This is a genomic window from Sphaerisporangium siamense (genome assembly GCF_014205275.1).
Classification (GTDB): Bacteria; Actinomycetota; Actinomycetes; order Streptosporangiales; family Streptosporangiaceae; genus Sphaerisporangium; species Sphaerisporangium siamense.
Genome location: NZ_JACHND010000001.1, coordinates 3,075,186 through 3,188,400 on the forward strand (window position 1 = coordinate 3,075,186; position 113,215 = coordinate 3,188,400).

Consider the following 113,215-nt stretch of genomic DNA (forward strand, 5'->3'; position numbering starts at 1 on the left):
GGTTCGACCTGGTGCCCGAGCAGTCCCTCGCCGAGATGACCCGCATCGCCCACGCGATCAGCGAGGTGACCAACGTCACCCCCAACTCCCACCAGCCCTACGTAGGCGTCTCGGCGTTCGCGCACAAGGCCGGCCTGCACGCCAGCGCGATCAAGGTGGACCCGAACCTGTACCAGCACATCGACCCGGCCCAGGTCGGCAACGACATGCGCATGCTCGTCTCGGACATGGCGGGCCGGGCGTCGGTGGAGCTGAAGGGCAAGGCGCTCGGCTACGACCTCACCGGCCAGCAGTCCCGCGAGCTGGTCGAGCGGGTCAAGGAACTGGAGGCCCGGGGGCACACCTTCGAGGCCGCCGACGCCTCCTTCGAGCTGCTGCTGCGCGACACCGTCGCCGGCGAGCGCAGGCGGCACTTCAGCGTGGAGTCCTGGCGCGTGATCGTCGAGCGGCGCCCCGGCGGGGACGTGGTCAGCGAGGCCACGGTCAAGCTGCACGCCAAGGACGAGCGCATCGTCGCGACCGGCGAGGGCAACGGCCCCGTCAACGCGCTGGACCGCGCCGTGCGGCTGGCGCTGGAGAAGCTGTACCCCGAGCTGGCCGAGGTCGAGCTGATCGACTTCAAGGTCCGCATCCTGGAGGGCACCCACGGCACGGACGCCGTCACGCGCGTGCTCATCGCCTCCAGCGACGCGGCGGGCGAGTGGGCCACGGTCGGCGTGGACGAGAACATCATCGAGGCGTCCTGGCAGGCGCTGGAGCAGGCGGTGACGTACGGCCTGCTGCGGGCCGGCCACACCCTCTGAGACGCCGGGGACCGGGTTCTCGCGGCCCGGTCCCCGCGGACGCCGCGGACCGGGTGGCCGGCGTCAGCGGCGAGAGCCCGGCGGCCCCTGCCAGAGCACGGCGACGCAGATGATCGCGGAGAGCACCAGCAGAACCCCGGCCAAGATCTCCAGCAGCGCGGTGAACGACATGACGGCCTCCCCCCGGCCGCACCGTGGCGCGTACTTTTCCTCGGTTACTTTCACTATCCGTCTTCGCGCGACTCCCGGTCAACGCCCCCGGACGGTCCCGGGGTGGAGGGCGCGGGTGGATTGATCTAACGTGGAGGCACACGAGGGGAGTACTTCCCAAGTGCCGGTCCCGGTCAGTACGGACCCGCGAGAGGGTCCCCGGGCGGCCGCCCGCGTGCGCCGGGTGAAGGAGACCTCGAACGGCTTGACGTTCGAGGAGGTTCCATGCCCGATTCGACGGCTCTGCTCGCCGCTCCGGAAACGGTCGGCTCGCCCCGCATGTGGGCGATCACCGTGGCGGTCCTGGCGGTGCTGCTCGTCCTCGACTTCCTGGTGACCCGGCGTCCGCACGAGGTGCGGATGCGCGAGGCGGTCGGCTGGTCGATCTTCTACCTGGCCCTTCCGCTGATCTTCGGGGTCGGCCTGTGGGTGTGGTTCGGGACCACCGCGGCCGTGGAGTTCTTCACCGGCTACGTGGTGGAGAAGTCCCTGTCGGTGGACAACCTGTTCGTGTTCATGCTCCTGCTGGCGGCCTTCGCGGTCCCGGCGGCGCTGGCTCAGCGCGTGCTGCTCTACGGCATCGTCGGCGCGCTGCTGCTGCGCGCCGTCTTCATCGCGCTCGGCGCGGCGGCGCTGCGCAGCGGCACCTGGGCCTTCCTGCTGTTCGGCGCGATCCTCATCGTGACCGCGGTGAAGGTCTTCAGGAGCGCGCTGCGCGGCCATGAGCAGGAGACGGACGTCTCCGCCATGCGCTCCACCCGGCTGCTGCGCCGGATCATGCCGGTCACCGACGACTACCGGGGGTCGCGGCTGGTCGTCCGGGAAGGCGGCCGGTACGCGCTGACCCCGCTGGCGCTGGCCGTCGTGGCCGTGTTCGCCACGGACATCGTCTTCGCCGTCGACTCGGTGCCGGCGGTGTACGGCGTGACCGAGGACCCCTTCCTCGTCTTCACCACCAACGCCTTCGCCCTGCTCGGCCTGCGCGCGCTGTACTTCGTGCTGCGGGGCGCCCTCACCAGGCTCCGGCACCTCAACCACGGGCTGGCCCTGATCCTGGCCTTCATCGGGATCAAGCTCGTCCTGCACTGGGCGCACGGCATCTGGCCCCAGGTCCCCGACATCCCCACCCTCGCCTCGCTGGGGGTCATCGTCGTGGTCCTGCTCACGGTCACGCTGACCAGCCTGCGCGCCGAACAGCGTGACCGTCTCCGGGATTCCTAGGACAGGTTGCGGCCCACGGCGCGGAAGGAGACCGCGCCGCCGGAGGTCGAGACCTTGACGTGGGTGCCCGAGCAGCTGACCTCGGGGTCGCCGGCGCCGGGGACGACGACGGTGAGCAGCGAGGTCGCGGGCGGGGACACGATCACCGTGGCGGGCACCCGCTTCATGTAGGACGGGGAGATCCAGCCCTGGTAGGGGTTCGTCCGGCCGCGCACCAGCGTCTGGCCGGACACCGGCGCGCACGACGGCATCGCGAGCTGCACGACCGTGGCCTTCCAGCCCGACTTGTCCTTCACCACCACGCGCCCGCCGCCCGTGGACACCGGGGTCAGCGCGGGGTCCAGGTGCCAGTAATTGCGCGCCCGCGTGCCCGCGGGGACGGTGTCGAGCACGGCCATCAGGTCGTCGCCGTGGTTGACCAGCACGGTCCTGGTGCGGCTCACGCCGTAGGCCTTGTCGGTCAGCGTGTACGACTGCCGCTCCTTGCCGGCCGACGAGCGGACGAGCGCGGTCGGCGTGCGCCCGCGGAACGGCCTGCCCTCGACCACCGGCACGTTGTGCGCCTCGGGGGACATCGTCCAGTACCGGTACGCCGTGTTCTCGTAGGAGTGGAACCCGGCCTCCACCAGCACGTCGCGGCCCTGCGCGTAGTAGGTGACGCCCATGTGGTCCTCGTGGCCGTGGAACTTCAGGGCGGGGCCGAAGCGGATCGAATAGTAGGCCGACGCCGGGTCGTCCCAGGCCGTGCGGCCGAAGGCGTACCCGGCCTTGAAGATCTGCACGGTCTTGGACGGGCGCTCGTAGCCGGACGGCTTGACGTCGGCGCCGCCGTCCCCGATCGGGGTCATGAACCCGCTGGGCTCGGTGGCGTGCGAGATGTACCCCTGGAGCGAGTCCCAGCGCTTCTCGATCTCGGCGGGCACCTTGCGGCCGCAGTCCTTGATGGCCTCCATGCCCACCTTGAGCCGTTCGTGGACGTAGATGCCGTACCGGGGCGCCTGCTCCTGGAGCGCGCCCTGGGAGTCGATGTCGAGCTTCACCGAGCCGGTCATCCGGCGCACCGCGAGGTCGGCCCACTCCTTGTGGCGGGTGCGGCAGCCGATGCGCAGCAGGGCGATGTCCTGGTCCAGGCCATGGTTGTGGCCCTTCTGGTACAGGGCCGGGTCCGCCAGCACCCGGGCGTGGTCGACGAGGCTGCCGGTGAGCCAGGACGCCTTGACGTGCCTGCTCAGGCAGACCAGCACGGGGGCGCGCAGTGCGACGGGGTGCTCGTCCCAGGCGTAGGCGCTGGCGCGCGAGCCGCCGCGCGGGTTGCTCTCGACCCAGCTCTTGGTCAGCTCGGTGGCGCGGTCGAGGTACGCCTGCTCGCCGGAGGTCTCGTAGTCGGCGACCAGCCTGCCCACCCAGCGCAGCGAGGCGAAGACCATGTCCCAGGAGCGGTTCTTGTAGGGACTCCACTTCCAGTTGATCGTCTTGCCGATCTTCACGGGCGGGAGGTCCAGGAACTGCACCTCGCCCGACATGATCTGGGTGGAGGTCGGGGTGGCGGGCAGCCAGTCGCCCTGGCATTCCGCCGTGCGCGCGGCGCGGGCCGCGCGGGTGTCCAGGGTTCCGGCGCCGGCCGGGGCGGCCTGCGTGACGGCGGCGCCGGCCAGGAGGAGCGTCAAGAGAGTACCGGCAGCTCGTATGCGGCGGCGCACGCCGATTTCCTTCCGTGACCAGGGGTGGGGGCGGATCATGCTTGCCGAATCACACCAGACCGGTCAAGAGGCGCGCATCACAACAGTCACATTGTTAACAAACCGGGTCATGTTTCGGGGATCCGCAGGTGCGGGCGCCTCGCGGCGCGGCTTTCGAGCCCAGGAGCGGCCCCGTACGGCGGCATGGCGGAGTTCGCGGGGAAAGGCCGGGCCTGGAGGATAGCGGTCATATTCCGACCGCAATGTGCGGCAGGCTTGGGGCATGGCGAACACGAGCTCGCGCACACTGCGGTTGCTGTCCCTGCTCCAGACCCACCGCTACTGGCCGGGCTCCGAGCTCGCCGACCGGCTCGGCGTCTCGGTCCGCACGCTGCGCCGCGACGTGGACCGGCTCCGTGAGCTGGGCTATCCCGTCGAGGCCCACCGGGGAGTGGACGGCGGCTACCAGCTCGCCCCCGGCGCCACGCTGCCCCCGCTGCTGGTGGACGACGAGGAGGCCGTGGCGCTGACGATCGGCCTGCGCCTGGCCGCCCAGGGGGCTATCGCGGGCATCGAGGAGTCCTCCGTGCGCGCGCTGACCAAGGTCGTGCAGGTCATGCCGCCTCGGCTGCGCAAACGCATCGAGGCCCTGCGCGCCGCGACGCTGCCCACCGTGTGGGGCGCGGGCCCGACCGTCGACGCGGGGACGCTCACCACCGTGGCCCAGGCGTGCCGGGACGAGGAGCGGCTGCGCTTCGCCTACACCGCGCGGGCGGGGGAGACGAGCGAACGGCACGTCGAGCCGCACCGGCTGGTCTCGCTCGGCCGCCGCTGGTACCTCGTGGCCTACGACCTGACCCGGCACGACTGGCGCAGCTTCCGGCTCGACCGGCTCAGTGACCCGCGCGGCACGCGGGAACGCTTCCGCCCGCGCGAGCTGCCCGCCGAGGACGCCGCCGCGTTCGTCCGCGCGGGCATCGACATCCTCACCACGCAGCACACCGTCGAGATCATCGTGCACGCGCCCGCCGAGACGGTCCGTAAGCGCCTCGGCTGGTGGGCGACGGTCGAACCCCTGGACCCGGCGCCGAACCAGGCCCTGGTCGCGGGCTCGGCCCCCGATGCCGCCGTGGACGGGCGGGCGCGGTGCCGGTTGCGGATGAGCGTGGACAGCCTGGACTGGCCGGTGTTCGCGCTCGGCGCCACCGGGGCGGACTTCGAGGTCGTGCACCCGCCCGAGCTGGCCGACCGGTGCCGCGAGTGGGGCACCCGTTTCCTGCGGTCCACGGGCACGTGACTCCCCGCCGAATGCGGACCTGATCTGTCTTCTATCGCTTCTAGCGTCGAGACGTGTCGAGGCGATCCCCGAGGAGGAAGCGCCGGTCATGAGCGAAAGTTCCGTCATCTCCCTGCGCGTGCTGAACCGGACGCTGCTGGAGCGCCAGCACCTGCTGCGCCGCACCACGGGCACGGCCCTGGACGTCGTCCGGCACCTGGGCCCGGTGCAGGGACAGGAGCACAACGCGCCGTACATCGGCCTGTGGACGCGGATCGCCGGCTTCCGTCACGACGACCTCGCCGCCCTCCTGCACGACCGGAGCGTGGTGCGCGGCACCTTGATCCGCATGACCCAGCACCTCGCCGCCGCCGAGGACCACCTGCGGCTGCGCCCGCTGATCCAGCCCGCACTGCACCGCATGGCCTTCCAGGGCACGGGCGCCGAGGTGGCGGCCCTCGACCCCGCCAAGATCGCCGAGGTGGCGGCGGAACTGCTCGGCGACCGGACGGTGACCCGGCCCGAACTCGGCCGCCTGCTCGCCGAGAGGTTCCCCGGGTACGGGACCGCCGCGCTGAGCCGGGCCGCGCAGTGCCTGGTCGCCCAGATCCACCCGCCGCCCAGCGGCCTGTGGGGAGGCTGGGCCGGGCGCGGGGCCGTCCCGTGCGCGCTCGCCGAGCGGTGGATCGGCCGTCCCCTGGAGGAGCCGCGCCCCGAGGAGTTGGTCCTGCGCTACCTGACCGCGTTCGGCCCGGCCACGGTGAAGGACGTCCAGCTCTGGTCCGGCGTCACGCGCCTGCGCGAGGTGGTCGAACGGCTCCGCCCCGGCCTGCGCGTCCTGCGCGACGAGCGGGGGAGAGAGCTGTTCGACCTCCCGGACGCCGTGCTCGCCGATCCGGGGGTCCCCGCGTCGCCGCGCTTCCTGCCCGCCTACGACAACGTGCTCATCGGCCACGCCGACCGGACGCGGATCGTCGCCGACGAGCACCGCCCGGCCGTGATGCCCGGCCGGGCGCTGGTGCTGCCCACGTTCCTGCTCGACGGCTTCGTCAGGGGCACGTGGGCGGTGGACGGCCGGACGCTGAGGATCAGCCCCTTCGCGCCGCTGCGGGACGCCGAGGCCGCGGAACTGCTCGCCGAGGCCGGACGCCTGCTGGACTTCGTCGCGCCCGCCGCCGAGCGCGCGGCATGGACCGCCGCGCTCGGCTGAGCCCTTTCAGCCGTGACCGCGGCGGTTGAGCCCTCCGTCCGTGACGCGGCGGTGGCCCGGCCGCGCCGGGCGTCGCGAGCGTCGTCGCGCTCAGCCGTCCTTGCGACCGGCGGACTGGACGACCTCGAACGTCCACAGCTCCGACCCGGTCGCGGCGGGACCGCCGTGCCCGTGGCCCTGTCCGTGCCCCTGTCCGTGGGCCTCTCCATGACCGTGGCCCTGGGCGGCGGCGTCGGCGGCGGCCCGTGCGTGACCGGCCTGGAACGCCTCGCTCCGCTGCCAGGCCTCGAAGTCCTCCTCGCTGCGCCAGCGGGTGTAGACCAGGTACCTGTCGGTGCCCTCGACCGGCCGCAGCAGCTCGAACCACTCGAACCCGTCCGACGACTCGACCATCCCCGCGCGGCCGCCGAACCTGCTCTCCAGGGCCTCGCGCATCTCGGCCGGCACGGACAGAACGTTGATCTTCACAACCGACATGTCCACTCCCTCGTCAGGCGGATCTCCCGGGACGGCACGCGCGGCGGCCGTCCGCTGAGGCCAGCCTATGATCCGGCCCTCCCGCCCCTCGGGCCGCCGGGGTCGCGGCGCGCCCGCCGGTGATCGGCAGGGCGCGCGGCGGCGGTGTGCGTGCCGGTTTCGCGGCGGCACTAGCCTTGTGGGGTGCGTATCGCAAGGTTCTCCACAGGTGAGGGCGTCGCGTTCGGCGTGGTCGAAGGCGCCCAGGGCGAAGAGTTCGTCTCCAGGATCGACGGGCATCCGTTCTCGGCGATCCAGTTCACCGGCGAGCGGTACCCGCTCCAAGAGGTGCGCCTGGTCACGCCCATGCTGCCCAGCAAGATCATCGCGGTCGGCAAGAACTACGCCGGTCACATCCGCGAGATGGGCGGCGAGGCGCCGGTCGAGCCGCTGATCTTCGGCAAGCCCTCCACCTCGGTGATCGGGCACGGCGAGGCCATCGCCTACCCGCACAAGCTCACCGAGCACGTCGACTACGAGGGCGAGCTGGCCGTGGTGATCGGCCGCCTCTGCCGCGAGGTCCCCGTCGAGCGCGCCCACGAGGTGATATTCGGGTACACCTGCGCCAACGACGTGACCGCCCGCGACCTCCAGAGCAGGGACGGGCAGTGGACCCGCGCCAAGGGGTTCGACACCTTCTGCCCCCTCGGCCCCTGGATCCAGACCGAGCTCGACCCCGCGGACCTGGCGATCACGACCACGGTCAACGGCGAGCTCAAGCAGAGCGGGCGCACGTCCGAGCTGCTCCACGACATCCCGAGCCTCATCGCCTACATCACCGACGTCATGACGCTGATCCCCGGCGACGTCATCCTCACCGGAACTCCCGCGGGCGTCGGCCCGCTGCGGGACGGCGACGAGGTGAGCGTGGGCATCGAGGGCATCGGCACTCTCACCAACCGGGTGGTTCCGCGTGACTGATCTGCAGGGCTCGGCAGAGCCCACGCTCCGGGTGCGCTTCGCGCCCTCCCCGACCGGCATGTTCCACGTCGGCGGCGCCCGCTCGGCGCTGTTCAACTGGGCCCTCGCCGAACAGTCGGGCGGCCGGTTCGTCCTGCGCGTCGAGGACACCGACGCCGCGCGCAACCGGCCCGAGTGGACCGAGGGCATCATCTCCGCCCTCGCCTGGATCGGCATCAGCGGCGAGTCCCCGTACTTCGAGGGCCCCTACTTCCAGTCCGCCTACGAGGAGCAGCACCGCGCGGCCGTCGCCAAGCTCGTCGCCGACGGCAAGGCGTACTTCTGCACCTGCACCCGCGACGACGTCAAGGCCCGCACCGGCTCCGAGCACCAGGGTTACGACGGCTTCTGCCGCACCCGCGGGCTCACCGAGGGCGCGGTGCGCTTCCGCACCCCCGACGACGGCGTCACCGTGGTCGACGACCTGGTCAGGGGCCGGGTGGAGTTCCCGAACCAGGCCATGGAGGACTTCGTCGTCGCCCGCGGCGACGGCTCGCCGCTGTTCGTGCTCGCCAACGTCGTGGACGACATCGAGATGCGCATCACGCACGTCGTCCGGGCCGAGGAGCACCTGTCGAACACCCCCAAGCAGCAGCTCCTCTGGGACGCCCTCGGCGTCGCCCCGCCCGTCTGGGCGCACGTCCCGGTGATCGTCAACGAGAAGCGGCAGAAGCTGTCCAAGCGCCGGGACAAGGTCGCGCTGGAGTCCTACCGCGACGAGGGCTACCTCGCCGAGGCCATGGTCAACTACCTGATGCTGCTCGGCTGGGGCCCCGGGGACGACCGCGAGATCATGCCCTGGTCGGAGATGGTGCCGCTGTTCAAGCTCTCGGACGTCAACCCGTCGCCGGCCTTCTTCGACGAGAAGAAGCTGCGCGCGTTCAACGGCGAGTACATCCGGGCGCTGCCGACGGAGGTGTTCATCCGGCGCTGCGAGCCCTTCCTGGACCCGAGCTGGGGCCGTGAGACCTTCGCCAAGGTCGCCGCGCTGGCCCAGACCCGCATCTCGGTCCTGTCCGAGATCACGGCCAACGTCGACTTCCTGTTCCTGGACGAGCCCGTCTTCGACGCGGCGAGCTGGGCCAAGGCCATGAAGGCGGGTGCCCGCGAGATCATCTCGGGCTACCTGGCACGGCTGGAGACGGTCTCGTTCGACCCCGAGTCGCTGAAGACGGCGCTGGAGGAGGTCGGCCTCGAACAGGGCCTCAAGCTCGGCAAGGCGCAGGCGCCGGTCCGCGTGGCCGTCACCGGGCGCACGGTGGGCCTTCCCCTGTTCGAGTCGATCGAGGTCCTCGGCCGGGAGCGCACGCTGGACCGCCTGCGCGCCGCCCTGGCCCGCCTGGACGCCGAGGCGTAGCCCCTGCGCACGCGAAGGCGGCCCGGAAGGTTCCGGGCCGCCTTCGCCGTCTCAGGGCCCCCTGCCGGAGAGCCCGCCGTCTCAGAGCAGGCCGCGGCGCTCCAGCAGCGGCTCGATGCGCGGGTCACGGCCGCGGAAGGCGCGGAAGCCCGTCATCGGGTCCACGCTGCCGCCCCGCGACAGCAGCTCGCGGCGGAACGTGTCGCCGTTCTCGCGGGTGAGGCCGCCGTTCTCCTTGAACCACTCGACGGTGTCGGCGTCGAGGATCTCGCTCCAGATGTAGGAGTAGTAACCGGCGCTGTAGCCGCCCGCCCAGATGTGGGCGAAGTACGTGCTGCGGTAGCGCGGCGGCACCAGCGGCAGGTCCACGCCGGCGTTCCGCAGCGCCTGGCGCTCGAACTCCAGCGTGTCGGCCGGCTCCTCCTCGAAGGTGTGCCACGCCCAGTCCAGCAGCGTGGCCGCGAGGTACTCGACGGTCGCGTACCCCTGGTTGAACTTCTGCGCCTCCAGCATGCGGTCCACCAGGTCCTGCGGCATGGGCTCGCCGGTCTCGTGGTGGCGGGCGTAGTTGGCCAGGACCTCCGGCCACACCGCCCACATCTCGTTGACCTGCGAGGGGTACTCCACGAAGTCGCGGGGCACCGCCGTGCCGGAGAAGTACGGGAAGCCGACGTCGGAGAACAGCCCGTGCAGGGCGTGCCCGAACTCGTGGAACATCGTGTTGACCTGGTCCCAGGTCATCAGCGTGGGCTCCCCGGCCGGGGGCTTGGTGATGTTGAGGTTGTTCACCACGACCGGCCGGGTGCCCTCCAGGGCGGACTGCTTGACCAGGCTGTTCATCCACGCGCCGCCGCGCTTGGAGGCGCGGGCGTAGAAGTCGCCTAGGAACAGGCCGAGCGGCGAGCCGCCCTCGTCGAACACCTCGAAGACGCGGACGTCGGGGTGGTAGCCGACCAGGTCGGTCCGCTCGGTGAAGTCCAGCCCGTAGAGCTTGTGCGCCGCGTGGAAGACGCCGTCGCGCAGCACCCGGTTCAGCTCGAAGTACGGCCGCATCGCGCGGCTGTCCACCGCGTAGCGGGCCTCACGCACCTTCTCGGCGTAGAACGACCAGTCCCACGGCTCCAGGTCGAACCCGGCCTCCGCGCGGAGCTGCTCGGCCTCCCTGTGGGCGTTGGCCACCGCGGCGGGCGTCATCTTGGCCAGCGTCTCGGTGACGGCGCGGGTGCTCGGCGCCGTCTGGTCGGCCACGACGTACTCGGCGTGGTTGCCGTAGCCGAGCAGCCGCGCCCGCTCGGCCCGCAGCCGGGCCATGCGGATCACCAGCTCGGGGTTGTCCCGCCCGCCTCGCTCGACGGACGCGCGGTGGATGCGCTCGCGCAGCTCGCGGTCGGTCAGCTCGGTCAGCGGCGGCTGGGCGGTGGGCAGGCCCAGCGTGATCACGTACTTGCCGTCCAGCCCGCGCGACCTGGCGGTCTCCGCCGCGGCCTTGATCGCGTCCTCGGACAGGCCGTCCAGGCGCGCCGCGTCGTCCACGACCACCGCCGAGGCGTTGGTGTCGGCGAGCAGGTTCTGCTCGAACGTGGTCGACAGCGTGGAGAGCTCCTCGTTCAGGCTCCTGAGCCGCTGCTGGTCCTCGGGGCCCAGCTCCGCGCCCGCCCTGACGAAGTCGGTGACGTAGCGCTCCAGCAGCCAGGCGCGCTCGGCGTCCAGGCCCTCGGCGGGGACGGCCTTGAGCCGGGCGAACAGGCGCGTGTCGAGGTGGATCGCGTCGCTGTGCTGGGTCAGCTTCGGCGTGACCTCCTTCTGGATGGCCTGGATGCCCGGGGTGGTGTCCGAGGACGCCTGGTTGAAGAAGACGGTGGTGACGCGGCTCAGCAGCCTCCCGGACCGTTCGAGCGCCTCCACCGTGTTCTCGAAGGTCGGCGGGTCGGTGTCGGCCGTGATCGCCTCGATCTCCGCGATCTGCTCGGCCATGCCGCGTTCGAATGCGGGCGCGAAGTGCTCCTCGCGGATCTCGGCGAAGGGCGGCAGCCGGTACGGCAGGGCACTCTGGACGAAGAACGGGTTTTCGGTCAACGCACCTGCTCCCTCACGTGGCAAAAGTTCTCCCCTGAAGAGTTACACAGGTGGCGCACCCCCTGGAACTCCGCGTCCGGTCCTCATCCGCGTCCTCCGGCGCGCGGACCGTCCTCCGACCCCGGCGCCCACCTCGGCCACGGACCTTCGATCTCCGACCGGCACGGCGCGCGCGGGGCGGTCCCGAGGGCCGAAGGCGGGGGCTCACCAGGAGGAATCCGCCGGGTGGGCAATCGTTTTGGTCTTGGCCCGCAAGCTGGGCTATTCTTTCGGAGTCGCGAGCGAGGCCCGCACCACCAGGGGCCCGTGAGCAATGGGGTATGGGGTAATTGGCAGCCCGGCTGATTCTGGTTCAGCTAGTCTAGGTTCGAGTCCTGGTACCCCAGCAGGCATTTCGTCAACGCCCATGTCTTCTCCAAGACATGGGCGTTTTCGCTGTCCGGGCCCGTGCGGACCGAAAATTCGGCGACGCCCGCCCATCCGTGTTTGGGGCGGGGCCCGGCCGGGGAACCGGTTTGGTCGTGCTCTCGCGGGTGCGGTAGAGTAACGCCCGTTGCCGAGGCGTCCGCAGGGGCGCCTCAGTCGGTTCGGTCCTCCGGCCGGCACGCAGTGAGGTCCCGTCGTCTAGTGGCCTAGGACGCCGCCCTCTCAAGGCGGTAACGCCGGTTCGAATCCGGTCGGGACTACCACACTGCGCCGCCGCCCGGTCTCCGCGCCGAGCTCCCGGCTCCGTCGTCTAGTGGCCTAGGACGCCGCCCTCTCAAGGCGGTAGCGCCGGTTCGAATCCGGTCGGGGCTACAGTCGGGAAAACCCTCGGAAGTCCAACTTCCGAGGGTTGTTTCATGTCCGGGCACGAAACCGCCGCGCGGGCGGCGCGGCCCGGACGCGCTCCGGGCCGCGCCTTTCTCGTCCGCGGCGGTGCTACTCCTCCGCTTCCCGGTCGGCCTTGCCGGCGCGGGAGCGGGCCTTGAACAGGGCGCGCTTGGCGGCCTTGGCGACCTGGCGGTCCGGGTGGGCGTCGCCGACGGCCTCCAGCAGCTCCTCGACGTGCGGGTGCGGCACCTTCCAGATCACCTCCAGCAGGTTGCTCAGCACGGGCGCGGGCCCGATGTCGTGGAGGCTGCTGACGAACTCCGGCCTGCCGAGGCCCGCCGAGATCGTCCACATGTCCAGGATCAGCCAGTGGGTGTCGCTCTGGCTCGGCTCGGGCGCGCCCACCACGCCGAGCTGGGCGAGGTGCGTGGCGGCGTAGGGCCTCAGGGAGGGCTCCTTGAGCGCCTCCTGCCAGGCGGGGACGGCGACGGGCCCGAGCGAGCCGACCAGGCTGGCGGCCTGGACCCGGATCAGCGCGTCGGCCTCGTCCTCCGCGGCGGCGGCGAGCAGTTCCTCCGCGGCGGTGGCGGGCTCGCGCAGCTCCATCCAGGCGGCGAACTCGGCGTCGGCCTCCTCCTCGGACAGGTCGGCGCTGAGGGACAGCAGGTCGAGGCCGGTCATCGCGTCGATCGCGGGACGGGCGTCCACCTCGATGTCGTCGTCGTCCAGCAGGTGGACCACGCCCTCGACGCCGAGCGGGGTGAGCCGCACGTGGTCGCCCTCGGCGGTCACCATGCCGTACCCGGTCAGCCACTCGACCACCGGGGCGAGCGGGTCGCCGGCCTCGGCCCAGGCGGCGGCGCCGAGGTCGTCGAACTCGGCCGCGGCCTCGGCCAGCTCCTCCGCCAGCTCGCCGAGCGGGCGCTCGCCGCCCGCCAGCAGCAGCCGGACGAGCACCGCGCGGGTGAGGCCGGACAGCGCCAGGGTGAGATCGTCGTCGTCCAGCTCGGGGTCGCCGTAGTCGACGGAGTGGAGGCCGAGCATCCAGACGTCCAGGACGTCCTCGTCGTTGTCGAACGGCCACGCCGCGGTGTCGTCGTCCACGCCGACCGTGTCCTCGCCGTCGGGCGTGAGGAACTCCAGGTCCACCGCGAGGTTCCACAGGTTCCACAGGGCGGGGACGGCCTGCGCCAGCGGGCGCTCGCCGGGCTCGGGGAGCCCGGCGACGGCGAGGGCCTCGCGGATCTCCTCGTCGCTCAGCAGGGTCTCTTCGCCGACCTCGCGCGCGGTGCCCACCCAGACGGCCAGATCGCGGGCCTTGGAGATGAGCGGCACGGCGCGGGCGGCCTCGGCCAGCTCGGCGTCGGGGCGCAGGCGGATGGTGGGCAGATCGCCGAGGTCGTCGGCGAAGGGCTCGAAGTCGCCGAGACCCTCGACCTCTTCCTCTTCGAGGTCCTCGTCGTCCTCGTCCTCGTCCCAGTCGCGCTCGCCGATGACCTCCTCCATGGCCTCGACGAAGGCGTCCTCGATCTCGTCGAGGCCGTCGAGCAGCTCGTCGAGGTCGTCGGAGCCCTTGGCCAGGCGGCCGGTCCCGGAGAGGAAGGTGAGGTAGGAGCGCACGGCGGGGATCATGCCGTCGGCCGCGGCGTCGGGATCCTCCACGACCTGGGGCATGCGTTCCAGCAGCACCGGGCGGAGGTCGCCCCGCTTCCACACGTGGACGTCGTCACGAGCGATCAGGCGGTGCCACAGAGCCGCCGGTCCCACCAGGTCGGCGTCACTGTCGGGTGCGTTGTCCTGCGCCCAGAGAATGAACTCTTGAAGGAGGGGACGCAACTCCGATGCGGCTGCCTCGATGCGATCTGTCACTCCGCCAGGCTAGTGCTTGGCGGCGGCCGTCTCTAATCAGTTGGCGCGGCTTGCGGGCCCAATCGGCGGGCGTCGCGCCCACCGGCCCGTACGGGGCTCTGCCCTGCGCGAACAGCGGTCAGTTGGCCCGGCGCATGGCCTCGGTGATGCGCTCGGCGGCGGCCACGACGGGGGCGGCGTGGATGCGTCCGGGGGTGCGGGTGAGGCGCTCGATGGGGCCGGAGACCGAGACCGCGGCGATCACCTTTCCCCCGGCGCCGCGGATCGGCGCCGAGACGCTCGCGACGCCCTGCTCGCGCTCGCCGACGCTGTGCGCCCAGCTCCGCCGCCGCACGCTGGCGAGGGTGGCCGCGGTGAACTTGGCGCCGCGCAGGCCGCGGTGCAGGCGGTCGGGCTCCTCCCACGCCAGCAGGATCTGGGCGGCGGACCCGGCGGTCATCGGCAGGGCCGTGCCCACCGGGACCGTGTCGCGCAGCCCGCTGGCCCGCTCGGCGGCGGCCACGCACACGCGCTCGTCGCCCTGGCGGCGGTAGAGCTGGGCGCTCTCGCCGGTCTGGTCGCGGAGCTGGGTGAGGACGGGGGAGGCGACGGCGAGCAGACGGTCCTCGCCGGCCGCGGCGGACAGCTCGGAGAGCCGGGGGCCGAGGATGAAGCGGCCCTGGGTGTCCCGGGAGACGATGCGGTGGTGTTCCAGCGCGACGGCGAGGCGGTGTGCGGTGGGGCGGGCCAGGCCGGTGGCCTGGACGAGTTGTGCGAGGGACGCGGGGCCCGCTTCGAGGGCGTTGAGCACGAGCACGGCCTTGTCGAGTACGCCGACTCCGCTAGAGTTGTCCATACCCCGATACTGCCGTCTCGCTATCCGAGATGCAACTGCCGTCCCGGCGAACGACGGGTAGGCTGTCCATATCCCGAAATTTCCGTCTTATCTTATGAGACGTCTCGGGGGCCATGAAACGCAAGGAGGCGTTCAGACATGGGTCGCACACTGGCCGAGAAAGTATGGGAGCGGCACGTCGTCCGGCGTGCCGACGGCGAGCCCGATCTGCTGTACATAGATCTGCACCTCATCCACGAGGTGACCAGCCCGCAGGCGTTCGACGGCCTGCGCCTGGCCGGGCGCGCGGTGCGCCGCCCCGACCTCACCATCGCCACCGAGGACCACAACGTGCCGACCGTCCTCGGCCCCATCTCCGACCCCGTGTCCAAGGCCCAGGTCGAGACCCTGCGCAAGAACGCCGCCGAGTTCGGCGTCCGGCTGCACCCCATGGGCGACGCCGGTCAGGGCGTCGTCCACATCATCGGCCCGCAGTTCGGCCTCACCCAGCCGGGCATGACCATCGTCTGCGGCGACTCCCACACCTCCACCCACGGCGCCTTCGGCGGCATCGCCTTCGGCATCGGCACCTCCGAGGTCGAGCACGTCCTCGCCACCCAGACCCTGCCCGCGTACCGGCCGAAGACCATGGCCATCGAGGTCTCGGGCGAGCTGCCGTACGGCGTCACCGCCAAGGACCTGATCCTGGCGATCATCGCCAAGATCGGCACCGGTGGCGGCCAGGGGCACATCATCGAGTACCGCGGCGAGGCCGTGCGCAAGCTGTCCATGGAAGGCCGCATGACGGTCTGCAACATGTCGATCGAGGCGGGCGCGCGGGCGGGAATGATCGCCCCGGACGAGACCACCTTCGCCTACCTCAAGGGCCGCCCGCACGCCCCCTCCGGCGAGGCGTGGGACGCCGCCGTCGAGTACTGGAAGTCCCTGCGCACCGACGACGACGCCGAGTTCGACACCGTCGTCGAGATCGACGCCTCGACGCTGTCGCCGTTCGTGACCTGGGGCACCAACCCGGGCCAGGGGGCGCCGCTCAACGCCGCCGTCCCCGCTCCCGACGACACCTCCGACCCCGCCGCCGCGCGCCGCGCCCTCGAATACATGGCGCTGGAGCCGGGCACGCCGCTGAACGACATCCAGGTGGACACCGTCTTCGTCGGCTCGTGCACCAACGGCCGCCTGGAGGACCTGCGCGCCGCCGCCGAGGTCCTGCGCGGCCGCACGGTCACCACCCGCACGCTGATCGTCCCCGGATCGATGCAGGTCAGGGCGGAGGCCGAGGCCGAGGGCCTGCACGAGGTGTTCCAGGCCGCGGGCGCCGAGTGGCGGCAGGCCGGCTGCTCGATGTGCCTCGGCATGAACCCCGACACCCTCGCGCCCGGCGAGCGCAGCGCCTCGACCTCCAACCGCAACTTCGAGGGCCGCCAGGGCAAGGGCGGGCGCACCCACCTCGTGTCGCCCGCGGTCGCCGCCGCCACCGCCGTCACCGGGCGTCTCACCGCGCCCGCCGACCTGCCCGCCGGCCTGTAAGGAGCCTGACCGATGGAAGCCTTCACCACGCACACCGGCCGGGCCGTGCCGCTGCGCCGCAGCAACGTGGACACCGACCAGATCATCCCGGCCGTCTGGCTCAAGCAGGTCAGCCGCACCGGCTTCGAGAAGGGCCTGTTCTCCGCCTGGCGCGAGGACCCCGCGTTCGTCCTGAACCAGCCCGTCTACGAGGGCGTCTCGATCCTCGTCTCCGGGCCCGACTTCGGCACCGGCTCCTCACGCGAGCACGCCGTCTGGGCGCTCCAGCAGTACGGCTTCCGCGCCGTGATCGCGGCGCGGTTCGGCGACATCTTCCGCAACAACGCCACCAAGATGGGGCTGCTGCCCGTCGTCCTGCCCGCCGAGACCGTCGAGGCCCTCCAGGCGGCCGTCGAGGCGGACCCGTCCACCGAGGTCACCGTCGACCTGGTCGAACGCCAGGTCCGCTGGGGCGGCGAGAGCGCCGGTTTCGAGATCGACGACTACACCCGCTGGCGCCTGCTCGAAGGGCTCGACGACATCGGGCTGACCCTCCGGCACGCGGACGCCGTCGCGGAGTACGAGAATGGTCGGCAGCCATGGCTGCCGACGACCGTCTGAGCGACCCCGGGACACCCCTGCCGCCCCTGGGGGCCGAGACCCCTGAAGACAGGCTGGCGCGGCGGTTGCGCGACGCGCACCGCCGCGTCGCCGCCGCGCGCCTGCCGTCCGGCGAGAAAGAGCGGCTCGCGCGAAGGTTCATGGCGATATGTGAGATCGCCAAGCGCGACATCGATCTCGCCGCCGCCCGCCTGGAGTCCTTCCTGGCCGATCTGGACGGCGGATCCGACACGCCCAGTAGCCGAAACATCGCCGGATGTGATTGAGTCGCGAGCCTGTGTGGCTTAATTTCAAGCGGGTAAGGGGTTTCTGACCGTTGACTGGTGGGCGCGTGCCGGAACCCCGCGCTTGGCCACACCGGGTGAGACCGGCCGGGGACCGAACGGCCTCCGTGCTCACCCTCAGACAGCGGTAATCAGGGGGAACAACCGAGATGAACAAGCGAGAACTCGTCGACGCGATCGTTGAACGGGTCGGCGACAGGAAGACGGCCACCGAGGCCGTGAACGCGATAATCGAGGAGATCCAACGCGCTGTCGCGAACGGGGAGAAGGTCTCGATCACCGGCTTCGGCGCGTTCGAGATGGCCCACAAGCCCGCCCGCCAGGCTAGGAACCCTTCGACCGGCGAGCCCATCAAGGTCGCGGAAAGCTGGGGGCCGAAGTTCCGGGCCGGCGCGGACTTCAAGGAACAGGTCAACGTCGCGGGCAAGAAGGCCGCCAAGAAGAAGTAGCGCACCTGACGATCTAGCAGCGGACACCCGGGGAGTCACCTCTCCGGGTGTTCCCGTTTCCCGGCTTCCGCGGCGTCCGCGCTCAGTCGGGGAGGGGGAAGGTGGAGAGAGTGATCGCGGTGATGGCGCCGCCCTCGACGCGGATGTTCACCCGCTGGCCCGAGCGGAGCAGCCGCAGCGGGCCGGCGTCGAACGCCGCCGTGCCGAAGGCCAGCTCGGTCCCGTCGTCGAGGAACACCGAACCCGAGCGGGTTTCCTGATCGAAGCTCCGCACCGTCGCCTGCACGGGCGCCAGTGTACAGCGGCAAAATCGTTTGACCCTGTGCCGGGCGCGCGGGCAGGGTGGCTGATCATGACGGTGACGGGCAGGCCCGCGCATCGGCCGCCGGCGCGGGCGTACGCGCTGTTCGCGGGCGCCGACGCGATCAGCCAGGTCGGGACACAGGTCGGCGTGGTCGCGCTGCCCCTGGCGGCCGTCCTCCTGCTCCACGCCGGGCCGATGCAGGTCGGGCTGCTGGCCACGGCGCAGATGCTCGCCTTCCTGGTGATCGGGCTGCCCGCCGGCGTGTGGGTGGACAGGCTCCCGCGCAGGCGCGTGCTCGTCGTCGCCGACCTCGTGCGGGCCGCCGTCCTGGTGAGCGTTCCCGTGGCCGCCGCGGCCGGGGTGCTCGGCATGCCCCAGCTCTACGCGGTCGCGCTGGTGGGCGGAGTCTGCACGGTCTTCTTCGACGTCGCGCACATGAGCTACCTGCCGTCCATCGTCGCCAGGGACGCGCTGGCCCGCGCCAACGGCACGATCGAGACGATCAGGTCGGCCGCGGCGCTCGCCGGGCCGGGCGCGGGCGGCTGGCTGGTCCAGGTGGTCACCGCCCCGGTGGCGCTGCTCGCCGACGCGATCAGCTTCGCCCTGTCGGCCGCGCTGCTGGGCGGCATCCCGGTCCGCGGCGAGCCGCCTGTCAGGACGGAACGCGCCGGGCTGCGCCGGGAACTGGCCGAGGGCGTCCGCTACGTCGCGGGACACCCGGTGCTGCGGGTGGTGGCGATGGTCGGGGCGCTCGCCATGCTGAGCAACGGCATCTGGGCGGCGTCGCAGACGCTGTACCTGATCGACGTGCTGGGGCTCGGCCCCGGCGCCTACGGCCTGGTGGTGGCCGCGGGTGCCGTTGGAGGCGTCGTGGGCGGCCTGACGGCGCCCCGTGCCACGGCGCGCTGGGGCACCGGCAGGACGATGTGGGGTTCGGCGGCCGTGGCGCTGCTGGTGGCGCCGATCGCGCCGCTCGCCTCCCCGGGGTGGCAGGTCGCGCTGTTCCCGCTCGGCCTCGCGCTCGGCGGGCTGGCCGGAGGGGTGTTCAACGTCGCGCAGCTCACCTACCGCCAGTCGACCTGCCCCGAGCACCTGCTGGGCCGCATGAACGCCGGCATGCGCTTCCTCATGTGGAGCGCCATGCCGTTCGGGGGCCTCGCGGGCGGGTTCGTGGGGGAGAGGTACGGCGTCGTGACGGCGCTGTGGGCCGCGGCGCTGACGACCGGCCTGGCGCACCTTCCGGTGCTGCTCGCCCGCCGCCGCGTGCTGTCCCTGTGAGCGGGGCGGGTCAGGAGGCGTCGCGCTCCGCGTAGGAGGCGAGGCCCCGGAGGATGATGTCCAGGCCGAGGTCGAAGCGGGTGTCGTTGTCCTCGGTGAACATCTGGTTCCCGATCGCGCTCAGGTGCGGGAAACGGTCGGGGGGCAGGGCGTCGAAGTAGGCGGTGAGCGTCTCGCGCAGTTCCTCCCAGGACCGCACCTCGGAGCCGCGGCGGCGCTCCTCCCACATGGTCTCGGAGTAGGCGAAGCCGTCGATGAAGGTGGACAGCATGTCCCCGGCCGCGGCCGCGACCTGGACGGGCAGCCCGGCGGTGCGGAACAGGGCGACCAGGGCCTCGACGGCGGGGAGCATCTCGGGGCCGAACGGCAGGCTCGACATGGAGATCTTGGCCATGTCGCGATGGGCGAGCAGGCGGGTGCGAGCCTCGCGGGCGTACTCCTTGACCTGCTCCTGCCACCGCTCGGGGTCGGGCTCGGGCAGGTGGAGCCCCTCGAACAGCCGCAGGTACATCTGCTGGAGCAGGTCTTCCTTGCCCTTGACGTGCGCGTAGAGCGCGGAGACCGCCACGCCGAGCTCGCCGGCCACCTGGCGCATGCTCAGACGGTCGTACCCCTCGCGGTCGAGCACGACGAACGCGGCGTCGATGATGCGCTGTCGCGTGAGCGGGACCCGGGGAGGGGCGGCCCGCTTGCGCGGCGCCCGATCCCAGGGGAAGGCCGGCATCGCCTCGTCGTCACGCTCTGACTCGACCATGCCTGACCCCCTTAGAGCTCGTCCACGTGGGTTTTCAAAAGTCTAACCGTCGCTAGAACACCGCTCGCCCGGCTAGAACAGTGCTCAAGTACGAGATATATCTTGTCTGCCGACGAGATGCGATATAACGTGAACAATGCACTTGGCAACGAACGGCGTTCAGTGATAGAACGCTGATCGCTATCTCTGAACACTGTTCTCGCGTTCGTGACGGCGGACGCTCGGCCATGGGAGCCGGAATGACATCGACCGACACCTCAGTGCATGCCTCACCCACGGAGGCGACCCCCTACCGATGGCGGTGGGCGGCGCTCTTCGTGATCCTCGCCGCCGAGGTCATGGACCTCCTCGACGCCATGGTGACCAACATCGCCTCCCCGGCGATCCGCGCCGAACTGGGCGGCAGCGCCGCCGTGATCCAGTGGCTCGGCGCCGCCTACACCTTGGCCATGGCGGTCGGTCTGCTCACCGGAGGCCGCCTCGGCGACATCTTCGGCCGCAAGAGGATGTTCCTGATCGGCGCCGTCGGCTTCACCGTCGGCTCGTTGCTGTGCGGCCTCGCGCAGGGCCCCGAGACGTTGGTCGCCGCGCGCGTCGTGCAGGGCCTGTTCGGCGCCGTGATGATCCCGCAGGGCCTCGGAATGATCAAAGAGATGTTCGCGCCCAAGGAGGTGCAGCAGGCGTTCGGCCTGTTCGGGCCGATCATGGGTTTGTCCACGGTCGCGGGGCCCATCCTGGCCGGCTGGCTGGTCGACGCCGACTTCTTCGGCACCGGCTGGCGCATGATCTTCCTGATCAACCTGCCGCTGGGCCTGGCCGCGGTCCTGGCCGGCATGCGCTTCCTGCCCGAGTCCCGCTCGCCGCACCCGCTCAAGCTCGACTTCCCCGGCGTCTTCCTGGCCTCGCTGGCCGGCATCCTGATCATCTACCCGCTGGTCCAGGGCCGTGAGCACGACTGGCCCGCCTGGTCGTTCGTCATGATCGGCGGCGCCGTGGTGGTCTTCGCGCTGTTCGGCTGGTTCCAGAGCCGCAAGAGCAGGAACGGCGGCGACCCGCTGGTCGTGCCGAGCCTGTTCCGCAAGCGGGCCTTCACCGGCGGCCTGGTCACCGGCCTCGTCTTCTTCTCCGGCATGGTCGGGTTCTCGCTGGTCTTCAACCTGTACGTGCAGATCGGGCTCGGCTACTCGACGCTGAAGGCGGGCCTGTCGATGATGCCGTGGTCGATCGGCCTGGTCATCGGCTTCATCCTCGCCCAGCCCCTGCAGAAGTACGGCCGCAAGCTCCTGCACGGCGGCACGCTGCTCATGGGCCTCGGTGTGATCGCCATCATCCTCACGCTGAACATCGCCGGCGTGGGCGTGACCCCCTGGCAGCTCACCCCCGCGCTGCTCGTGACCGGCGCCGGCATGGGCCTGCTCATGGCCCCGTTCTTCGACATCGTGCTCGCCGGCGTCGAGCCGCACGAGACCGGCTCCGCCTCCGGTTCGCTGACGGCCGTCCAGCAGCTCGGCAGCGCCTTCGGCGTCGCCCTGCTCGGCACCCTGTTCTTCGGCATGCTCGGCACGAACGTGGCCGCCGCGAGCGACGACGTCACGCCCCGCCTGCGCGCCGACCTCGCCGCCGTCCAGGTGACCGGCCCCGCGCAGGACCGCCTCGTCGAGGGGCTGCGCGCCTGCGGCCACGACCGCGCGGTCGCCAAGGACCAGGCCGAGGCGCCCGCGTCCTGCGTCCGCCTGGAGGCCGACGCCCGCGCCGCCGTCACCTCGCCGCAGGCCGGCCAGGCCGTGCAGAAGGCCCTGGCCACGGCCGGGACCACGGCCGCCAAGGAGGGCTTCAGCCAGGCCATGAAGTCGATCCTGTGGGTGGTCGACGGCATGCTGCTGCTGACCTTCCTCGTCGCGTTTCTGCTGCCCAAGCACGCGCGCGAGGGGGACGCCACCGGTCACTGACCCCGGCGGCGCGCGTTCACGAGAGGGTCCTCCACGTGGAGGACCCTCTTATCGTCCTCACCACCTCGGCGGTGTGCCGGCCCACGCCGAGGAGCAGGGCCTCCTCCAGGTCGGCGGGGGTGTCCACGTCCCTGCGCACCGACGGGATGCCGTCCGGCGTCAGCTCCTTGGCCCCGCCGCCGAGGTGCCTGGCCCGCGACTCGCCGCCGAAGCGCGGCTGGAACGGCACGCCGGGCCGCACGCCGTAGAACGTCGTGCCCACCTCGACGGCGTCGGGCACGAACGCCTGGTCGAACTCGGCGGCGTGCGCCAGCACCACCCCCAGCTCCGCCGGCCGCAGCGCCGGCAGGTCCGCCTGCAGCGCCCCCACCGGCCCGCCGGGGGCCAGCCGCACGGCCTCGGCGCCCCCCGCGCGCAGCGCGGCGTTGAGCCCGGCCTCCGGGTCGGGCACCACGTGCGCGCCGATCGCGGCCAGCGCCTTCGCGGGCACCGGATCACCCGTCACGACGATCACGCGGGCGACGTCGCGGCAGGCCAGCGCGGCCGAGACCGTGTCGCTGGCGATGGCCACGGCGAGCGCGGCGCGGTGCGGCCCCGCGGCGGCGGCCAGGCGGGTCTTGGCCGCGATCAGCGTCTTCACCGGCACGACAAGGGTCCAGTGAAGTTGCCGGTCCCGCGCGCTGTGCTCACCATGTGGCGTACGCATAGCCTTAGCATCCCGCCTCGACATCTCGTGGAGCCAACCGGGAGACTGATGGCGCACAGGCATGACTGGAGGAGTCAATTGAGCCGCCCCGGACGCCCGCCCATCTTCTGGGAAGCCCTCGTCACGGTGATCGTCAAGTTCGTGCTGATCGTCTTCACGAAGCGGGACTGGCGGGGCCGCGCCAACGTGCCGCGCACCGGCGGTGTGATCATCGCGACCAACCATCTGTCCTGGACCGACCCTCTCCTGCTCTCGCACTTCACCTACAACAACGGCCGCTGGCCGGTCTTCCTGGCCAAGTCCGGCGTGTTCAACATCCCGGTCGTCGGCTCGATCATCCGCAAGTGCAGGCAGATCCCGGTGCTGCGCGGCAGCACCGACGCGGCGCGCTCCCTGAAGTACGCCGAGGAGGCCCTCAAGGACGGCTCCTGTGTGATCTTCTACGGCGAGGGCACGATCACCCGCGACCCGGACCTGTGGCCGATGGCGTTCAAGACCGGTGTGGCGCGCCTGGCGCTGGCCACGGGCGTGCCCGTCATCCCCGTCGCGCACTGGGGCGCGCAGGACATCCTGCGGTACGGCAGCAAGAGGCCCCGCCTGTTCCCCCGCAAGACCTTCCACGTCCTGGCGGGTCCTCCGGTGGACCTGTCCAAGTACGCGGGCCTGCCGATGCGCGGCCAGGTGCTGAAGGACGCCACCGCGGACATCATGGCCGAGGTCGTCGCGCTGCTGTCGGAGCTGCGCGGCGAGAAGGCCCCCGACACCCCCTTCGACGAGGCCGAGAGCCGCGCCGGGTGATGGCCGCCACCGACCACCGTCACCGTGAGCGTACGGTGAGTAGATGACCAAGGCCGTCGTTTTCGGAACCGGTTCGTGGGGCACGACCTTCGCGATGATCCTCGCGGAGGCCGGAACCTCCACGACGCTCTGGGGACGGCGCGCCGAGGTGGTCGAGGCCATCACGCGCGGGCACGAGAACCCCGAGTACCTGCCCGGGATCACGCTGCCCCCGTCGCTGCGCGCCACCACCGACGCCGCCGAGGCCATGGAGGGCGCCGACTTCGTCGTGCTCGCCGTCCCCTCGCAGACCCTGCGCGGCAACCTCGCCGTCTGGCGTCCCCACATCCCCGGCCACGCCGTGCTCGTCAGCCTGATGAAGGGCATCGAGATGCGCACGTCCAAGCGCATGAGCGAGGTGATCCGCGAGGTCGCGGAGGTCCCGGCCGAGCGGGTCGCGGTGGTGTCCGGGCCCAACCTGGTCGGCGAGCTGGTGCGCCGCGAGCCGGCCGCGACCGTCGTCGCCGCCGCGGACGACCAGGTGGCCGAGCGCCTCCAGGAGGCCTGCCACCTGCCGTGGTTCCGCGCCTACACCAACACCGACGTCGTCGGGGTCGAGCTCGGCGGCGCCGTCAAGAACGTGATCGCCCTGGCGGTGGGCGTGGCGGCGGGCATGGGGCTCGGCGACAACGTCAGGGCCACGCTGATGACCCGCGGCCTCGCCGAGATCGCGCGGCTCGGCGCGGCGCTCGGCGCCGACCCGCACACCTTCGCGGGGCTGGCGGGCATGGGTGATCTGGTGGCCACATGCACGTCCCCATTGTCGAGAAACCGCACCTTCGGGGAGAATCTGGGCCGTGGCATGACCCTCGCCGAGACCATCGCCGCCACCCGGCAGACGACGGAGGGGGTCAAGTCCTGTGAGTCGGTTCTCGATCTGGCACGGAAGCACGACGTCGAGATGCCCATCACGGAGGTGGTGGTCGGCGTCGTCCACGACGGAATGACCCCCAGCGAGGCCGCGATGCTGCTCATGTCGCGGACTCCCAAGCCGGAACGGTACGGCGTGTGACTTCTTCTCGACGCATGCGCAGGAGGATCGGAGAGAACTCCCGCGCGGCCCACCTCCCCCCCGCACCCGCTCCCCGCCAGCTCCCGATCGGCCTGCCCGTGTGGCGCAGCGCCTCGTGGAGCTTCGAGAACTCGGCCCAGTACGCCGACGTGCTGGGCGAGCGCGCGCCCGGCTTCGCCTACAGCAGGATCGACAACCCCACGGTGGCGGCGTTCGCCTCGGGCGTCGCCACGCTGGAGGGCGCGGCGGCCCCCGAGGAGGTCTCCGGCCAGGCGTTCGCCTCCGGCATGGCGGCGGTGACCGCCGTCCTGCTGGCCTTCCTGCGCTCCGGCACCCACGTCGTCGCCCCCGCCCCGGTGTACGGCGGCACGTACGCGCTGCTCACGGGCACGCTGGCCCGCTTCGGCGTCTCGGCCGACTTCGTGGACTACTCCGACCTGCGCCGGGTGCGCGACGCCGTGCGCCCCTCGACCAGGATCATCTACGCGGAGACCCTCGCCGACCCCACGATGGCCGTCGCCGACATCCGCGGGCTGTACCGCATCGCCAGGGACGCGGGCGCGCTGCTCGTGGTGGACTCCACGCTCGCCACGCCCGTGGTGTGCCGCCCGCTGGAGCACGGCGCCGACCTGGTCGTCCACTCCGCGACCAAGCTCCTCGGCGGGCACGACGACTGCACCGGCGGCGCCGTGGTCGGCCGTCGCGAGCTCATCGCCCAGGTGCGTGAGGTCCGCATCGACACCGGGTCCGCGCTCGCGCCGGACGAGGCGTTCCTGCTGCGCCGCAGCCTGGAGACCCTGCCGCTGCGCGTGCGCCGCATGTGCGCGACCGCCATGGTCTTCGCCGCCGCCGTCGCCAAGCACCCGGCCGTCCGCCGCGTCGACTACCCCGGCCTGCCCGCCCACCCCGGCCACCAGCTCGCGCGCCAGCTCTTCGACGCCGGCCCCGAGGGCACCCGGTTCGGCGCGTCGCTGACCGTCACCCCGCACGGCGGCTACGAGGCGGGCGTGATGCTCGCCGACACGCTGCGCATCGCCCGCATCGCGCCCTCCGTCGGCGGCACGCAGACCAAGGTCGCCCACGTCGCCTCCACCACCCGCGGCCGGCCGGACGAGACGCGGCGGACGGCCGCGGCCGTCGACGCGGGCGCGGTGCGTTTCTCCATCGGCCTGGAGGACGCGGAAGACCTGATCGCGGACGTCACGGACGCCCTGGACGCGCTGCGATCGAACACCACGACACGTACCTGACAAGCGGTGACGACCAGGGCGCACGGTAGATTCGGAAATCATGAACGACCAGCATGAATCCCGGCCCCGCGTGCGCGTGGCGGTCGTCTTCGGAGGCCGCAACTCCGAGCACGCGGTGTCCCTCATGGGCGCGGGCAGCGTGCTCGGCGCCATCGACCGGTCGAAATACGAGGTCGTGCCCATCGGCATCGCCCCCGACGGCCGGTGGGTGCTCGCCTCCGACGACCAGAGGTTCGAGATCGAGGGCGGCGAACTGCCCTCGGTGGACGGCGGCGGCACCGCGCTCGCCCTCCCCTCCGGCGGCGGCCCGCTCGTCACGCTGGACTCCGGGCGCATCCCCGGCACGCTCGGCACGGTGGACGTCGTCTTCCCCATGCTGCACGGCGCCTACGGTGAGGACGGCACCATCCAGGGCCTGCTGGAGATGGCGGGCGTGCGCTACGTCGGCTCCGGGGTGCTGGCCAGCGCGGTCGGCATGGACAAGGCGTACATGAAGGCGCTGCTGGCCGGCGCCGGCCTGCCCGTGGGCCCCTACGTCGTGGTGCGCGACCGCGACTGGCGCCTGGACCGGGACCGGGTGCTGAAGGACGTCGAGGCCCTGGGCTGGCCCGTCTTCGTCAAGCCGTCCCGGGCGGGCTCCAGCCAGGGCATCACGCGCGTGGAGCACTACGGCGAGCTGGAGGCCGCGGTCGAGCACGCCCGCACGCACGACCCGAAGGTGCTGGTGGAGGCGGCCATCGACGGCCGCGAGATCGAGTGCGCCGTGCTGGAGTCGCCGGGCGACGAGCCGCCGGCCGCCAGCCGGCCCGGAGAGGTGCTGGTCGCCGAGAACCACGAGTTCTTCGACTTCTCGGCCAAGTACATCGGGTCGGACATGTCCCTCGCCGTCCCCGCCGACATCCCCGCCGAGGCCGCCGAGGACCTGCGGGGCATGGCCGTGCGGGCGTTCGAGGCACTCGGCTGCGAGGGGCTGGCCCGGGTGGACTTCTTCTACACGTCCGACGGCGCGCTGATCGTCAACGAGATCAACACGATGCCCGGGTTCACGGCCATGTCGGTGGCGCCGCAGCTCTGGGCGGCCTCGGGCGTGTCGTACCCGGAGCTGGTCGACCGGCTCATCCAGCTCGCGCTCCAGCGGCCCGCGGGCCTGCGGTGAGACGACGTCAGCCGGACGGCGTCTCCGCCGGCGGGAAGGCTGCCTTGATCGCGGGGGCGAGGTCGATGAGCACCCCCGAGGGGTCGTGCGCCCGCGAGATCGTCACCTCGACGTAGCCCCGCGGGTTGACGGCCGTGAACAGCGCCGGCCTGGCCGGGTCGGCGAACCACGGCACGCCGTCGATCTCGGGGACCTGCTGCATCGGATCCATCGCGGCGGGCCTCGGCACGCCGCAGCGCAACGCGATCTCCCCGGCCCCCCACACCGCGACGTACGGCGAGGCGGGCTCGGAGGGGACGCGCTCGGCGCCGTCGAGGGTGCCGGGCAGGCGCTTCACCAGGGCCGCGCAGGCGGCCGCCGTGTCCCCCTGGGGCGCCGGAGGCGCGATCCGCACGGCGCCGCCGCACGCGGCCGACAGCAGCGCCAGCGCCGACAGGACGGCGGCGGTCCTTCCCGCCGTCAGCGCGGTCGGCACGGTCACCCCCGGGAGGTCAGCTCAGATATGGACGATCGGACACGTAAGAGTACGCGTGATCCCCTCGACGGCCTGAATCTTCGCGACGACGAGCTTGCCGAGTTCGTCCACGTTGTTGGCCTCGGCGCGGACGATCACATCGTACGGGCCGGTGACGTCCTCGGCCTGGGTCACCCCTGGGATGACCTTGATGGCGCCCGCGACGTCGGCGGCCTTGCCTACTTCTGTCTGGATGAGGATGTAAGCCTGCACCATCACGTCCTCCCGGCGGGGGCGAAGCTCGCTGCTGTCATCGTGTCAATGCCGCATGTAGATCAGTGCCGAATCGCCACCGTACATGGAACACACCTGGAGGTGTGCTATCACAGTCGCAGATCTTGGTGAATTCGGGATCATTGCACGTATTGTCGGACGCTTGCCTCAAACTCCCGCGGTATTGCTCGGTCCGGGCGATGACGCCGCGCTATTGCGTGCTCCCGATGGGCGGGTTGCCGTGACGACGGATCTCCTCCTTGAGGGTAGGCACTTCCGCCGTGATTGGTCCAGTCCGTACGACATCGGCAGGAAGGCGGCGGCGCAGAACCTCGCCGACATCGCCGCCATGGGCGCGGTTCCCACCGCCCTCGTCGTCGGCCTCGGCCTGCCCGGGGATCTGCCCACCTCGTGGCTGGACGGGCTCACCGACGGGTTCGGGGACGAGTGCGCGACGATCGGCGCGGGCGTGGCCGGGGGCGACATCGTCCGGTCCGAGCGGGTCGTGCTCGGCGTGACCGCGCTCGGTGACCTCGGCGGACGGCCGCCCGTCACCCGCTCGGGGGCCCGGCCGGGGCAGGTGCTCGCCGTGGCGGGCAAGCTCGGGCACGCCGCGGCGGGGCTGGCGCTGTACGAGGCGGGGCGCGCCGAGGAGTGGCCCGCGCTGGCCGAGGCGCACCGTCGGCCGAGCCCCCCGTACTCCTGCGGGCCCGCCGCCGCCGCCCTCGGCGCCACCGCGATGCTGGACGTCAGCGACGGGCTGCTCCAGGACATCGGCCACATCGCCACGGCGAGCGGCGTCCGCGTGGAGATCGACCCGGCGCTGCTGCCCGTGGACGACGCCCTCACCGCCGCGGCGGCCGCACTGGGGGAGGATCCGCTGCGGTGGACGCTCACCGGTGGCGAAGATCACGCGCTCGCGGCCGTGTTCCCCCCGGAGGCGGCGCCGCCGGGGGAGTGGCGGGTCGTGGGCCGTGTCACGGAGGGCGAAGGCGTGCAGGTCAGGGGGCGTGAGGAGGCGTACGGGGGCTGGGACCACTTCCGGGGGTAGCGGTCGCGGCGGGCGGCCTCGGGTGGCCGGGTGTGGCCAGGGTGAGTCACGCGAACTTGGTGAAAATTGTGACAAAGAAGTGTTAAAGGTGTTATGAAGTGGGGCGCTGTGCTTTCTACGAGAAGGACGCTTCATGGGACGAGGACGCCACACGCCCCGCCGCGGATCCGGCGGTGACGCTTGGGACGACCACGGCGATCCCGGCTGGGACGACGAGCGCGGCACCCAGGAATGGCTCAACGACGACGCCACCTGGCACGACGAAACCCCCATCCAGGCCAAAACCGCCCCCCTCCCACCGTCGGCTCCCCCACCCGGCGCCGCCGTACCCGGCGCACCTGTCTCCGGCGCCCCCGCGCCAGGGTTTCCAGCCTCGGGTCCTTCCACGGCATTCGAGCACGGCACCCCCACACCAGCGCCCTTCGGCCCTGACGTCCCGCCACCCGCGACTTCCCCGCCCAGCGGCCCCCTGCCCACCCCCTTCTCGCCTCCCGCCCCCACATCAGGAGCTCCCGCCCCTGGCGCCGCGCCCACAGCCTTCCCGCCCCCTGGCCCCATGCCAGGGGCTCCCGCGTTTGGTGGCCCCGTGCCAGGGGTGTCCGGGTCTGGCGGTCCCGTGCCCACAGCTTTCCCGCCTCCTGGGCCCATGCCAGGGGCTTCCGCGTTTGGTGGCTCCGTGTCAGGGGCTCCCGCCTCTGATGGTCCCGCGCCTGGGGTTTTCGGGCTTGGTGGCTCCGCATCCGAGGCTCCGGCTTTCGGGGTTGATGGCTCCCCGTCCGGGGCTTCCGCGCCTGGTGGTCCTGCTGCCGGGCCTTTCGGGTCCGGTGGTTCCGCGTCGGGGGGGTCAGCGTCTGGTGGTTCCGAGGCCGAGGTATTCGGGCCCGGTGGTCCTGAGTCTGCGGCTGCGGTCTTCGGTGGGCCTGAGGCCGCGCGGCGTTTGCCTCGGGAGGACACGCCCGTCTGGCCTCGGCCGGGGGAGCGGCAGGCGTACGGCTTTCCCGGCGCGCCTGAGGACCCCTCGGACCCGTTCGCGCACACCGGCCCGATGGCCGCCGTGCCCCCGTACCCGTCCGAGACCGGGCCCGGCACCGATCCCTTCGCCCAGCCACGCCCACCCCTGAGCCCGTCCCCCTCCGCCGGAGCCCCGGGCGAGGGTTTCCCGCACACCGGCCAGTTCGCGGCGACGGGCGCCTTCCCCGCCGACGACCGCGCACCTGACGAGCCCTTCCCCCACACCGGGCAGTTCGCGGCGGTGGGAAGGTCCGAGGGACCGGACGAAACCCTCCCTCAGGGGCGGACCGACAGGGCGGGCGAAGCCGTCCCGCACACCGGGCAGTTCGCGGCCGTGGGCCGCCCCGAGGGGCGCGCGGGCGATGAGGCGTTCCCCCACACCGGGCAGTTCGCGGCTGGGGGGCGGGCGGACGATGAGGCATTTCCCCATACCGGGCAGTTCGCAGCGGTCGGGTCCCTGCCGGGGGAGCGGTCGGGGGATGACGACGCGGTGCCCCATACCGGCCAGATACGGGCGGTGGGTGCTTTCCCGGCCGACGGGGAGGCGGGCTCCGACGACGCCACGGACTCCTTCCCCCACACGGGCACGATCCTGCGGGTGGGCGCCGCCCCGGGTCCCTCGGAGGGGCGGGGCCGCGGGCGAGGGGACGGTGAGCGGCGCGGACGGCGCGGCACGCGGCGGGGCGGGGCCCTGGCGGGCCGCGCGCGCTCCCTCGCGATCGTCTCCGCCGTCGGGGTCGCGATGGCGGTCGCCGCGACCGTCATCGGCGTGAAGCTGTCGTCCAACGAGCTGACCATGAACACGCCGACCAAATGCGAGGGCCCCACCTGCGCCGCCGTCGCCGAGCCCACCGGCGTTCCCGCGACGGCCGGCGAGGCGGATGACACCTTCGAGTCCGAGCCGTCGGAGTCGTCGGCCCCGTCCAGGTCGGCGACGCCCGCGCCGAGCCGCACCGCGCAACGGCAGGTCCCCGCTCCCGAACCCACGATCACCACCCCCTCGCCCGAGCGCACGACCGGCAGGCCGACCCCCAAGGCCACGAAGACGCGGAACGCGCCGAGGAACACCCCCGTCCCGACCCAGACCGAGGACGCCGACCCGCAGAACCCCAGAGCGTCCGGCGCCCCGGTCTCCGCCCCGCCCACGGAGTCGCCGCGGACGGCCGAGCCTTCGCAGTCGCCCCAGAACACCCCGTTCGACGAGAGCGGGCGGCGCGCCGCGCCCGGCCAGGTGTCGGTGGACTTCGCCCTGTCCGAGGTCGGCGACACCGGGTACACCGGCCGTGTGTCCGTGGTCAACACCGGTCCCGCGCTGGACGGCTGGACGCTGCGGCTGCCCGTCGGCGGGACCGTCACCGGCGCGGACGGGGCCGTCTGGGACCAGGACGGCGCGACCCTCGTGCTCACCTCGCCGGGCCGGCTCGGCGCGGGCGAGCACGCCGTCATCGCCTTCACCGCCGACGGCGACGCCACCGTCCCCGACACCTGCCGCCTCGCCGAAGGCGTCTGCCATATGGACGACGAACAGACCGCCCGCACAGCCGCGACGGCCCGCCGCAAGACCGCCTAGCGACCCCGCCTGCCATAAGGAACGCCCAACGACCTTCGCCTGCCGTGAAGAGCGCCTGACGACCGCCGCATGTCGTTGAAGGCGGCCCCAGCAACCACAACTGGCCGCGAGGACCGCCCAGCCGATCACCGTCTGCCATGAAGGCGGCCCACCGGCCACCGCCCATCCCGGGGCCAGCCCACCGGTCACCGTCTCGGAGGCGGCCCACCGGTCACCGCCCGTGCCGGAGGGCCCGCGGGACCCCGTCCCGGAGGGGGCCCACCCGGCCACCGCCCGTCCCAGAGGCGGGCGCCGCCGGTTCCGGTCTTCGGGAAGGTCGTTCGGTGGTCCGTGTGTGGGGCGGGTCGGGGTGGTGATCAGGGACGCCCGCGTCCTCGGGATGGGGTGGGGGGCTGGTTTGATGGACGGATGACACCTCCCCGTGTGCTGACGATCGCAGGGTCCGACTCCGGAGGAGGCGCGGGCATCCAGGCCGATCTGAAGACCATGCTCGCGCTGGGCGTCCACGGCATGAGCGTGATCGCCGCCGTGACCGCGCAGAACTCCCTCGGCGTCCAGGGCTACTGGGAACTGCCCCCCGAGGCCGTGCGCGCCCAGCTCTCCTCGGTGCTCGGCGACATCGGCGTCCAGGCCGTCAAGACCGGCATGCTGGCGTCCCCGGCGCTGGTCGAGATCGTCGCCGAAATCCTGTCCGGTGTGGCGGCGCCCGTGGTGGTGGATCCGGTGGGCGTCTCCAAGCACGGCGACTCGCTCCTCGCCCCCGAGGCGGTGGACGTCGTCAAGGGCCGCCTGCTGCCCGTCGCGACCGTGGTCACCCCCAACCTGTGGGAGGTCGAGCAGCTCACCTCGGTGAAGGTGGAGGACGAGGACGGCCTACGCCCGGCCGCCGAGGCGGTGCTGGCGCTCGGCCCCGCGTGGGCGCTGATCAAGGGCGGCCACCTGCCCGGCCCGCCGGTGGACCTGCTCACCGACGGCGTCCGCGAGTACCGCTTCCGCGCCGAGCGCCACGACAACCGGCACACCCACGGCACGGGTTGCACGCTGGCCTCGGCCATCGCCTCCCACCTCGCGCTCGGCGAGGACGTCCCGGAGGCCGTGCGCAAGGCGAAGGAGTACGTCACCGGGGCGATCGCCCACGGTTTCCCCCTGGGCGCGGGCATCGGCCCGGTGGACCACGCCTGGCGGTGGCGCTGACGCACCCCCGCTCTCAGCGGGACGCAGCCCCGGTTCACAGCGGGACGCAGCCACAGCTCACAGCAGGACGCAGGCCCCCGCTCACGGCCACAGCAGGCGCTCACGGCCACGCGGGACGCAGGGCTCGCTCACGGCCACAGCGGGACGCCTAGGCTCCCCTCACGGCCACAGCGGGATGTACGCCCCGCTCGCGGCCGGCAGGACGTAGGCCCCGCTCACAGCAGGCGGGCGATGGGGTCGTCGGCGAGGCGGCGTAGCAGGGTCGCGGTGCGTGTGGCCTGCGCGGCGTCGGGCTCCGGGCGCGTACCCGAGCCGACCGCGTCGGCCAGCGCGTTCAGTTCGTGCGGCGGCAGCAGCGTGCGGGCCATGCTGTGCAGGCGCAGCCGCACCTTGCGGCCGGTCGCAGGGTCCTCGGCCATCAGGTGGGGCACCCGGCGGCCCGTGGGGATGGTCCCCTCGCCGTGCGGGTTCCTGACGTACTCGGGCTCGGAGTCGATCCACACGCGGGACGTCGCGAGGTCGGCCCTGCGCGTGCCCAGCAGCCCCCGCACCTCCAGCACGGTGCCGCTGAGGATCGCCTGCCGGCGGTACGTGCCGAGCACCATGGTCACGAGGAAGCCGATCATCAGCAGGGCCGCCACGGCGAACACCGCGCGGACCGCGAGCGCGGGGAACGCTCCCGCGCCGGACTCGAACGCCGGTAGCGCGCGGAACTCCGGGTCCGACCGGCCGAGGGCAAGGGCCGCCACCCCGGCGATCCCGGCGAGGACGCCGAGGAAGAGCAGCCCGATGATCGACACGGTGACCTTCTGGCCTGTGGAGGCGTTCACGCTCAGGCGTATGGGCGGATTCAGCACGACGGAGAAGCTACCCAGCCGATCTCACGCCACGCCGCCCATCGCGTCATCGAACGACGAAGGCCCGCCGCCTTCGGAGGCGACGGGCCGACGGGGGCGAGGCTCAGGTCAGCGGGTGACCTTGCCGGCCTTGATGCAGGAGGTGCACACGTTGAGCCGCTTCGGCGTGCTGCCCACCATGGCGCGGACGCGCTGGATGTTGGGGTTCCAGCGGCGGCGGGTGCGGCGGTGCGAGTGCGAGATGTTGTTGCCGAAGATCGGCCCCTTGCCGCAAACGTCGCAGACGGAAGCCACGGTCATCGCTCCTTAGATCAGTCGATAGGCCCGAACCGAGGTTGGAAGCGGTGGTCGGGCACGCCGGGACAACCGGCTAGCTACACGAGGGTATCTGATGCCGCCGCCTGCACGCGAAACCGGAGAACCGGCGAACGGGGATAATCTCGTATCACCAACCGTAGCGCATCAGCGGCGGGCGCGGGGTGCGTGCCGGCTCACGAGCGTACGGCCGGAGACGCGGCTCGCCACGGCCCGGTACGGCATCGGTCCTCACGCTCATGGAACCGACGACGACCGGCGAACCAGCCCAGCGAACCAGTCGCACGGTACGAACAGCGCGCATGGCGCGTACGGCGCGGAGGGGCGATCGCGCGAGGAAGGAGCCGCAGTGCCTCCACAACGCCCCCAGAACCCGCCTGGCGCCGACGAGCCCCCACGAGACCGGCCCTACCCCCCGGTCCAGAAACCCGCCCCTACCAGGCCGTCCCCGCTCACCGACAAGCCGTCCGCCCCGCAGGACCCACCTCTCACGCCACGGCCCCCCGCTGCCCAGCAACCTCCTGCCGCGCAGGAGCCGCCGTCCACGCACCGGTTCTCTGCCGCGCGGGAGTCGCCATTCGCCCACGAGTCCTCTCTCGCGCAGGAGTCGCCGTTCGTGGAGGAGTCCTCTCTTGCGCAACAGCTCTCTTTCGCCCAGGAGCTTCCTGTCGATCAGAAGCCGCTGCGACTTCTTGATTCCGGGGCCGTTCGGCGTTGGTCGCGGCTGAGTGCCGAGGTGCTCGGTAGGGCGCGGGGCGAGATCGACGCGTTGAACGTGTTTCCCGTTCCCGACGGTGACACCGGGACGAACCTTCATCTCACGATGCTGTCGGCCGCGGAGGCCCTGGACGGGCTGCCCGCGGAGGCCGACGCCGCGCGTACCTGGCGCGCGCTGGCCCATGGGGCGCTGCTCGGCGCGCGGGGGAACTCGGGCGTGATCGTGAGCCAGGCCCTGCGCGGCATGGCCGAGGTGCTGGGCGGCGCGGCGGGCGGGGGCCGTGATCTGCGGCGAGGGCTCGCCAGGGCGGCCGAGACCGCCAGGGAGGCCGTGGCGCGGCCCGTCGAGGGCACGGTGCTCAGCGTGCTCGCCGCGGTCGCGCACGCCGTCGAGGGGGCCTCGGACGAGCTGGCCGAGGTGGCGCGCGGGGCCGCGTCCGCCGCCCGCGCCGCCCTGGGGCGCACCACCGGCCAGTTGGAGGCGCTCGCGCGCGGCGGGGTCGTGGACGCGGGGGCCGCGGGGCTCACGCTGATCGTCGAGTCGCTGGCGGCCGTGGTCACCGGCTCCTACGCCGGGCGGTACGAGGTGCCCGCGCCCGCCGTCAAGGTGCGGCCGGCCCCGGTGGAGGGGCCGGCGTACGAGGTGATGTACCTGCTGGAGGCCGACGACGCGGCGGTGGCCGCGCTGAGGGAGGAACTGGACCGTCTCGGCGACTCCCTGGTGGTCGTCGGCGGGGACGGCCTGTGGAACGTGCACGTCCACGTGGACGACGCCGGCGCCGCCGTCGAGGCCGGGACGCGCGCCGGTCGGCCGTACCGGATCAGGGTGACCTATCTGGACGCGCCCGCGCGGCCCCACCGCGCCGGGCACGGCAGGGGAGTGGTCGCGGTGGCGGCCGGGGACGGCATCGCCCGCCTGTTCGAGGAGGCCGGAGCCGTCGTGGTGCGCCGCGATCCCGGGACCAGCCCGCCGCTCGCGCCCGTGCTGGAGGCGATCCGCCGCGCGGGCACCGAGGTCGTGGTGCTGCCCAACGACACCGGCGTCAACGCCGTGGCCCTGGCCGCCGCCGAGACGGCCCGCGAGGACGGCGTCACGGTCAGCGTCGTGCCGACCAGGTCGACCGTGCAGGGGGTGGCGGCGCTGGCCGTGCACGACCCGCTGCGCCGCTTCGACGACGACGTGGTCGCGATGGCCGACGCCGCCGGGCACACCCGGCACGGGCACGTCTGGGTGGCCGACCGGGCGGCGATGACCAGCGCCGGGGTGTGCCGGCCCGGGGACGTCCTCGGCGTGATCGACGGCGATGTCGCCCTGATCGGCACGGCCCTGCCGGACGTCGCCGTCGAGATCACCTCGCGCATGCTGTCGGCGGGCAGCGAGCTGGTCACGCTGATCACGGGCCTGGGCGGCGGGGAGGAGCTGGCGCACGTCGTGGCGGCCCACCTCGCCACTGCCCGCCCCGACGTCGAGGTCGCCGTCCACGCGGGCGGCCAGGGCGGCTACCCGCTGCTCATCGGCGTCGAGTGACCGTCGCGACCCGCGCGGGGACCGCCCGTCAGGAGCGGGCGTCGAGTGCGGACTGTCGAGGCTGGGCCGTTGAATACGGACCGTTGAGCGCGGACTGTCGAGCGTGGGCCGTTGAGTACGGGCCGTTGAGGGGGGACGGCCGGGTGTGCGCGGTGGCGCCGAAGTGCCGTTCGCCGCGGGCGAATGGCCGTGGGCGGTCCGTGCGGGCGGGGTCGGACGTTCCTGTCGGCCCGGAGCGGTAGAACTGGTTGACGTGACGCGTTTCGACGAGCCGCTCATCAAGGCGCTGGACCCGAAGACCGCCAAGCCGCTGGAGAGCTCGCTCAACATCTCCACGGTCGGCGACCTGCTGCGCCACTACCCCCGGCGCTACGCCGAGCGGGGCGAGCTGACCACGCTCGACGCCCTGGAGGTCGACGAGCACGTCACCGTGGTGGGCGAGGTCACCCGGCTCATGCGCAAGCCCATGCGCAACCGCTCGGGCACGTGGCTGGAGGTCGAGGTCGCCGACGGCAGGCGCAACAAGATCTACCTGTCGTTCTTCGGCCGGGTCTCCCACGTCGTCGAGGGCAGGCTCCAGCCGGGCACCCGCGCCATGTTCTCCGGCAAGGTCGGCCGCTTCGGCCGCGGCGATTCGGGCAAGTGGCAGCTCAACCACCCCGAGTTCGAGCCGTTCGAAGAGGCCGAGGCGTCGGCGGCCGAGTTCGCCGCCGCGCCGGTCCCGATCTACCCGGCCGCGGGCGGCGTCACCTCGTGGGTGATCCGCCGGGCGGTCGGCGTCGTGCTCGACACGCTCGGCCCCCTGCCCGACCCTCTGCCGGACGAGGTGCGCGCCCGCCACCGGCTGGCCGGCCTGGCCGACGCGCTGGAGTCCGTCCACCGTCCCCGCGACAAGGACGACGTCGCCCGCGCCCGCCGCAGGCTGAAGTTCGACGAGGCGTTCGTCCTGCAGGCCGTGCTGGCGCGGCGGCGCATGGCCGCGGCGGCCTGGCCCGCCGCCCCGCGCCCCCGCCGCGACGACGGTCTGCTCGCCGACTTCGACGCGCGCCTGCCCTTCCAGCTCACCGAGGGGCAGGTCGTGGTGGGGGACGAGATCGCCGCCGAGCTGGCCCGCGACCATCCCATGCACCGCCTGTTGCAGGGCGAGGTCGGCGCGGGCAAGACCGTCGTGGCCCTGCGCGCGATGCTCCAGGTCGTGGACGCCGGGGGCCAGGCCGCGCTGCTCGCCCCCACCGAGGTGCTCGCCCAGCAGCACCACCGGTCGATCACCCGCATGCTCGGCGACCTCGGCACGGGCGGGGTCTTCGGCGGCACGACGGTGTCGCTGCTCACCGGCTCCATGGGCGCGGCGGCGCGGCGCGCGGCGCTGCTCGACGCCGCCTCGGGGGCGGCCGGCATCGTCGTCGGCACCCACGCCCTGCTCCAGGAGCACGTCCAGTTCGCCGACCTCGGCCTCGTCGTCGTGGACGAGCAGCACCGCTTCGGCGTCGAGCAGCGCGACGCCCTGCGCGAGAAGGCGGGGGGCGGGCGTCCCCACGTGCTGGTCATGACGGCCACCCCGATCCCGCGCACGGTCGCGATGACCGTCTTCGGCGACCTTGAGGTCTCCACGCTGAACCAGCTCCCGGCGGGCCGCGCGCCGATCAGCTCGCACGTCGTGCCCGCGGCCGACAAGCCCCACTACCTGGACCGCACGTGGGCGCGCATCCGCGAGGAGGTCGGGCTCGGCCGTCAGGCGTACATCGTGTGCCCGCGCATCGGGGACGCCGAGGGCGACGAGGACGACCTGTTCGGCGAGATGCCCGGCGAGGGGCGTGGCTCCGACGACGACCGGCGGCCCCCGCTGGCCGTCATGGACGTGGCCCCGATGCTGTCCGGGGGCCCGCTCGCCGGGCTGCGCGTCGAGGCCCTGCACGGGCGGCTGGCTCCGGAGGAGAAGGACGCCGTGATGCGGGCCTTCACCCGGGGCGAGATCGACGTCCTGGTCGCCACGACCGTGATCGAGGTCGGCGTCGACGTCCCGAACTCGTCGGTGATGGTCATCATGGACGCCGACAGATTCGGCGTCTCCCAGCTCCACCAGCTCCGCGGCCGGGTGGGCCGGGGCGGCCTGCCGGGCCTGTGCCTGCTCGTCACCGACTCCCTGGCCGACACCCCCGCCCGCGCCCGGCTCGACGCGGTGGCGGCCACCCTGGACGGCTTCGAGCTGTCCCGCGTCGACCTCGAACAGCGCCGCGAGGGCGACGTCCTCGGCGCGGCGCAGTCGGGACGCAAGTCGTCGCTCAAGCTGCTCCAGCTCCTCCGCGACGAAGAGATCATCCGTGAGGCGCGTGAGGAGGCCACGGCGCTCTTCGTCGCCGACCCGGAGCTGAAGGACCACGAGGCGCTGGACGCCGAGATCACCCGCCTGCTCGGCGACGAGCGCGCCGAGTACCTGGAGAAGACCTGATCGCACGGCCGGGCCCGCCGCGGAACGCGGAATGACCCAGGGCCCAGCCTTGGGACGGCCTCCCCCCGAATGCCGTCCCCGGCTGGGCCCACCCTCGGGTCAGGTGCCGAGGGCACCGGCGCGCGGAAGGGCTCACGATCACGCCGGTCGGCCTTCCCCTGGGTCACCATGAAGGCCGCAGAACTCATCATGTGGGCTCGGGCCTCCCGGGGGAACGACCCTTGCGCATTCGTCGCCGACACTTGGGCACTCTTGACCTGGCGGCAGGGCCGGGGCGGGCGGCGGCGAGAATGGGCGGGTGACCCGAGTCATCGCAGGAACCGCCGGCGGCCGGCGCATCTCCGTACCCCCCGGGCGCGGCACCCGGCCGACCAGCGACCGCGCCAGGGAGGGCCTGTTCTCGACGGTCGGCTCCCTGCTCGGCCCGCTGGACGGCGCCCGGGTGCTGGACCTGTACGCGGGGTCGGGCGCGGTCGGCCTGGAGGCGCTGTCGCGCGGCGCCGCGCACGCGCTGCTGGTGGAGTCCGACGCCAAGGCGATCCGGACGATCCGCGCGAACATCGCGTCCCTGGGCCTGGAGGGCGCGGTCGTGGCGGGGGACAAGGTCGAGCGGCTGCTGTCGGGCGCCTGCGCCGAGCCGTACGACTTCGTGTTCGCCGACCCTCCCTACGCCGTCGCCGACGAGATCGTCCTGGAGATGCTGGCGCGGCTGCGGGACAACGGCTGGCTGGCCGAGGACGCCCTGGTCGCGGTGGAGCGCGAGTCCCGGGGGAAGGATCTGGTCTGGCCGTCCGGCTTCGAAGAGCAGAGGGTCCGTCGATACGGTGAAGCGTCCGTTTGGTACGGTCGCGCCGCCGGGAACCAGTGAAACTGGGGGTAAGCCTTGCGTCGTGTCGTCTGCCCGGGGTCCTTCGACCCCGTCACCAACGGTCACCTGGACATCATCGGCCGGACGTCCCGGCTCTATGACGAGGTCGTCGTCGCCGTCCTGATCAACGTGGAGAAGAAGAGCCTGTTCACCGTCGACGAGCGCATCGAGACGCTGGAGGCGGTCACGCGCGAGTACGGCAACGTGCGGGTCGAGAAGTTCTACGGCCTGCTCGTCGACTTCTGCAAGCAGCAGGGCATCCCCACGATCGTCAAGGGCCTGCGCGCGGTCAGCGACTTCGACTACGAGCTGCAGATGGCGCAGCTCAACTACCGGATGTCGGGCGTCGAGACCCTGTTCATGTCGACCAATCCCGAATACTCTTTCCTCTCGTCGAGCAGGCTGAAAGAGATCGCGCGCTATGGTGGCGACGTCTCCGGTCTCGTGCCCGAGCTCGTGCGCCGCATGCTCGTCGAACGGCTCCGCGGCTGAGTCCTGGTATCCTTTCTAATCGGCCTTGTACGACGGCGGGTGTTCGCCATGCCTCAAGAGAGCAGGAAGACGCTGCATAGTCTCGACCCCCGAGCCCCATGGGTGATCTCCACCCACGACCTGGGGCGACGACCGGGATCTATGCGCGAGAACTCCCGTGCGCTCCCGGCACCGGCGAACCTTTCCGTCGGCATGATCGGCGTCCCACAGGGCGCCGAGATCGAGCTGGATCTCCGGCTCGAAGCGGTGATGGAAGGCGTGCTCGTCACGGGCACGGCGAGCGTTCCCCTCGACGGAGAGTGCTCGCGCTGTCTGGATCCTCTGACCTCGAACGTCGAGGTCGGGTTCCAGGAGCTCTTCTTCTACTCCGCGGAGGACGCCGCCGAGGACGACCCCGTCCTCGATGGCGAGCTTCTCGACCTGGAACCGACGTTCCGCGACGCGGTGGTGCTCGCACTGCCGCTGAGCCCGGTGTGCGGCGACGACTGCCCCGGGCTGTGCGTGGAGTGCGGGGTCAAGCTGGCGGACGCCGGCCCCGACCACGGGCACGAGAAGGTCGACGCCCGCTGGGCGTCGCTGCGGACTTTGCAAAGTCAGAACGAGAACACCCAAGACCAGGAGGGTTGACGTGGCCGTCCCCAAGCGGAAGATGTCGCGGAGCAACACTCGCTCCCGCCGCGCGCAGTGGAAGACCGCCGCGCCCGCGCTCGTGAGCTGTAACCAGTGCCGGTCGCCGAAGCTGCAGCACGTGGCCTGTCCGACCTGCGGCACCTACAACCGCCGTCAGGTCATCGAACCGTCGGCCTGATCACGCCTGCGGTGGCCGGTGATCCGGCCGGATGCCCGTCATCCGGCCGGCATGACCGTCCCCCGCGAGAGGCGTGCGGTGGCGGTTCGCCCGCGGCCGTGGTGGGCGCCGGGGTTGCCGCAATCTCCCGGCGTCCACCACGTTTTCGGGCACTTCCCGCGTTATCCGCCATCGCGACCATGGTCGTGACGTGCTACGTGACGGCCGGAGCAACCCGTCCGAGGAGGAGACGTGGCCGCAGGTGGAAAGCCGGTCGCCGTTGAGGTCGCGAGGAACGAGCTGGAGTCCGTCCTCGCCGTCCGGCTCGAAGATTCGCTTCTGGAGCGGGCGCTGACGCACCGCTCGTACGCCTACGAGAACGGTGGCCTGCCCACCAACGAGCGCCTGGAGTTCCTGGGCGACTCGGTGCTGGGCCTGGTCGTCACCGACACCCTGTTCCGCGGCCATCCCGACCTGCCCGAGGGGCAGCTCGCGAAGCTGCGGGCCGCGGTGGTCAACATGCGCGCGCTCGCCGACGTCGCCCGCACGCTGGACCTGGGCCGTTTCATGCGCCTCGGCCGCGGCGAGGAGGGCACGGGCGGCCGTGACAAGTCCTCGATCCTCGCCGACACCCTTGAGGCGCTGATCGGCGCCGTCTACGTCGACAAGGGCCTGGACGAGGCGTTCCGCGTGGTCCACCTGCTGTTCGACCCGCTGATCGAACGGTCGGCGTCGCTCGGCGCGGGCCTGGACTGGAAGACCTCGCTGCAGGAGCTGACCGCCTCCGAGATGCTCGGCGTCCCCGAGTACCACGTCGAGGAGAGCGGCCCCGACCACGCCAAGTCGTTCACGGCGGTCGTCAGGGTCGGCGGGCAGGAGTACGGCTCGGGGGCCGGGCGCAGCAAGAAGGAGGCCGAGCAGCAGGCCGCGGAGGCCGCGTGGACGGCGATCCGGGCCCGCAGCGAGGCCCGCGAGAAGCTGGAGAAGGCGGCCAGCTAGCCATGCCCGAGCTGCCGGAGGTCGAGGTCGTGCGACGGGGCCTGTCGCGCTGGGTCGCGGGCCGCACGATCACCGAGGCCGAGGTGCTGCACGCCCGCGCGATCCGCAGGCACGTCCCCGGGGCCGCCGAGTTCGCCGGCAGGCTCGCCGGGCGCACCCTGGTGTCGGCGGAGCGCCGCGGCAAGTACCTCTGGATGCCCCTCGGCGACGCCGGAGGCCCCGTCGCCGACTCCCTGCTCGCCCACCTGGGCATGAGCGGCCAGCTCCTCGTCGTGGACCCGTCCTCGCCGCCGGAGAAGCACCTGCGGGTGCGCCTGAGCTTCGACGACGGCGGCCCCGAGCTGCGTTTCGTCGACCAGCGCACCTTCGGGCACCTGCTGGTGGCGCCGCTGGTGCCGCTGGCCCGTTCGGTGCCCGAGCCGATCGTCCACATCGCGGCCGACCCGCTGGAGGACGCCTTCGACGACGAGGCGTTCGCGCGGCGGCTGGCCGTCCGGCAGAGCGAGATCAAGCGGGCGCTGCTGGACCAGTCGCTGATCAGCGGCGTCGGCAACATCTACGCCGACGAGGCCTTGTGGCGCGCGGGGCTGCACGGGTGCACGCCGACCCGGGCGCTGAGCGCGCGTAAGGTCGGCGAGCTGCTCGCGGCGGTGCGCGCGGTGATGGGCGAGGCGCTCGGCCAGGGCGGGACGTCCTTCGACAGCCTGTACGTCAACGTGAACGGCGAGAGCGGCTACTTCGACCGATCGCTGAACGTGTACGGCCGCGAGGGGGAGCCGTGCGGCCGCTGCGGCGCGCCGGTCCTGCGGGAGGCGTTCATGAACAGGTCCTCCTACAGTTGCCCGCGTTGTCAACCCCGGAGCCTTCCGTGACGGCGTCCGACTCGGGTCAGGTACGTCTGAACGTGTGGGTGCGCGGTCACGTGCAGGGGGTCGGGTTCCGTTGGTGGACGCGCGCGCGGGCGCTCGAACTCGGACTTGTGGGCTCGGCGTCGAACCTGGCGGACGGGCGTGTCGAGGTCGTCGCTGAGGGGCCCCGGGACGCCTGTGAGAAGCTTCTCGCCCTGCTCAGGGGTGACACGACCCCGGGGAGGGTAGATGCAGTGGTGGAGCGGTGGTCTCCGGTTCGCGGTGGTTTTGGTGGTTTTGTGGAGCGGTAGCCGCTTCCCTTAAACCCCCTAAATGCGGTATATTTACATGTCGGGAGTGCCCATTGGTGCATTCATGGGGAGCGTTCAACTTGACCGCCTCCATCGCCGGTGCGACTCTTGAGAGGAAACACGCGCACCCCTCCCGCGGTTAGAAGTGCGCGACCCAGTTTGGTCACTCAGCGTGGAGGACCCTTAACCATGGCGAAGGCTCTACTCGGCCACGTCGGCGGTCTCGACCCTCGGATGGTCTCGGAAATGCGCCGTCTCCAGCAGCGGATCCGGGATCTGGAGGCTGAGCTCACAAGGCTCCAGGCTCAGAACGACGCTCTCGCGGCGCAGTCGCGGGATGAGGAGTTCACCCGTCTGCAGGATCGCGAGCCGGCCCTCACCTGAGGATCGGTACGGCAACACCGTCAGGGACGCCTCCCAAGGCGTCCCTTTGCTGTTCCTACGGCGCCCTCCTCCCTCGCGCGGCACCCCGCCGGCGGACCGGAGCGCCCGGCCGGGGCCCCCGCGCTCGACGATCATGAACGCGTCGCGTGCCGGCGTGCTGCCCGGCCGCCGGAGATCATTTTCCGGGCACGCCTTCCTGCGCCGTCCGCCCACCTCGAATATCGCCTGCGCGGCCTTTGTCCAATTCCGCGGTGTGGGCACGGGCGTAGCCTGGCGCTCTGCGCCGAACGGCGGCCCCGGGTGGCGGTGTTCGTGCTGGACCGTAAACCTCTCGACCGCTGATCGATCACGCCAAGATAGTTGAGGGAAGACCCAAATCCGGGCTTTCTTGGATGGATTTTCCGAGCATCATGGGCATTCTTCAAGATCTGCGTCCGGGACGGGAACCCCTGGTGGGGTGGCGGATCCGCGTCGCCGTGACCTGTGCTTCCACGATGATGGGGCGTGGCGGGAGGTGGGGACGGGCGTCGCGGTCAGGTGCTTTGCCTGTCGTTCGCATACCACCTGATGACCCGACAGATCCGGCGCGTGCCTGTCTTTCCGATATTCGTCGTACATGGTTAAAGAATGCCTTTCCTGCGCCCTTAGCGGGATACATTACCGGCACCCGCGCAGCCCGGTGAGCCCACTGATATGACCTCGTCCGCACGACCGGACCCGGCCCCGGTGACGCGCCGCCGGGCGGCACGCCCCTCCGCCGGCGCGCGGCCGTGCCGGACCGTGAAGCTCTTACGCGCCACCGGAGGATGCGCGAAGGGGTAGGGTGCCCCGCATAGATCGCTCTGACGTGGGCGATCTCGGAATGTCGGGGAGGTCGGCGGCGGGTGTATCTCAAGAACCTGACGCTGCGCGGCTTCAAGTCCTTCGCCTCCGCCACGGCGCTGAAGTTCGAGCCCGGGATCACCTGTGTCGTCGGCCCCAACGGGTCGGGCAAGTCCAACGTCGTCGACGCGCTCGCCTGGGTGATGGGCGAGCACAGCGCCAAGTCGCTGCGCGGCGGCAAGATGGAGGACGTCATCTTCGCCGGGACGTCCTCGCGGCCCCCGCTCGGCCGGGCCGAGGTCACGCTGACGATCGACAACACCGACGGCGCCCTGCCCATCGACTACACCGAGGTGACGATCAGCCGGCTGATGTTCCGGTCGGGTCAGAGCGAGTACGCCATCAACGGCGACACCTGCCGCCTGCTGGACATCCAGGAACTGCTGTCGGACTCGGGCATCGGGCGCGAGATGCACGTCATCGTGGGCCAGGGCCAGCTCGACACCGTCCTGCACGCCGGCCCCGAGGAGCGCAGGGCGTTCATCGAGGAGGCCGCGGGCGTCCTGAAGCACCGCAAGCGCAAAGAGAAGGCGCTGCGCAAGCTCGACGCCATGCAGGCCAACCTCACCCGTGTCCAGGACCTGGTCAACGAGCTGCGCCGCCAGCTCAAGCCGCTGGGCCGCCAGGCGGAGATCGCGCGCAGGGCCGCGGTGATCCAGGCCGACCTGCGCGACGCCCGCCTGCGCCTGCTCGCCGACGACGTCGTCCGGCTGCGCACCCGCCTGGAGCAGGAGGCCGCCGACGAGGCCGCCGTGCGGGTGCGGCGCGCCGAGGTCGAGGGGCAACTGGAGGCCGGGCAGGCCAGGGAGGCCGAGCTGGAGGCCGCCGAGGCCGCCGCGCAGCCCCGCCTCGCCTCCGCCCAGGAGACCTACTACCGCCTGGCCGCGCTCAAGGAGCGGTTCCACAGCGTCGGCACGCTCGCGGGCGAGCGCCAGCGGCACGCCCTGGAGGCGGCCTCGATCGAGCGGCGCGGGCGCGACCCGGAGGACTACGAGCGCGAGGCCGCCGAGGTCCGCGCGCGTGAAGAGAACCTGAAGGTCGAGCTGGAGCAGGCCGAGGAGGTCCTGGAGCAGGCGGTCTGGCGGCGCACCGAGGCCGAGGAGGCGCTGGCGGACGAGGAGCGCCGCCTGGCCGCGGCGGCGCGGGCGGCGGCCGACCGCCGCGAGGGCCTGGCCCGGCTGCGGGGCGAGGTCGCCGCCGTGCGGGGCCGCGCGCGGGCCGCGGAGGAGGAGATCGGGCGTCTCGGCAAGGCCATGTCCGAGGCACGGCAGCGCGCCGAGCGCGCCCGGGAGGACCACGACGCCGAGCGCCTCGCGGGCCCCGCCGCCGAGCCTGAGCTGGCCGAGGAGCTGGCCCTGTCCCAGGAGAGCGTGTCGGAGGCCGAGGCCGCGGTCGAGGCGGCCAGGACGGCCGTGGAGGAGGCCAGAGCCGCCGTGGAGGGCCCGCGGCGGGCGTTGGCCGAGGCCAGGACGGCGGTGGGCGCGGCGCGCGCGGCCGACCAGGAGGCGCAGCGCGCGGTGGCGGCGCTGGAGGCCCGCCGCGACGCCCTGGAGATGGGCCTGGCCGAGGGCGCGGACGGCGGCGCGGCGCTGCTGGCGGCCGGGCTGCCCGGCGTGCTCGGGCCGATGGCCACGCTGATGAGCGTGCGGCCCGGGGCCGAGGTCGCCGTGGCCGCCGTGCTGGGGGCCGCCGCCGAGGCCGTGGCCGTCGAGTCGCACGCGACGGTCGTGGAGGCCCTCGAACTGCTGCGGGCCAAGGGCGCGGGCAAGGCCGGCCTGGTCGTCGCCTCCGACGCCGTCGTGCCCCGGCCGGCGCCCGCCGACGGCCTGGTGTGGGCGGCCGACCTGGTCACCGTGCCGGAGGCGTTCCGCAGGGCCGCCGACGGCCTGCTGTCCGGCGTGGTCGTGGTGGACGACCCGCAGGCCGCCACGCGGGTGGTCCGTGAGCGTCCCGAGCTGCGCGCCGTCACCTGGGCGGGTGACCTGGTCGGCGCCCACTACGCGCACGGCGGGTCGGGCGGCGGCACGTCGGTGCTCCAGATGCGCACCGCGCTGGACCAGGCCGTCGCGGACCTGGCCGAGGTGACGGAGACCGCCGCGCGCACCGTCGCCGCGCTGGAGGAGGCCGCCGAAGCCGAGCGCACGGCGCAGCAGGCGGTCGAGTCCGCCCAGGCCCGGGTGAGCCAGGCGCAGACCGGCGCCGACGCCGCGCAGGCGGGCGTCAAGGCCGCCCGGCGGGCGCTGGACGGCGTGCGGGGCAGGCAGCGGGAGGCCGACCAGCGGCTCGCCGTCGCGGCCAGGCGGCTGGCCCAGCTCGACGCCGCGGCGGACGCCGCGCGCCAGGAGTGCGACCGGCTGGCCGCCAACGTCGCCGCCGCCGAGGAGGCCCGCGACCGCGACCTGGCCGGGGTCGTGGAGCTGGAGGAGCGCCTGGCCGAGGCCGAGTACGCCGACGAGCTCGCCGCCGAGCCGACCACCGAGACCCGCGACGAGCTCGCCGCGACCTGCGCGGTGGCCCGGCAGGCCGAGATGGAGGCACGGCTGTCGGTCCGCACCGCCGAGGAGCGCGTCAAGGGCATCGCGGGCCGCGCCGACCACCTGACGCGCGCCGCCCGCCGTGAGCGCGAGGAGCGGGCGGGCGCCGCCGCGCTGCGCGAGCGCCGCCGCGCGCAGGCCGCGGTGGCCGAGGCCGTCGTGCACGGTGCCGGGCGCGCGCTCGGACTGCTGGAGGCGTCCCTGGCGGCGGCGGCCGGGGAACGCGAGGAGGCCGAGCGGGCGCGGGGCGAGATCGACGCCGGGCTGAAGGCCGTCCGGGTGCGGGTCCGCGAGCTGTCCGGCGAGCTGGACGGCCTGGTCAACCGCGTCCACGGCACCGAGGTCGCCCGCACCGAGCAGCGCCTGCGCCTGGAGCAGATGGAGTCCAGGGCCATGGAGGAGTTCGGCGTCGAGGTGGACGCGCTGACCTCCGAGTACGGCCCCGACCAGCCGGTGCCGGTCGCCGACGGCGATCCCGCGCCGTACGTCCGCGAGGAGCAGGAGAAGCGGGCGCGGGTGGCCGAGAAGCAGATGGCGCAGCTCGGCAAGGTCAACCCGCTGGCGCTGGAGGAGTTCGCCGCGCTGGAGGAGCGCCACACCTTCCTGAACTCCCAGCTCGAAGACCTGCGCAAGACCCGGCGCGACCTGCTGCTCGTGGTCAAGGAGGTCGACGAGCGGGTGGAGCAGGTCTTCACGGCCGCCTACGAGGACGTCGCCCGCGAGTTCGAGGCGATCTTCACGCGCGTGTTCCCCGGCGGCGAGGGCCGCCTGCTGCTGACCGACCCCGCCGACATGCTGACCACGGGGGTGGACGTCGAGGCGCGGCCACCGGGCAAGAAGGTCAAGCGCCTGTCGCTGTTGTCGGGCGGCGAGCGGTCGCTGACGGCCGTGGCGTTCCTGATCTCGATCTTCAAGGCGCGCCCGTCGCCGTTCTACGTCATGGACGAGGTCGAGGCAGCGCTGGACGACACCAACACCCAGCGGCTGCTCACCCTGTTCGAGGAGCTGCGGCAGAGCTCGCAGCTCATCGTGATCACCCACCAGAAGCGCACGATGGAGATCGCCGACGCGTTGTACGGGGTGAGCATGCGCGGGGACGGCGTCACGCAGGTCGTCAGCCAGCGTCTGCGCGAGCGGGAGAGCGCCTGACGCCGTGCCGACCTTCCAGGTTCGGCCTAGAAGTCAGGAAATGTCGGTATAACCGCCGCACGAGGGGCGAGCCCGGGCGGCAGCACGCCCGCCCGTCTGGAAAACTGACATCTTGTGGATGGGTATCTCGGCATCATCGTGATCGTCATCGTCGTCGCGGCGCTCGCGCTGGGCGGCATGTTCCTGCTGTTCCGGCCCAGCCGGCGCCACGCGCCGCCGGTCCCCCCGCCGCAGGCGCCGACTCTTCCCGAGCGCGAGCAGGCCCCGCCGGCCGGCGTGATCGAGGAAGACACCATCACCACCACCGTGCCGCCTCCGGCCAGGCCGGTGGAGCCCGTGGTGGTTCCCGAGATCGAGATCCCCCCTCCCTCCGCGGGGCGCATGGTGCGGCTGCGCGCCCGGCTCGCCCGCTCGCAGACCTCTCTCGGCAAGGGCCTGCTCGAACTGCTGTCCCGCGACCGTCTCGACGACGACGCCTGGGACGAGGTCGAGGACACCCTGATCACCGCCGATGTCGGCGTCGCCCCCACCCGCGCCATGGTCGACGAGCTGCGCACCCGCGTGAAGGTCCTCGGCTCCCGCGACGTCGGCCAGGTGCGCGGGCTGCTGCGCGAGCAGCTCCTCACCCAGATCGGCGCCGACATGGACCGCACGCTGCGCACCGCCCCGCACGGCGAGCGTCCCGCCGTCGTCCTGGTGGTCGGCGTCAACGGCACCGGCAAGACCACCACCACCGGCAAGCTCGCCCGCGCGCTGATCGGCGACGGCCGCACGGTCGTCCTCGGCGCCGCCGACACCTTCCGGGCCGCCGCCGCCGACCAGCTCCAGACCTGGGGCGAGCGCGTCGGCGCCGAGGTGGTCCGCAAGGACGAGGGCGCCGACCCGGCGTCCGTGGCCTTCGACGCGGTCAGCAAGGGCATCGACGACAAGGTGGACACCGTCATCGTCGACACGGCGGGCCGCCTGCACACCAAGACCGGCCTCATGGACGAGCTCGGCAAGGTCAAGCGGGTCATCGAGAAGAAGGCGACGGTGGACGAGGTCCTGCTCGTCCTGGACGCCACCACCGGCCAGAACGGCATGCGCCAGGCCCAGGTCTTCGCCGAGGCGGTCAACGTCACCGGCATCGTGCTGACCAAGCTGGACGGCACGGCCAAGGGCGGCATCGTCATCGCCGTCCAGCGCGAGCTGGGCGTCCCGGTCAAGCTCGTCGGCCTCGGCGAGGGCCCCGACGACCTGGCCCCCTTCGACCCCGAGGTCTTCGTGGACGCCATCCTCGGCGACAACGGCCGCTGACGGGCGCCCGGCCTCCGCCGCGGATGGCGGAGGCCGGGGGCACGGTCAGTCCCGCAGGAAGGCGCGCAGGTCCTCCAGGGGAGGGGCGATGTCGATGCCCTGCTCGGCGAGCCAGGAGTCGTCGCCGTAGGTGCAGCGGTAGCGTTCGCCGCCGTCGCAGATCAGCGTGACCACGCTCCCGTGCTCGCCGTTCGCGCGCATCTGCTTGATGATCTCGACGGCGGCGGCGACGTTCGTGCCCGTGGACCCGCCGACGTCCCGCCCGGTGACCTCCCGCACCCAGCGCATGGCCGCGATCGAGGCGGCGTCGGGCACCTGGACCATGCGGTCGATGACCGTGGGCAGGAAGGACGGCTCGACCCGCGGGCGGCCGATGCCCTCGATCCGCGACCCGCGGGCCGTCGTGCCCGCCTCGCCGTCGACCCAGGACGGGTAGAACGCCGAGCCGTCGGGGTCCACGACGGCGAGGCGGGTGGCGTGGCGGCGGTAGCGGATGTACCGGCCGATCGTGGCGGAGGTGCCGCCGGTGCCGGCGCCGACGACGATCCAGGCGGGCTCGGGGTGCCGCTCCAGGGACATCTGCTGGTAGATGCTCTCGGCGATGTTGTTGTTGCCCCGCCAGTCGGTGGCGCGCTCGGCGTAGGTGAACTGGTCCATGAAGTGGCCGCCGGTGTCCTCGGCGAGGCGGTGCGACTCCTCGTAGATCGCCTTGGGGTCCTCGACGAGCCGGCACTTGCCGCCGTAGAACTCGATGAGCGCGATCTTCTCCGGCGAGGTGGAGGCGGGCATGACCGCGACGAACGGCAGGCCCAGCATGCGGCAGAAGTAGGCTTCGCTGACGGCGGTGGAGCCGCTGGACGCCTCGATGACGGTCGTGGACGGGCCGATGTTGCCGTTCGCCAGGCCGTACAGGAACAACGATCTGGCCAGGCGGTGTTTGAGCGAGCCGGTGGGGTGGACGGACTCGTCCTTCAGGTACAGGTCGACGCCCCAGCGCGGGGGGAGGGGGAACACGTGCAGGTGGGTGTCGCAGCTGCGGTTGGCGTCGGCCTCGACCGTGCGGATCGCCTCGGCCACCCAGTCCCGCGTCGTACGGTCATGCCGGTCCAGGTACTTCATGGCGCCACCGTACCCGCTACCGTATCTGTGTGAGCCTGACCACAGTTTCTACCGTTTTGGGTAGGGTCTGTTACTATAATGATACTTGTCCGGCACCGGGTGTGACGTCGCCACCTCGGGCCATACCGCTTCACGGGCCTCCCTGACCAGCCACAACCCTTAACGTCACACTTATGGGTGAACCATGAGCATGTGATCGGCCGTCAGATGGAGTAGCGGTTACCGAACCTGCATGGGTTCATGCCGGATGGGTAACGGGGGTCAGCAGGCATGAGGGGGATGAACATGATCTCGATGACCGAGCAGCAGCGTCGTGCGTGGTTCGAACGCGACGTCATGCCGGTGACCAGCCAGCTCTTCGCGTCGGCGATGCGACTCACCCGCAACACGGCGGACGCCGAGGACCTCGTGCAGGAGACGGTGGCCAAGGCCTACACCTCGTACCACCAGTTCCGGCCGGGGACCAACCTGAAGGCGTGGCTGCACCGGATCCTGACGAACAATTTCATCAACGACTACCGCAAGCAGCAGCGGTCGCCGAAGCTGTCCACGGCGGAGGACATCGAGGACTGGCAGCTCGCCGCCGCGGAGTCCCACATGTCCACGGGGCTGCGCTCGGCGGAGACCGAGGCGCTTGAGCAGCTTCCCGACAGCGTCGTGATGAACGCGTTGCGCGCCCTTCCGGAGGAGTTCCGCGTCGCGGTGTACCTCGCGGACGTGGAAGGCTTCGCCTACAAGGAGATCGCCGAGCGCATGGGCACGCCGATCGGCACGGTCATGTCGCGGCTGCACCGCGGCCGCCGCCAGCTCCGGACGATGCTGGAAGGCTACGCCCACGAAGAGGGCGCGGTGCGGGTCCCGCAGTTCCAGGCCGCCTGATCTCGGGCCGCCCTCCCCTGGGACCTCTTCCAAGGCCGGTACGGCGTGTCCGTGCCGGCCTTCGTCATGTCCTCGCGGGCCCGCGGAATCACGCGGCGGTGGCGGCGATCAGGGCGACGGCGCCGAGGGCGAGGCCGATGCCCGACGCCTGGACGGCGTTGAGCCGCTCCTTCAGCACCCAGCGGGCCAGCACCAGCGTGCTGGCCGGGTACAGCGACACGAGCACCGCCACCACGACGAGCAGGCCACGCTGGGCCGCCAGCAGGTAGAGCACGTTGGCCGCCATGTCGAGCACGCCCGCCGTGACGATCGTGGGCAGCGACCCGCGCCCGGGGCGCAGCGTGCGCCCCGTGAACAGGGCCAGCGCCGCGACCAGGGTGACCGAGGCCAGGCGCGCGCCGAACAGCGGCCACATGCCGGTGCCCTCGGGCACCTGCTTGAGCAGGACGAAGAACGCGCCGAAGCCCGCCCCCGCCGCCAGGGCCTGGACGACGGGCCCGAACGTCATGCGCGCGCCGGGGGTGGTGGAGTCGCGGCCGACGAGGATCACCGCGCCGAGCGCGAGCGCCACCCCGCCGAGCGCGAGCGGCTCCGGCCGTTCGCCCATGGTGAGGCCGACGAGCACGGGCAGCGCCACCGACATGGTGGCGGTCGTGGGCGCGACCACCGACATCACGCCCCCGGCCAGCGCCCGGTAGAAGAAGATCAGCGCGAGGCCGCCGCAGAGCCCGGCGGCCATGCCCCAGACCAGCCCTCCGAGGCTCGGCGCGCCCGGCAGGAGCGGGAGCAGCGGCAGCACGAAGAGCAGCCCCGCGATCTGGCTGAACAGCACGACGGCGAGGACTCGGGAACGTCTGGTGGCGAGCCCGCCGAAGAAGTCGGCCATGCCGTACACGACGGCACAGATGGTCGCCAGCAGTACCGCGGCCATCGCCGCTCACCCCCCAGTCCAATGCACTCTTAGTGCAATATATTAGGACTAATCCGGTGCACAGAACGGACACTACACTGCACTCATGCCGGATCCGGAAACCGTCACCGCCGCGATCGCCAGCAACGTCCGCGCCCAGCGCGCCCACCGCGGCCTGACGCTGGACGCCCTGGCGGCCCGCTCGGGCGTGAGCCGTGGCATGCTCGTGCAGATCGAGCAGTGCCGCACCAACCCCAGCGTCTCCACTCTCACGCGCATCGCCGACGCCCTCGGGGTGACGGTCGCCCGCCTGGTGGAGGTCTCCGACACCCCGGTGGTCCGGGTCGTGCACGCCACCGACGTCGCCACTCTGTGGCGCAGCGACAAGGGCGGCTCCGCGCGGCTTCTCGTCGGCTCCGACGCCCCCGCGATCCTGGAACTGTGGGACTGGACGCTCGGGCCGGGGGAGCACCACGACGGCGACGCCCACCCCGCGGGCACCCGCGAGATGCTCACGGTCCTGGAGGGCGAGCTGACCCTGACGGTATACGGCGGCGCCCACGTCGTCGGGCGGGACGAGGCCGTCCTGTTCAGCGCCGACCGGCCGCACCGCTACGCCAACGAGACCGCGGGCACGCTGCGGTTCATCATGGTCGTCACCGAGCCCCGCCAGGCCCCCGACCACGTGCCCGGCGAGTAGAGCCCTCCGCCCGTCCCCGTGCCGCGACCTTACGGACACATCACGTCTCGCTCACAACGGTGCGAGGGCATGTCCGATACGGGTACATCATCGGTGTGCAGGAGCTGAAGACTCATCCCCTCGGCCGGCTCCGCGGCCGCGCCCCGGTCCCGCCGATGGTCGCCCGGGGGGTGGACGGGTGACCGACCCTTGCGCGGCCATGGCCAAGCTGCGTGTCGAGCTCGCGGGGCTCGGCGTCGACGACGCGTACGCCGTGTGCGAGGAAGCCATGCTTTCTGTCTGGATTGGGCTGGTCGTCACGTACCGTGATGGCTTTTACCGTTGGCAGGAGGGTGTGGTGAAACGTCGCCATCTGGGTACGGATCCGGGTGGATGCGCCATTCGGGTGGCGCGTCGTTACGCGGAGTTGCGGGCCGACGTTCCTTCCTGGTGGGAGGAGCTCGCCAAGACTTTGCGGGGGGAAACGGCAGAAAAGTACCCGTAACCCCTGCCGCTGTCCGGGGGGAGCTTACGGTGGCTGGATTTCGCGCGGGGATACTGTGGCCGCTCCTTCCGCTCTCGCTCTCCCTCACGACGCTGCTCGTCCTGTCAGGCTGCGGCGAGGTGGCCGCCCCGATCCGGAGGAACCAGAGAGATGACGTCGCCCCCGTCCGCACCTCGCCCCCGGTCCGCCCGGCGGCGGACCCGGCCCTGCTGGCCTTCCGCGTGATCGCCCAGCAGCCCGGCTGGCCCGGCTCCCGGCCCGTCGTCGCGCCGCGCCGCCGCTCCATCCCCTGCGAGCGGGTCAAGTGCGTGGCGCTGACCTTCGACGACGGCCCCTTCGACTACACCGGCAGGCTGCTGGACATGCTCGCCGAGCACCACGCCAAGGCCACGTTCTTCGTGGTCGGCCAGATGGTGAACCCCTTCACCCAGGTCCAGCTGCGCCGCATGGTCTCCGAGGGGCACGAGCTCGGCAACCACTCCTGGGACCATCCGTCGCTGCCGTCGCTGTCCTCCGAGGCCCTGCTCACCCAGCTCGAACGCACCCAGGCCGCGGTCAGGAACGCCACCGGCGTGACCATGCGGCTCATGCGCCCCCCGTACGGGGCCACCGACGGCAAGGTCGCCGACGCCACCCGGCGCGCCGATCTCGCCCAGATCCTCTGGGACGTCGACACCCTCGACTGGCGCGACAAGGACAGCGGGGTCATCGCGCGGCGCGCCGCGGACGCCAAACCCGGCTCGGTGGTGCTCATGCACGACATCCACAAGACCACGGTCGAGGCCGTGCCGAACCTGCTGCGCGACCTCGCGGCCAAGGGCTACACGTTCGTGACGGTCTCGGAGCTGTACGGCGACAAGAAGCTCGCCGCGGGCGGGAAGTACGCGGGCGAGGCCGCCGAGCAGGAGAAGAAGCGCCCCTGACGCCGGCCCCGCCGCAGGCGGGTCAGCCGCGCTTGGACCTGGCGAGCGTGCGGGCGCGGCTGGCGGCGTCCAGCACGACCTTGCGCAGGCGGACGGTCTGCGGCGTGATCTCCACGCACTCGTCCTCGCGGCAGAACTCCAGCGCCTGCTCCAGCGAGAGCGAGCGCGGCGGGATGACCTTCTCGGTCTCCTCGCTCGTGGAGGACCGCATGTTCGTGAGCTTCTTCTCCTTGGTGATGTTCACGTCCATGTCGTCGGCGCGGCTGTTCTCTCCGACGATCATGCCCTCGTACACCTCGGTGCCCGGCGAGACGAACAGCGTGCCGCGCTCCTGGAGGTTGAGCATCGCGAAGGCCGTGACGGCGCCCGCCCGGTCGGCGACCAGGGAGCCGCTGCTGCGGGTGCGCAGCTCGCCGAACCACGGCTCGTACGCCTCGAAGACGTGGTGCACCAGGCCGGTGCCGCGCGTCTCGGTGAGGAACTCGGTGCGGAAGCCGATCAGCCCGCGGGCGGGCACCACGAACTCCATGCGGATCCAGCCGGTGCCGTGGTTGGTCATGTGCTCCATGCGGCCCTTGCGGACGGCCAGGAGCTGGGTGATCGCGCCCAGGTACTCCTCGGGGGCGTCCACCGTCAGCCGCTCCACCGGCTCGTGCACCTTGCCGTCGATGTCGCGGGTGACCACCTGCGGCTTGCCGACGGTCAGCTCGTACCCCTCGCGGCGCATCTGCTCCACCAGGACGGCCAGCGCCAGCTCGCCGCGTCCCTGGACCTCCCAGGCGTCGGGACGGTCGGTCGGCAGCACGCGCAGCGACACGTTGCCGACGAGCTCCTTGTCCAGACGGTCCTTGACGAGGCGGGCGGTGACCTTGCCGCCCTTGACCTTGCCCACCAGGGGGCTGGTGTTGGTGCCGATCGTCATCGAGATCGCCGGCTCGTCCACCGTGATCAGCGGCAGCGGACGCGGGTCGTCGGGGTCGGCGAGGGTCTCACCGATCATGATGTCCGGGATGCCGGCGATGGCGATGATGTCGCCGGGCCCGGCCTCCTCGGCGGGCTTGCGCTCCAGGGCCTCGGTCATCAGCAGCTCGCTGATCTTGACCCGCTGGATGCTGCCGTCGGTGCGGCACCAGGCGACCTGCTGGCCTTTCTTGATCGTGCCCTGGTGGACGCGGCACAGGGCGATGCGGCCGAGGTAGCTGGAGGCGTCCAGGTTGGTGACGTGGGCCTGCAGCGGCGCGGACGGGTCGAACACCGGGGCCGGGATCGTCGAGGCGATCGTCTCGAACAGCGGCTCCAGGTCGTCGGAGTCGGGCATGCCGCCGTCCGCCGGGCGGGTCAGGCTGGCCCGGCCGGCCTTGGCGGAGGCGTAGACGATCGGGAAGTCGATCTGCTCCTCGGTGGCGTCGAGGTCCATGAACAGCTCGTACACCTCGTCCACGACCTCGGCGATGCGGGCGTCGGGACGGTCCACCTTGTTGATGCAGAGGATGACCGGCATCTTGGCGGTCAGCGCCTTGCGCAGCACGAAGCGCGTCTGGGGCAGCGGGCCCTCGGAGGCGTCGACCAGCAGAACGACGCCGTCGACCATCGACAGGCCGCGCTCGACCTCGCCGCCGAAGTCGGCGTGGCCGGGGGTGTCGATGATGTTGAGGGTCATGCCGCCGTGCCGGACGGCGGTGTTCTTGGCGAGAATGGTGATGCCCTTCTCGCGCTCCAGGTCGTTGGAGTCCATGACCCGCTCGTCGACGTCCTGGTTGGCGCGGAAGGCTCCGGACTGCCAGAGCATGGCGTCCACCAGCGTGGTCTTGCCGTGGTCGACGTGCGCGATGATCGCGATGTTCCGCAGGTCGTCGCGGCTGTTCAAAGGCATGATGGAGTCTCGCTCTGGTTCGTGGGGGCCGGCCGCGGACATCGCGGCCCCCACCATTTTAGGCGATCGCCCTTACCGCCACGCGCGCCTCCGTGCAAACGCGGACAATTCCCACAGATTTCACCAAGTCCGGATCTCGCCGATGAGCAGGCCGAATGCCGGTATCCGGACACCCGGGAAGGCCGTGCGCGGAGTCAAGGAACCCGGCACGCTGGACTAACCCCTCCCGCCTCGGGAAGACAGCCAGCATGGTGGACGAAGGACTGACGCGATTCGCCGCCACCGAACGGGTAGTGCAGCCGCTGATCCCGTTCGCGTGCAGGCGGCCCCTCGGACAACGCTGCCGTCTCGCCCTATGGGCGCTGGTGGTGGCCGCTTTCGCGGCCGGGTTCGTCATGCCGATCTCGGCGAAGGCGGACCAGGAGACGGCCACACGACCCCTCGCGGGACGGTCGGCCGTCTGCGCCGGGCATGACGCGCATAAGCTCTTGGCATGCCCCTCGCCGCGACCTTCCCCGCGACCCTGATGACCAAGGACGGTGTGCGGATCGACGCGGCGCACACCCCCTCACGCGGCGACGCCGGCCTCGGCATCGTCCTCGCGCACGGCTTCACCGGCTCCTGGCGCGACGCGACGACCCGGCGCATCGCCCACGTGCTGAGCGGCTACGGCGGCGTCGTCGCCTTCGACTTCCGGGGGCACGGCAGGTCGGGCGGCCTGACCACGGTCGGCGACGCCGAGGTCCTGGACATCGCCGCCGCCGTCGGCCACGCCCGCTCCATCGGCTACGGCCGGGTCGCGACCCTCGGCTTCTCCATGGGCGCCGCCGTGGCCGTCCGCCACGCCGCCCTGCACGGCGGGACCGACGGCGTCGTCGCGGTGAGCGGCCCCGCCCGCTGGTACTACCGGGGCACGCGGCCCATGCGCCAGGTCCACTGGGCCATCGAGAAGGCCCCGGGACGTCTGGCCGCCCGGCTCGTCAAACGCACCCGCATCCGCTCCATCCCCTGGGACCCCGTGCCGCTCGCCCCGCACGAGGCCGCCGCGCGCGTCTCCCCGGTCCCGTTCCTGATCGTCCACGGCGACGCCGACACCTTCTTCCCCCTGGAGCACGCCCACCAGCTCTACGAGGCCGCCCGCGAGCCCAAGGAACTGTGGATCGAGCCCGGGTACGGCCACGCCGAGTCCTCGGCGACACCCGACCTGATCCGGCGCATCGGCCGCTGGATCTCCCATCTGCCCCGCCTCACGGACCGTCCCCCGTCCCTGGACCGCCGCGACGTTCCCGACGCGGCCGAGCGGACGGTGCCCGAGTGATCCTCGTACTCAACTCCGGGTCGTCGTCGGTGAAATACCAGCTCATCGACCTCGACGGCCCTGCGCGCGTCGTCGTCGGAGGCAAGGTCGAGCGCATCGGCGAGCACGGCTCCCCCGTCCCCGACCACGAGGCCGCGCTGCGGATCGTGGCCCACGAGGTCTCCCTGGACTCGCCCGAGCTCACCGCGATCGGCCACCGCGTCGTCCACGGCGGCCCCCTGTTCACCGGCCCCGTGCTCATCACCGACGACGTGGTCAAGCACATCGCGGAGGCCATCCCGCTCGCCCCCCTCCACAACCCGGCCAACCTCGCCGGCATCGAGATCACGCGCAGGCTCAGGCCCGACCTCCCGCAGGTCGCCGTCTTCGACACCGCCTTCCACAGCACGATCCCGCCCGCCGCCCGCACCTACGCCATCGACCGTGAGATCGCCGAGCGCGACGGCGTGCGCAGGTACGGCTTCCACGGCACCTCCACGGCCTACGTCTCCCGCCTGGCCGCCGAACTCGTCGGCCGCCCCGGCACCGCCAACGCGATCGTGCTGCACCTCGGCAACGGGGCCAGCGCCTCGGCCGTCTCCGCCGGGCGGTGCGTGGACACCTCCATGGGCATGACCCCGCTGGAAGGTCTCGTCATGGGCACCCGCTCCGGCGACATCGACCCGGCCGTCATCTTCGTGCTGATCCGGTCGGGCATGTCCCCCGACGAGGTCGAGGCCATGCTGTACCGGAACAGCGGCCTGCAAGGGCTGTGCGGCGACAACGACATGCGGACGGTCATCGCCCGCGTCGAGGCCGGGGACCCCGACGCCGTCCTCGCCTACGACGTCTACTGCCACCGCCTGCGCAAGTACATCGGCGCCTACTGCGCCGTCCTCGGCCGGGTCGACGTGATCGCCTTCACCGGCGGCGTGGGAGAAAATTCCCCGCTGGTCAGACAGAACGTCCTGTCCGGCCTCCAGCCCCTCGGCATCCGCCTCGACCCCGTGCGCAACACCTTCGCCTCCGGCAGCCGCCTGATCTCCGCCGCCGACTCCGCCGTCGCGGTGGCCGTCATCCCCACCGACGAGGAACTCGAGATCGCCCTCGAAACTTCCGCCGTAGTGGCGCGAACCAAACCCCAATAAATGTCGTCTACCTCCGCGAGGAGGTACGAGGTCCAGGACGAGGACTCCCCGTTGAGGGCCCCCTCGTCCGCGGGGGCGATCTCGCCTCCCACCCCCGCGGGCCATCGCCCAGCGGCGCCCAGCGCCCTGGGCGAGGCTCCGCCCGCCCACTAGCGGTGTCTCGATCGGCGGTGCTCGGGTCGTCGAGGCCGCGCGCGGCCGCGGTGTCTTCGCGATGTGACGCGGGTCATATCGGTGCCATGTCACGAACGGAAGGACAGCTTGCGTCTGGTGGTCGTCCGCATGGCGGGGACGACAGACACCAAGGAGATGGCAGAGCGATGAACGTGACAGCGGCGCGGCGGCACGAGGTTCTGGTCCTGGGCGCCGGCTACGCCGGGCTCTCCGCCGCGATCCAGCTCGCGGCGCGCACCAGGAAGCGTGGGGGCGTGCGGGTGACGCTGGTCAACCCCTACGACACTTTCACCGAGCGGCTCCGGCTGCACATGACCGCCACCGGCCAGGAGACGGCCGAGATGAACATCCCGGAGCTGCTGGACGGCACCGGTGCCGCCTTCGTCCGCGGCTGGGTCACCGCCCTGGACGCCGAGGCGAAGACCGTCCGGATCGACGACCACCGGGTCCTGCGCTATGACTCCCTGGTCTACGGCCTGGGAAGCATCGCGGACACCGGCGCCGTCCCCGGCGTGGACGACCACGCCTACACCCTCGACGGCCCGGAGGACGCCGCCCTCCTCGCCGACCGGCTGACCCGGCTCGACGGCGGGACCGTCGTGGTCGGAGGCAGCGGCCTCACCGGCGTCGAGGCCGCCGCCGAAATCGCCGAGCGGCACCCGGAGCTTGAGGTGGTCCTGCTGGGCCGGGGTGAGCCGGGCGCGAGCATGCACCCGAAGGCCAAGGCATATCTGGACGCGGCGCTCGCCCGGCTCGGCGTGCGCGTGCGCGGCGGCGTCGAGGTGATCAAGGTGCTGCCGGACGGCGTCGAGCTCGCGGACGGCTCCAGCGTCCCGGCGGCCGCGGTGCTGTGGACCAGCGGCACCCGTGTCTCGCCGCTGGCCGCCGCCGCGGGCCTGACCGTCGACGAGCGCGGCCGGGTGGTCACGGACAGCGCGCTCCGCTCGGTCTCCCATCCGGACGTCTACGCCGTGGGTGACGCGGCGGCGATCCGTCAGGGCTACGGCGTGATGCACGGGACCTGCCAGGGCGGCATGCCCACCGGCGTGCACGCGGCCCTTTCGATCCTGCGGGTCCTGGCCGGCAAAGAACCCAAGCCGTTCCGCTTCGGCTACTATCACACACCCGTCAGCCTGGGCCGGAACGACGCCGTCGTGCAGTTCACCCACCCGGACGACAGCCCGCGCCGGATCGTCCTGACCGGGAAGCGGGCCGCGAAGTACAAGGAGACGGTCACCGCCGCGCCGTGGCCGACCTTCGCCCGCATGAAGAAGATGCCCGCCTCGGGCTCGTTCTGGCCGCACGGCGGCCGCTACACCCGCATTCGGAGCGCCAAGTGACCCAGCCGCAGCAGGACGGCCCCGACCAGCTCGCCTTCCAGCAGTACCGCACCCTGCTCTTCTCCGTCGCCTACCGCGTCCTCGGCACCGCCGCCGACGCCGAGGACGTGGTCCAGGACGCCTGGCTCAAGTGGTCGGCGGCCGATCGTTCCCAGGTCGCCGACCCGAAGGCCTACCTGACCCGGATCATCTCCAACCTGGCGATGGAACGGCTTCGTTCGACCCGCCACCGGCGCGAGACCTACGTCGGGCCATGGCTCCCCGAGCCGATCCTCACCGGCCCGGACGCCGCCGACGGCGTCGCCACCGCGGATTCGGTCTCCATGGCCCTGCTGGTCGTGCTGGAGACGCTGAGCCCCCTGGAGCGCGCGGTCTTCGTGCTGAAGGAGGTCTTCGCCTTCAGCCACGCGGAGATCGCGGAGGCGGTGGAACGCTCGGAGACGGCGGTCCGGCAGGCCGCGCACCGCGCCCGCGAGCACGTCCAGGCCCGCCGCCCCCGTTTCACCGCGGACCGCGCCCGCCAACGCGACGTCACCGAGCGCTTCTTCGCGGCGACGGCGGGCGGTGACATCAACACCCTCATGGAGTTGCTCTCCCCGGACGTGACGCTGTGGACGGACGGCGGCGGCAAGGTCCGCCAGGCCCTCAAGCCGGTCGTCGGCCTGGAGACCGTGGCCCGCTGGTTCGCCGCCCTGGGCACCATGACCTACCAGGGCATCGAGCCCGGCCAGATGCGGGCAGAGCTCACCTGGATCAACGGCGGCCCCGGCGTGGTCTTCCACGGCCCGGACCGCGTGGTAGCCACCCTGACCTTCGACTTCGACCCGGAAAGCCGAATCTCCACCATCCACAACGTCGCCAACCCCGACAAGCTCCACGCCATCACCAACGGCACCCGGCACGAACTCATGTGAACCGCCTGATCGCGCCGAGCGGCACCGCTGGAAAAGGTCCTCGCCTCCGGCTCGGGCTGTTCTTCCCAGGGGGGCTCCCGCCCCCTTCGACCCCCAGCGTGCGGGCCGTAATGGACGACGGAGCACAGGCCTCTCCGTGCGGGGCCGCCTGTCTGATACCCGTGCACGCACGACCCCCGCGCCGTAGCCTGAATGTCCAGGTCTCAGGAGGTCAGGGCGATGAGCAATGACGTAACCATCGGGGCCCGGCTACGGACGCTACGCCGCTGGCGGGGCATGACCCTCGCGCAGCTCGCCGGGCAGGTCGGACTTTCCCCGTCGTTCCTGAGCATGGCCGAGCGCGGAGAGAGACTTCTTGACCGGCGGTCGCACATCTCCGCGCTGGCCGCGGCGCTCAACGTGTCGGAGATCGAGCTCACAGGGACGCCCCAGATGGGCCGCGACGCCGCTCAGACCGCGCCCCGCAGCGCGATCCCTCTCCTTCGTGCCGCGCTGACTGGTAACAGCCTGGACGATCCGGCGGCCGAGACGGGCCGTCCTCTCCCGGTGCTGGACGCCTTCCTCTTCGGCGAGCTGGCCGACATGCGCAACTCCGCCGACTACGAACGACGCGCGCGACTGGTCGCCCCGGTCATCGATGAGCTGCACTGGCACGCCGCCACAGGGGACGAGCGGTCCCGCCGCCATGCTCTCCGGCTCCTCGTGGAAGCCTGCAACGCGGCGGGTATGACTCTGAAGCACCTTGGGAATCAGGACCTCGCCTATGTGGCCGTGGCCAGGGCGAGCGATGCGGCACTGCTCCTGGACGATCCGGTCGCGACCGCGCACTCGGCCTACCTCAGAGTCATGATCATGCCGAAACCTCGTGGCTGGGGGCGCCCGTACAGCATCGCGTCGAAGGCGGCGGACGCGCTGGAGGCGCACGTGAGACCGGGGACCGCCGCCGAGCTCTACGGCATGCTGCATCTGACCGCGGCGCTGTCCGCGGCGGCCGTGCACCGGCCCGACCTCGCCGACGACCATCTCGCCGAGGCGCGGGACGTTGCCGCGCGCACGGGCGAGAGTCCCAGGGCGTTCGCGGCGTTCGGTCCCGCCAACGTCGGTGTATGGAGTCTGGCGGTGGCCATGGAGTACGGGGACTACCAGCGCGCGATCGAGATGTCATCCAACGTGATGCCGGACGTCATGCCCAACCGTGAACGTATCGCCACCTTCCACGCGGACAAGGGACGAGCGCTGGCTCACCTGAAACGAGGTCTCCCCGCCGTCACCGAACTCAAGGCAGCCGAACGGATCGCCCCCCAGCGCGTCCGCAACAGCACCGCCGTACAGGAGACGGTCCAGCACCTCCTCGGCCAGCAGTTGCCCACGACTTTGACCCGGGAACTCCGCGGGATGGCCGCACGAATGGGTATCCCGCACTGACCGGATCCGGTCACTTCACATCTGTGAATCCGTGTGGTCACTGAGCGTTTAACGTCGGCTGCGTGGACGTGTGTGATCTCGCCGAGCCCGAGCCGCATGAATGGCCGGCGCATCCCGCTGAAACTTCGGCATGGCCGCCAGGTCGGTCGCCGAAGTCGTCTGTGGTCGTAGCGGAAGGCGTCCTACTTCGGGAGATCACGCTCTAAGTACGGGTCGGCCGGAGCGCGGCATCGCTCCGGCCGACCCTTGATCAGGAACTGAGGTCCTGACCCGTGAGCAACATTAGAGCCATCAGAATCCAGTGGCATGCCATCTGTCCGCCCAAGCGGTTCGGATGCCGACGGCGCGACCATGGTCGCCGCGGCGTGCCGGCGAATGGCGGCGCAGCGTGAGCCGCACAGCGGGCAGACACCAGGAAGGTACGCCCTTCACCGAGGTTCGGCCCGTGCGGTGGGACGCGGGCAAGCGAGCCTTGGCCGCCCAGATGGATCGGCTTGAGCCGGGCTGGCATGTCATGTACGGACTGTGGAGTCGTCGGTTCTACGCCATCGCGACCTGCTGCCCGGTCGCGATGATCGTCGAGGCCCGCACGCCCGAGGAACTGCGCGAGCGGATGCGTGAGGGCGAGCTTGAGGCGATGACATCGGTGCGTGCGCCCATGACGAAGGTGGCATGAGATCCTTCGGGCAGTACGCCGGTCGTGGCAGGCATGTCCACCCCAGTGCCAGCGGGTCGGACTTATCCGGGATATCCGCTGAGTGCCAGGTGCCTGACGCGTACGGGATGCGCGATCCGAGAGTCAGCGTCGGCGGATACATGCCCCGGCACGGCGGAACCGCAGAGGCTCATACGCGCGCGGTGGATCGCGGGTGGGAGGCGGCCCTTGCGGGGGAGTACCGGCTCGCCGCTCTCAACCGCGACTACCCGGCGTGGCGGATCGCCCGCGTACGACGCAGCGACGGCACCCACGGCGGCTGGTGGGCGTTCCGCCACGCCCCACTCACCCCTGCCGAGCGCACGGCCGGCCTGTACCCGTCCATCGCCCGCCGCAACGCCGTGGACTTGGTGATGGAACTCACCGCCCAGAACGACATCGCCGCCGAACTCGCCGCCCATCTCCACCCGGCCGAATCAGAGAGGAACCGTCAATGCTCGCGGTGCGGGAGTTCACCGTCGGCGATGTCACGGCGCTGACCATTGTGGGGTTGTTCATCGTGGTGTGCCTGGTGCTGGCCGTGCTGGAGAACCGAGACGCCCCAGACACCCCTGAGGACGACCGTGACGGACTCGAATGGTAGCTGGAGTCTAGATAGGGCGTGGCACTGGCAGCCCTCAGATGAGACCGTTCTCCGTGGCCCAGGTGACGAACTGGCCTCGCGGAAACGGGAGCCGGTACTCACTGGACAAAAGGTCATCGGCGAGTTCGCTGACAAGTGTGGGGGTGAGTAGGCCTTGTCTGATGGCGTCGCAGAGAAGAGCGAGGGTGGGGCGGTTCTTGATCTTGTGGGTCTCGGCCGCCTTGCGTGCGGCGCGGTCGTCCACGATGGCCACTGCACCCATGGTCGAGGCCAGGGCCAGGACTCCAGCCTCACCCCAGTTTCGATCCTTCTTGACGAGCAAGGCGGAGAAACGCCCGAACGCCGCCAGCTCGTCGGTGCTGCACAGTTGGTACTTCTCGATCCAGGGCGCGGTCAGCACCGCCGCGACGCCGCTGTGCCGTACGGCACCGGTCTGTAACTCCTGGACGACCACGTCGGGTATCAATGCTCTGCGCGTGCCGACTACGGCCTTCAAGGGGCCCAGCCAGTTGTTGATCGCGAAATGACTGAGGGGGCCCGTGTCGAAGACGAGCACTTCTTCGGCGTTCATCGGGGGTCAGGACACGAACTGCCAGATGGCGCTGTCCGGGAGGGGATCGACCACCGGGAGGTCCTCCTCGTTCCACGCGTCCATGAGAAGGTCCGTCGCGCGGGCGCCGGAAATCGTGGCATTGCGGTAGAGCCGCAGGATCGACGCGATATACGGCTTCGGGAGATAGGGCGAGGGGCTGATCTCTTCCCAGACCACCAGATTGAACTCGACGATGTCGGACTTGGTGGTACGGACACTGCGGACCTGGTGTGCTTCGGTGGCATCGACGAGGTTCAGTTCACGCAGGCGCCGCGCCAGAGTGGACATGTCAACCCGGAACACACTGCCGGCTTTGACGGCGGCCGTGCGCAGGTCGGAATCACGCCGGAACCGAGTCCAGGCATGCGTGAGCCCTTGAGGAGGAAGAAGCAGGGCTCGAGCGAAGCGGTCGAGCCGTGATTCCCAGATGTCGTCACCCTCCTGCTCGGCGATGCGCCAGTCGACGGTATAGGCGTCCGCGAAGAGGTAGTGGCCCAGCTCATGGGCGGCGGCGAGGCGGCGCCGGCCGGCGTGAAGGCCTCCGTTCACGACGGCCACGCCTCCCTGTCCTAGCAAGATCGACGCCGCGTCGGCGGCATCGGCTCCCATGTCGAAACCGAACACGAGAAGGCCCGCCTTCGCCGCATGACCTGACACGTCCAGAAGGGGAGCGTTCTCCGTCAGCCCCAGCAACTTGCGTGCGTCGGCGGCGGACTTCTCGGCGGCCCGCCCCGACTCCGGACGCGCCAGATTCGGAGTGTCGAGTGCCAATCTCTCGTCGTGTGCCAAGGCGAACTCGACATGCCGGGCGAGCCGCTCTACCAGGCGGTCGATCGCCGGGCTCTTGGCTCCGGGTTCCTGAAGGTTGCGGTGCGACACGACCGAGGCGGGAGCCGGCGATACGAACCACTCGATTCGCTCATCGAGCGCCACGGCTATGCGGGCCAGTTCCAATGCGGACACTCGGCGGGAACCGCTCTCGATCTTCGCAAGAGCCGAGCGTTCCAGTGAGACCGTCGCCGCGAGTTCGGCCTGGGTCATCGCGGCCCGATGGCGTGCCTCGGCGATCCGTTCACCGAGCCGACCGGTCTCCTCGTCGCTCACGTGTGCGATTCTAGAACACGCGGTGGGCCCCCTCAATGGCAATCAGGTAAACGCCATGGTCAGAGGGGGTCCGCCGGTAGATCAGCCGAGGCGGGCGATGGACTTGTATTCCAGGTAGGACGTCAGGCCCTCGGGGCCGAGTTCGCGGCCTATGCCGCTCGCTTTGAAGCCGCCGAACGGGGTGGAGGGGTCCATGGTGTTCATCAGGTTGACGCCGTAGGTGCCGGTGCGGACGCGGCGGGCGATGTCCATGCCGTGGTCGGTGTCGGCGGTCCAGACGGAGCCGGACAGGCCGTAGTCGCTGTCGTTGGCGATGCGGACGGCGTCCTCCTCGTCGCGGTAGGGGATGACGGCCAGCACCGGGCCGAAGATCTCCTCGCGGGCGACGCGCATGTCGTTGGTGACCCCGGCGAAGACGGTGGGGGCGACGTACCAACCCTTGTCGCGGGGGCGGTCGAGGCCGCCGACGACGGGCTTGGCGCCCTCCTCGATGCCGGACCTGATGTAGCCCTCGACGCGTTCCTGCTGCCGCTTGGCGACGAGCGGGCCGATGCCGGTGGCCGGGTCGGACGGGTCGCCCACCTGCTGGCCGGCCACCATGTCCGCGACGGCCTGCACGACCTCCTCGTAGCGGGAGGCGGACGCGAGGATGCGGGTCTGCGCCACGCACGCCTGGCCGTTGTTCATCAGGGAGGCGATGGACAGGAAGCCCATCGCGGCGGTCAGGTCGCAGTCGTCCAGGATGATCGCCGCCGACTTGCCGCCCAGTTCGAGGCTGCAGCGCTTGAGCTGCTCGCCGCAGATGGCCCCGATGCGGCGGCCCGCCGCCGTGGAGCCGGTGAAGGCGACCTTGTCGACGCCCGGGTGCGCCACCAGGTGCTCGCCGGCCTCCCGGCCCGCGGCGACGATGTTGACCACGCCCTCCGGGACGCCGGCCTCCCGGATCATCTCGGCGAGCGGGTAGGCGTCCAGCGGCGTCTCGGGCGCGGGTTTGATCACGATGGTGCATCCGGCGACGAGCGCGGGCGCGAGCTTGGTCATGATCACGAACTGGGGGACGTTCCACGGCACGATGGCGGCGACCACGCCGACCGGCTCGCGGCGCACGACGACCGGGCCGAAGACGCCGGGGCGCTCGTCCTCGACCGCGAACGTCCTGCCGAGCGCGCTGTAGTACTGGAGCATGCCGAGCGGCTGCGGGGCCTGGGCCAGTCGCGAGAACGTGATGGGGGAGCCCATCTCCCGGGTGATCAGCTCGGCCATCTCGGCCTGGCGCGCGGCGTACAGGTCGGCGAGCCTGCCGACCACCTCGGCGCGCTCGGCCATGGTCATCCGCGGCCAGGGGCCGTGGTCGAAGGCGCGGCGGGCGGCCTCGACGGCGCGGTCCATGTCGGCGGGGGTGCCGTCGGGGACCCGGCCGACGATCTCCTCGGTGTGGGGGGAGACGACGTCGATCGTCCCGGTGCCCGCGGGGGCCACCCAGTCGCCTCCGATGAAAAGACGGTCGTGCTGGAGCATTCGGGCGTGCCTCCTTCGGGCGGACGGCCGGGGATCGCGAATCCGGCGGCGCGACGGTGGGCCGCGACGCCCGGACCCTAGTGACCGAATCATGTTCTGGCCGCGTTGGCAAGGCGCGGGGCCGGGGCGGTGCGACGGCGGCGCGGGCGGCGCGATACGGTCGGGCCCGATTCCGGGGAAACCGAGCTCCTGCATCTTCCTAAAGTGGTAGATAGTTCGCCAATGGTGTGTAGGTTCTTCCGATCGTGTGGCGCCCTGCAAGATCGGCTCCTAGAGTCTCGGGGTGTCCGGGAAGTGGGAGGGCCGATCGAACTCTTGGGCGCAGAGTGCGGTGCCCTGGGTACCGCGCGGCGTTCTCGGCGGTCGGATCGAGGAACGCCTGCAGGACCTCGGGGTCGTGAGGTCGTGGACGAGAAAGGGGCATGGCTATGGAGATGGAGGTCATGCCGGACCCCGTGCATTTCTTGGTCGACGTCGGCGCGCAGTACGGCGTCCATCGGTTGGACAAGGCCATCAAGGGCCGGTCCTCCGGCGTGCTGCGAGAGGAGTTCCCCCACCTGATGTCGCCGCCTCCACCGTTGTGGACCAAGTCCTTCTTCGTGGCCACGGTCGGCGGCGCACCCCTGGCCATCGTGAAGCGGCACGTCGAGCGGAAGGGCCGCTGAATGCTGACTGGCCGCCGCTACCTGCTGGCGTTTACGCCCGAGCAGGAGGAGTTCAGCGAGAAGATCGGCGATGCCTGCCGCGCGGTGTGGAACACCGCGTTGGAGCAGCGGCGCGAGTACCGGCGGCGCGGAGTGTGGATCAACTACGTGGAGCAGGCCCGGCAGATGGCCGAGGCCAAAAGGGACTTTCCATGGCTGGCCGAAGCCCCTTCGCACACGCTTCAGCAGACGCTTCGCGATCTTGAGCGGGCGTGCGAAACGCACGGCACCTTCAAGGTCCGGTGGCGGTCCAAGCGCAAGAGCCCGCCGTCGTTCCGGTTTCCCGATCCCAAGCACATCTCCGTCGAGCGCGTCTCCCGCCGGTGGGGCCGGGTGCGGTTGCCCAAGCTGGGCTGGGTGCGATTCCGCTGGACGCGTCCGCTGGCGGGCGAACTGCGTAACGCCACCGTTCTCACGGACGGCGGGCGCTGGTTCATCTCGTTCTGCGTGGAGGATGGTCTGGTGGAGTCTGCGCCGAACGGCAAACCGGCCGTGGGCGTGGACCGTGGCGTGAGGATCGCCGTGGCCGCCTCCGACGGATGGACGCGTGATCGTGAGTTCGTCACCCCGGGCGAGGCGGCCCGATTGAAGCGGCTTCAGCGCAACCTCGACCGGCAGCGCAAGGGTTCCAATCGGCGCGCAGCCACCCGAAAGAAGATCGGGAAGTTGAACGCCCGCATCCGCTCTCGCCGTACCGACTTCACCGCCTGGACCGCCAACCGGCTTACCCGCGACCACGGTGTGGTCGTGGTGGAGGACCTGAGGGTCCGTAACATGACCGCCAGCCCGAAGGGAAGCGTCGAAGCGCCAGGCAAGAATGTTCGGCAGAAGGCCGCCTTGAACCGGGCGATTCTGGCCAAGGGCTGGGGCGGCCTGCTGAGCACTTTGGAACACAAGGCTCGTTACAACGGCTCCCGCGTCGTGCGGATGCCCGCCGCCCACACCTCGCAGCGCTGTTCGGCGTGCGGGACGGTGGATGCGAAGTCCCGCGAAAGCCAAGCGGTCTTCGCCTGCACCTCCTGCGCCTATACCGCCAATGCCGATGTGAACGCGGCCAAGAACATTCTCGGGGCCGGGCTGGCCCTGACAGGGCACGGAGACCTCGGGGTTGCCCGGTCTGTGAAGTGCCAACCACCCAAGAGTGAGGCAGCGTGAACGCGTCTCAGCCACGGGAGTCTCTCGCCTTCAGGTGTGGGGAGGAAGTCAAGCGTTCAGGCCGTGTGGCGGGGCTGGCGGCCGTCCTGCTCGCGCTTCTCTCGGTGCTCGCCGTGCCACGGGCCGAGGCCAAGCCCAACCCGCAGGCGCAACTCGACAGGCTGACCAAGCAGGCCGCCGACCTCCAGAAGCGCTACCGGGGCGAGATCCAGAGCCTGGAGGACGCCCGCCGCGCCGTGCAGAAGGCCGGCGCCCGCGTCAAGAAGCTCCGCGCCGACCTCGCCGCCGCCGAGGACCGGGTCGCGCAGTTCTACGCCGGCTCGTACATGACCGGCAACATCGACGGCGCCCGGGTGATCAGCTACAACGGTGACCCGGACACGATCCTCAGCCAGGTCGCGACCGTCACCTATATCGCCGAGGAGAAGAACCAGCGGCTGGCCTACATCGGCAGGCTGATCGAGGAGCAGAAGGCCGCCAAGAAGCTCGCCGACCGCAAGGTCGCCGACCTCAGGGACGAGATCAAGGACCTCCAGGCCAAGCAGCGCCAGGTCGAGGAACTGCTGAAGAAGTTCGGCTTCCAGACCCCCGACGCCGGCAGCGGCCTCACCCCCCGCATGATCAGCGTGAGGAACGTGATCATGCAGAAGTTCCCCATGCCGTTCAGCGTCGGCTGCCTGCGCGTGGGCGACCCGGGCGAGCACGGCAAGGGCCGCGCCTGCGACTTCATGATGAGCACGGGCGGTCGCATGCCCGACGCCGCCTCCCAGGCCAGGGGCGACGCCCTGGCCCAGTGGTGCATCGAGAACGGCCGCCAGATCGGCATCATGTACATCATCTGGCGGCAGCGCTACTACGACATCCGCACCGGCGCGGGCTGGCGCCAGATGTCCGACCGCGGCGGCATCACCGCCAACCACTACGACCACGTGCACGTGTCGGTCTTCTGACAAGCACGCACACCACGTCACCACGCGTGGCCGGCTGGCGGAAGCCGAGCGTGCCGGCTGACACGCCAGTGGCACTGATCCATACGGGAGTAGACCACAGCCTCCAGGGCGCCATATCGGCGAACGACCGGGCCAATCGAACGTTGGCGGCCGTTCATTCGCCGCAAGACTTTTTGCGTCGACGTGGTGTTGCGAGGGGCACCTGAATCCACACAGAGCTCTTCGTCGCTTTCATCGTCTACCTGGTAGAGGCCACGGCCGAATCGCCAATACGGTCGGGCAGGTCCTTTCGGTAGTCCTCGAGCCGTGATACTTCGTCGGCCCCCTTTTTTTCTGATCCAGAAGACTTAAAACGGACGTCCCGCTGCTTCGTGCCGTGCGTGAACTGTTCAGAAGGCATGGGCTTACGTGTGACCTGGGCCACAGATTGCTGGCCGACTTCGCTGGTGTCGTATGCGTGCTTTGCGGCCTGAGCTGGCAATATGACAGATAGCGTCGGATGGATTACTGCGACATAAACTATGTGTCGCGCGCAAAGTCAAAACCTTTCTTTCGGGCATTGGATGAGGCATTCTTCTGAGTGTGCCGATCGCGGTCGCGGACTATTTGCAGATGATCTTCACTGCGAAACATTCCCGATCGCCCTATGGTAAATCCCTCGTCGAAAGGTGGAATTCTCAATGTTCAAGCGCGTGGTTCTCGGTGCAACCGGTGTCGTGGTCGCTGCTCTGGCGGTTACCGCCTCGCCTGCGGCCGCCGAGGTCGGTGGCCCGGCCCCTGCTCCGTCCAATGGGAACGTCTCCATCTTGTCCATCCCCCCCGGTTGCAGTGCGTGGATCGACCAGCCCGGCAATCACGGGCGGGGTCACCTGAACTGCGTCGGCAGCGGTCGAGATGTGCGGGTCACCGTTGCTTGCGGGAGCGGTGGCACGGTCAAGCGGAGCGCCGTCGGTTATGAATACGCCAAGGCGGAGTGTCCGGCCCCGCTCGGGGCCGTCGCTGTGAGCGGCGACTACGTCTGATCTAGCTGATCATTTCTGGGGCAGGGGCCAGTGACGTGTTCTGCGCGTCCTGGCTCCTTGTCATGCATCAGGGATCTTGCCGGCCACTGCGCGTATACCCCGAGACTGGGGCGCCGGTGCTTGGCGTTCAAGAGAACGGCCGCCAGATCGGCATCATGTACATCATCTGGCGGCAGCGCTACTACGACATCCGCACCGGCGCGGGCTGGCGCCAGATGTCCGACCGCGGCGGCATCACCGCCAACCACTACGACCACGTGCACGTGTCGGTCTTCTGACCGGCGTCCCTCCGACCGCCCCGCGGAAGAGCAGGGCGAGGACGAGCGCGACGGCGACCAGGACGCCACCGGCCCAGACGGGCCCCAGTTCGGCCGCCCCGGTGTTCAGGGCCGCGGCGGCGACGATGGGGCCGATGAAGGCGCCGACGTTGAGAGCGGCGGTGGCGTAGGAGCCCGCCATGGTCGGCGCCCCCGCCGCCTCGTACAGCGCGCGTGCGATGAGCGTGCCGCCCACGGCGAAGGAGAGCGCGCCCTGGGTGAACGTAAGGATCAGCAGCGCGATCGGGCCGGGCGCGAGCAGGCCGAGGGCGACCCAGCCGCCGAGGAGCAGCGGACCGCCGGCCGCGACGACGACGCCGGGCCGCCGGTCGGACAGCCGCCCGGCGACGGTGACGCCGGCGAACGAGCCCAGGCCGAACAGCACCAGCGCGACGGGGACCCACAACGGTTCAAGCCCGGCCACATCGGTGACGATCGGGGCCAGGAACGTGAAGGCGCCGAACGTCGCCGCGTTGACCAGCGCGCCCAGCAGCAGGACCACGATCAGTCGTGGACTCCGCAGCCGGGCCAGCTCCCCGCGCAGATCCGGGCCCGCCGCCTCCTCCGACCGTCCCGCGCCGGCGGGAACGCCCCGTGCCACGCCGAGCGCCGACGGCACGCACAGGAGCGCCACCAGCCAGAAGGTGGCGCGCCAGTCGAGCAGCGTCCCCAGCAGGGCTCCACCGGGCACCCCCGCGACGGTGGCGGCCGTGGTCCCCGCCAGCAGGACGGCCAGCGCCCGGCCCTTCCGGTCGGCGGGGACCAGGGCCGCGGCCGTGGTGAGCGCGACGGCGAGGAAACCGGCATAAGCCAGGGCCGCGACGACCCGGCTGACGAGCAGGACCGCGAAACCGCCGGTGACGGCGCCGACGACGTGCGTGGCCAGGAACAGCGCGAGGAACACGAGAAGCGCGGACCGCCGCGGCCACCGGCGCGCGACCCCGGCCATCAGCGGGGCGCCGACGGCCATCCCGACGGCGAAGGCCGACGTGAGCAGTCCGGCCGTGGCGATCGGAACGCCGAGATCCGCGGCGATGTCCGGCAACAGGCCGGCGAGCATGAACTCCGACGTGCCCATGGCGAACACCGCCACGGCCAGCGAATAGAGAGGCAGAGGCATCGAGAGGCTCCGAGGTGAGGAGAGATCAGAAAAGACGTCTCGTCACCGCGCTCAGCGGCCCATCTCTCCGTCCTGTCGGCCGCCACCATGTGGCGTGGACAGGCTCACTCAGTGGTTCAGGGGGCTGACGGGTGACCGAAAGCCCCCACCTTGTCCGCCTCTGGACTCGACATACCGCCCAACCTACTCACCCACCCCACCCCGCGCATCCCGGTTTCCGCTCGTTCACGGATCCCGGCCGCGCCGGAGGGCAAAGCTGAGCGCGCCTGGGCTTGGAGATCCGGCCCTAGACCGGCAGACGCCATCGGGGCCCGTCTGGCGCGCCGAGCCATATCCACTGCGCGGACGGGCTCACGCTGAGTCCGAACGCCGACTGGTGGGGCGAACCGGCTCTCCGCCATGTCTCGATCGCGTCTTCCACGGCGTCCCAGAGCCGCAGCGGCCCGTGCTGGCGTACCGTCCAGCCGGCCGCTCCCGCCTTCCTCGTGCTGGCCTGTGAGCCTGTCGCGACGTCCAACAGGATCATCTCGTCGCCTGCTCCCAACTTCTCCGCCGACGGCGCGGCGAGTTGGGCGACGAAACACCCCGTCCAGTCATCGAGAGTGCTCGGGTCTATTCTGCTCTCCCGCTCGTCGCCGATGCCGAGCATGTAGGACGCGCGCGGAGGGCGACCGTGGGGGCGGGCGTTCATGAAGGCGACGTTGTACGGGTGAAAGCGCCCCGAAGCCGTGCCGTCGTCGGCGAGGGTGAGGTGGGCCAGCGCGTTGCCGTCCATCCAGCCCCACATAGGGGTGGTGATGGTGCCACCGTCGCGGACCTGCCACATCCATGCCGGAGGGATGAAACGCACGGAACAGGTGGCGATCAGCCGGTCGTACTCGGCGTTCTTTTCATACCCGTTCAACCCGTCGCCGACGATCAGCGTCGGTGAGTGGTCACATGCCTCGATCGCTTTTCGGGCATGGGCCGCGACGCCGGGATCGCATTCGATCGAGGTCACGGCCTCACTTCCCAACCGGTGACACATCAACGCCGTGGAATAGCCCGTTCCCGTCCCGATCTCCAGCACCTTGTCGCGGTCGCCGATCTGTGCCGCCTCCAGCATGCGAACGACCAGACCGGGAGACGAGGAGGACGACGTCGGATCGCCGTGTACGGGGGCCCGAGCGTCGGCGGCCATGACGCCGTCGAGCTGTGTGACCCAGGTGTCGTCCGCGTAGGCCAGGCGCAGCCAGTCGGCATTGCTCATGTCGCTCCGCCGTACCGGCTCCCATATCGTCCCCTTCTCGTCTCCCTCCGTGGCCTGGTAGACCGCCTCCCCGAGGAACAACTCGCGTGGCACCACCTTGATCGCTTGGCACCACCGAGGGTCGGTGAGCGCTCCGGTCTCACCGAGCAGGCCGGCCAGGGCCGACCGCAGTGCGTCAGACTCCGTGGGGATGGTCATGCGCGATCCTTTGCCAGTTGTAGATGGTCGGCGATGGCGCTGGCGATACGTGCGGGGATCGGTTCGGGAAACCAAGCCCATTGACCGTTCGGATTGCACTCCAGAAAGATCCATTCATCTTCTCGGGTCAGGGCGAAGTCGAAGGCCCCAAAGATCAACCCAAGACGATCGAGATAGGCGCGAATCGCGCCGGCTATCGGCGATGGAGCTTCGATGAGCGAATAAGAGAGCTCAGGGTAATGCCGTCGCCAGTCCAACCCTGACGCGCCGTCGATTCGAACTGGAAAAATCTTGTCCCCGACCACGGTGACCCGCACATCCGCGATCTTCTCGACCTGCCGCTGGAAGAGGTGCGCGGCGTGGTTGATGGATGCGCTGATCTCATCCGGTGCGACCGTCTGTGTCCACACGTTGACAGCCGTGCCGTCCGGTCTGTTCGTCCAAGCGCGGTGAACGCCGATAAGGGGTCGGCTTTCGCCAGTACACCGATCGCACATCGGCAAGATCCAGACTCCGCGTCGCCGTATGGATCGAGCCGGACATGCCGCGGGTATCGAAATAGGCGCTCATGTGGGAATCGCTGGGAAACTCGGCCCCCGGATCGAAGCGCACGACAGGGACGTCGCGGTCGTGCAATTCGGCCGGCACCAGGTCGGCGGTCGGGTCGTCGAGGCAGGTGACCGCCAGCACTGGTGCGTTCACCGCTCAGTCCGGCGTGTAGTCGGTGGTCGAGTCGGGCCTGGCCGGAGGAGGAGGCTTGGCATCTCCGCCGTCGGGTCCGGACGGTTGTGTCGCGGTTGGCTTGCTCTGGTTGGTCCCATGCTTTCCGGCCTCAAGTGTTCGGCCGGTCGGGTCCACCCATTTACCGGTTTGTGTGGCGGCATCCAGTACGACGCGATAGTCGGGAATGGTCCCCTGGGATGGTGGGAACGGAGCCATGCGAGAGATGCCCCAGGGCATTACCGGTAAATAGTGCATATCGCTTCCCCCTCTGCGACCGCCTTACCGTATGCGTCGATGGTAACTCGGCTGCTCCGGCATGGCGAGTCGCTCAATATCAAACCGTGGTTCGGCGCGGCTGATATTGCTGGTTTCGGCGCGAGAATGGGGTGCTGCTTGCGAAGGCTTTTTCGCTGTTGGTTATCGGTGTCGTCCGGACCGCGCGGCCCTTGTGCCGGGCGGGTACTCACTCGCCTCGCTGAGCGGGCTCTGGTTCTTCGGCCACGGGTACGTCGTGTGGTCATGGGGTGGAGGAGGAGGTGATTCTGTTCTTGAACCAGTGGTAGGAGGCTTTGGGGGTGCGGGTTTGGGTGGGGAAGTCGACGTGGACGAGGCCGAAGCGTTGGGTGTAGCCCTCGGCCCATTCGAAGTTGTCGAGGAGGGACCAGACGTAGTAGCCGCGTACGTCGACGCCCTCGGACATGGCGGCGCCGACGGCCTGGATGTGGGCGTCGAGGAAGGCGATGCGGTCCTGGTCGTCGATCACGCCGTCGGGGCCGGGGGTGTCCGGTTGTGAGCAGCCGTTCTCGGTGACGTAGACGGGGGGCAGGGCGTCGCCGTAGCGGGCCTTGAGGCCGGTGAGGAGTTCGCGCAGGCCGTCGGGCACCACTGGCCAGCCGAAGGCGGTGGTGGGGTATCCGGTGATCCCGGCGTCGTCGAAGGGGAGGCCGGTGGGCTCGCCGGGGGCGCGGATACGGGTGGGGTTGTAGTAGTTGACGCCGAGGCCGTCCAGGGGCTGGGCGATCACGGCGAGGTCGCCGTCGCGCACGGCCGGCATGGCGTCGACGCCGAACGCCGACAGGTCGGGGTAGCGGCCGAGCAGCACGGGGTCGTTGAAGAGCCGGTTGTGCAGGATGTCGTAGGCGTCGGCGGCCCGCAGGTCGTCCGCGGAGGAGGACGCGGGGCGGACGGGCGTGAGGTTGTTGGTGACCAGCACCCGTTCCGCGCCGTGCGCGCGCAGGGCCTGTGCCGCGAGCCCGTGACCGAGGAGCTGGTGGTGGGCGACGGGCAGGGCGTCGAGGAAGAGCATGCGGCCGGGGGCGTGGGTGCCGAGGGCGTAGCCGAACACCATGTGGACGAAGGGTTCGTTCAGCGTGATCCAGATCGGCACGCGGTCGGCGAGGCGGGCGGCCACGACGCCGGCGTAGTCGGCGAGGCGGCTCGCGGTGTCGCGGGCGAGCCAGCCGCCCTCGTCCTCCAGAGCCTGGGGGAGGTCCCAGTGGAAGAGCGTGGCCGCCGGGACGATGCCCTGGGCGCACAGGCCGTCGACCAGCCGGTCATAGAAGTCGAGGCCCGCCTGGTTCACCTCGCCACGCCCGGCTGGGAGGATTCTCGGCCACGAAATGGAGAAACGATAGGAGTTCACCCCCAGGGCGGCCATGAGCATGACATCCTCTGACCAGCGGTGGTAATGGTCGCACGCCATATCACCGGTGTGGCCGTCCTTCACCTTGCCCGGTTCGTGGGCGAAGGTGTCCCAGATCGACAGGCCGCGGCCGTCGTCCGCCACGGCCCCCTCGATCTGGTATGACGCGGTTGCGGTGCCCCAGAGGAACATGATGGCCTCCTTGTGAGGAGCGTGGGCGAGGGTTCGGGCGGCGCCCTCACCCGTGCGGCCGAAGACGCGCCCGGCAGTTATGAATACTGCTCATGTTATGCGGGGCACCTCGATACGGAGGGATGATGGGGGAATGACGAACGTCTCGGCGGGAACGCTCCGCCGGCGCCCGGCTCAGCGCCGCAGCGTGGAGCGGGTCGAGCGCATGCTCGACGAATGCGCGCGCCTGCTCGACGAGGTGGGGTACGACGGTCTGACGACCAAGGAGGTCGCCCGCAGGGCGGGGGTGCCGATCGGCACGTTCTACCAGTTCTTTCCCGACAAACAGGGGCTCGTGCGGGCGCTGGCCCTGCGCAACCTCGACGCCTTCCTCTCCCGCCTCACCTCGCGGCTCGGCGACGCGCAGATCACCGACTGGACCGGCGCCGTCGACCTGGCCGTGGACGAGTTCGTGGAGATGAAGCGCACCATACCCGGCTTCGCGATCATGGACTTCGGCGAGATCCTGCCGACCCCGGCGGGGCCGCCGCTCAAGGGCACCGACCGCCTGCTGGACTCGACGCTGGAGAACAATGTCATCGTCGCCGACCGTCTGCGGTCGCTGACCATCGAGCTGCTCGGCGCCCCGACGGGGCCGGCCCTGGACCGCGCGCTCATCGTGGCCGTGGAGGCCGCGGACGCCGTGCTGAAGCTCGCCTTCCGCGCCCACCCCGGCGGGGACCCCGATCTCGTCGCCGAGTGCAAACGGCTGGTCCGCAGGTATCTCGCCGACCACCTGCCCGCCCGCTGACCAGGAAACCCGGGTGGCGGCCCGGGTACGGCGGCGTCAGGCCAGGGACGGCTCGTCCAGGCGGCCGAGCAGGTGCTCGTCCAGCTTGACCTCGCGCGCCCCGAGCATCTCGTCGAGTTGCGCGAGCGAGCTGACGCCGACGATCGGGACGATGTCCTGGGCCAGCAGCCAGGCGATCACCACCTGGTTCGGCGTGGCGCCGATCTCGCCGGCCACCTCGCGCAGCGCGGCCAGGCGCCTGGTCGTGCCCGGGTGGTCGTACTGCGCGGGGATCGGGCGGTCCGCGCGGGTGTAGGCGCCGGACAGCAGCGTGGAGTAGGTCCACAGCCGCAGGCCCTCGGCGCGCACGTAGCCGAGGGTCTCCTCGCCGGCCTGCACGTGCGCGGACTCGTCCAGCCGCACGCCCGGCCGGGGGCGCAGGTAGGAGTGCCGGAGCTGCACGTGCGTGTAGGGCGTGAGGCCCGCCGACAGCGCGAGGCCGCGCGCCCGCTCGATCCGCCACGCCGGGTGGTTGGACGCGCCGACGTGCCGCGCCTTGCCCTCGGCGACCAGCTCGCCGAAGACGCGGGCCTGCTCCTCCAGCGGGGTCGCGTGGTCCTCGACGTGGGCCCAGTAGACGTCCACGTGGTCGGTGCCGAGCCGGCGCAGGCTGCCCTCGACCGCCGCGCGGACGGTCGAGGGCGACAGCCCCTCGGCCGAGTCCAGGGTGCGGGCGCCGGGCAGGGTGGGACGGGCGCCGCACTTGGTGCTCACGACCATGCGGTCGCGGGCGCCGCGGGAGGCGAGCCATCTGCCGATCGTGGTCTCGCTCTCGTCGCCGGTGCCGCCGTCCACCCAGAACGTGTAATTGTTCGCCGTGTCCAGGACGGTGCCGCCGGCCTCGGCGAACCGGTCGAGGATGGCGAACGACGCGGCCTCGTCGAGGGCCGTGCCGAAGGGGATGGTGCCAAGGGCGATGTCGGTCATGGCGGACACCCTGCACGCTGGAGTGGACTCCAGGTCAAACGGCTTGACCTGGAGCGTACTCCAGGTGCGATGCTCGACCGGTGAGCGTCTACACACCGGGACAGGTCGCGGAGGAGACCGGCTTCAGTCTGGACACTCTGCGGTACTACGAGCGCATCGGCCTGCTGGAGCCGATCGAGCGGAACTCCGCGGGGCAGAGGAGGTTCAACGATTCGCACCTGAGCTGGCTGACCATGGTCAGGTGCCTGCGCACCACGGGTATGCCGATCGCCGAGATGGTGCGCTTCGCCCAGCTCGTCCGTGACGGGGACGAGACGATCAGCGACCGCATCGCGTTGCTGGAGTCCCACGACCGCGAGGTGGAGGCCCAGATCGCCGAGCTGAAGGAGAAGCAGGCCGCGATCCAGCGGAAGATCGGCTACTACCGCGACGTGCTCGCGCTCGCCTCGAACACGCCCGCCTGCGACGACGCCGCGCCGGCGCCGTCGCGCTGAGCCGCCGGAGGACGCGCGCCCGAGCGGGGCGGGCGTCCGCGGGGCGCGGATCAGGTGCGGGGCGCGCCGGCGCGGTCGCTGTAGGCGCTGGCCTGGATGGAGTACAGGTCGGCGTACTGGCCGCCGAGGGCCGTCAACTCCTCGTGGGTGCCCTGCTCGATCACCTTGCCGTGGTCGAGCACGTAGATGCGGTCGGCGTAGCGCACGCTGGCCAGGCGGTGGGTGATGAGCAGGACGGTACGGCCGTCGGCGTGCCCGCGGATGCGCTCGAACAGGGCGTGCTCGGCACGGGCGTCGAGCGCGGCCGTCGGCTCGTCGCAGATCAGCAGCGGCGCGTCCCGGTAGAACCCGCGGGCCACGGCGATGCGCTGCCACTGGCCGCCCGAGGGCTCGTGCCCGTCCTTGAACCGGCGGTCGAGCAGGGTGCGGTAGCCGTGCGGCAGCTCGGCGATGACCTGGTCGGCCCCGGCGACCCTCGCCGACGCGTGCAGGGCCTCGGCGCCCTTCTCCAGGCCCATGGCGATGTTGTCCTTGGCGGTGAGCGGCCAGCGGGTGTGGTCCTGGGCGATGACGGCGATGTTGCGCCGGAGCTCCTCGGCGGGCACGTCGGCGAGGTCGGTGTCGTCCCACAGCACGCGCCCGCCACCGGGCTCGTACAGGCCCGCGATGATCTTGGAAAGGGTGGTCTTGCCCGAGCCGTTCTCGCCGACCAGGGCCACCACCTCGCCCCGCTCGATGTGGACGGAGACCTGGTCGAGGGCGGCCTCCTCCTTGCCGGGGTAATGGAAGGTGACGTCCTCGACGGCGATGCGGCGGAAGGCCGGGGGAGCGGGGAGCGGGCGCGCCGGGCTCTGGCGGCGGCGTGCCTCGGCGCAGAAGTCGAGGAAGTCGGTGAAGTAGAGCCCCTCCTCGTACAGGCGGTTGGTGGCGTACATCAGGGTGGACAGGTAGCTCTGCCCGGAGCGGATGGCGAGGACGGCCGTGCCGGCGACGGCCAGCGGCACGGCGGCGACGGCGAGCAGCAGCCCGAGCGCGACGTAGACGATGGCGGTGCCGAGGCCGCCGAGCGCCTCGCCGACCACGCGCGCGAACGTCTGGCGCCGGGCCAGCCGCAGCACGACCTCCTGCTCGGCGTCGGCGACCTGGTCGTACAGCCGCATGAGGAACGCGCGCATGGTGAACGAGCGGACCTCCGCGGCGGTCTCGCGCTCCGCCATGAGGTCGCTGAGGATCCATTTGCGCCGCCGCACGGGCATCAGCGCGTACATGGTGGTGTAGCGCATGCGGGCCGAGCGGACGGCGGCCCAGGCGTCGGGGATCACCGCGAGGACCAGCAGGGGCAGCAGCACGGGATGCAGGATGCCGAGCACGCCCGCCGCGGCGGCGATGCCGATGAGCCCGGTGAGGACGTCGATCGCCGAGTCGACCACGGTGTCCACCATGGAGACGCCGCGCGAGCGGGCGCGCTGGAGCGAGTCGTGGAAGTCGGGGTCGTCGAAGGCGATGAGGTCGACGCGGCTGGTCAGGTCGTAGAGCTGGGTCTCCGCGATACGGCCGACCTGCGGCTCCAGCCTGGACTGGGCCCAGCCGGCCCCGGCCTGCAGGGCGGTGCGCAGCGTGGCGGCGGCGCCGACGAGCAGCAGGCTGGGCAGGGCGGCCTTGACGCGGTCGGGGGTGGGGCCGGAGGAGAAGAGGGCCTGCAGCACGCCGGTGGTGGCGAGGAGCCCGAACGCGGTGAACACCCCGCCGAGCGCGCTGAGGGAGATGGTGGCCACGGTGTCGCGGGGGCTGGCCCGCCACGCCATGCCCACGGCCTGGCCGATGAGGGCGGGCAGCCTGCGGGCCACGGTGAGGAAACCGACGCCGGACATGGTGGCGATGTGGGTGTGCCACTCGCCGAAGGTCACCTCGCCGAGGTCGATCGCCTCGTCGGCGTCCGGGGAATCGGGACGCGCGCCATTGGGCGGGGCGTCATTCGGCGCGGAGCCGTCGTGGCCGTGAGGGCGCGCGGACGCCGCGGCGCGCGCCGTGTCGGAGTGGTCCGGACCGGGGGAATCCTGCGGGAGCTCGGCCATGCTGGCAGTGTGACCGGCCCCACCGACAGTTTAAAGACGCACTGGTAAACCTCGGCGTTTCGGTTGAAAGTCGCAATTACTTTGGCGGGTCCGCTATTCCGGCGGGCCCGCCGGCGCGCGCGGCCGGGGTCAGGACGGCCGGAGGGTGGGGTTCCATTCGAACGCACCGCCCGAGGGCTCGGGAAGACGCGGGACGAGACGCTCGGCCTCCGCGTGCAGGGCGGCGATCAGGAGGAGTTCGAGGCCCAGGTCTTCGAGGTCGACGGTTTCCAACTGAGGCTCCCGATGTGAGATGGCTCACCGGCCGGGTTGCTCACCTGGGTGGCCGGTGCTCGTGGAATCTTACCTTCCGTGACGGCGATCCGCAGCCTTGGCCTGCGTTGTTCACTCTTCGTATAGATCAGAGGTGGTCAATGGTACATCCTGGACATTCGGTGACATAGGGGGTGGACGCCACGAATAGGGGGAGGCGTGACCGTTATCGGGGCACGACCGATCTCCTCCTCACCGGGCGCTCCGCCTCACTGCCCGCCGGAACGCCCCTTATGCCGAACTGCCGATGGTGCTCGGTGACGGCTCTGCCGGCCGCCCACGTCGCTTGATCAGAGCAGAGTAGCCAATGCGACGATAATTGCGGAAGGTGGAATTTCAAGGGAGTTGTAGCAATTTCTTGACACTTAGTGGGGCGGTCCGTGGCTGCGCGGCCACGCTACGCGAGTCAGGGGCCTGGTCAGGGGTGTGGTTCCCGCAGCCGCCGCTTCGCCCTTCCTGATACATCAACAAAAACACGTCTATATCGTTCTGTCGGGCGGTATGTGATGGATTGCAGGCGAATCCGGCATGAGTTGGGCGCGCTCCGTTATTTGATGGAACACTTGCGTAATGGCGCGCCCGCCGTTCCCCGGCCGGGCGCGCTCCGCCGCCCCACATCCCCGGATGCCTGAGAGCGCCGCGTGGCCCGCCGCACGGGTGAGGTCGCCTTGGAGGGGTGGAGACCGACCCCAGGGTCACGCGGTCGCGACCCCGGGCACGGTGCCCTGCGGCCCCTGCCCGGGTTCGCCCTCGCGCGGTCAGTCCTGCCGCACGTCCACGCCGAGCGCGCTCGCGATGAGCACGGCCTGGTGCAGGTCCACGATCGCGCCCCGCAGGTCCACGGTCAGCGGCTCCAGCGAGGACAGGTCGCTGCCGCGCAGGTCGCACCGCAGGAAGCTCGTCTTCTCGAGCGACGAGCCGGACAGGTCCACCCCGGTGAGCCGGCCGTCCACGAAACGGGCGCCGTTGAGATCGGCCTCGCGCATGCGCAGGTCCGTGAAGGTGGTGCCGCTCAGGTTCGCCCCGGCGAGCGCGGTGAACGACCAGTCGCCGCCCTCGGCCCTGAGCAGGTCGAAGGTGCAGCCCTCGAACACGCTGCCGACGAGCTTGCAGCCGGTGAAGTTCGCGTCGAAGAACGAGCAGCGCGAGAAGTAACAGTTGACGAAGGCGCTGTCGGAGTGCCGTGAGGCGTTGAACCGGGCTCCCCGGAACACGCATTCGGTGAACACGGCGCCCTGGCCGGTGACTTCGGTCAGGTCGACGTCGATGAAGGCGACGTTGGAGTGGTTCTGCCCGGAGATGTCAAGGTCATCCCAGTCGTCGGAGATGACGGAGGTGTGGGTCTCCGGGGGCTTGCGCCGGTGTGAACGGTCAGCCATCGGCGGACCTCGGGGTCATGGCGGTCATGGCCCGATACTTCCACGCCGGTCCGACAGGACCGCCGCCCCGTCCGTCCGCGAGCAGTCCTCTGAGGGTTCCACCAGGCCGCACCCGCCTGTACCTGACTATATGGAGACGTTACTCGCCTGCCCTTGACGGCCTCGCCCGCCGAATGCGTTGATTGCGTACCTGACAACGTTGTCACCGCGCCCCGACACGGCCGGGGCGTCACACGCTGACAGCGTCCCTCTGACCCCCCGAAGGGACGGCACAGAAATGCGACGACGGTGGATGTCGGCCGTCGCGGTCACCGTGGCGGGCCTCCTCTCCCTGACCGCCTGCGGCGGCGGTGGCGACGGGAAGAGCGCCGGCGACGGCCAGGCGGCGAAGAAGCAGGTCGAGGTCTTCTCCTGGTGGACGGGCCCCGGCGAGGCGGACGGCCTGAAGGCCATGCGCGAGATCTTCGAGAAGCGGAACCAGGGCCTGACCTTCTTCGACGCCGCCGTCGCGGGCGGCTCGGGCGACAAGGCCCGCGCGCTGCTCTCCAGCAAGCTCCAGGCGAACCAGCCGCCCGACACCTTCCAGGGCCACGCCGGCGCCGAGCTCCAGGGCTACATCAAGGCCGGCAAGCTGGAACCGCTGAACGCGCTCTACGACGAGCTGAAGCTGAAGGAGGTCTTCCCGCAGCAGCTCGTCGACCAGATCACCTACAAGGGCAACGTCTACTCGGTGCCGGTGAACATCCACCGCTCCAACGTCCTGTGGTTCAACCCCAAGGTGCTGAAGGACGCGGGCGTCGCCGCCCCGCCGAAGACGATCGAGGAGTTCGTCACGGCCCTGGAGGCGGTGAAGAAGACCAAGAAGATCCCGCTGTCGATCGGCTCGGAGTGGACGGTGGTCCACCTGCTGGAGAGCGTGCTGCTCGGCTCGCTCGGCACCGACGCCTACAACGCCCTGTGGACCCCGGGAGCCGACTGGTCGGGCCCGGCCGTCACCAAGGCGCTGCGGGACTTCACGACGATCCTGTCGTACGCGGGCCCCGCCCAGGACGACTGGCAGCCCGCCTCCAAGCAGGTGGCCGACGGCGCGGCGGCGTTCAACGTCATGGGCGACTGGGCCTACGGCTACTTCCACAACCCGCCGGACGGCGGGCTCGGCAAGAAGTCCAAGGAGGACTTCGACTGGGTGGCCTCGCCCGGCACGGACGGCACGTTCATGTGGCTGTCGGACAGCTTCACGCTGCCCAAGGGCGCGCCGAACCGCGACGGCGCCCTCGCCTGGCTCAAGGTCGCCGCGAGCAAGGAGGGCCAGGACGCCTTCAACCCCAAGAAGGGGTCCATCCCGGCGCGCAAGGACGCCGACAAGGCCCTCTACACCGACTACCTGGAGTGGGACCTGGCCCAGTGGGCGAACGGCAAGCTCGCCGGGTCCATCCAGCACGGCGTCGTCGCCAACGACGCGTGGAAGACGGCCATCACCGAGGCGGTCGGGCTGTTCCTGCAGAGCAAGGACGTGGCCAAGCTGCAGCAGGCGCTGGTCCAGGCCGCGCAGACCAGCAACCAGTGACCACCCGGCCCGTGCCCGCGCGTGGTCGCGGGCACGGGCCGACGCTTGGGGGTGTCCGTGTCACGGCTCAGAAGGCCGCGCCTCAGAAGATGGCTGCCGGGCCTGCTCCTGGTGACGCCGTCCATCGTCCTGATCGCCGTCTTCGTGTACGGCATGCTGGGCTGGAACTTCCGGCTGGCCATGACCGATCAGCACGACGAGATCTCCGAGGGGAGGTTCGTCGGGCTGGAGAACTTCGTCGCGCTCTGGGACCAGGAGCGCTGGGGCCTGTCGGTCAAGCACGCGATCGTCTTCACGGTGGTGTTCGTGGGCGGCGCGCTGGCGCTCGGCTGGCTGCTCGCCTTCCTGATGGAGAAGGGGATCAGAGGCGAGGGCGGTTTCCGCACCGTCTACCTGTTCCCGATGGCCATCTCGTTCGTGGCGACGGGCGTCGTGTGGCGGTGGCTGATGAACAGCGGCCAGGGGGAGCAGGCCGTCGGGCTGAACCGGCTCTTCCAGGCAGTAGGGCTGGGGTTCCTGGAGAACGGCTGGTTCCGCGGGGAGGACTGGGGGATGGCCGCGATGGCGATCCCCGCCATCTGGCAGATGTCCGGCTATGTCATGGCATTGTTCCTGGCCGGGTTCCGCGGCGTCCCCGAAGAGCTGCGCGAGGCCGCCCGGGTGGACGGCTGCCGGGAATGGCAGGTCTACCGGTACGTCGTCTTCCCCTTCCTGCGGCCGGTCACGCTGTCCGCCCTGATCATCCTCGGGCACATCTCGCTCAAGGTGTTCGACCTCATCGTGTCGGTGTCCGGCAAGCAGATCATCACGGACGTGCCCGCCGTCTTCATGTGGGTCGCGGTGTTCGACGCCCACGATCCGGCCAAGGGCGCGACGATCGCCGCGTACATCGTGCTCGCCGTCGCCGTCTTCGTCGTCCCGTACCTGATCTGGAACGCCCGCAGGGAGAAGCGCTCATGACCACCACGGCCGCCGCGCGGCAGCCCCGCACCGCGCCGGTCGCGCGCGCGTCCCGCCGGCCGGTCTATCTGCGGTTCGCCCTGCTGCTCCTCTTCGTCGTGGTCTTCCTGCTCCCGATCTACGTGCTCCTGGTCACCAGCTTCAAGCCCCTGACCGAGGCGGACCCGAGCCAGGCGTGGAGCCTGCCCCGCGTGTGGACGACCGAGGCGTGGCGGGTCGCCTGGGAGAAGCTGCGGCCGGGCATCGCCAACAGCTTCCTGCTGACGATCCCCGGGTCGCTGCTCTCGGCCGCGCTGGGGGCGATGAACGGGTTCGTGCTGTCCAAGTGGCGCTTCCCCGGCGCCGACGTGGTGTTCACGCTGTTCCTGTTCGGCATGTTCATCCCGTACCAGGGGGTGATGATCCCGCTCGTCCAGCTCATGGTGAACCTCAACGTCTACGGCGGCATCCCCGGCCTCGTCCTCGCCCACGTGGTGTACGGCATTCCGATCTGCACGCTGATCTTCCGCAACTACTACGCGACGATCCCGGACGAGCTGATGGAGGCCGCCCGCGTGGACGGCGCCGGCATGCTGCGGACATTCTGGTCGATCGTGATCCCCGTCTCGGGCCCGGCCTTCGCCGTCGTGGTCATCTGGCAGTTCACCTCGCTGTGGAACGACTTCCTGTTCGCGGTGTTCCTGACCGGCCCCAGTTCGTGGCCCACGACCGTGATGCTCAACAACATCGCGGGCGCCCAGACCGTGCCCTACAGCCAGCAGATGGCGGCGGCGATCCTGGCCTCGGTCCCGACGATGCTCGTGTACGTGCTGCTCGGACGCTTCTTCATGCGCGGGCTCATGGCCGGGGCGCTCAAGGGCTGAGCGGCGCGGTCAGCCGCCGTTCACCAGGGCGTCCCCGAGCGGCGTGCGGCGGTACAGCACCGAGCGCCCCACCCGCGCGCCGGTGATCAGCCCGGCCTCGCGCAGCGCGGCCACGTGGTCGCCGGCCCCGCCGACGCTGAGCCCGAGCAGCGCCGCGAGCTGGGTCGTGGTCGCGGGCACCGTGAGCAGGACCTCCGCGCGGGTCCGCCCGATGAGCCGCGCCAGCCCCTTGGCGGGCACAGGCTCCGCGGCGATCCCCCGCGCCGTGTAGACCAGCGCGTACGGCCAGACGTGCTCCAGGTACGCGCCGACGCCGTGGCCGAAGACGCTCGGGACGAAGAGCAGGCCCCGGCCGCCGAGCCGGTGCCGCCGGTCCTCGCCCGCGCTTTCCATGCGCACCCGGATGTGACCGGCCGCCCCTTCGGTATGCCAGCGGACCTTGGGGCTGAGGTCCTCCAGGGCCGCCGCCCACCCGTACGTGGCCAGGCGGCCCGCTCGCTGCACGACGTCGCGCTCCAGGATGGCCTGGAGGCGCGGCCATTCGGGCCGGACGATGCCCTGCCACGCGGCCTCCAGCACGTCGGCGAGCAGCGTCACCACGTCCGGCCGGTCCAGGACGGCCACCAGGTCGGGCGGCGCGGCCGGCCTGCCGAGCAGGTTCCGCGCGATCTCGTCCCTGGCCTGCGCCAGGGGCGTGGCCCGCATGACGGCCAGCTCGTCCTCGAACGCGACGTTCACGCCGGACGGCGGGGGAGCGATGAAGTCGGCGCTGTAGTCGCCGCGGCGGAACAGCACGGCCAGCGCGGCGAGCGCCGGCCTCTCGCGCAGCAGCCGCGCGTACGGCGCACGCGCGCGCTCGGCCCAGCGCGCGTGGACGCCCGGCTCCTGATGGCCGGACAGGATGCGCAGCGCGTGCATGGTCTCGATCAGCGGCGAGACGGCGAACCGGCTGGCCATGACGTCCTGCGGGCCGACCTCGATGATCAGTGCCCTACCCATGGAACACTCCCGACCTTTCGGTCATGGACGAAAGCTTAGCCAGGCGCGGGGCCGGTGGCCGAGCATCGTCGTCACGTGGCCGTTCAGGTGACGGGGGCCGAAGAGCCAAGAGGAAGGTGCGGATGAGCGAGGGGACGCCCGGGCGGCGGACGACGTTCGGCGAGGTGTTCGCGGTCGCGGAGTTCCGCGTCCTCTTCGGCGGCTTCACGCTGCTCGTGGCGGGCGACACCGTCAAGATGCTGGCCTTCTCGGTGCTGATCTACACGCGCACCGGCTCGGCCGGGCTGTCGGCGCTGGCCTACATGAGCGGGTTCATCCCCTACGTCATCGGCGGCGTCTTCCTGCTCTCGCTGGCCGACCGGATGCGCCCCCGGCGGCTGATGGTGCTCGGCGAGCTGGTCCGGGTCGCCGTCTGCCTGGCTCTGGCCTTCGCCGGGCTGCCCGTCTGGGCGATGCTGGTGCTGGTCGTGGCGACCGGGGCGCTGAGCCCGGTCTTCGGCGCCGCGCGCACGGCGGCGCTGCCCGAGCTGCTTCCCGGCGACGCCTTCGTGCTCGGCAGGTCCGTGCTGACGGTCACCTCGGCGGGCGCGCAGATCGCCGGCCTCGCGGCGGGCGGCGCCGTCCTCAGCGTCACCGGCCCGTCCGGAGCCCTCGTGATCACCGCTGTGCTGTCCGCGGCGAGCGCCGTGGTGGTGCGGCTCGGCCTGCCCGACCGCCCGCCCCGGGCCGGCGGGCCGGCGGCGGCGCGCAACCCCGTCCGGGCCACCCTGCGCGTCAACCGCCGCCTCCTGGCCGACCGGCGGGTGCGCGGCGTGCTGCTGTCGTCGTGGCTGCCGGCCCTGTGCGTCGCCGGCGCGGAGGCCGTCGTCGTGCCCTACCTCAGCGAGCGGGGCGCGCCCTCGCAGGCCGGGCTCGTGCTCGCCGCCTTCGCGGCGGGGATGGCGGCCGGGGACTTCGCCGTGGGCCGCTTCGCCGCCCCCGCCCTGCGCGAACGGCTCTCCTTCCCGCTCGCGCTCGCGCTGGGGGTGCCGCTGATGGGGTTCGCGGCGCGTCCGGGCCTCGGCCTGTGCCTGGCGCTCGCCGTGCTGGCGGGAGGCTGCCTCGCCTACAACCTCGGCCTGCAGCGCAGGTTCGTCGACGCCGTGCCCGAGGAGACGCGCGGGCAGGCGTTCGGGCTGTTCACCTCGGGACAGATGAGCGGCCAGGGCCTCGGCGCCGCCCTCGCCGGGGCGCTGGCCGAGCTGGTGCCCGCCCACCTGGCCATCGCCCTGGCCGGAGCGGGGGCCACCCTCGCGGCGCTGGCGCTGGCGCGCCACCTGCGCCCCGAGACGCGGCCCGTCGCCGGGTCCCTGGCCACGGCGGAAAGCATAGAGTAGCCGACTGACTACTGTAAGTGATGTAGGGGTGCGGGCACGATCGGAGCCCACGACTCCGAGCGGAACGGAAGATCCTCAGATGCGCCTACGCACCCGTCTGGCCATCATCGCCGGCGCCGGCGCCGCCGGTGTCGCCATGGCGCCCCCGTTCACCGTCCACGCCCCGCCCGCGGGCGCCAAGGCGTCCAACTGCCACGCGGCGACCCGGGGCACGGTGACGAAGTACGGCAGGACCGTCCTTCCCGGCCTCCCGGGTCGCCCGGCGAGCGTGTCCTTCGTGGGCGCCGGCACCTTCGCCAGCGCCTGCCTGCCGCACTGGCGCGCCTACCACGCCGGGCGTCTCTACGAGGCCGGCGGTGACTGGAGGACCGGCGCGTGGGCCGCGGCCAAGTACTTCTACGACTACGGCGGCTTCTGGCTGGATGGCGAGGACCTGAGCCGGCGGTGAGCCCCGGCGGACGCGATGGCCCTGCGCCGCCGCCACGTGCCTGGGCCCGGCAGCGCACGGCCTGGAACTGCCGACCCCCCTCGCGTCAGATCACCAGCAGGGCCTTGCCGAGCACGGCGCGGGACTCGATCGCCGCGTGCGCGTCCGCGGCGCCGGCGAGGGGGAAGGTGCGCCCGATCACCGGCTCCAGGCGGCCCGCCGCCGCCTCCGCCAGGGCCCGCCCGGCCAGCCTCCTGCGTTCGGGCGCTTCCAGCTGCACGTCCTGGATGCCCCGCACCGTGATCCCGCGCCGCCGCGCCTCGTCCGGGTCGATCGCGCCGAACCCGCCGCTCGGCGCCCCGTGCGCGGAGATCCTCCCCCCGGACTGCATGATCCCGAACGCCTCCCGCCCGATCTCGCCGCCGGCCCCGTCGAACACCACCGACGGGCCCGTGCCGATCGCCGCGCGGACGCGGCCGGCCCAGCCGGGCTCGGTGTAGTCGGCGGTGATCTCGGCGCCGAGGCCGCGGACCAGGTCGAGCTTCCGCTCGCCCCGGGCCGCCGCCGCCACGCGCGCCCCCGCGGCGCGCGCCAGCTGGACGAGCAGGACGCCCATGCCGCCGGCCGCGGCCGTGACCAGCACCCACTCGCCCGCCTCGACCTTCGCCGCCTCGAACACCGACAGCGCCGTGACGCCGTCGTGCAGCAGCGCCGCCGCCTCCCACGTGCCCAGCCCGTGCGGCACGGGGATCAGCGCCTCGACCGGCGCCACGACCCGCTCGGCGTACCCGCCGCCTCCGGTGCCCGCCGCCACTACCCGTCCCCGCCAGGCGGCGTCCACGCCGTCCCCCACGGCCAGCACCCGCCCCGCCACCGCGCCCCCCGGCACGTACGGCGGCTCGACGGTGAAGAACTCGCGATGCAGCCCCCGCCGGATCTGCGTCTCGACGAACAACGTGTCCGCCGCCTCCACGCCGATCACGACCTGCCCCGCCCCCGCCACCGGATCGTCGACCTCGGCCACGCTCAGCACCTCGGGTCCTCCGAACCGCGTCACCTGAACCACCCGCACGCCGATCACACCCCTTCACGCCGCTCCTCTGCACGCCCCAGTCTGAAACCTCGACAAATGTTGAGGTCAAGCCCCGCGCTCAGACGGGCCGGAGCTCGCCCGACCCGCGGGGGATCAGGCGGGTGGGGAGCCGGAGGCGCTCGGGGGGTGCGGCGTCCCCGGCCAGGCGCCGGAAGAGCAGGTCGGCGGCGGTGCGGCCCAGGCCGGCCGGGTCCTGGGCGACGACGGTGACGGCGGGGGTGAGCAGGTCGGCGAGTTCGAAGTCGTCGAAGCCGACGATCGCGAGGCCGCCGGTCGCGGACGGGCGGGGGCCGAGTGATTCGAGGGCGCGCAGCGCGGTGACGGTGACGCGGCCGTTGCCGGTGAACACGGCCGTCGGCGGGTCGGGCAGGGCGAGCAGGCGGGCCAGGTCGGCGTGGACGCGGGCCTGCTCGGTGGTGCCCATGGCGACCAGGGCCGGGTCGTACGGCAGGCCCGCCCCGGCGAGCGCCTCGCGGTAGCCGCGCAGCCGCTCCCCGGCGGTGAAGATCGCCGGGTTGTCGCCGAGGAAGGCGACCCGCCGGTGGCCGTGCGCGATCAGGTGGGCGGTCCCCGCGCCCGCGCCGCCCGCGTTGTCGCACAGCACGGTGTCGACGTCCAGGCCGGGGCCCGCGGGCCGGTCGGCGAACACGACGCGGATGCCCGCGGTCAGCTCGGGGACCAGGTATCCGTGGTCGGCCCCGGCGGGCACGATGATCAGCCCGTCCACGCGGCGGGCGCAGAAGGCCAGCACCAGCTCGCGCTCGCGGCCGGGATCCTCGCCGGAGGAGCCGGTGAAGACCAGCGAGCCGTTGCCGAGCGCGACGTCCTCGACGGCCCGGCTGAGCCCGGAGTAGAAGGGGTCGGCGACGTCCTCGATGACCAGGCCGATGCTGGCCGTGCGGCCCCTGCGCAGGTCGCGGGCGCCCTCGTTGCGGCGGTACCCGAGCAGCGCGATGGCCTGCCGCACGCGGTCCGCCGTGGCCGCGTTCACGCCCGGCTCGTCGTTGACCACGCGTGACACCGTCTTCAGGGCCACCCCCGCCGTCGCGGCGACGTCGTTCATGGTCGGACGCCTGCTGTCTGCCACGGGGAGCATCATTCCGCATCCCGGCCGGCACTGACAACGTTGTCACCCGAGCCGCCTCGCGACGCGGTGGCTCAGGTGGCCTGCAAGGCGGTGCGGTGGGTGCCGGAGGTCGCCTGGAGGTCGGCCTCCACGCGCGCGGCGGTGGCGAGCAGGGGCGGCAGCAGGTCTCTGCGGGCCGACTGCACGGTGGTCCTGCTGGCGTGGGAGGAGACGTTGACGGCGGCGACGACCTGCCCGCTCCGGTCGCGGATCGGCGCGGCGATCGAGCGCAGCCCCTCCTCCAGCTCCTGGTCCACCATGGCCCACCCCTGCGCACGCACCCGGTCCAGCTCGGCGGTGAGGGACTCGCGCGTGGTGAGCGTGCGCCCGGTGCGCCGTTCCAGCGGGGCCTTGGCGAAGTACGCCTCCAGCTCGGGGGGCGGCAGCCAGGCCAGCAGCACGCGCCCCATCGAGGTGCAGTGCGCGGGGAAGCGGGTGCCGATGCTGATCGTCACCCGCATGATGCGGGTGGTCGGCACCCGGGCCACGTACACGATGTCCGGCACGTCCAGCACCGACACCGAGGCCGACTCGTGCACCTCGGCGACCAGCCGCTCCAGGTGCGGGTGCGCGACCTCGGGCAGGGACAGGCTGGACAGGTAGGCGTAGCCGAGCTCCAGGACGCGCGGGGACAGCGCGAACAGGCGGCCGTCGGTGCGGACGTACCCCAGCGAGACCAGCGTGAGCAGGAACCGGCGGGCGGCGGCGCGCGTGAGCCCGGTCGCGCGGGCCACCTCGCTCAGCGTGAGCTCGGGGTTCGAGACGTCGAACGCCCGGATGACCGCGAGCCCCCGGGCCAGCGACTGGACGTACTCCTCCGCCATGGTGGCCCCCTTTCGCGGTGACCGTTATACCAGTGCCGCGGCCCGATCCTGATCTTCCCGGATCGTCCCGGGTTCTGTCAGGACCCCTCCCGGCCGGGGGTGGCCGCCACGAGCGCGCGGAGCTCCCGCAGTTCCGCCTCCGTGGGAGCCGGGGTGGTCTCCAGGCCGGGGGCGGCGGCCAGCGGCCAGCCGGTCGCCTCACGCGCCGCCTCCAGGGTGACGCCGGGATGCAGGTGCGTCACGCGCAGCTCGGCGGTGTCCGGGTCCGGGGCGAGGACGCCGAGGTCGGTGATGACCGTCCGGGGCCCGCGTCCGCGCAGGCCGAGCCGCTCGCGGTCGCCCGAGCCCGCGCCGAACCCGACGGAGGTGACGAAGTCGACGCGGTCCACGAAGGCCCGCCTGCTCTGCCGGACGATCACGATGACCTCGCCGCAGGAGGCCGCGATCTCCGGCGCGCCGCCGGCGCCCGGCAGGCGCACCTTGGGGTCGGCGTAGTCGCCGATCACGGTGGTGTTGATGTTGCCGTACCGGTCGATCTGCGCGGCGCCGAGGAAGCCGACGCCGATGCGGCCCGGCTGGAGCCAGTAGTTGAAGATCTCCGGGACGGAGACGACGGTGTCGGCCGTCTCGGCGAGGATGCCGTCGCCGATGGACAGCGGAAGACGGCCGGGCTTGGCGCCGATCGTGCCGGACTCGTAGATCAGCGTGAGCCCGGGGGCGTGCGTCCTGCGGGCGAGGTTGGCGGCCGTGCTCGGCAGGCCGATGCCCACGAAGCACGCCGTGCCGTCGGTCAGCCGCCGCGCCGCCGCGATCGTCATCATCTCGTCGGCCGTCCACTCGCCGGACGTCGGGCTCATCGGGATCCCTCCAGCACGTTCTCGCTCATCCAGGCCAGGAACTTCTCGCGGTCGCGGCTGATGGCGTCCCAGGCCGAGTAGAAGGCGTTGTCGCGGACCGAGTACCCCTGCGTGTACGACGGGTGCGACCCGCCGGGGGCGACGGCGACGTAGTCCACCACCCACGAGGGGATGACGACGGCGCCGGGCACCGGGTCGAGCGTGTCGACGACCTCCTCGACGGTGACCAGCGAGCGGCGGGAGGCGAGCACGACCTCCTTCTGGACGCCGGTGATGCCCCAGAGCTGCACGTTGCCGGCGCGGTCGGCCCGCTGGGCGTGCACGATGCCCGTGTCGGGATTGATCGCCGGGACGGCCGTCAGCTCCTCGCCGGTGAAGGGGCAGGTGATCGGCTTGATCGTGTCGGTGACCGTGGGCAGGTCGGTGCCGCGGTACCCGCGCAGGACCGCGAACGGCAGCCCGGACGCGCCCGCGACGTAGGCGTTGGCCATGCCCGCGTGGCTGTGCTCCTCCAGGTGCAGCGTGCCCTCGCGGACGGCGTCGCGGAAGCGGTGCAGCGAGCCCACGCCCGGGTTGCCTCCCCAGGAGAAGACGAGCTTGGCGGCACAGCCCATGCCGATCAGCTGGTCGTAGATCAGGTCCGGCGTCATGCGGACGAGGGTCAGTCCGGTGCGTCCCTGGCGGATGATCTCGTGGGCGGCGGCGAAGGGGATGAGGTGGGTGAAGCCTTCAAGCGCCACGCAGTCCCCGTCGTGCACCAGCCGTTCGATCGCGTCCGAGAGCGGTACGACCTCGGCCACGCCTACCTCCTTGCGTGTTCGTGAAACGAACAAACGTCCTCATAGTGGACGCTACTTACCCGATGGGGGTCGGGTCAACTCAAGTCCGCAGTGCTATGACAGGGAACGTTGACGGCAAGTGATCCAAAGGCGTAGCTTGCACTAAAACGTTCTTGTGGAGAACGTCGGTTCGTTGGACGAACATCTGTCGCCCGGACAACCCCCCTTGGAGTCGCTCATGCGTCGCTCCGCTCGTATCTGTCTCGCGGCCGTCCTCCTGATATCGGCCGCCGCCTGTGGTTCCTCCGGCGGCGGCCCGGCGTCCGGCGGGGGCGCCGGGAAGGCCGCGGGAAAGGACAAGGTGACCGCCGGCGTGATCGCCATCGTGGACACCGCGCCGATCCACCTTGGCAAGGCCAAAGGCTTCTTCGACAAGCAGAACATCGACCTGACGATCACGCCCGTGCAGGGAGGCGCGGCCAGCGTCTCCGGCGCGGTCGGCGGCCAGTTCCAGTTCGCGTTCGGCAACGTCACCTCGCTGCTGACCGCCGCCGAACGCGGCCTGCCCCTCAAGGTGGTCGGCAACGGCGTCTCCTCCACCGGCGAGCAGGGCAAGGACTTCAGCGCCGTGCTGGTCAAGGCCGGCAGCCCGATCAGGAGCGCCAAGGATCTGGCGGGCAGACGCGTGTCGGTCAACCAGCAGCAGAACATCGGCGACACCACGATCCGCGCCTCGGTGCGCAAGGCCGGCGGCGACCCCTCCAAGGTCGAGTTCGTCGAACTGCCCTTCCCCGACGCCCCGGCGGCGCTGCAAGCCGGTCGCGTGGACGCGATCTGGGTCGTGGAGCCGTTCCTCAGCCAGGCCGTCGCGCAGGGGGCGCGCCCGGTCGCGTGGAACTTCGCCGACGCCACCCCGAACCTGACCGTGGCCATGTACTTCACCACCACCAGGACCGACCCCGGCCTGGTCACGCGGTTCAGGGCGGCGATGGACGAGTCGCTGCGGTACGCCGACACCCACCCCGGCGAGGTCCGCGACATCCTCAAGACCTACACCAAGATCGACCCCGGTGTGCTGGCGAAGATGAACCTCCCCAGATGGCCCACGCAGATCAACCGCGCGTCCGTCGAGGCCATCGCCAAGGCCGCGCTCGGCGACGGCATCCTGAAGCGCGAACCCAACGTCGGCGCGCTGCTGCCCGCGTCATGACCACGACGGCGGCGCGTGCCGCGTACGGCCTGGGCGGGTTCGCCTGCCTCCTCCTCGTCATGGAGGCGGCACCCCGGCTCGGCCTGGTGGACGAGCGCTTCCTGCCGCCCGCCTCGCGGATCCTCGCCGCGCTGGCGGACGAGCTGCGCACCGCCGACCTGTGGGCCGCGCTCGCCGAGACGCTGCGCGGGTGGGCGCTCGGGCTCGCCATCGCCTTCTGCGCGGCCGTGCTCGCCGGGGTGGTGATCGACGCCGTGCCCGGCCTGCGCGCCGCGTCCCACTCCACGATCGAGTTCCTGCGCCCGATCCCCTCGGTGGCGCTGATCCCGCTGGCCACGCTGCTGTTCGGCGCCTCCCTCGGGTCCACGCTGCTGCTGGTCGTGTACGCCTCGTTCTGGCAGGTGCTGATCCAGGTGCTGTACGGCGTGGCCGACGTGGACACCGTGGCCGACGACACCGCCCGCTCCTACGGGCTGTCGCGATGGTCACGCGTCCGCCACGTCGTCTGGCCGACCGCGCTGCCGTACGTCATGACCGGCCTGCGCCTGGCCGCCGCCGTGGCGTTCATCCTCGCCGTCACCGCCGAGCTGGTCATCGGCAGCCCGGGGCTCGGCCTGCGCATCCAGATCGCGCAGTCCAGCGGCGCGGTGGCCACGATGTACGCGCTGGTGGTGCTGGCCGGGCTCGTCGGCATCGCCGTCAACCTGGGCGTGCGCGTGCTGGAGCGCCGGGTGCTGGCCTGGCACCCGTCCGTGCGCGGCGAGGCGGCCCCGTGAGCGCGGTCGCGCGGTGGGCGGCGCGCGTGCTCGGCCTGCCCGCGCTGCTGGTGCTCGCCTGGTGGGCCTACAGCTCGGTGTCGCAGAGCTTCTACGTCCCCGCCCCGCCGCAGGTCGCGCGGGCCTTCGCCGACACCTGGCTCTCCGAGCGCCTGGTGGACGACGCGCTCCCCAGCGTGGCCCGCCTGCTCGCCGGGTACGCGCTCGCGGCCGTCCTCGGCGTGGGGCTCGGCGTGCCGATCGGCCTGTTCCCGCGGCTGCGCGCGACGGCCGAACCGGTGCTGGAGTTCTTCCGCGCCGTGCCGCCGCCCGTGCTCGTCCCCCTGATCATGCTGCTCGCGGGCATCGACGACACCATGAAGGTGCTCGTCATAGTCTCGGGGTGCGTGTGGCCGGTCCTGCTGAACACGGTCGAGGGGGTGCGGGCGCTGGACGAGGTGCTCTCCGACACCTGCCGCATCTACGGCGTGCGGCCCGCCTCGCGCCTGCGCCACCTGGTGCTGCGCGGCGCCTCCCCGCAGATCATGGCCGGGCTGCGGCAGGCCCTGTCGGTCGGCATCATCCTCATGGTGATCAGCGAGATGTTCGCCAGCAGCAGCGGCCTCGGCTACACCATCGTGCTGTTCCAGCGCGGCTTCGCCATCCCCGAGATGTGGAGCGGCATCCTGCTCCTCGGCCTGCTCGGCCTCGGGCTGTCCGTGCTGCTGCGGTGGGTGGAGCGCCGCGTCCTCTTCTGGCATTGGAGCCACCGTGCTTGAGGTCGCCGGCCTGAAGAAGGTCTACGAGAGCACCGGCGAGGAAGCGGTCGGCGACCTGAGCTTCCGGCTCGACGCCGGCGAGTTCGTCTGCGTGGTCGGCCCCTCCGGGTGCGGCAAGACCACGCTGCTGCGGTGCGTCGCCGGCCTGCTCGCCCCCACGGCCGGCACGGTCCGCGTCGCCGGCACGCCCGTCACAGGACCGCCGGACGACATGGCCGTGGTCTTCCAGGAGTACGGCCGCAGCCTGTTCCCCTGGATGAGCGTCCGGCGGAACGTCGAGCTGCCGCTCAAGGAGAAGGGCGTCCCCCGGGCACGGCGCGATTCGCTGGTGTCCACCGCCCTCGGCGCCGTCGGCCTGGCCGACGCGGCGGGCTCCTACCCCTGGCAGCTCTCCGGCGGCATGCAGCAGCGGGTGGCCATCGCCCGCGCCATGGCCTACGAGCCCGCCGTGCTGCTCATGGACGAGCCGTTCGCCGCCGTCGACGCCCAGACCCGCGCCGAGCTGGAGGACCTCATCCTGCGCGTGCTGCCGGGCCTCGGCACCACCACGCTTTTCATCACGCACGACATCGACGAGGCCATCTACCTCGGCGACCGCGTGATCGTCCTGTCGGCCTCGCCGACCGTCGTCCTGGACGACGTCAAGATCGATCTGCCGTCCGGCCGCGACCAGCTCGCCACGCGCGCCCTGCCGCGCTTCGCCGAGCTGCGCGGCCACGTGTACGCGCGGATCCAGCGGGCCAAGAACGGCCCCGAGGACGCCCGGTGAGCCCCCGGCCACCGGTGATGCACCATGGAAAGGGGATTCATCGTGGAACTTCTCGACCCTAAGGTCTGGTCGGGGTCGGTCTTCGGCGGCGCCTGGACCGCCTCGCGCGCCGGGGACGCCCCGGTCGTCGCGCCGGCGACGGGCACCGAGATCGGCCGGGCGGGCGTCGCCGGGCCCGCCGACATCGCCGAGGCGGCCGCCCGCGCCGCCACCGCCCAGCGCGACTGGGCCGCCGCGTCGTTCGAGGACCGGGCGGCCGTGCTCCGCCGCGCCGGCCGCCTGTTCGAGGAGCACGCCGAAGAGATCCACTGGTGGCTCGTCCGCGAGTCGGGCGCGGTGGCCGGCAAGGCGGGCTTCGAGACCCACGTCGCCGCCCAGGAATGCTACGAGGCCGCCGCGACGGCCTCCCAGCCCATGGGCGAGATCCTCCCGACGGCCAAGAAGCGGCTCAGCCTGGCCCGCCGCGTCCCCGCCGGGGTCGTCGGCGTGATCGCGCCGTTCAACGCGCCGCTGATCCTCGGCATCCGCTCGGTCGCCCCCGCGCTGGCCCTCGGCAACGCCGTCGTGTTCAAGCCCGACCCGCGCACCGCGGTGTGCGGCGGCGTCGTCATCGCCCGCGTCATGGAAGAGGCGGGCCTGCCCCCGGGCGTCCTGCACATGCTGCCCGGCGGCCCCGAGGCCGGCGAGGCGCTCGTCGCCGACCCCAACGTCCGGGTGATCTCGTTCACCGGCTCCACCGCCGCGGGCAGGAAGGTCGGAGAGCTCGGCGCGCGGCACCTCAAGCGCGTGCACCTGGAGCTCGGCGGCAACTCCGCGCTGATCGTCCTCGACGACGCCGACCTCGACCTCGCCGTCTCCGCCGGAGCCTGGGGCTCGTTCTTCCACCAGGGCCAGATCTGCATGACCTCCGGCCGCCACCTCGTCCACTCCTCGATCAAGGACGCCTACGTCGAGCGGCTCGCCGCCAAGGCCGACGGCATGCCGGTCGGCGACCCCGCCACCGCCGAGGTCGCCCTCGGCCCGCTCATCGACGAACGCCAGCGCGACAAGGTGCACGCGCTGGTCACCGGCAGCGTCGAGGGCGGCGCGCGGCTGGCCTCGGGCGGCACCTACCAAGGGCTGTTCTACCGGCCGACCGTGCTGGACGGCCTCACCACGGCCGCCCCCGCCTACGCGCAGGAGGTCTTCGGCCCGGTCGCGCCCGTCATGCCGTTCTCGTCCCTGGAGGAGGCCGCGGCGCTGGCCTCGGACGGCGAGTACGGCCTGTCGCTCGGCATCCTCACCCGCGACCCCATGAAAGGCCTGGCGCTGTCCGACCTCATCCCGACCGGCATCGTCCACATCAACGACCAGACCGTGGACGACGAGGCCGTCGCCCCCTTCGGCGGCGTCGCCGCCTCAGGCACCGGCTCCCGCTTCGGCGGCACCCGGGCGAACGTCGAGGCCTTCACCGAGACCCGCTGGGTCACGATGCAGGGCGACATCGCCAGGTACCCCTTCTGAGAACCTCGCCCCGGCCGTGAGCGAAGGCCATGATCGCACGACTTCGGTCATTGACGGTGATCGGCGCGTCGCTGAGCGTAACATCGCCTTGTGATGGCTCTTCAGTGGTTCATGGCCGGGGTCGTCCTGTTGGCGCCCGGCGCTCCGGTGCTCGACGCGCCGCCGCATCCCCTCGTCATCGGGCATCGGGGCGCGTGCGCCTACCGGCCCGAGCACACCGCGGCCTCCTACGAGGCCGCGGTCGAGGCGGGGGCCGACTACATCGAGCCCGATCTGGTCTCCACCAAGGATCATGTGCTGGTCGTCCGGCACGAGAACGAGATCTCGCAGACCACTGACGTCGCCGTGCACCCGGAGTTCGCGGCGCGCAGGACCACCAAGAGTGTGGACGGCCGGCGGCTCACCGGGTGGTTCACCGAGGACTTCACGTTGGCCGAGCTGCGTACGCTGCGGGCGGTCGAGCGACTGCCTGCTCTACGCCCGCAGAGCGCCGCGTTCGGCGGCACGGCCACGATCATGACGTTCGACGAGGTCGTGGCGCTGGCGCGGCGGGCAGGGGTCGGTGTGTATCCCGAGACCAAGCATCCGGGGTATTTCGCCTCCATCGGGCTTCCCCTGGAGGGGGTCATGCTGGCCACGCTCGCGCGGTACGGGTGGACCGAGCGGACCGATCCCGTGTTCGTCCAGTCGTTCGAGACCGCGAACCTGCGGGCGTTGCGCGGGAGGACGCGCCTGCGGCTGATCCAGCTGCTGGAGGCGACCGGCGCGCCGCGCGATCTGGTCGTCGCGGGGGACCGGCGCACCTACCGGGACCTGGCCACTCCCGAGGGGCTGCGGCAGATCGCGTCCTACGCCGACGGCATCGGCGTGCACACGAACCTGGTCGCGCCCGTGGACGCGCGGGGCGCGCTCGGGGCGCCGACGACGCTCGTCGCCGACGCGCACCGGGCGGGCCTGGACGTGCACGTGTGGACGGTCCGGCCGGAGAACGCCTACCTGCCCGCGCCGTTCAGGAAGGGCGACTCCGCGGCCCGGGGGTACGCCGCCGCGCACGGCGACGTGGCCGGGTGGCTCGCGCGGCTGTACGGCCTGGGGGTCGACGGCGTGTTCGCCGACGACCCCGGCGCGGCCGTGCGTACGCGCGAGGCGCTGGCCGTGCGGACGCGGGACGCGCTCGCACGGCCCGTTCCGGTCCTCTGGCCCTGGAGCCTTCAGGCTCCGGTCCGCTAGACCAGTGCCTCCGCGTCGAGTTGGCGTAGTTCGTCGGCGTAGCTGACGGAGACGCGGCGCATGACGCCGTCGTCGCTGATCGAGTACTGGCCGAGGCGCCACAGCGGGGGAGAGTAGGCGTGGATCGACACGCTGTGTGCTGAGTGTCCGTTGATGCGGTGGATGTGCTCGGGGCCGAACGACAGGGACTCGCCCTCCGACACCAGCGTCTCGACGTGCGCGCCGCCGATGCGCGGGTTTGACTCCTGCAGGGTGCCCGCGACCACGCGGACCGCGCCCGAGGACACGTCGTGGTCGTGCCAGCCGGTGTCGTCCTCCGGGCGCCAACAGATGAGCCAGACGTCCACGAACGAATCGCGGTGGAGGGAGGCGTAATGGCGGGCCTCTCCGGTGTCGCCGAACGCCACGTGGTGCGACCACAGGTCCGGCCGGGCGGCGAGATCTTCGACGAGGTCGCGCAGTTCACGCTTGTCGAGGAATCGCTCCGGCAGGGATTCCCAGCTCATCGGGGCACGGCTCCTTTCGTGTCGAGCAGGCGGGAAGGGTTGGTGACCGCGATCGTGTGCTCGGCCGCCTCGCCGAGCAGGGTTCGCGGTGGGGACGCGTACGGCGCGTCCGAGCCGAGCACGACGACCTCGACGCCGACCACGCGGGTGATCGCGTCGATCGCCTGGTGGCCGTAGGAGGACGTCTCCAGGAAGGCGTCCGGGTCCACGGCGCCCCGGGACGCCCCGCCCCTGGCCATGTACCGCTCGACGTGCAGGGGAGCGAGCCCGGCGAGCAGGGCGAAGCAGACACGCAGCCGGGGGTGGCGGGCTCGTCCGAAGGCGCGGAAGGCGTACCAGGCGGCGTGCATCTGCTGGACGTAGGGGACGACCGCGGGCCACCAGGAGGGGCTCTCGGAGGTCGCGGCGGGGCCGGGGTGGATGAACAGGGGCAGGTCCCGCTCCTCCAGCAGGTCCAGGAGGGCGGCGGCGCGGGCGTATCCGGCGGCGTCCAGGAGGGCCGTCGCGGGGAGTTGCAGGCCCGCGAACCCGCCGTCCAGGGCCTTGGCCGTCAGGACGGGGTCGGGCTCGGTGACGCAGGTGGCGGCCCACGCGCGCAGTGACGCGGGCAGCTCCAGCGCGCCCTCGTGGTAGGCGTCGATCAGCGGCCAGGCCTCCTCGGGAGGCAGGTGCTCGACGCCGAGCGGGCTGGACAGGGACACGAGCGCGAGGTCGATGCCGTGCGCGCGGTTGAACTCCAGCCGCCGGCCGGGGTCGTGGCCGCGCGGATCCACCTCGTACGGCGGCTCGCCGTCGAGGCGCAGCGTCCAGCCGTCGAGGTACGGCGGACGCGTGCGTCGGCGCAGCGCGTCGGCGAAGCCCGGTGTCCAGATGTGCTGATGCACGTCGATGCCCATGTCACCTCCCATAGGTCACTATATCCGACAATCCCTATCGAGATTGTCGGCATTGCTCAGGAGGGGTCTGTGAACCGGTTCACTGATTCGTTTCAGTGAACCGCTTCAGAAGCGCTTCGTCAACAGTCCGCCACGCGCGTATCCCCTCGCAGAGCGGCGTTTGCGCATAAGCTGAAGTGATGTCGCGATCCCAGCCCCGCAAGCGCGCGACGATCCGTGAGGTGGCCCAGGCGACCGGCCTGTCACCCGCCGCGGTGTCGTACGCGCTGCGCGGCATGCAGGTCTCGGAGGAGACCATCGAGCGGGTCCGCCAGGCCGCCGCCGAGCTGGGGTACGAGGCCGACCCGATCGCCCGCGCCCTCGCCAGCGGGCGCACCGGCATGATCGGCCTGCTGTGCGGCTCGCTGGAGGATCTGTGGCAGCAGTCCCTGGCGATCGGCATCGGCAGGGCCCTGCGCGACAAGGACCGCTACGCACTGATCCTGGACGCCGCGGGAGACCCGGCCCGCGAGCGCGTCCTGGCCGGTCAGCTACGCGACCAGCGTGTGGACGGCATGATCGTCCAGCCCGTCGACCCCGCGGCGCCCATGTGGGCCCAGCTCGCCGAGACCGTGCCGGTCGTCGCCATCGGCGACTCCCTCGCCGGCGCCAGGACCGCCGGCGAGGTCGTCTTCGACAACCGCACCGGCGTCACGCTGGCCCTCGAATACCTGCGCGCCCGCGGCCACCGCCGCGTCGCCGTGCTCACCCCGACCCGGCCGAGCACGCCCGACCGTCCCGCCGACCTCCACGTCATCGCCGAGGCCGACCGTCTGGGCCTCGACATCACGGTCGTCAACGCGCCGCACGGCCTGCCCGCGATCACCGACACCGCCCGGGCGCTCCTCGCCGCGGACTCCCGGCCCACGGCGGCGTTCTGCTTCTCCGACTTCATCGCCTACGGGGTGTACGCGGCGGCGGCGGAGACGGGCCTGCGCGTGCCGCAGGACATCTCGGTCATGGGCTACGACGACCACCCGATGTCCGGCCTGCTCAGCCCCGGCCTGACCAGCGTCAACTGGGACATCGACGGCATCGTGCGGGCCGCCGTCCGGCTGGTGGCCGCGGCGGCGGACGGGCAGCCGCGCAGGCGCCGGGTCATGCAGGCCCCCGAGCTCCACGAGCGCGGCTCGGTGCTGAGCCGCGGCTGACCGCGCGTCCGGGGGCCACTCCTTCTCTTGTCTTCCTCAGTCCTCGTTGAGGCCGAGCAGCATGTCCAGCAACCAGCTGATGACGCCCACGAGGACCGCTCCGAGCAACGCGGCCCAGAACCCCTCGACGTGGAAGGGCAGGTTGAGCTGGGTGGCGATCCAGCTCGTCAGCAGCAGGAGGCAGGCGTTCACGACCAGCGCGAACAGTCCCAGCGTGAGCACGTAGAAGGCGCAGCCGATCGTCTTGATGATCGGCTTGAGCACGGCGTTGACGAGGCCGAATATGAGCGCGACGGCGACGAGGGTGCCCACCGTCCGCGCGGCGGTGGTGTCCTTCACCGTGATCCCGTCGATCAGCTGCGTGGCGGCCCAGAGGGCGCCCGCGACCACAAGGATCTTGAGGATGATCTTCACATAGGCGATGGTCCCATGGGTCGCCCGTGCCGCGATAGGGCCGGGGGGCCCGGCGCCCCAGGTCGGCGTCGATTTCGTGCGGACGGCGGTGATCGTCTTTCGGTCGCGATCTGCATATCCGGCTGATCGTGGGGAAAGGGGTGGAAAGGGGTGATACTCAATGGATCAGGATGAATTGGAGTCGCTGTCGCCCAGGGAGCTGCACGACAGGGCGGTGCACTACGCGGTCTCGCACGGCGACTTCGGCTTCCTGTGGGACCTGCTGAAGGCCATCCCCGCCGCCGAGGCGGCGAGCGGCCACGCCGACGAGGCCGCCAGCGACCTCAGCCGGGTGTCCGCGCTGCTCAGCGACGCGGTCGCCTCCGGCGAAGGCGATCTCGGCGAGGCGCTCCGCCCCGTCTACGTCGCGTACCTGTCCAAGCATCCGGACGCCTGACCAGGCGTCCGCCGGCTCTAGGCTCCTGCCATGGCATCGGTGAACGTTGAGCGAACAGACGGCGGCTTCGTGGCGCGCAACGCCCGCGGCGCGGAGGTCGCCATGGGCGGCGGCGACGACGAAGGGGTCTTCACCCCCGTCGAGCTCCTGCTGGCCGCGGTGGGCGGCTGCAACATCGTCACGGTGGAGCCCCTCACCGCCCAGCGCGACCATCGGCTCGTGCGCCTGGCCATGACCGTCCAGGCCGACAAGGCCGAGTCCAACCTGCTCGGCACGATCACCATCACCTACGACGTCGAGCTTCCCGAGGGCGACGACAAGGCCGACGAGGTGTACCGCGCGGTGGCGCGGCGGGTGCACGAGAAGTACTGCACCGTGAGCCGCACCCTCCAGGAGGGCGTCGAGGTCGCGCTCGAACTGCCTGAATAGCCGCCTGCGCCTCCGGGTCCATCCGTACCCGGTCAACCCCTGGGACTCTGACCGAATCTATACCCTGCGATGACGAGCAGCTCAGGCCCCGGTATGTAGTGTTAAGGCAGGTCACAAGGGATGCGACCGGCATCCTGCGGGGCCTGCGAGATCTTTTCTGAAAGGACGCGGTGGGGGACCGCGTCCGTCAGCGGGACCGCCCGATGCGTTTGGGGGAAGGCATCGGCGCCGGACCGTTTGAGATCGGGGCCGGGCAGGCGGGGGACTGCCCGGCCCCGACACATGTCCCCACCTTTCGCCCCCGTGCCCCCTCGCCGATCCCCGTGGACCCGACGTGGCCGTCCTCTCGCGCGACGGCATCCCGGGCACGTGACGGCGTCCTCCTCTTTACTTACCGTCTTTACCCCCCGCGCCCCTGGAGCGGCGCGGGGGCGGTGCGGGTTACCGGCAGAGGATGCCCGAAACGCGAAGTTCGTGGTCAAGAGGTAGATCTTCTAATACTTTTGGGGGATAACGTTGGCTTTGTCCTGACTAAGTGGGTAAGGTCTTAACCCAAGACGGGCGGTGACCTGGTCTTCAGCCCGAAGGCCGCCGCCCGCCGTCGAGTCTCCAAGGCCGTACGTGGCCGAGGGGAGCCGGGGACCCACGTCCTTTGGGGTGAATCCGCGCCAGCGGTAGGGAGCTACTCCAAGCCCGAACCCGTCAGCTAACCCGGTAGACGTGATTGGAGAGGAGACCGAGTGGAGCACCCCACTCCGCGGAGCCCATTCCCCGGGCTACCATAAGCCCCGGATCTTCGCCGTCAGAAGCGGCGGACAAGTCGGCTCGTAGCAGCCGTCCACCGGGCGACACCTTCGCGCTCGCCCTCTGTGACGTCGTGGCGAGAACGCCACAGCCCTACTTGCACCTGCTTGCACCACACGGAACGCGCCGGCCCGGCGATGGGCGCACTGCCCCGCCGGCCCCCTGAGTGACAGCGCTTTCCACCCCCGTCCCGGCGCGGCCCGGAGTGCGGCCTTTGTCTTCTGATGAAAGATCCGATCTCCCCATGACTTCTTTCGCTGTACCCCCTAACTGGCGACCGATGTCCTGTATCCTCGGCGCCTGCCTCGCAGCCACCACCGCCTTCGGCGCCACCACCGTCGCGGCCCACGCCGACGACGCCACCCCCACGCCCGCCGCGACCGTCCAGGTCGACAAGCCCATCCTGCTCAAGGGCTCCACCAAGGCCTCCTACTTCTGGGACGACGCCTCCGGGCGCATGGGCGACACCGGTCTCCCCGCCATCGGCAAGCCGATGCAGAAGGGCCTGTTCGCCAGCCCGAGCTGGCCGCTCGGCACCGAGGGATACGTGTTCTACAAGGGCAAGAAGGCCCCCTTCTTCATCGGCGACCGCGGCCCGGGCATCCCCTCCAACAACGGCGTGATGCTCGACATCGACGGCAAGACCTTCGCGGAGCTGACCGGCGGCGCCTTCAGCGACACCACGCTCACCGTCAAGGGCTTCGACGCCGGCCACATCAACGTCGAGTACGTGATCACCAAGTGGGGCGACGGCGTGGGCAAGAAGAACTACCCGGTCCCGTTCTCCACCGGCGCCTGGGGCGTCCGCGACGCCAAGCCGGCCTCCCCGCCCCCCACCCCCGTCACCCTCGCCGGCGAAGGCAACTGACGCCCCCCGAGACCGTGGAGCCCCACGCCGGCGGGGCTCCCCGTGAGGCACGGCTACGCCCGCCCGCCCGATGTGCGGAGCCACGCGGGGACTGCTAAAGTCGCCGTAGCCGAATGCGCCGCTAGCTCAGTTGGTTAGAGCAGCTGACTCTTAATCAGCGGGTCCGGGGTTCGAGTCCCTGGCGGCGCACAGGAACAAACCCCAGCTCGGGTGCTTCGAGCTGGGGTTTGTCATGTCTTCTCTAGCCCTTGGGCCAGTGGCCCGCGAGGCGGGCGATCCGCAGGCCCGCGTGCAGGTCCAGGCGGAGCGCGCTGTCGGTGATGTCGTAGCCGACGATCTCCCTGATGCGGTCCAGCCGATAGTAGAGCGTGCTGCGGTGGACGCTCAGCCGGCGGGCCGTGCCCTGGATCTCGCCGCCGCACTCCAGATACGCCTCCAGCGTCCCCGCCAGCTCGACCCCGTGCGGCGATGCCAGGAGCCGCTGCACCGCGACCGGAAAGTCCTCCGGGGTCAGGCGTTCCAGCGGTAGCTGCAGCAGCAGCCGGTCGAGCCCGAGATCCGCCCAGAAGACCCGTTTGCCGTACCGCTGCGGGTCGAGCCGGGAGGCCCGGCAGGCGAGCCGCGCCTCCCGATAGGAGTCGACGGCCTCCGCCAGCGAGGGCTTCACGCTCCCCACCCCGGCGACGATGTCCTCCAGCCGAGGCCCGAAGAGCGCCCGGTCGAGCCTTTCCCGATTGACCGGACGGGGAAAGAGAACGACCCCGTCGAGCCCGAGCGTGGCCCCGACGATCTTCACGGTCGTGGCCCGCGCGGTGAATTCGAGAGTCGCTTCCACGGCCAGCCGGACAAGCGATCTCGGAAGCGTGTCCGGGGCCTGGCAGACGAGCACGGAATATTGGTCGACGTCCTCGATGAGCCCTTCCCTTACCAGGGTTTCCGCTGCCTGCCGCCGCCCCGCCGGCGAATCCCCGAGAAGCGCGGAAAGCAGCAGCTTGGAATGCTCCGTACGGTGCCTGAGGTCGGAGATCCGCAGGGCCATCAATACTCCGATCTCGGTGGCCGCGGATTCGAGCAGACTAAGATCGTCCGCCGTCGGCTCCCGATCTTCGACATGGTAGACATAACCCACCAACTGCCTTTCATGCCGGAGCGGCAGAACCACGCGCGGCCCATTCTCCCCGTCGTCCTTCAACCGCACCGGACGCGTGGCGGCCCACAGCTGGTACTCCTTCACCAGGGCGTCCGTGAGGGGGCTGGCCGACTCCGCCAGCAGCCTGGCGAGGCGCCCCCGGCGGGTGGCGTTGTCATGGATGCTGTACGCCACCAGCTTCAGGTCGCGGTCGAGCACCACCAGCGCGACGCCCAGGCGGTCAGCCAGATCCTGGAGCTTGTCGTCAAGGCTCATCGGCGGTCCTCTCCCTCCGACACATGGTCTGATCCCGCCGGTGAACCGGCGACAGATCGTCCGAAGCGCGTCCGCGTGCCGCCCGTCTACGGTTACCGATATAGCACATCCACGCAAGGTGTGGAGTGAGGGCGGCGACGCCGTCGCCGCGCCCCCGGCCACGGCCGACCCCCGCCACCGCCCGGGCGATACGGCGAATACTCACACCCGCTGATCACGCCTGCGCGAAAACACTCGGCCCATGCTGAGCGAATTCCGTGCAGGATTGGGAAGGAAACTGATTCACGTGGCCGAAACCACTGAGCGGACCGTTACCACCAACGGCTATTCCACGTTCTTTCTGGACTCCGGTGACGAGGGTAAGGAAGCCGTGATATTGCTGCACGGTGGCGGCCCCGGTGCCAACGCCGCGTCGAACTGGCGCGGGTTCATCCCGGCCCTCTCGGACGATTACCGGGTCCTCGCCCCGGACCTCGTCGGCTACGGCCGTACCGACCACCCCGAGGATATGCCCGGGAGCCTCATCGGCTGGCTGCGCATGCGCGTGGACCAGGTGCTGGCCCTCATGGACGCCCACGGCATCGAGCAGGCCCACCTGGTCGGCAACTCGATGGGCGGCGCCCTCGCGATGCACATGGTCATGGCGGCCCCGGAGCGTGTCCGCAAGGTCTCTCTCATGGGCAGCGCGGGCGGTCACTCGCAGCCGACGCCCGAGGTCATGCGGATGGTCTCCTTCTACAAGGATCCCACGCTCAGCGCCCTGGAGAACCTGACGAAGTGGTTCGTCTACGACGAGACCGGGCTCGGGGCGTCGATCGCGGCCATCGCCGAGGAGCGCCACAAGGAGATCATGCGGCCGGAGATCCGCCGCTCGTACGAGCGTTTCTTCTCGTCCTCCCCCGCCGAGGCCGCCGTGCCGCCGTCGGCGCTGCGCCGGATGGCGCACCCGTTCCTCCTCGTGCACGGCCGCGAGGACCGGTTCGTGACGCCCGACTCCAGCGTGTACCTCCAGCAGCACCTGCCCAACGCGGAACTGCACATCTTCCCGCAGTGCGGCCACTGGGTGCAGATCGAGCGGGCCGGCGCCTACGCGGTCCTCCTCCGGAACTTCCTCAAGGCAGCGAACTGACCGTTAGGAGCCAGACAGATGGACATCAAGCAGCTCGGATACCTCGGCCTGTCCGCGCGCGAGCCGGACGCGTTCACGACCTACGCCACCGACATCCTCGGCATGCAGCGGGTCGCGGGTGAGGACGACACCACCCACTTCCGCATCGACGACCGCCACCACCGCATCACCGTCGAGGCGTCCGACCGTGACGGCGGCGCGTACTACGGCTGGGAACTCGCCGACGCCGACGCGCTCCGCGCCGCGATGGACGAGCTCAGCGACCACGGTGTCATCGCCCGGCAGGCGTCGCAGCGCGAGCTGGAGATCCGCCGCGTCGCCGGAATGGTCCACTTCCTCGACCCGGCAGGCAACCGCGTCGAGCTCTTCCACGGCGCCACGAGCGGTGAGGGCGAGTTCACCTCGGCCCGCGACGTCGAGCGCTTCATCACCGGTGAGCTGGGCCTCGGCCACGTGGTCCTCGCCAGCCCGGACGTGTCCGCCCAGCAGCGGTTCTACACGGACGTGCTCGGCTTCAAGATCAGCGACACCATGCGCACGCCGTTCCAGGCCACGTTCCTGCACACCAACCCGCGGCACCACAGCATCGCGTTCGTGGACGGCCCGTTCTTCGGCATCGACCAGCCGTTCCTGCACCACTTCATGCTGGAGGTCCCCGACATGGACGAGGTCGGGCGCACCTACGACCTGGTCCTGGACCGCGAGGTCCCCGTCACGATGACGCTCGGCCGGCACAGCAACGACCAGATGTTCTCCTTCTACGCCGAGTCTCCCGTCGGCGTGCACACGGAGTTCGGCAGCGGCGGAGTGCTCATCGACGACGCGACCTGGCAGGTCACCGAAATCCCCGGCCCGGACCTCTGGGGCCACCGTCACTAGCTCTTCGGAGAGTAGATCATGGAGACCGAAGTCCTGATCGTCGGCGCCGGTCCGGCCGGAGCCGCCGCGTCCGCGTTGCTGTCGACGTACGGCATCGCGAACGTGGTGATCAACAAATACCCGGGCGTGTCGAACACGCCGCGCGCGCACATCACCAACCAGCGGGGCGTCGAGGTGTTCCGCGACCTGGGCCTTGAGGGTGAGGTGATCAAGAACGCCACCCCGCAGCACCTCATGGGCGAGCACGTGTACGCCACCAGCCTCGCCGGACGCGAGCTCGGCCGGCTGCGTACCTGGTACACCCACCCGCACTTCAAGGCCGAGCACGACCTGGCCAGCCCGTCCGCGGTCTGCGACCTGCCGCAGCACATCCTCGAACCGATCCTGCTCAACGCGGCCGCCGCCCGCGGCTCGTCCGTGCGCTTCAACACCGAGCTGCTCACGTTCACGCAGGACGACGACGGCGTGACCGCCACCGTCAAGGACCGGCTGACCGATGGCCGGTACGAGATCCGCGCCAAGTACCTGATCGGCGCGGACGGCGGCAACTCGGCCGTCGTCGAGCAGCTGGGCCTGCCGCTGGTCGGGAAGATGGGCCTCGGCGGCTCGATCAACGTCGTCTTCGAGGCGGACCTGTCGCGTTTCGCCGAGCACCGTCCGGGCGACATGTACTGGTTCATTCAGCCGGGCGTCGGCCACGACGGCAACGGCATCGGCGTGCTCCGCATGGTCCGCCCGTGGACGCGCTGGATCGGCGTCTGGGGATACGACGTCGCCGCCGGGGAGCCCTCGCTCACCGAGGCGGACGGCATCCGCATCGCCCACCAGCTGATCGGCGACGACACGGTGCCCGTGAAGGTCGAGTCGATCTCCACCTGGGCCGTCAACGACGTGTACGCGACCGACAACATGAAGGGCCGCGTCTTCTGCGTCGGCGACGCGGTCCACCGGCATTCGCCGATGAACGGCCTCGGCTCGAACACGTCCATGCAGGACAGCTACAACCTGTGCTGGAAGCTCATGATGGTGCTGCGCGGGCAGGCGGCGCCTTCGCTGCTCGACAGCTACCGCGAGGAGCGGCTGCCGGTCGCCAAGCAGATCGTGCAGCGGGCCAAGAAGAGCGACGGGCTCATGCCGCCGCTGTTCATGGCGCTCCGGCTGCCGCCCGCGTCCGGCGCGCAGGCGCTGCGCGACGCGCTCGACGCGCTCGACGCGCCCACCCCCGAGGCCACCGAGCGCCGCCGGGACTTCGACGCCGCGCTGCGCGCGACGATCATGGGGTTCAACACGCACGGCGTCGAGACGAACCAGCACTACACGTCCGGCGCGATCGTCTCCGACGGCACGCCGGACCAGGTGGCGCCGCGTGACGAGGAGATCTACCACTTCGCGACCAGCCGCCCCGGCCGCCACCTGCCGCATGTCTGGGTGACCCGCGACCAGCACCGGGTCTCGACGTTCGACCTGTGCGGACGCGGCCGGTTCACGCTGCTCACCGGCATCAACGGGGCGGCCTGGCGCGATGCGGCCGAGCTGGTCTCCAAGCGCTTCGGCGTCCCGCTGCGGGTGCACTCCATCGGCCGCGGCTGCGACTACGAGGACAGCTACGGCGACTACCAGACGATGTCCGAGACCGGCGAGGACGGCGTCCTGCTGATCCGTCCTGACCACATGGTCGCCTGGCGGGCGGCCTCCCTGACGGAGGACCCCGAAGCGACGCTGGCCGAGGTCATGGCCAAGATTCTCGGCAGGTGAGCGGAGCCTTATGCGAATCGCGGTGGTGGGCGGGGGCCCTGGCGGGCTGTTCTTCGCCACTCTCATGAAACAGGCGAGCCCGGCCGCCGAGGTGACGGTCTTCGAGCGCAACCGCGCCGATGACACGTTCGGCTTCGGGGTGGTCTTCTCCGACCGCACGCTGGAGGCCGTCCATGAGGCCGACCCCGTCCTCCGCCGCGCCCTGACCGGCCACGGCCGGCACTGGGACGAGATCGAGGTCCGGCTGAAGGGGGAACGCGTCCGGTGCGGCGGGAACGGCATGGCCGCCGTGGTCCGCCGCACCCTGCTCCTGCTGCTCACGGAGCGCGCCCGGGAGGTGGGCGCGACGCTGCGCTTCTCGACCGAGGTGCGGCTGTCCGACCTGGCGGAGTACGACCTGGTGGTGGCGGCGGACGGAGCCGCGTCCAAGATCCGGGAGGAGATCGGGACCGACCTGGGCGTGGACGTCGAGACGGCCACGGCCAAATTCATCTGGTTCGGCACGGACCACCTGTTCGACGGCCTGACGTTCATTCACGAACGCGGCCCGCACGGCGTCTTCGCGGTCCACGGCTATCCCATCTCAGGCGACATGTCGACGTTCATCGTCGAAGCCGACGAGGCGACGTGGCGGCGCGCCGGACTGGACGAGTTCGACACCGCGCAGCCGCCGGGCCCGAGCGACCTGCGCTCGAAGGAGTACCTGGAGAATCTGTTCGCCGACCAGATCGAGGGCGGGCGGCTCCTCACCAACAACTCACGGTGGGCCGGCTTCCGGACCCGGCGAACGAGGCAGTGGCACACCATGGCCCCGCGTCCCGTGGTCTTCCTGGGGGACGCCGTCCACACCGCGCACTTCTCCGTGGGCTCCGGCACGAAAATGGCCATGGAGGACGCGATCGCGCTGGCCCGGGCGTTGACCACGCACACCGATCTCGCGGAGGCCTTGAGCGCGTACGAGAAGGCGGCCCAGCCCTCGGTCCGTCGCATCCAGGACTCGGCCCGCCCCAGCCTCTCCTGGTGGGAGCACTTCGGCATCTACCACGACGCCTTCGAACCGTGGCAGTTCGCGTACCACTTCCTGTCCCGGAGCATCTCGGACGGGCGGCTGGCCCGCCGCGCCCCCGAGTACGTGGACTCGGTCCACCGGGCGTGGCGCGCCGCGCACGGCGCCGACCCGCTGGACACTCCATTCCATACCGCCGCGTGGGCCGCCCCGGCCCGCCTGGTCCGCATCCGGTCCGGCGCCGACGGCCGCCCGGCCGCGATCGACGGCACGCCCGGTCTGCCGCTGTCGGCGGATCCAGTGTCCGGCGTCTGGGGCGCCCTGCTGACCGCGCCGGACAGCGAGGCGGACCTGCCCCCGCTCTTCGCCCGGCTGGACGAGCTCACCGAGCCGACAGAACCGGCCGGGCCGGACGCTCCCGTGCTGGTCGCCGTCCACGGCGGCACCCGGCTGACCCGCACCCTCCTCTGTGAGCGGGCACGGCTGGGCGCCGGCCTGCCCGCCCTGTCGATCGAACCCGACGCCGACCCCGACCGCGCCGTCACCACCGTCCTCTCCGGCCGCGCCGACCTCGTAGGAGTGCCCGCATGACGCAGATCAGGACGCCCGGCCCACTGGACGCGCTGTTCGCGCCACGCGGCATCGCGATCGTCGGGGCGTCGCGGAATCCGGCGAAGCTCGGCGCCGCGATGGCCCGTTCGCTGGGGGGCTTCACCGCGGTCGGCGGCCACCTGGCCCTGGTGAACGGACGCGACGACACCATGTACCCGTCGATCGGCGCCGCGTCCGCCGACGGCCCGGTCGACCTCGCGGTACTCTGCGTCCCCGCCGCCGCCTGCGCCGCCATCCTCGCCGAAGCGGCCGACGCGGGCGTACGGGCCGCGCTCGTCTGCGGCGGAGGCTTCGCGGAGGTCGCCGGCGGGCAGGGCGCCGAGCATCAGCGCCGCCTCACCGAGATCGCCCGCGCCACCGGCATCCGGGTGCTCGGCCCGAACACCAGCGGATTCCTGGTGCCCGGCGCGCACCTGACGGCGAGCTTCGTCCCCGGAACGTCCCGCGTGCCGTCCGGCGGCATCGCGGTCGTCGCGGCGAGCGGCGGCGTCAACCACGCGCTGGCGTTCGCGCTCGCCGAAGCCGGGCACGGCATCAGCCTGGCCGTCGGCCTGGGCAACGGGGCCGACGTGACGGCACCCGACGTCCTCGACCACCTCGCCGACGATCCGGACACGACGGCCGTCGCCCTGCACGTCGAGACGGTGGCGGACGGCCCACGGCTGATCGCCGCCGTGCGGCGCCTGACCGCCCGGCGGCCCGTGGTGGCCCTGGTGGTCGGGCGTAGCGACGTGGGCGCCTTCGCCGCCTCGCACACGGGCGCGCTCGCCACGTCCTGGCGTACCACCCGCGCCGCGCTCGCCCAGGCGGGCGCCGTCCTCGTCGGGGACGAACGGGAACTGGTGGACGCCGTGGGAGCCCTCGCGGTGACCCGGGCCCGCGCGGTCGCTGATCCGGGCGTGGGCGTCGTCACCGCCCAGGCGGGTCCGGGGCTGCTCCTGCTCGACAACCTCCAGGGGCGCTCGATCGCCGTCCCCGAACTGACCGGCCACACCCAGGACGAACTCGCGGCACTGCTGCCGCCGCTGACCTACCAGCGCAACCCGGTGGACACCGGTCGCCCGGGCCCGGCGATGGGCGGCGTGCTCAGGGCCGTCGGCGCCGACCCCGGTGTGGACGTCATCGCCGCGTACGCCCTGCACGAGCCGGGCGCGGTCGACCTGGTCGCCGCCGCACGAGCGGGCCGGACCGACGGCGTCCCCCTGGTCCTCGGCCTGGGCGGGACAGGCGACGCCGTCACCCGGGACCGGGACGCGCTCCGGGCCGCCGGAATCGCCGCCACCGGTGACCCCGCCGGAGTCGCCGCCGCGACCGCCGCGCTCGTCGCGGACGCCCGCGCCCGCTCGACCGGCGGCGACGGGCCCGCGGCCCCTGGCACGGCCGTCGAGGTGGCCGACGCCTACGACGAGGGCCAGGCCAAGGACCTCCTCGACCACCTGGGCATAGCGACCATGCCCCGTCGATGCTGCGCCACCCGTTCCGCCGCGCACGAGGCGTTCGACGCGCTCGGCGGCGGTGACGGCGACGGCGCCGACCGCGGCGTTCGCCCCGTCGCGGCGAAACTGCTCGACGCCGCGGTCCTGCACAAGACCGAGATCGGCGGTGTCCATCTCGGCATCACCAGCCACCAGGCCCTGGACGCGGCACTCGACCGCCTCGAAGCGGCGGGCGCCCGCCGCTACCTGATCGAGGCGATGGCGCCGCCCGGAATCGACCTGATCGTCGGCGCGCGCCGCGACCCCGTGTTCGGCCCCGTCGTCCTTATCGGCCTCGGCGGCACCGTCGCGGAAGCGCTGGCCGACGTCGCGGTCCGCCTGGCGCCGCTGTCCGTGGACGAGGCGAGCGGCATGCCGTCGGAGCTCTCCGGACGTGCCCTGCTCGCC

Annotated in this window: 104 protein-coding genes, 4 tRNA genes, 2 pseudogenes and 1 riboswitch (2 of these 111 only partly in view); of the genes and pseudogenes, 72 read left to right on the forward strand and 38 right to left on the reverse strand. The window is 71.4% G+C overall.

All coding sequences use genetic code 11. The features are described from left to right. Both cimA and BJ982_RS14145 read left to right on the forward strand, forming a co-directional pair. Window positions 1–803, forward strand: partial view of a citramalate synthase gene (gene cimA / locus BJ982_RS14140; protein WP_184880281.1) — the 3' portion only. It extends 772 nt beyond the left edge of the window; only the last 803 of its 1,575 coding nucleotides appear in the window; its start codon lies off the left edge, out of view; it ends in the stop codon at window positions 801–803. Between the two features lie 435 nt (window positions 804–1,238). Beyond that, on the forward strand, window positions 1,239–2,234 hold the full coding sequence (locus tag BJ982_RS14145; RefSeq protein WP_184880283.1) for a TerC/Alx family metal homeostasis membrane protein: 996 nt from the start codon (window positions 1,239–1,241) through the stop codon (window positions 2,232–2,234). Here the strand turns inward: BJ982_RS14145 and BJ982_RS14150 are convergent. Next, a complete protein-coding gene (locus BJ982_RS14150) occupies window positions 2,231–3,901 on the reverse strand; it encodes a heparinase II/III domain-containing protein (RefSeq protein WP_239123346.1) in 1,671 nt (556 codons plus the stop codon). The genes BJ982_RS14145 and BJ982_RS14150 overlap by 4 nt on opposite strands. 295 nt (window positions 3,902–4,196) lie before the next feature. Between BJ982_RS14150 and BJ982_RS14155 the strand changes: the two genes are divergently transcribed. Continuing rightward, entirely contained in the window at window positions 4,197–5,210 is a 1,014-nt protein-coding gene (locus tag BJ982_RS14155) for a helix-turn-helix transcriptional regulator (protein ID WP_184880287.1), read from the forward strand. Window positions 5,211–5,298: 88 nt separating this feature from the next. Continuing rightward, window positions 5,299–6,399, forward strand: coding sequence for a winged helix DNA-binding domain-containing protein (locus BJ982_RS14160; RefSeq protein WP_184880289.1), 1,101 nt, complete (start codon window positions 5,299–5,301; stop codon window positions 6,397–6,399). Between the two features lie 90 nt (window positions 6,400–6,489). On the opposite strand, the gene BJ982_RS14165 is transcribed toward BJ982_RS14160, so the two are convergent. Continuing rightward, window positions 6,490–6,876, reverse strand: coding sequence for an antibiotic biosynthesis monooxygenase family protein (locus BJ982_RS14165; RefSeq protein WP_184880291.1), 387 nt, complete (start codon window positions 6,874–6,876; stop codon window positions 6,490–6,492). Between the two features lie 183 nt (window positions 6,877–7,059). On the opposite strand from BJ982_RS14165, the gene BJ982_RS14170 reads away from it, so the two are divergent. Both BJ982_RS14170 and gltX read left to right on the forward strand, forming a co-directional pair. Continuing rightward, window positions 7,060–7,836, forward strand: a complete 777-nt coding sequence (locus BJ982_RS14170; protein ID WP_184880293.1) for a fumarylacetoacetate hydrolase family protein — start codon at window positions 7,060–7,062, stop codon at window positions 7,834–7,836. A gap of 1 nt (window position 7,837) precedes the next feature. Further along, window positions 7,838–9,232: a glutamate--tRNA ligase gene (gltX, locus tag BJ982_RS14175; protein ID WP_260414293.1), complete on the forward strand. Its 1,395-nt coding sequence runs from the start codon at window positions 7,838–7,840 to the stop codon at window positions 9,230–9,232. Window positions 9,233–9,313: 81 nt separating this feature from the next. On the opposite strand, the gene BJ982_RS14180 is transcribed toward gltX, so the two are convergent. Then, window positions 9,314–11,308 carry a M3 family metallopeptidase gene (locus tag BJ982_RS14180; RefSeq protein WP_184880295.1) on the reverse strand — a complete coding sequence of 665 codons (1,995 nt, stop codon included), beginning with the start codon at window positions 11,306–11,308 and terminating at the stop codon, window positions 9,314–9,316. A gap of 314 nt (window positions 11,309–11,622) precedes the next feature. Here BJ982_RS14180 and BJ982_RS14185 point away from each other — a divergent pair. The 3 genes from BJ982_RS14185 to BJ982_RS14195 all read left to right on the forward strand — a co-directional run bounded on the left by BJ982_RS14185 (window position 11,623) and on the right by BJ982_RS14195 (window position 12,106). Further along, window positions 11,623–11,694: transfer RNA gene (locus BJ982_RS14185), tRNA-Gln, on the forward strand. Between the two features lie 227 nt (window positions 11,695–11,921). Then, a tRNA-Glu gene (locus BJ982_RS14190) sits at window positions 11,922–11,997 on the forward strand. A gap of 36 nt (window positions 11,998–12,033) precedes the next feature. Continuing rightward, a tRNA-Glu gene (locus tag BJ982_RS14195) sits at window positions 12,034–12,106 on the forward strand. 123 nt (window positions 12,107–12,229) lie between these two features. Here the strand turns inward: BJ982_RS14195 and BJ982_RS14200 are convergent. Then, window positions 12,230–13,990: a hypothetical protein gene (locus BJ982_RS14200; protein ID WP_184880297.1), complete on the reverse strand. Its 1,761-nt coding sequence runs from the start codon at window positions 13,988–13,990 to the stop codon at window positions 12,230–12,232. Window positions 13,991–14,108: 118 nt separating this feature from the next. Next, on the reverse strand, window positions 14,109–14,825 hold the full coding sequence (locus tag BJ982_RS14205) for an IclR family transcriptional regulator (RefSeq protein ID WP_184612427.1): 717 nt from the start codon (window positions 14,823–14,825) through the stop codon (window positions 14,109–14,111). 138 nt (window positions 14,826–14,963) lie between these two features. Between BJ982_RS14205 and leuC the strand changes: the two genes are divergently transcribed. From leuC to BJ982_RS14225, 4 genes are all read left to right on the forward strand, one after another. Next, window positions 14,964–16,352, forward strand: coding sequence for a 3-isopropylmalate dehydratase large subunit (gene leuC, locus BJ982_RS14210; RefSeq protein ID WP_184880299.1), 1,389 nt, complete (start codon window positions 14,964–14,966; stop codon window positions 16,350–16,352). A 12-nt stretch (window positions 16,353–16,364) separates the two neighbouring features. Further along, a complete protein-coding gene (gene leuD, locus BJ982_RS14215; RefSeq protein WP_184880301.1) occupies window positions 16,365–16,952 on the forward strand; it encodes a 3-isopropylmalate dehydratase small subunit in 588 nt (195 codons plus the stop codon). Then, window positions 16,931–17,218 (forward strand): SCO5555 family protein, encoded by a 288-nt coding sequence (locus BJ982_RS14220; protein ID WP_184880302.1) that lies wholly within the window; start codon window positions 16,931–16,933, stop codon window positions 17,216–17,218. Before leuD ends, BJ982_RS14220 begins: the two co-directional genes overlap by 22 nt. Before the next feature lie 167 nt (window positions 17,219–17,385). After that, the gene (locus BJ982_RS14225) at window positions 17,386–17,685 is read left to right on the forward strand and encodes an HU family DNA-binding protein (protein WP_184880304.1); all 300 of its coding nucleotides are present in this window, start codon (window positions 17,386–17,388) and stop codon (window positions 17,683–17,685) included. A gap of 82 nt (window positions 17,686–17,767) precedes the next feature. Here BJ982_RS14225 and BJ982_RS14230 read toward each other — a convergent pair whose 3' ends face one another. Then, window positions 17,768–17,971, reverse strand: coding sequence for a hypothetical protein (locus BJ982_RS14230; RefSeq protein ID WP_184880306.1), 204 nt, complete (start codon window positions 17,969–17,971; stop codon window positions 17,768–17,770). A 66-nt stretch (window positions 17,972–18,037) separates the two neighbouring features. Here BJ982_RS14230 and BJ982_RS14235 point away from each other — a divergent pair, with 66 nt between their 5' ends. After that, on the forward strand, window positions 18,038–19,267 hold the full coding sequence (locus BJ982_RS14235) for an MFS transporter (protein ID WP_184880308.1): 1,230 nt from the start codon (window positions 18,038–18,040) through the stop codon (window positions 19,265–19,267). Window positions 19,268–19,277: 10 nt separating this feature from the next. Here the strand turns inward: BJ982_RS14235 and BJ982_RS14240 are convergent, their stop codons facing one another. Continuing rightward, window positions 19,278–20,021, reverse strand: a complete 744-nt coding sequence (locus tag BJ982_RS14240; protein WP_184880310.1) for a TetR/AcrR family transcriptional regulator — start codon at window positions 20,019–20,021, stop codon at window positions 19,278–19,280. A gap of 239 nt (window positions 20,022–20,260) precedes the next feature. On the opposite strand from BJ982_RS14240, the gene BJ982_RS14245 reads away from it, so the two are divergent. Beyond that, window positions 20,261–21,970 carry an MFS transporter gene (locus BJ982_RS14245; RefSeq protein ID WP_184880312.1) on the forward strand — a complete coding sequence of 570 codons (1,710 nt, stop codon included), beginning with the start codon at window positions 20,261–20,263 and terminating at the stop codon, window positions 21,968–21,970. A 16-nt stretch (window positions 21,971–21,986) separates the two neighbouring features. Here the strand turns inward: BJ982_RS14245 and cofC are convergent, their stop codons facing one another. Next, the gene (cofC, locus tag BJ982_RS14250; RefSeq protein WP_184880314.1) at window positions 21,987–22,676 is read right to left on the reverse strand and encodes a 2-phospho-L-lactate guanylyltransferase; all 690 of its coding nucleotides are present in this window, start codon (window positions 22,674–22,676) and stop codon (window positions 21,987–21,989) included. A 78-nt stretch (window positions 22,677–22,754) separates the two neighbouring features. On the opposite strand from cofC, the gene BJ982_RS14255 reads away from it, so the two are divergent. Genes BJ982_RS14255 through BJ982_RS14270 form a run of 4 tightly spaced genes read left to right on the forward strand, consistent with a single transcriptional unit; the run spans window position 22,755 to window position 26,931 of the window. Beyond that, on the forward strand, window positions 22,755–23,474 hold the full coding sequence (locus BJ982_RS14255) for a lysophospholipid acyltransferase family protein (protein ID WP_239123345.1): 720 nt from the start codon (window positions 22,755–22,757) through the stop codon (window positions 23,472–23,474). 43 nt (window positions 23,475–23,517) lie between these two features. Continuing rightward, complete coding sequence (locus tag BJ982_RS14260) at window positions 23,518–24,525, forward strand: NAD(P)H-dependent glycerol-3-phosphate dehydrogenase (RefSeq protein ID WP_184880318.1); 1,008 nt, start codon at window positions 23,518–23,520, stop codon at window positions 24,523–24,525. Window positions 24,526–24,539: 14 nt separating this feature from the next. Next, window positions 24,540–25,775 carry a trans-sulfuration enzyme family protein gene (locus BJ982_RS14265; protein ID WP_184880320.1) on the forward strand — a complete coding sequence of 412 codons (1,236 nt, stop codon included), beginning with the start codon at window positions 24,540–24,542 and terminating at the stop codon, window positions 25,773–25,775. 40 nt (window positions 25,776–25,815) lie between these two features. After that, on the forward strand, window positions 25,816–26,931 hold the full coding sequence (locus tag BJ982_RS14270; protein WP_184880322.1) for a D-alanine--D-alanine ligase family protein: 1,116 nt from the start codon (window positions 25,816–25,818) through the stop codon (window positions 26,929–26,931). 7 nt (window positions 26,932–26,938) lie between these two features. Here BJ982_RS14270 and BJ982_RS14275 read toward each other — a convergent pair whose 3' ends face one another. Then, entirely contained in the window at window positions 26,939–27,412 is a 474-nt protein-coding gene (locus BJ982_RS14275) for a DUF3515 family protein (RefSeq protein WP_239123343.1), read from the reverse strand. A gap of 15 nt (window positions 27,413–27,427) precedes the next feature. Beyond that, the gene (locus tag BJ982_RS14280; protein ID WP_184880324.1) at window positions 27,428–27,661 is read right to left on the reverse strand and encodes an Lrp/AsnC family transcriptional regulator; all 234 of its coding nucleotides are present in this window, start codon (window positions 27,659–27,661) and stop codon (window positions 27,428–27,430) included. A gap of 82 nt (window positions 27,662–27,743) precedes the next feature. Here BJ982_RS14280 and BJ982_RS14285 point away from each other — a divergent pair, with 82 nt between their 5' ends. The 3 genes from BJ982_RS14285 to thiD all read left to right on the forward strand — a co-directional run bounded on the left by BJ982_RS14285 (window position 27,744) and on the right by thiD (window position 32,484). Beyond that, a complete protein-coding gene (locus BJ982_RS14285) occupies window positions 27,744–28,709 on the forward strand; it encodes a thiamine-phosphate kinase (RefSeq protein ID WP_184880327.1) in 966 nt (321 codons plus the stop codon). Window positions 28,710–29,754: 1,045 nt separating this feature from the next. Further along, entirely contained in the window at window positions 29,755–31,290 is a 1,536-nt protein-coding gene (locus BJ982_RS14290) for a hypothetical protein (RefSeq protein WP_184880329.1), read from the forward strand. A 408-nt stretch (window positions 31,291–31,698) separates the two neighbouring features. Then, window positions 31,699–32,484 carry a bifunctional hydroxymethylpyrimidine kinase/phosphomethylpyrimidine kinase gene (gene thiD, locus BJ982_RS14295; protein WP_184880331.1) on the forward strand — a complete coding sequence of 262 codons (786 nt, stop codon included), beginning with the start codon at window positions 31,699–31,701 and terminating at the stop codon, window positions 32,482–32,484. Between the two features lie 215 nt (window positions 32,485–32,699). On the opposite strand, the gene BJ982_RS14300 is transcribed toward thiD, so the two are convergent. Then, window positions 32,700–33,341 (reverse strand): hypothetical protein, encoded by a 642-nt coding sequence (locus BJ982_RS14300; RefSeq protein WP_184880333.1) that lies wholly within the window; start codon window positions 33,339–33,341, stop codon window positions 32,700–32,702. Between the two features lie 108 nt (window positions 33,342–33,449). Next, on the reverse strand, window positions 33,450–33,635 hold the full coding sequence (rpmB, locus tag BJ982_RS14305) for a 50S ribosomal protein L28 (RefSeq protein ID WP_114028028.1): 186 nt from the start codon (window positions 33,633–33,635) through the stop codon (window positions 33,450–33,452). A 703-nt stretch (window positions 33,636–34,338) separates the two neighbouring features. On the opposite strand from rpmB, the gene BJ982_RS14310 reads away from it, so the two are divergent. The 12 genes from BJ982_RS14310 to ftsY all read left to right on the forward strand — a co-directional run bounded on the left by BJ982_RS14310 (window position 34,339) and on the right by ftsY (window position 48,900). After that, window positions 34,339–35,901 carry a fatty acid kinase ATP-binding subunit FakA gene (locus tag BJ982_RS14310; RefSeq protein WP_260414294.1) on the forward strand — a complete coding sequence of 521 codons (1,563 nt, stop codon included), beginning with the start codon at window positions 34,339–34,341 and terminating at the stop codon, window positions 35,899–35,901. Window positions 35,902–36,154: 253 nt separating this feature from the next. Beyond that, window positions 36,155–38,350 carry an ATP-dependent DNA helicase RecG gene (gene recG, locus BJ982_RS14315; protein WP_184880337.1) on the forward strand — a complete coding sequence of 732 codons (2,196 nt, stop codon included), beginning with the start codon at window positions 36,155–36,157 and terminating at the stop codon, window positions 38,348–38,350. Window positions 38,351–38,648: 298 nt separating this feature from the next. Further along, window positions 38,649–39,218: a 16S rRNA (guanine(966)-N(2))-methyltransferase RsmD gene (rsmD, locus tag BJ982_RS14320; RefSeq protein WP_184880339.1), complete on the forward strand. Its 570-nt coding sequence runs from the start codon at window positions 38,649–38,651 to the stop codon at window positions 39,216–39,218. A 15-nt stretch (window positions 39,219–39,233) separates the two neighbouring features. Beyond that, window positions 39,234–39,710 carry a pantetheine-phosphate adenylyltransferase gene (coaD, locus tag BJ982_RS14325; protein ID WP_184880341.1) on the forward strand — a complete coding sequence of 159 codons (477 nt, stop codon included), beginning with the start codon at window positions 39,234–39,236 and terminating at the stop codon, window positions 39,708–39,710. Window positions 39,711–39,758: 48 nt separating this feature from the next. After that, window positions 39,759–40,337, forward strand: coding sequence for a YceD family protein (locus tag BJ982_RS14330; protein ID WP_184880343.1), 579 nt, complete (start codon window positions 39,759–39,761; stop codon window positions 40,335–40,337). A 1-nt stretch (window position 40,338) separates the two neighbouring features. Next, entirely contained in the window at window positions 40,339–40,518 is a 180-nt protein-coding gene (gene rpmF, locus BJ982_RS14335; RefSeq protein WP_184612450.1) for a 50S ribosomal protein L32, read from the forward strand. Window positions 40,519–40,797: 279 nt separating this feature from the next. Next, complete coding sequence (rnc, locus tag BJ982_RS14340) at window positions 40,798–41,496, forward strand: ribonuclease III (protein ID WP_221482733.1); 699 nt, start codon at window positions 40,798–40,800, stop codon at window positions 41,494–41,496. Between the two features lie 2 nt (window positions 41,497–41,498). Beyond that, window positions 41,499–42,368, forward strand: a complete 870-nt coding sequence (gene mutM / locus BJ982_RS14345; RefSeq protein WP_184880347.1) for a bifunctional DNA-formamidopyrimidine glycosylase/DNA-(apurinic or apyrimidinic site) lyase — start codon at window positions 41,499–41,501, stop codon at window positions 42,366–42,368. Continuing rightward, a complete protein-coding gene (locus BJ982_RS14350) occupies window positions 42,365–42,655 on the forward strand; it encodes an acylphosphatase (protein WP_184880350.1) in 291 nt (96 codons plus the stop codon). The genes mutM and BJ982_RS14350 overlap by 4 nt, the downstream gene beginning before the upstream one ends. A gap of 189 nt (window positions 42,656–42,844) precedes the next feature. Continuing rightward, window positions 42,845–43,039: a hypothetical protein gene (locus BJ982_RS38490; RefSeq protein WP_114027795.1), complete on the forward strand. Its 195-nt coding sequence runs from the start codon at window positions 42,845–42,847 to the stop codon at window positions 43,037–43,039. A gap of 884 nt (window positions 43,040–43,923) precedes the next feature. Further along, the gene (gene smc / locus BJ982_RS14360; protein ID WP_184880354.1) at window positions 43,924–47,604 is read left to right on the forward strand and encodes a chromosome segregation protein SMC; all 3,681 of its coding nucleotides are present in this window, start codon (window positions 43,924–43,926) and stop codon (window positions 47,602–47,604) included. Window positions 47,605–47,718: 114 nt separating this feature from the next. Beyond that, on the forward strand, window positions 47,719–48,900 hold the full coding sequence (gene ftsY / locus BJ982_RS14365; protein WP_184880356.1) for a signal recognition particle-docking protein FtsY: 1,182 nt from the start codon (window positions 47,719–47,721) through the stop codon (window positions 48,898–48,900). 45 nt (window positions 48,901–48,945) lie between these two features. Here ftsY and BJ982_RS14370 read toward each other — a convergent pair whose 3' ends face one another. Beyond that, window positions 48,946–50,019, reverse strand: a complete 1,074-nt coding sequence (locus BJ982_RS14370) for a PLP-dependent cysteine synthase family protein (protein WP_184880358.1) — start codon at window positions 50,017–50,019, stop codon at window positions 48,946–48,948. A 285-nt stretch (window positions 50,020–50,304) separates the two neighbouring features. On the opposite strand from BJ982_RS14370, the gene BJ982_RS14375 reads away from it, so the two are divergent. Continuing rightward, window positions 50,305–50,898 (forward strand): sigma-70 family RNA polymerase sigma factor, encoded by a 594-nt coding sequence (locus BJ982_RS14375; protein WP_184880360.1) that lies wholly within the window; start codon window positions 50,305–50,307, stop codon window positions 50,896–50,898. A gap of 88 nt (window positions 50,899–50,986) precedes the next feature. Here BJ982_RS14375 and BJ982_RS14380 read toward each other — a convergent pair whose 3' ends face one another. Further along, window positions 50,987–51,829 (reverse strand): EamA family transporter, encoded by an 843-nt coding sequence (locus BJ982_RS14380; protein ID WP_184880361.1) that lies wholly within the window; start codon window positions 51,827–51,829, stop codon window positions 50,987–50,989. A gap of 85 nt (window positions 51,830–51,914) precedes the next feature. On the opposite strand from BJ982_RS14380, the gene BJ982_RS14385 reads away from it, so the two are divergent. The 3 genes from BJ982_RS14385 (at window position 51,915) to BJ982_RS14395 (ending at window position 53,915) form a co-directional block, all read left to right on the forward strand. Continuing rightward, window positions 51,915–52,508, forward strand: a complete 594-nt coding sequence (locus BJ982_RS14385) for a helix-turn-helix domain-containing protein (protein WP_184880363.1) — start codon at window positions 51,915–51,917, stop codon at window positions 52,506–52,508. Between the two features lie 199 nt (window positions 52,509–52,707). Beyond that, entirely contained in the window at window positions 52,708–52,992 is a 285-nt protein-coding gene (locus tag BJ982_RS14390) for a hypothetical protein (RefSeq protein WP_184880365.1), read from the forward strand. A gap of 29 nt (window positions 52,993–53,021) precedes the next feature. Further along, entirely contained in the window at window positions 53,022–53,915 is an 894-nt protein-coding gene (locus BJ982_RS14395) for a polysaccharide deacetylase family protein (RefSeq protein WP_239123337.1), read from the forward strand. 22 nt (window positions 53,916–53,937) lie between these two features. Here the strand turns inward: BJ982_RS14395 and typA are convergent, their stop codons facing one another. Continuing rightward, on the reverse strand, window positions 53,938–55,788 hold the full coding sequence (gene typA / locus BJ982_RS14400; RefSeq protein WP_184880369.1) for a translational GTPase TypA: 1,851 nt from the start codon (window positions 55,786–55,788) through the stop codon (window positions 53,938–53,940). A 493-nt stretch (window positions 55,789–56,281) separates the two neighbouring features. Between typA and BJ982_RS14405 the strand changes: the two genes are divergently transcribed. From BJ982_RS14405 to BJ982_RS14435, 7 genes are all read left to right on the forward strand, one after another. Then, window positions 56,282–57,106, forward strand: coding sequence for an alpha/beta hydrolase (locus BJ982_RS14405; protein ID WP_184880371.1), 825 nt, complete (start codon window positions 56,282–56,284; stop codon window positions 57,104–57,106). Then, window positions 57,103–58,233, forward strand: a complete 1,131-nt coding sequence (locus BJ982_RS14410) for an acetate/propionate family kinase (RefSeq protein WP_184880373.1) — start codon at window positions 57,103–57,105, stop codon at window positions 58,231–58,233. The genes BJ982_RS14405 and BJ982_RS14410 overlap by 4 nt, the downstream gene beginning before the upstream one ends. Before the next feature lie 320 nt (window positions 58,234–58,553). After that, window positions 58,554–59,747, forward strand: coding sequence for an NAD(P)/FAD-dependent oxidoreductase (locus tag BJ982_RS14415; protein ID WP_184880375.1), 1,194 nt, complete (start codon window positions 58,554–58,556; stop codon window positions 59,745–59,747). After that, a complete protein-coding gene (locus BJ982_RS14420) occupies window positions 59,744–60,661 on the forward strand; it encodes an RNA polymerase sigma-70 factor (protein ID WP_184880377.1) in 918 nt (305 codons plus the stop codon). The genes BJ982_RS14415 and BJ982_RS14420 overlap by 4 nt, the downstream gene beginning before the upstream one ends. Before the next feature lie 219 nt (window positions 60,662–60,880). Then, window positions 60,881–62,086: a helix-turn-helix domain-containing protein gene (locus tag BJ982_RS14425; RefSeq protein ID WP_184880379.1), complete on the forward strand. Its 1,206-nt coding sequence runs from the start codon at window positions 60,881–60,883 to the stop codon at window positions 62,084–62,086. A 445-nt stretch (window positions 62,087–62,531) separates the two neighbouring features. Then, a complete protein-coding gene (locus BJ982_RS14430) occupies window positions 62,532–62,762 on the forward strand; it encodes a hypothetical protein (RefSeq protein WP_184880382.1) in 231 nt (76 codons plus the stop codon). 472 nt (window positions 62,763–63,234) lie between these two features. Continuing rightward, window positions 63,235–63,384 carry a hypothetical protein gene (locus BJ982_RS14435; protein WP_184880384.1) on the forward strand — a complete coding sequence of 50 codons (150 nt, stop codon included), beginning with the start codon at window positions 63,235–63,237 and terminating at the stop codon, window positions 63,382–63,384. A gap of 34 nt (window positions 63,385–63,418) precedes the next feature. Here BJ982_RS14435 and BJ982_RS14440 read toward each other — a convergent pair whose 3' ends face one another. From BJ982_RS14440 to BJ982_RS14450, 3 genes are all read right to left on the reverse strand, one after another. Next, window positions 63,419–63,955, reverse strand: coding sequence for a PIN domain-containing protein (locus tag BJ982_RS14440; protein ID WP_184880386.1), 537 nt, complete (start codon window positions 63,953–63,955; stop codon window positions 63,419–63,421). A 6-nt stretch (window positions 63,956–63,961) separates the two neighbouring features. Beyond that, the gene (locus BJ982_RS14445; RefSeq protein WP_239123335.1) at window positions 63,962–65,080 is read right to left on the reverse strand and encodes a helix-turn-helix domain-containing protein; all 1,119 of its coding nucleotides are present in this window, start codon (window positions 65,078–65,080) and stop codon (window positions 63,962–63,964) included. Window positions 65,081–65,161: 81 nt separating this feature from the next. Continuing rightward, window positions 65,162–66,598 carry an aldehyde dehydrogenase gene (locus BJ982_RS14450; protein WP_184880388.1) on the reverse strand — a complete coding sequence of 479 codons (1,437 nt, stop codon included), beginning with the start codon at window positions 66,596–66,598 and terminating at the stop codon, window positions 65,162–65,164. 346 nt (window positions 66,599–66,944) lie between these two features. Between BJ982_RS14450 and tnpA the strand changes: the two are divergent. The 4 genes and pseudogenes from tnpA to BJ982_RS14470 form a co-directional block, all read left to right on the forward strand. Further along, window positions 66,945–67,263, forward strand: a pseudogene (tnpA, locus tag BJ982_RS14455) (IS200/IS605 family transposase); the annotation flags it as partial. Further along, the gene (locus tag BJ982_RS14460) at window positions 67,264–68,457 is read left to right on the forward strand and encodes an RNA-guided endonuclease InsQ/TnpB family protein (protein ID WP_184880390.1); all 1,194 of its coding nucleotides are present in this window, start codon (window positions 67,264–67,266) and stop codon (window positions 68,455–68,457) included. It begins immediately after the preceding pseudogene. Window positions 68,458–68,522: 65 nt separating this feature from the next. Further along, window positions 68,523–69,407: a coiled-coil domain-containing protein gene (locus BJ982_RS14465; RefSeq protein ID WP_184880392.1), complete on the forward strand. Its 885-nt coding sequence runs from the start codon at window positions 68,523–68,525 to the stop codon at window positions 69,405–69,407. 1,156 nt (window positions 69,408–70,563) lie between these two features. Beyond that, a pseudogene (locus tag BJ982_RS14470) lies at window positions 70,564–70,707 on the forward strand (VldE C-terminal domain-containing protein); the annotation flags it as partial. Here BJ982_RS14470 and BJ982_RS14475 read toward each other — a convergent pair. The 6 genes from BJ982_RS14475 to BJ982_RS14495 form a co-directional block, all read right to left on the reverse strand. After that, window positions 70,664–71,866: a Cmx/CmrA family chloramphenicol efflux MFS transporter gene (locus BJ982_RS14475; RefSeq protein WP_184880394.1), complete on the reverse strand. Its 1,203-nt coding sequence runs from the start codon at window positions 71,864–71,866 to the stop codon at window positions 70,664–70,666. The pseudogene BJ982_RS14470 and the gene BJ982_RS14475 sit on opposite strands and share 44 nt — an antisense overlap. Before the next feature lie 286 nt (window positions 71,867–72,152). After that, a complete protein-coding gene (gene tgmC, locus BJ982_RS14480; RefSeq protein WP_184880396.1) occupies window positions 72,153–73,313 on the reverse strand; it encodes an ATP-grasp peptide maturase system methyltransferase in 1,161 nt (386 codons plus the stop codon). Further along, window positions 73,310–73,723, reverse strand: coding sequence for an MvdC/MvdD family ATP grasp protein (locus BJ982_RS38495; RefSeq protein WP_203959127.1), 414 nt, complete (start codon window positions 73,721–73,723; stop codon window positions 73,310–73,312). The genes tgmC and BJ982_RS38495 overlap by 4 nt, the downstream gene beginning before the upstream one ends. After that, window positions 73,695–74,015, reverse strand: a complete 321-nt coding sequence (locus BJ982_RS38500; protein WP_203959128.1) for an MvdC/MvdD family ATP grasp protein — start codon at window positions 74,013–74,015, stop codon at window positions 73,695–73,697. The genes BJ982_RS38495 and BJ982_RS38500 overlap by 29 nt, the downstream gene beginning before the upstream one ends. A 3-nt stretch (window positions 74,016–74,018) precedes the next feature. Further along, window positions 74,019–74,291, reverse strand: a complete 273-nt coding sequence (gene tgmA / locus BJ982_RS40885; RefSeq protein ID WP_184880398.1) for a putative ATP-grasp-modified RiPP — start codon at window positions 74,289–74,291, stop codon at window positions 74,019–74,021. Between the two features lie 262 nt (window positions 74,292–74,553). Beyond that, window positions 74,554–75,870 (reverse strand): GH1 family beta-glucosidase, encoded by a 1,317-nt coding sequence (locus BJ982_RS14495; protein ID WP_184880400.1) that lies wholly within the window; start codon window positions 75,868–75,870, stop codon window positions 74,554–74,556. Between the two features lie 133 nt (window positions 75,871–76,003). Here BJ982_RS14495 and BJ982_RS14500 point away from each other — a divergent pair, with 133 nt between their 5' ends. After that, window positions 76,004–76,660 carry a TetR/AcrR family transcriptional regulator gene (locus BJ982_RS14500; RefSeq protein WP_184880402.1) on the forward strand — a complete coding sequence of 219 codons (657 nt, stop codon included), beginning with the start codon at window positions 76,004–76,006 and terminating at the stop codon, window positions 76,658–76,660. 36 nt (window positions 76,661–76,696) lie between these two features. Here BJ982_RS14500 and BJ982_RS14505 read toward each other — a convergent pair whose 3' ends face one another. After that, entirely contained in the window at window positions 76,697–77,626 is a 930-nt protein-coding gene (locus BJ982_RS14505; protein WP_184880404.1) for an aldo/keto reductase, read from the reverse strand. 80 nt (window positions 77,627–77,706) lie between these two features. On the opposite strand from BJ982_RS14505, the gene BJ982_RS14510 reads away from it, so the two are divergent. Next, window positions 77,707–78,120, forward strand: a complete 414-nt coding sequence (locus BJ982_RS14510; protein WP_184880406.1) for a MerR family transcriptional regulator — start codon at window positions 77,707–77,709, stop codon at window positions 78,118–78,120. Window positions 78,121–78,170: 50 nt separating this feature from the next. Here the strand turns inward: BJ982_RS14510 and BJ982_RS14515 are convergent, their stop codons facing one another. From BJ982_RS14515 to BJ982_RS14525, 3 genes are all read right to left on the reverse strand, one after another. Continuing rightward, window positions 78,171–80,195 carry an ABC transporter ATP-binding protein gene (locus tag BJ982_RS14515; protein ID WP_184880408.1) on the reverse strand — a complete coding sequence of 675 codons (2,025 nt, stop codon included), beginning with the start codon at window positions 80,193–80,195 and terminating at the stop codon, window positions 78,171–78,173. 129 nt (window positions 80,196–80,324) lie between these two features. Beyond that, on the reverse strand, window positions 80,325–80,468 hold the full coding sequence (locus BJ982_RS14520) for a hypothetical protein (RefSeq protein ID WP_184612481.1): 144 nt from the start codon (window positions 80,466–80,468) through the stop codon (window positions 80,325–80,327). A gap of 797 nt (window positions 80,469–81,265) precedes the next feature. Then, window positions 81,266–81,886, reverse strand: coding sequence for a pentapeptide repeat-containing protein (locus tag BJ982_RS14525; RefSeq protein WP_184880410.1), 621 nt, complete (start codon window positions 81,884–81,886; stop codon window positions 81,266–81,268). A gap of 277 nt (window positions 81,887–82,163) precedes the next feature. On the opposite strand from BJ982_RS14525, the gene BJ982_RS14530 reads away from it, so the two are divergent. Genes BJ982_RS14530 through BJ982_RS14540 form a run of 3 tightly spaced genes read left to right on the forward strand, consistent with a single transcriptional unit; the run spans window position 82,164 to window position 85,276 of the window. After that, a complete protein-coding gene (locus BJ982_RS14530) occupies window positions 82,164–83,453 on the forward strand; it encodes an ABC transporter substrate-binding protein (RefSeq protein ID WP_184880412.1) in 1,290 nt (429 codons plus the stop codon). A 57-nt stretch (window positions 83,454–83,510) separates the two neighbouring features. Next, the gene (locus tag BJ982_RS14535; RefSeq protein ID WP_239123042.1) at window positions 83,511–84,413 is read left to right on the forward strand and encodes a carbohydrate ABC transporter permease; all 903 of its coding nucleotides are present in this window, start codon (window positions 83,511–83,513) and stop codon (window positions 84,411–84,413) included. After that, complete coding sequence (locus BJ982_RS14540; RefSeq protein WP_184880414.1) at window positions 84,410–85,276, forward strand: carbohydrate ABC transporter permease; 867 nt, start codon at window positions 84,410–84,412, stop codon at window positions 85,274–85,276. The genes BJ982_RS14535 and BJ982_RS14540 overlap by 4 nt, the downstream gene beginning before the upstream one ends. Window positions 85,277–85,285: 9 nt before the next feature. Here BJ982_RS14540 and BJ982_RS14545 read toward each other — a convergent pair whose 3' ends face one another. Then, window positions 85,286–86,275, reverse strand: a complete 990-nt coding sequence (locus BJ982_RS14545; RefSeq protein WP_203959129.1) for a DUF5937 family protein — start codon at window positions 86,273–86,275, stop codon at window positions 85,286–85,288. Window positions 86,276–86,397: 122 nt separating this feature from the next. On the opposite strand from BJ982_RS14545, the gene BJ982_RS14550 reads away from it, so the two are divergent. Then, window positions 86,398–87,651: an MFS transporter gene (locus tag BJ982_RS14550; protein WP_184880415.1), complete on the forward strand. Its 1,254-nt coding sequence runs from the start codon at window positions 86,398–86,400 to the stop codon at window positions 87,649–87,651. 79 nt (window positions 87,652–87,730) lie between these two features. Next, window positions 87,731–88,099: a hypothetical protein gene (locus tag BJ982_RS14555; protein WP_184880417.1), complete on the forward strand. Its 369-nt coding sequence runs from the start codon at window positions 87,731–87,733 to the stop codon at window positions 88,097–88,099. An 85-nt stretch (window positions 88,100–88,184) separates the two neighbouring features. Here the strand turns inward: BJ982_RS14555 and BJ982_RS14560 are convergent, their stop codons facing one another. The 5 genes from BJ982_RS14560 to BJ982_RS14580 all read right to left on the reverse strand — a co-directional run bounded on the left by BJ982_RS14560 (window position 88,185) and on the right by BJ982_RS14580 (window position 92,778). Next, on the reverse strand, window positions 88,185–89,150 hold the full coding sequence (locus BJ982_RS14560; RefSeq protein ID WP_184880419.1) for a zinc-binding dehydrogenase: 966 nt from the start codon (window positions 89,148–89,150) through the stop codon (window positions 88,185–88,187). Window positions 89,151–89,229: 79 nt separating this feature from the next. Further along, window positions 89,230–90,267 (reverse strand): LacI family DNA-binding transcriptional regulator, encoded by a 1,038-nt coding sequence (locus tag BJ982_RS14565; protein WP_239123043.1) that lies wholly within the window; start codon window positions 90,265–90,267, stop codon window positions 89,230–89,232. A 62-nt stretch (window positions 90,268–90,329) separates the two neighbouring features. Next, window positions 90,330–91,121 (reverse strand): IclR family transcriptional regulator domain-containing protein, encoded by a 792-nt coding sequence (locus BJ982_RS14570; protein ID WP_184880421.1) that lies wholly within the window; start codon window positions 91,119–91,121, stop codon window positions 90,330–90,332. 77 nt (window positions 91,122–91,198) lie between these two features. Then, window positions 91,199–91,978 carry a CoA-transferase subunit beta gene (locus BJ982_RS14575; protein WP_184880423.1) on the reverse strand — a complete coding sequence of 260 codons (780 nt, stop codon included), beginning with the start codon at window positions 91,976–91,978 and terminating at the stop codon, window positions 91,199–91,201. Further along, window positions 91,975–92,778, reverse strand: a complete 804-nt coding sequence (locus tag BJ982_RS14580; protein ID WP_184880425.1) for a CoA transferase subunit A — start codon at window positions 92,776–92,778, stop codon at window positions 91,975–91,977. Before BJ982_RS14580 ends, BJ982_RS14575 begins: the two co-directional genes overlap by 4 nt. A gap of 217 nt (window positions 92,779–92,995) precedes the next feature. On the opposite strand from BJ982_RS14580, the gene BJ982_RS14585 reads away from it, so the two are divergent. The 6 genes from BJ982_RS14585 (at window position 92,996) to BJ982_RS14610 (ending at window position 99,003) form a co-directional block, all read left to right on the forward strand. Next, window positions 92,996–93,967, forward strand: coding sequence for an ABC transporter substrate-binding protein (locus BJ982_RS14585; protein WP_184880427.1), 972 nt, complete (start codon window positions 92,996–92,998; stop codon window positions 93,965–93,967). After that, window positions 93,964–94,743, forward strand: coding sequence for an ABC transporter permease (locus BJ982_RS39325; protein ID WP_184880429.1), 780 nt, complete (start codon window positions 93,964–93,966; stop codon window positions 94,741–94,743). The genes BJ982_RS14585 and BJ982_RS39325 overlap by 4 nt, the downstream gene beginning before the upstream one ends. Then, window positions 94,740–95,501, forward strand: coding sequence for an ABC transporter permease (locus BJ982_RS14595; RefSeq protein WP_184880431.1), 762 nt, complete (start codon window positions 94,740–94,742; stop codon window positions 95,499–95,501). The genes BJ982_RS39325 and BJ982_RS14595 overlap by 4 nt, the downstream gene beginning before the upstream one ends. Beyond that, complete coding sequence (locus BJ982_RS14600; protein ID WP_184880433.1) at window positions 95,494–96,270, forward strand: ABC transporter ATP-binding protein; 777 nt, start codon at window positions 95,494–95,496, stop codon at window positions 96,268–96,270. Before BJ982_RS14595 ends, BJ982_RS14600 begins: the two co-directional genes overlap by 8 nt. Before the next feature lie 42 nt (window positions 96,271–96,312). After that, window positions 96,313–97,773, forward strand: coding sequence for a benzaldehyde dehydrogenase (locus BJ982_RS14605; RefSeq protein WP_373869648.1), 1,461 nt, complete (start codon window positions 96,313–96,315; stop codon window positions 97,771–97,773). Window positions 97,774–97,866: 93 nt separating this feature from the next. Beyond that, window positions 97,867–99,003: a glycerophosphodiester phosphodiesterase gene (locus BJ982_RS14610; protein WP_184888845.1), complete on the forward strand. Its 1,137-nt coding sequence runs from the start codon at window positions 97,867–97,869 to the stop codon at window positions 99,001–99,003. Here BJ982_RS14610 and BJ982_RS14615 read toward each other — a convergent pair. Beyond that, window positions 99,000–99,509 (reverse strand): cysteine dioxygenase, encoded by a 510-nt coding sequence (locus BJ982_RS14615; RefSeq protein ID WP_184880437.1) that lies wholly within the window; start codon window positions 99,507–99,509, stop codon window positions 99,000–99,002. The two genes, BJ982_RS14610 and BJ982_RS14615, sit on opposite strands and share 4 nt — an antisense overlap. Then, window positions 99,506–100,405: an amidohydrolase family protein gene (locus BJ982_RS14620; protein WP_184880439.1), complete on the reverse strand. Its 900-nt coding sequence runs from the start codon at window positions 100,403–100,405 to the stop codon at window positions 99,506–99,508. The genes BJ982_RS14615 and BJ982_RS14620 overlap by 4 nt, the downstream gene beginning before the upstream one ends. Window positions 100,406–100,584: 179 nt before the next feature. Between BJ982_RS14620 and BJ982_RS14625 the strand changes: the two genes are divergently transcribed. Then, on the forward strand, window positions 100,585–101,595 hold the full coding sequence (locus tag BJ982_RS14625; protein WP_184880441.1) for a LacI family DNA-binding transcriptional regulator: 1,011 nt from the start codon (window positions 100,585–100,587) through the stop codon (window positions 101,593–101,595). Between the two features lie 36 nt (window positions 101,596–101,631). Here the strand turns inward: BJ982_RS14625 and BJ982_RS14630 are convergent, their stop codons facing one another. Beyond that, on the reverse strand, window positions 101,632–102,009 hold the full coding sequence (locus tag BJ982_RS14630; RefSeq protein WP_184880443.1) for a phage holin family protein: 378 nt from the start codon (window positions 102,007–102,009) through the stop codon (window positions 101,632–101,634). A 160-nt stretch (window positions 102,010–102,169) separates the two neighbouring features. On the opposite strand from BJ982_RS14630, the gene BJ982_RS14635 reads away from it, so the two are divergent. The 4 genes from BJ982_RS14635 (at window position 102,170) to BJ982_RS14650 (ending at window position 104,735) form a co-directional block, all read left to right on the forward strand. Next, window positions 102,170–102,445, forward strand: coding sequence for a hypothetical protein (locus BJ982_RS14635; RefSeq protein WP_184880445.1), 276 nt, complete (start codon window positions 102,170–102,172; stop codon window positions 102,443–102,445). A 30-nt stretch (window positions 102,446–102,475) separates the two neighbouring features. Continuing rightward, complete coding sequence (locus BJ982_RS14640) at window positions 102,476–102,874, forward strand: OsmC family protein (protein WP_184880447.1); 399 nt, start codon at window positions 102,476–102,478, stop codon at window positions 102,872–102,874. A 606-nt stretch (window positions 102,875–103,480) separates the two neighbouring features. Continuing rightward, window positions 103,481–103,611: riboswitch (cyclic di-AMP (ydaO/yuaA leader) on the forward strand. A 347-nt stretch (window positions 103,612–103,958) separates the two neighbouring features. Further along, complete coding sequence (locus tag BJ982_RS40405) at window positions 103,959–104,546, forward strand: hypothetical protein (RefSeq protein WP_307784638.1); 588 nt, start codon at window positions 103,959–103,961, stop codon at window positions 104,544–104,546. Window positions 104,547–104,661: 115 nt separating this feature from the next. Beyond that, a tRNA-Lys gene (locus BJ982_RS14650) sits at window positions 104,662–104,735 on the forward strand. Window positions 104,736–104,787: 52 nt separating this feature from the next. Here the strand turns inward: BJ982_RS14650 and BJ982_RS14655 are convergent. Further along, window positions 104,788–105,951, reverse strand: a complete 1,164-nt coding sequence (locus BJ982_RS14655) for a helix-turn-helix domain-containing protein (RefSeq protein WP_184880449.1) — start codon at window positions 105,949–105,951, stop codon at window positions 104,788–104,790. Window positions 105,952–106,237: 286 nt separating this feature from the next. On the opposite strand from BJ982_RS14655, the gene BJ982_RS14660 reads away from it, so the two are divergent. The 5 genes in view from BJ982_RS14660 to BJ982_RS14680 are tightly spaced (at most 18 nt apart) and all read left to right on the forward strand, a layout consistent with a single transcriptional unit that may run on beyond the window. Further along, window positions 106,238–107,080, forward strand: coding sequence for an alpha/beta fold hydrolase (locus tag BJ982_RS14660; protein WP_203959132.1), 843 nt, complete (start codon window positions 106,238–106,240; stop codon window positions 107,078–107,080). A gap of 18 nt (window positions 107,081–107,098) precedes the next feature. Continuing rightward, window positions 107,099–107,959, forward strand: a complete 861-nt coding sequence (locus tag BJ982_RS14665; RefSeq protein ID WP_184880453.1) for a VOC family protein — start codon at window positions 107,099–107,101, stop codon at window positions 107,957–107,959. Window positions 107,960–107,977: 18 nt separating this feature from the next. Further along, window positions 107,978–109,714, forward strand: coding sequence for an FAD-dependent oxidoreductase (locus BJ982_RS14670; RefSeq protein WP_184880454.1), 1,737 nt, complete (start codon window positions 107,978–107,980; stop codon window positions 109,712–109,714). Window positions 109,715–109,724: 10 nt separating this feature from the next. After that, on the forward strand, window positions 109,725–111,311 hold the full coding sequence (locus tag BJ982_RS14675; RefSeq protein WP_184880455.1) for an FAD-dependent monooxygenase: 1,587 nt from the start codon (window positions 109,725–109,727) through the stop codon (window positions 111,309–111,311). Next, window positions 111,308–113,215: the 5' portion of an acetate--CoA ligase family protein gene (locus BJ982_RS14680; protein WP_184880456.1), read on the forward strand. It continues 195 nt past the right edge of the window; the window shows 1,908 of its 2,103 coding nt (coding positions 1–1,908); it begins with the start codon at window positions 111,308–111,310; its stop codon lies beyond the right edge, outside the window. Before BJ982_RS14675 ends, BJ982_RS14680 begins: the two co-directional genes overlap by 4 nt.

Excerpts from the sequence above, each read along its gene's own strand:
- BJ982_RS14440 (WP_184880386.1), bottom strand. The coding sequence starts at position 63,955 with ATGAACGCCGAAGAAGTGCTCGTCTTCGACACGGGCCCCCTCAGTCAT.
- BJ982_RS39325 (WP_184880429.1), top strand. The coding sequence starts at position 93,964 with ATGACCACGACGGCGGCGCGTGCCGCGTACGGCCTGGGCGGGTTCGCC.
- BJ982_RS14515 (WP_184880408.1), bottom strand. The coding sequence starts at position 80,195 with ATGGCCGAGCTCCCGCAGGATTCCCCCGGTCCGGACCACTCCGACACG.
- BJ982_RS14260 (WP_184880318.1), top strand. The coding sequence starts at position 23,518 with ATGACCAAGGCCGTCGTTTTCGGAACCGGTTCGTGGGGCACGACCTTC.
- BJ982_RS14450 (WP_184880388.1), bottom strand. The coding sequence starts at position 66,598 with ATGCTCCAGCACGACCGTCTTTTCATCGGAGGCGACTGGGTGGCCCCC.
- BJ982_RS14415 (WP_184880375.1), top strand. The coding sequence starts at position 58,554 with ATGAACGTGACAGCGGCGCGGCGGCACGAGGTTCTGGTCCTGGGCGCC.
- BJ982_RS14280 (WP_184880324.1), bottom strand. The coding sequence starts at position 27,661 with ATGGTGCAGGCTTACATCCTCATCCAGACAGAAGTAGGCAAGGCCGCC.
- BJ982_RS14235 (WP_184880308.1), top strand. The coding sequence starts at position 18,038 with ATGACGGTGACGGGCAGGCCCGCGCATCGGCCGCCGGCGCGGGCGTAC.
- BJ982_RS14575 (WP_184880423.1), bottom strand. The coding sequence starts at position 91,978 with ATGAGCCCGACGTCCGGCGAGTGGACGGCCGACGAGATGATGACGATC.
- BJ982_RS14165 (WP_184880291.1), bottom strand. The coding sequence starts at position 6,876 with ATGTCGGTTGTGAAGATCAACGTTCTGTCCGTGCCGGCCGAGATGCGC.
- BJ982_RS14585 (WP_184880427.1), top strand. The coding sequence starts at position 92,996 with ATGCGTCGCTCCGCTCGTATCTGTCTCGCGGCCGTCCTCCTGATATCG.
- BJ982_RS14370 (WP_184880358.1), bottom strand. The coding sequence starts at position 50,019 with ATGAAGTACCTGGACCGGCATGACCGTACGACGCGGGACTGGGTGGCC.
- BJ982_RS14565 (WP_239123043.1), bottom strand. The coding sequence starts at position 90,267 with ATGCTCCCCGTGGCAGACAGCAGGCGTCCGACCATGAACGACGTCGCC.
- BJ982_RS14665 (WP_184880453.1), top strand. The coding sequence starts at position 107,099 with ATGGACATCAAGCAGCTCGGATACCTCGGCCTGTCCGCGCGCGAGCCG.
- BJ982_RS14570 (WP_184880421.1), bottom strand. The coding sequence starts at position 91,121 with ATGGCGGAGGAGTACGTCCAGTCGCTGGCCCGGGGGCTCGCGGTCATC.
- BJ982_RS14385 (WP_184880363.1), top strand. The coding sequence starts at position 51,915 with ATGCCGGATCCGGAAACCGTCACCGCCGCGATCGCCAGCAACGTCCGC.
- BJ982_RS14640 (WP_184880447.1), top strand. The coding sequence starts at position 102,476 with ATGGCATCGGTGAACGTTGAGCGAACAGACGGCGGCTTCGTGGCGCGC.
- BJ982_RS14270 (WP_184880322.1), top strand. The coding sequence starts at position 25,816 with ATGAACGACCAGCATGAATCCCGGCCCCGCGTGCGCGTGGCGGTCGTC.
- BJ982_RS14380 (WP_184880361.1), bottom strand. The coding sequence starts at position 51,829 with ATGGCCGCGGTACTGCTGGCGACCATCTGTGCCGTCGTGTACGGCATG.
- BJ982_RS14240 (WP_184880310.1), bottom strand. The coding sequence starts at position 20,021 with ATGGTCGAGTCAGAGCGTGACGACGAGGCGATGCCGGCCTTCCCCTGG.
- BJ982_RS14670 (WP_184880454.1), top strand. The coding sequence starts at position 107,978 with ATGGAGACCGAAGTCCTGATCGTCGGCGCCGGTCCGGCCGGAGCCGCC.
- BJ982_RS14500 (WP_184880402.1), top strand. The coding sequence starts at position 76,004 with ATGACGAACGTCTCGGCGGGAACGCTCCGCCGGCGCCCGGCTCAGCGC.
- BJ982_RS14610 (WP_184888845.1), top strand. The coding sequence starts at position 97,867 with ATGGCTCTTCAGTGGTTCATGGCCGGGGTCGTCCTGTTGGCGCCCGGC.
- BJ982_RS14525 (WP_184880410.1), bottom strand. The coding sequence starts at position 81,886 with ATGGCTGACCGTTCACACCGGCGCAAGCCCCCGGAGACCCACACCTCC.
- BJ982_RS14265 (WP_184880320.1), top strand. The coding sequence starts at position 24,540 with ATGCGCAGGAGGATCGGAGAGAACTCCCGCGCGGCCCACCTCCCCCCC.
- BJ982_RS14540 (WP_184880414.1), top strand. The coding sequence starts at position 84,410 with ATGACCACCACGGCCGCCGCGCGGCAGCCCCGCACCGCGCCGGTCGCG.
- BJ982_RS14625 (WP_184880441.1), top strand. The coding sequence starts at position 100,585 with ATGTCGCGATCCCAGCCCCGCAAGCGCGCGACGATCCGTGAGGTGGCC.
- BJ982_RS14635 (WP_184880445.1), top strand. The coding sequence starts at position 102,170 with ATGGATCAGGATGAATTGGAGTCGCTGTCGCCCAGGGAGCTGCACGAC.
- BJ982_RS14495 (WP_184880400.1), bottom strand. The coding sequence starts at position 75,870 with ATGTTCCTCTGGGGCACCGCAACCGCGTCATACCAGATCGAGGGGGCC.
- BJ982_RS14550 (WP_184880415.1), top strand. The coding sequence starts at position 86,398 with ATGAGCGAGGGGACGCCCGGGCGGCGGACGACGTTCGGCGAGGTGTTC.
- BJ982_RS14225 (WP_184880304.1), top strand. The coding sequence starts at position 17,386 with ATGAACAAGCGAGAACTCGTCGACGCGATCGTTGAACGGGTCGGCGAC.
- BJ982_RS40405 (WP_307784638.1), top strand. The coding sequence starts at position 103,959 with ATGTCCTGTATCCTCGGCGCCTGCCTCGCAGCCACCACCGCCTTCGGC.
- mutM (WP_184880347.1), top strand. The coding sequence starts at position 41,499 with ATGCCCGAGCTGCCGGAGGTCGAGGTCGTGCGACGGGGCCTGTCGCGC.
- thiD (WP_184880331.1), top strand. The coding sequence starts at position 31,699 with ATGACACCTCCCCGTGTGCTGACGATCGCAGGGTCCGACTCCGGAGGA.
- BJ982_RS14145 (WP_184880283.1), top strand. The coding sequence starts at position 1,239 with ATGCCCGATTCGACGGCTCTGCTCGCCGCTCCGGAAACGGTCGGCTCG.
- BJ982_RS14675 (WP_184880455.1), top strand. The coding sequence starts at position 109,725 with ATGCGAATCGCGGTGGTGGGCGGGGGCCCTGGCGGGCTGTTCTTCGCC.
- BJ982_RS14160 (WP_184880289.1), top strand. The coding sequence starts at position 5,299 with ATGAGCGAAAGTTCCGTCATCTCCCTGCGCGTGCTGAACCGGACGCTG.
- leuC (WP_184880299.1), top strand. The coding sequence starts at position 14,964 with ATGGGTCGCACACTGGCCGAGAAAGTATGGGAGCGGCACGTCGTCCGG.
- BJ982_RS14505 (WP_184880404.1), bottom strand. The coding sequence starts at position 77,626 with ATGACCGACATCGCCCTTGGCACCATCCCCTTCGGCACGGCCCTCGAC.
- BJ982_RS14405 (WP_184880371.1), top strand. The coding sequence starts at position 56,282 with ATGCCCCTCGCCGCGACCTTCCCCGCGACCCTGATGACCAAGGACGGT.
- BJ982_RS14545 (WP_203959129.1), bottom strand. The coding sequence starts at position 86,275 with ATGGGTAGGGCACTGATCATCGAGGTCGGCCCGCAGGACGTCATGGCC.
- BJ982_RS14375 (WP_184880360.1), top strand. The coding sequence starts at position 50,305 with ATGATCTCGATGACCGAGCAGCAGCGTCGTGCGTGGTTCGAACGCGAC.
- BJ982_RS14205 (WP_184612427.1), bottom strand. The coding sequence starts at position 14,825 with ATGGACAACTCTAGCGGAGTCGGCGTACTCGACAAGGCCGTGCTCGTG.
- BJ982_RS14475 (WP_184880394.1), bottom strand. The coding sequence starts at position 71,866 with ATGCCTCTGCCTCTCTATTCGCTGGCCGTGGCGGTGTTCGCCATGGGC.
- cofC (WP_184880314.1), bottom strand. The coding sequence starts at position 22,676 with ATGCGTACGCCACATGGTGAGCACAGCGCGCGGGACCGGCAACTTCAC.
- BJ982_RS14530 (WP_184880412.1), top strand. The coding sequence starts at position 82,164 with ATGCGACGACGGTGGATGTCGGCCGTCGCGGTCACCGTGGCGGGCCTC.
- tgmA (WP_184880398.1), bottom strand. The coding sequence starts at position 74,291 with ATGCACTATTTACCGGTAATGCCCTGGGGCATCTCTCGCATGGCTCCG.
- BJ982_RS14620 (WP_184880439.1), bottom strand. The coding sequence starts at position 100,405 with ATGGGCATCGACGTGCATCAGCACATCTGGACACCGGGCTTCGCCGAC.
- BJ982_RS14290 (WP_184880329.1), top strand. The coding sequence starts at position 29,755 with ATGGCCGCCGTGCCCCCGTACCCGTCCGAGACCGGGCCCGGCACCGAT.
- BJ982_RS14330 (WP_184880343.1), top strand. The coding sequence starts at position 39,759 with ATGCCTCAAGAGAGCAGGAAGACGCTGCATAGTCTCGACCCCCGAGCC.
- BJ982_RS14245 (WP_184880312.1), top strand. The coding sequence starts at position 20,261 with ATGACATCGACCGACACCTCAGTGCATGCCTCACCCACGGAGGCGACC.
- BJ982_RS14435 (WP_184880384.1), top strand. The coding sequence starts at position 63,235 with ATGCTCGCGGTGCGGGAGTTCACCGTCGGCGATGTCACGGCGCTGACC.
- typA (WP_184880369.1), bottom strand. The coding sequence starts at position 55,788 with ATGCCTTTGAACAGCCGCGACGACCTGCGGAACATCGCGATCATCGCG.
- BJ982_RS14615 (WP_184880437.1), bottom strand. The coding sequence starts at position 99,509 with ATGAGCTGGGAATCCCTGCCGGAGCGATTCCTCGACAAGCGTGAACTG.
- BJ982_RS14155 (WP_184880287.1), top strand. The coding sequence starts at position 4,197 with ATGGCGAACACGAGCTCGCGCACACTGCGGTTGCTGTCCCTGCTCCAG.
- BJ982_RS14655 (WP_184880449.1), bottom strand. The coding sequence starts at position 105,951 with ATGAGCCTTGACGACAAGCTCCAGGATCTGGCTGACCGCCTGGGCGTC.
- BJ982_RS14390 (WP_184880365.1), top strand. The coding sequence starts at position 52,708 with ATGGCCAAGCTGCGTGTCGAGCTCGCGGGGCTCGGCGTCGACGACGCG.
- BJ982_RS14285 (WP_184880327.1), top strand. The coding sequence starts at position 27,744 with ATGGAACACACCTGGAGGTGTGCTATCACAGTCGCAGATCTTGGTGAA.
- leuD (WP_184880301.1), top strand. The coding sequence starts at position 16,365 with ATGGAAGCCTTCACCACGCACACCGGCCGGGCCGTGCCGCTGCGCCGC.
- BJ982_RS38490 (WP_114027795.1), top strand. The coding sequence starts at position 42,845 with ATGGCGAAGGCTCTACTCGGCCACGTCGGCGGTCTCGACCCTCGGATG.
- BJ982_RS14555 (WP_184880417.1), top strand. The coding sequence starts at position 87,731 with ATGCGCCTACGCACCCGTCTGGCCATCATCGCCGGCGCCGGCGCCGCC.
- tgmC (WP_184880396.1), bottom strand. The coding sequence starts at position 73,313 with ATGACCATCCCCACGGAGTCTGACGCACTGCGGTCGGCCCTGGCCGGC.
- BJ982_RS14220 (WP_184880302.1), top strand. The coding sequence starts at position 16,931 with ATGGCTGCCGACGACCGTCTGAGCGACCCCGGGACACCCCTGCCGCCC.
- BJ982_RS14425 (WP_184880379.1), top strand. The coding sequence starts at position 60,881 with ATGAGCAATGACGTAACCATCGGGGCCCGGCTACGGACGCTACGCCGC.
- BJ982_RS14460 (WP_184880390.1), top strand. The coding sequence starts at position 67,264 with ATGCTGACTGGCCGCCGCTACCTGCTGGCGTTTACGCCCGAGCAGGAG.